The sequence below is a fragment of the Corynebacterium variabile genome, assembly GCF_006539825.1.
GTDB lineage: Bacteria > Actinomycetota > Actinomycetes > Mycobacteriales > Mycobacteriaceae > Corynebacterium > Corynebacterium variabile.
Window position 1 is genome coordinate 57,672 of record NZ_BJNT01000008.1, and the last position, 112,516, is coordinate 170,187.

The following is a 112,516-nucleotide window of genomic DNA, read 5'->3' on the forward strand; positions in this document are numbered from 1 at the left end:
ACGACACCGCCGAGGATCCGGCCGCGGCCCAGGGGCTGGTGAGGTCCTCCTCGTCGATACCGAGTTCCAGCTGCAGGTGGGCCCGCAGCGGATCCCCCGCCTGGATTTCCGCGGCGGCCTTCTCCGCCGTCTCTGCCGAGATGCCGTAACCCCGGAGGATCCCCGCCATCTCCTCGGTCTCCTCGGCCGGCATGTCCGTCAACTCGCCGGTTTCCTTGGCGATCAACGACTTCTCGCTGTCGCGCTGTGCGGAGACGGAAACGTACTCCCCCAGAGCCATCGAGACCGCACCCGCGACGGCAGCAGCCATGCCCGCGGTGAAGATCGCGGTGGACCCCGCCCCGGAGGCGATGACGCCTAGCAGCAGGGCGGAGGTCGAGACGATGCCGTCGTTGGCACCCAGCACCCCGGCCCGCAGGGTGTTGAGTTTCGCGTTGACGGAGGTCGGATGGGCTTCGCCCGGATGTGCGGTGGTCATATCCCCAGCGTATGCGACAGATTCGTGCTGTGACCAGCATGGACAGGCAACCCTGCAGGATCGCCGGCGCCGTCCTGAAACGCCCTAGAGGATATCGCCGGGGGTGTAGGCGGCGGCGTCCGGGTACTTGGCGACGACGGCGGCGACGCGGGCGAGGACGCGGGCGGTCTGGTCCTCCGCCGCACCGATGAAGGCGTGACGGTCGGCCAAGGCCGCGGTGAGGGCGTCGGCGTCCAGCGGGAGACGCTCATCGGCGGCGAGGCGGGCGACGAGGTCTTGTCCGCCACCGTTCTCGCGCATGTTCAGTGCGACGGCGACGGCGTTCTCCTTGATGACCTCGTGGGCGGTCTCCCGGCCGACTCCGGCGCGCACCGCGGCCATGAGAATACGGGTCGTGGCGAGGAACGGCAGGTAACGCTCCAGCTCACGGTCGATCATCGCGGGGAACGCACCGAACTCGTCGAGGACGGTGAGGAAGGTCTCGCACTGACCGTCGAAGGCGAAGAAGGCGTCCGGCAGAGCGACACGGCGGACGACCGAGCAGAAGACGTCGCCCTCGTTCCACTGGGAACCGGCGAGGTCGGAGGCCATGGTCATGTAGCCGCGGAGGATGATCTGCATGCCGCCGACGCGCTCGCAGGAGCGGGCGTTCATCTTGTGCGGCATGGCGGAGGAACCGACCTGGCCCTCCTTGAATCCCTCGGTGACGGTCTCGTTGCCGGCCATGAGGCGGATGGTCATCGACAGGGACGACATCGCGGCACCGGTCTCCACCAGGGCGGAGAGGGCGTCGAAGTCAAGGGAACGCGGGTAGACCTGGCCGACGGAGTCGAAGATGCGGGAGAAACCGAGCTCCTCGGCGATCTTCTTCTCGAACTCGGCGAGCTTGTCCACGTCGCCGCCGAGAAGGTCCAGCATGTCCTGGCTGGTGCCCATCGGGCCCTTGATGCCGCGCAGCGGGTAGCGGGACAGCAGGTCCTCGATGCGCTCAATGCCGAGCATGAGCTCGTCGGCGGCGGACGCGAACCGCTTGCCGAGGGTGGTGGCCTGGGCGGCGACGTTGTGGGAACGGCCGGCCATGACGAGGGTCTTGTACTCCCCGGCGCGGGTCGCGATGCGGGCGAGGACGGCGACGGCCTTGTCGCGGGCGATCTCGAGGGAGCGGCGGATCTGCAGCTGCTCCACGTTCTCGGTGAGGTCGCGGGAGGTCATGCCCTTGTGGATGTCCTCGTGACCGGCCAGCGCATTGAACTCCTCGATGCGGGCCTTGACGTCGTGGCGGGTGACCTTCTCCCGCTCGGCGATGGAGGCGAGGTCGATGGTCTCGATGACGCGCTCGTAGTCTTCGACGGCACCGTCGGCGATATCCACCCCCATCTCCTTCTGGGCCTTCATCACGGCGATCCACAGCCGGCGCTCGGCGAGGATCTTGTCCTCGGGGCTCCAGATGCGGGTCAGCTCAGGAGAGGCGTAGCGGTCAGCCAGGACATTGGAGATCTTCTTCTTGTCAGCCACGCGTTCCAGTATCCCACATGGTGCGGCAACTGCTGCCACCGTGCCTGCGGTCACCCGAATCTGTACCCGATCATCACGTTTCTGGAGGACGCAGACAACGGCAAGGCCAGATCCGTCATGATTGTGTACGCCCCATGGGACGGGGTGCTGCTCCCGTGGGGAGGGGCCATGCGTTCTCTCCGCTCTGCGCTGCACCTCCCATTCCTCGACGTTTCCCTCACCGTCGCCGCCCTCGTGTTGACTGCATGTTCGTCGGACGACGACTCCTCCTCCGAGACCCCCTGCCGACGCCCGGACCTCGACGCCACCGGTTCTCAGCAACATATCCGATGACGGTACCTGCGATCCCGGGGACATCGACCACACCGAAGTGACCGTCCCCGCCCACGATGATGCGAACACGTCCGAGACCTGCACCATGGGCGTGGCGTGATCTCGATGACCGGGGCTACAGCACCTGCTGGCCAGGCTTCTCCACCCGGTTGAAGCGGGAGAGCTGGGTGACATGCTCCGGGGTCAGCTCACCGATGGTGTTGACCTGCAGCAGTTTCATGGTGCGCTCGATCTGGGACTGCAGGATCGAGATGGTGCGGTCCACGCCCTCGCGTCCTCCGGCCATGAGCCCGTACAGGTAGGCACGGCCGATGAGGGTGAAGTCCGCGCCGAGCGCCATGGCGGCGACGATGTCCGCACCGTTCATGATGCCGGTGTCGACGATGAGCTCCATGTCATCGCCCACAGCGTCCCGCACCGAGGGGAGCAGCTGGAACGGCACAGGGGCACGGTCGAGCTGGCGTCCGCCGTGGTTGGACAGGACGACGGCATCCACCCCGAGCTCGGCGAGCGTCACCGAGTCCTCGACATTCTGGACGCCCTTCACGGCGATCTTGCCCGGCCACATCTCCCGGATGATCTCGAGATCCTTGAAGTTGATCGTCGGATCCATCGCGGAATCCAGCAGCTCGCCGACGGTACCGCCGGTCGAGGACAGGGACGCGAACTCCAGCGGCGGGGTGGTGAGGAAGTCGATCCACCACCAGGGCCGGGGGATGGCGTCCAGAATGGTCTTCGCCGTGAGCTGCGGCGGGATGGAGAAACCGTGGCGGGTGTCGCGCATGCGGTTGCCGGCGACGGGGGTGTCCACGGTGAAGAAGAGGGTGTCGTAGCCGGCCTGCGCGGCACGTTCGACAAGACCGTAGGAGATGTCCCGGTCCTTCATGACGTAGAGCTGGAACCAGTTGCGGCCGGCCGGGTTGGTGGCCCTGACATCTTCGATGGAGGTGGTGCCGAGCGTGGACAGCGTGAACGGGATGCGGGCGGACGCGGCGGCACCGGCACCGGCGATCTCCCCCTCGGTCTGCATCAGGCGGGTGAATCCGGTCGGTGCGATACCGAACGGCAGCGCCGAGGTGCCGCCGAGGATCTCGGTGGTGGTGTCGATGTGGGAGGCGTCCCTGAGGATCGACGGGTGGAACTCGACATCCTCGAAAGCCCGGCGCGCACGGGCGAGGGAGATCTCGCCCTCCGCGGCGCCGTCGGTGTAGTCGAAGGCGGACGCCGGGGTCCGGCGTTTCGCGATCTTCCTCAGGTCGTAGATGGTGAGGGCCTTCTCCAACCGACGCTTCTTCGCGTTGAACTCGGGCTTCTTGAACTGCATGAGCTCAAGGATCTCGGACGGGTGCGGGAACTGACGTGTAACCATGTGAAACTATGGTACGCCTGGTCTGAACCTACGGCAGCATACCTTCTAGGATTCCCGACTGCAGGCCGTTGAGCAGGCAGAGTGCGACCAGCATGCCGATGCTCCACCACACGACCTTGCGCAGGATCACGGACTCCTTGCCGACGAGTCCCACCGCCGTCGCGACGATCGCCAGGTTCTGCGGGCTGATGAGCTTGGCGACCACGCCACCGGAGGTGTTGGACGCCACCATCAGCGCCGGATCCAGGTCCGCACCCTCGGCGGCGGTCTGCTGCAGCGTGGCGAACAGGGCGTTGGCACTCGTGTCCGAACCGGTCACCGCGGTACCGAGCCAGCCGAGGACCGGGGCGAAGAACGCGAAGGCTGCACCGGCACCGGCGATCCAGGTGCCCACGGTGATGGTCTGACCCGACAGGTTCATCACATAGGCCAGTGACAGCACCGAGACGACGGTGAGGATCGTCCAGCGCATCTTGACCACGTTGTCGACGTAGAGCTTCGCCGCGCTCGTCAGCGGGTAGCGGTACACCAGCGCCACGATGACGCCACAGATCAGCAGCAGTGATCCCGGCGACGACAGCCACTGGAAGCTGAAGACCGTGGCGGTCGAGACTTCCCCGGACGCCGTGGCCACATCACCGTCGAGTCCGGGCCAGCCGAAGCTGAGGTCAGTGTCCGCCAGGAAGTCCTTCAGCGGAGTCCACAGCTTCGCGAAACTGAAGACCGCGACGACCAGCAGGTAAGGGAACAGAGCCATGGCGATACGACCGCCGGTGAGCTCGCGGTCAGTGTCCCGCTCCCCCATGGCGTCCTTCGCGATCTGCGCGTTCTCGCCGGTAGCCTCGGCGTCCTCCTTCTCCCGCTCCATGCCGAGACGCTCCGTGGCTTCCGCGGTGCCCTGCGGGGACCAGAAGCGCAGCACGATCACGGCGGTCGCCAGACCCGCCAGCGACGAGATGATGTCGGTGAGCTCGACCGAGATGTGGTTGGACGCCAGGAACTGGGCGGCGGCGAAAACGGCACCGACGGCCAGGGCGACGGGCCAGCAGTTCTTGAGGCCGCGACGTCCGTCCACGATGATCAGGAGGAACAGCGGGACGACGAGAGCGAGGAGCGGCGTCTGCCGACCGATGATCGCACCGATGTGCTCGTAGTCGATGCCGGTGAGGTTGCCGGCGGTGATCACGGGGGTGGCGATGGCGCCGAAGGCCACCGGGGCGGTGTTCGCGACGAGGACGGCGACGGCTGCACGCATGCGCGGGAAGCCGACGGCCAGGAGCATCACACCGGTGATCGCCAGCGGCGCGCCGAAACCGGCGAGCGCCTCGAGCATGCCGCCGAAGCAGAAGGCGATGAGGATGGCCTGGATGCGGGGATCGTCCGAGATACTGTCGATGACCGCGCGGAGATCCTGGAACCTCCCCGCCTTGACGGTGATCTCGTAGAACCAGATCGCGGCGATGACGATCCACAGGATCGGGAACAGTCCGAAGACCGCACCCTGGGTGGCGGACAGTCCCGCCAGGTCAGCGGGCATGCCGTAGGCGGCGACCGCGATGACGAGCGCGACGGCGAGTGCCGCCAGGCCAGCCCAGTGGGCACGCCATTTCAGGACGCCGAGGGTGAGGAACACCGTGAGAAGGGGCAGGAGAGCGACGAGCGCGGACAGGAAGGTGTTGTCCGCGACCGGTGCCAGATCAGGTTGGTACATGAAGGCTCCGTGAGGTCGGGCGGCGATGGGGTGCGCCACTGGATCGGTCAAGAGTTAACGACACCACACTAATGTGCTGTCGCTCACAAATCTACGACGGGGGTCTGGTCAACCCCGCTGGCACACCGGACACCAGTAGATCTTCCGCCCTGCCATCTCCCCCGTCTCGACCGGCGTCCCGCACACCAGGCAGGGCAACCCGGCGCGTCGGTACACGTACACCTCTCCCCCGTGGTCGTCCTTGCGTGGCGGACGCCCCATTGCCTCCGGCGTGTGCTCCGGGCGGACGGTGTCGATCCGTCCTGCCACCTCGCCGTAGGTCATGAGGTCGACCATGTCCGACCAGATCTCGTCCAGCTCCGCCGTGGTCAGGGACTTCCCCGGACGCGTCGGATCGATGCCCAGCCGGAAAAGCACCTCGGTGCGGTAGATACTGCCCACACCGGCGTAGAGCGCCTGGTCCATGAGCAGCGCCCCGACGGGCTTCGACGAGCGTCGGGTCTTCGCCAGTGCCGTCTCCAGCTTCCGTGCGTTGAGTTCCCCGGCCGGGGTGCCCCCACCGACGACGCGCAACGGGTCGACACCGAGTTTCGCGACCGCGGCGTCCTCCTCGACCGGGGTGACCAGGGCACACCGCTGCGGGCCGCGCAGGTCGGCGGCGACCGTGTCATCGGCGATGCGCAGCCGCACCTGCCCGCGCGGGGCGGCGAGGGGCTCGAACTGCAGCGTGCCGATCAGGCCGAGGTGAATATGGACCGTGCCCGCTGTAAAGTGCACGAAGAGGTGCTTTCCCCAGGCCTCGGCGTCGGTGAGCACCGACCCGTCGAGCAGGGACGCCTCGGTGGCGAACCGCCCCTGTGGCGACACCACCGACACTTCCTCACCACCGAACCTGGTGGTCAATCCCGTGGCGAGGCGGTGGATGACATGCCCCTCAGGCATCGGCGGACCCGTCCTCGACGCCGTCTGTGCCCGCGCTGTCCTCCCGGATCTCGGAGAGCAGCATCAGCACGGTCTCCCGCACCGCTACCCGGTCGCGGGTCACCGCATCGGTGAGCTGTGCGTCCGAGAGCCCGGACCCGACCGGACGGTGGACTGCACAGGTGAGGTTCGCCCCGTCGAACACCGCAACGACGCTCCCGGACAGCGCGTTGACCCGGCCGCACAATGCATGCAGCCAGTCCACCGTGTCCGGGTCGAGGCTGCCCGGGGTACCGAGAGCGATGCCGGAGGAGACACTGAGGGTGCCGTCGTGCAGCGCGACGTCAGGACCGTCGGCGAAACGCAGATAGCCGTTGCCGCGCCGACCGGACACACCCGACTCCTTCACCTCGGTCCGGCCCACGACCTCGACCCCGATCCGCGGCAGGAGCACCGCCGGAGTCTTGCCCCCGAGCAGTCCGTAGGGGTTGCCGTCGACGACGAGCGCGGTGATGTCGCCGTCGGCGACCTGCCCGACGGGTGCCGCGACTGCGTCGGTCGCCGCGCCCGGCCACCGCTGCCCGAGGTACTCCCGCAGCGCCGACAGGCCGGCGAGCGCCCGGCGCATCCATTCGTCGAGCTGCTGCACGGTCACCCCGGCACCGCAGGTCATCACACTGTCGGCACAGACCCGGATCTGGTCGGAGTCGTCCAGTCTGGCGTACGCCCGCGGTACCGTGTGTCCCGCGTTCCAGCTGTTCAGCGCGGTGTCCACACCGGACCCGGCCCCAAGCCCCGCCGTCGGGGCGACGGTCCCGTGCCACACCGCCTCCAACCGCACGGTGAGCGGACCGGTCGTCGCGGAGACGTCGACATCGAAGTCGTCGACATCCTCACCACCGACCTCGACGAACACCCGGCGCACTACCGAGGACGCCGCCTCCGCGTCCGGGTGCCGGGCCGGAGCAATACTCTCCGTCCCCGGGTCAGGGGCGTCCTTCCACTGCCGTCGGGTCTTCGACGATTTCCTGCCGAACATCTACTCCTGCCCTTCCTGGGTCCCGGTGATCTGCGCGACCTGCTTCTCGGCGAGTTCGGTGAGCAGCTCGACGTCGGTGACCCCTGCCGCGGTGACGCGGAAGTGCACGTCATCGACTGTGCCGACGACGGTGGTGACCAGTTCCTCACCGGGCGTCGCGGAATCACTGAGCACGGTGATGACGGAGGTGTCGTCGGTGTCGGCGACCGAGGCCTTCTGCACGGTGGCGTGGAAGGTCGTCTCCGTGCCGGAGGAGTCCGTGCGGGTGAAGTCGCCGCAGTCCCCGGCATCGATCTCCCCGGACGCCAGGTCGGCGGTGTCCCCGGCATCGGCGGTGGACACGATCGCGTCGATGACCGCCGGATCATTCTCGTCGTCCGGGAGGAACTCGACGGCGTCGACGGCATCCTGATGGTCGTAGAGTTCCGCGATGATCGAGTCGGAGCTCGGCACCAGGGCCGCGCAGGATTCCGGTTCGGTCGTCACACCCGCCATCGCGGCGTCCAGCTGCTGGCCGAGGTCGTCGCCGGAATCGGTGAGCACCTCGGAGACGCTGTTCCACGTGTAGCCCGCCGGTGCGTCCTCCTCGGCGAGGAGCATCGGGGCGACCTCGGAGGTGTCGGTCGGCTCATCGTTGCCGCAGGCGGCGAGGGCGAGAACGGCGGCAGCTGTGGCGGCGAGTGTGGTCAGGGAATGCCGACGCATGCGCTACTCCGGGATCGCGATCCGGCCCTCGACGGCGGCGAGGCCGATGTCGGAACGGTAGTGGCCACCGGGCAGGTCGATGGTCTCCAGCTCGGCGTAGGCCTTCGCGCGGGCCTCCTCCAGGGTCGCCCCGCGACCGATGACATTGAGGACGCGGCCACCGGCGGACACCAGGCCGCCCTCCCGCGCCGGATCCTCGGCGACGCCGGCGGCGCGGACGCCACGGCCCCCGTCACCGGCTGCGGCACCCTCGATCGGCACACCGGTCACCGGTGCCTCCGGGTAGCCTCCGGCGGCGAGGACGACAGTCACCGCGTACCCGTCCTCCCACTCCAGCGGGGGCAGGTCAGCCAGGGTACCGTTCGCCACGGCGGCCAGCACACCGCCGATCGGGGTCTTCAGCAGGTCGAGGACGGCCTGGGTCTCCGGGTCACCGAAGCGGCAGTTGAACTCGACGACTGCGGGACCGTCCGAACCCCAGGCCAGACCGGCGTAGAGCAGACCGGAGAACGGGCAGCCCTCCTTCACCATCTGCTTCGCGACGGGAACGCAGACCTCGTCGACGATGCGCTGCACACCGTCGGTCGGAAGCCAGGGCAGCGGGGTGTAGGCACCCATGCCGCCGGTGTTCGGGCCCTCGTCGTTGTCGCGGACACGCTTGTGGTCCTGGGCGGGCAGCAGCGGGACGACGGTCTCGCCGTCGACCAGGCAGAACAGGGAGACCTCAGGGCCGTCGAGGAAGCTCTCGAGCAGGACCGGGTTACCGGCGGCGTGGACATCGTGGACGTGCTGCACCGCGGCGGTGCGGTCGGGGGTGACCACCACGCCCTTGCCGCCGGCGAGTCCGTCATCCTTGACGACCCAGGTCGGTCCGAAGCGGTCGATCGCGGCACCGATCTCCTCGTCGGAGGCACCCGGGCCGACGGCCTCGGCGTGGGCGGTCTTCACACCGGCGGACGCCATGATCCCCTTGGCGAAGGCCTTGGAGCCCTCGATGCGGGCGGCGGATCCGGAGGGACCGAAGACGGCGAAGCCCTCGGCACGCAGGGCGTCGGCGACACCGGCGACCAGCGGGATCTCCGGGCCGATGACGACGAGGTCCGGGGTCAGCTCCCGGGCGAGTGCGACGACCGCCGCGGCGTCCTCCCCCCTGATACCGGGGTGCAGGGTTGCCACGCCACCGATGCCCGGGTTACCGGGGGCGACGTGCACCTCCGTCACCGAGGGGTCGAGCGAGAGGGAATAGGCCAGGGCGTGTTCGCGGGCTCCGTTGCCGATGACGAGTGTGCGCATGACTTCCGATCTTAACGGCTCCAGTGTGACTACGATCGGCAGCATGGCATCTGTCTTCAGCAAGATCATCGCCGGCGAGATCCCCGGCCGTTTCGTGTACCGCGACGAGACCGTCGTCGCCTTCCTGACCATCGAGCCGGTGGCCTACGGGCACACCCTCGTGGTGCCGGTCGAGGAGGTCGACCGCTGGACCGACCTGGACCCCGAACTGTGGGCCCATCTCAACGAAGTCGCCCAGGAGGTCGGGGCCACGATCGTAGAACAGTTCGGGTGCCCGCGCGCCGGTTACCTCATCGCCGGGTTCGAGGTCCCGCACACCCACATCCACGTCTTCCCCGCCGCCGACATGTCCGGCTACAACCTCGCCAACGCCCTCGGCATGGACGAGACCGATCCGGTGCAGATGGAGGAGGCGGCCGCGAAAATCCGTCTCGGCCTGCAGTCCCGTGGTGTCTCCGGCGTCAGCGAGTAGCAGACCGTGAACACCGGCAACTCCGACGACGACCTCGCCCCGTATATCGATGCGCTGACATCTGCGGCGGCCGAGGAGACCGCCGATCCGGAGCAGCATTCGTGGGCGGAGCAGCTGGCCTCGTTCTCGGCCGGGCTGCGCAACACCTTCGGGTTCACGTCGCGGCTGGTCAAGCTGGCCCCGCAGCCGCCGGGAGAGGAGCCGGTGCCGATGGGCGCCCGGCAGTGTTTCGCCGGGTACGTCGACGACCTGTGGCATGCGAAGCCGCCGGCGTACCGGCCGTACCCGGTGATTCTGGTCCACGGCACGATCTCCTCGAAGTCGGTGTGGCAGAACCTGGTCACCGATCTGCGCGACGACGGGTTCGTGGTCTTCGCCCCCGATTACGGACGCCACGGCACCGGCGAGATCCGCCAGTCCGCCAAGGACGTGGGCGCGTACATCGACCAGGTGCTCTCGGCGACGGGAGCAGAGAAGGTCGACATCGTCGCCCACTCCCAGGGTGGTCTGCTGGCCCGGTACCTCATCAACCAGATGGACTTCGACACGAAGGTCCACCACCTGGTCACGCTGTCCGCGCCGCACCACGGAACGACGATGAGTGCACAGCTGACCTCGCTGATCTCCGCGAATGAACTCGCGGCGAAGGTCGCCGAGACGACGGTGACACGGATGATGGGTGTGGCCGGGATGCAGCAGGTCGTCGGGTCGCCGCTGCTGGGGGACCTGTCCTATTCGCCGGAGACGCGGCCGGGAGTGCGCTACACCTGTTTCGCCACGAAGGTGGACACCACGGTCGTGCCGCCGGAGTCCGGCTTCCTGGAGCCGGACGCCACGGATGACACCGGTGACCGGGTCCCCGTCGAGGTCACCAATGAGTTCGTCCAGGATCTGGGTGCCGGTCGCGTCCTGCACAACGAGATGCCCTCGGACCCGAAAGTGCAGCGCATCGTGCACGGCCGGCTGGTGGAGGCACTGGAGGACACGCTGGAGTGACGGGAGGACGCGCGGGGACAGGGCTCTCCGCTTCTCCTCCACCACCATGTGACCCGGAGTTTGCGTCACCGATTCAGCAGTTCTCTGCCACGGATCCGATCAAACGGTGATGCAAACTCGTGAGACCGGTGCTGGCCTGGGCCACCGGCGCTGTCATCGGCGCCGTCTCCTCCCACGACCGGGCACCGGTCCGCCGCCGGGAGTGAGGGTGGCACCATAGTTGGAGTGAACATTCCACTTCTGGGCCGACTGCCCGATCTCCTGCCCGATGACGCCTGGGCCGAATCCCGCCACCGGCGTCCTTATCCCCGCACCGACGACCCGGCGACCCGGCCGGTCGTCCTGGTCCACGGTGCGGTCGGCTCCCGCAGCAACTTCACCGGTGTCGCCGCCGCACTGAAGGACTCCGGCCATCCCGTTCTCTCTGTCTCCTACGGCCATCACGGCACCATGCCGCTGCGCCGTAACTTCACCGAAATCCGCGAGAAGCTCGCGAACATCATTGCGGACGCCGGCACCGTCGACCTCGTCGGACACTCCCAGGGTGGTCTGCTGGCCCTCGCCGCGTCCGGCACCCCGGAACTGCAGGGCAGGGTCGGACGCGTCGTCGGCATCGGCGCGGACTTCCGCGGCATCACCGGGTTCCGGCGCATCATGCCGCTGGCCACCCGCATCGTCCCCGCCTGGCGCGGGCATCTCGCCGACTCCCCCGAAATGGCGACGCTGATGAACTACGCGACCCGTTCGACGGTCCCGGTCACCCAGATCCTCACACTCCGGGACGCCTACATCCCCGCCGACCGGGCCCGGGCCTTCACCGACGAGGACGCCGCCTCCGGAACGCCCGCCCACCGTGGCCCCACCGAGGTCATCGAGATCGACGGTATTCCCCACGAGAAGCTGCCGTACAGCCGATGGGTCGGACGCCTCGTCGCCGAGGCGCTCAGCTAGAGTTCCTCGATCTCACTCTCGTCGAGCATCTCGGCCGCCGCCGGAAGGCGCACGTGGAATGTCGTGCCCTCCCCGAGCTCGCTCTCCACGGTGATCGTTCCGCCGTGGGCCTCGACCAGACTCTTGACGATCGACAGGCCCAGTCCCGACCCGCCGGACGCCCGCGAACGGGAGACATCGGCACGGTAGAAGCGCTCGAACAGGTGCGGCACATCCTCGGCCGGGATACCCGCACCGTCGTCGATGACATCGACCCCCACCGTCGCCGGCTGGACGCCAGGGTCGGACTGGGTGAGCCTGAGGGTCACCGAGGCGTCCGCCCCACCGTGGCGCAGCGCATTCGTCATGAGGTTTCCGATGACCTGGTGCAGCCGGTCGGAATCGCCGATGGTCACCGGGATCGAGCGCGTCTGGTTGGACAGGGACACGGAGCGGCCCGGGAAGCCGGCCTTGGCGTTCTCCACCGCGGCGATACCGAGGTCCAGCAGATCCACCGGTTCGCGGCGCATCGGGCGTCCCTCATCCATGCGCACCAGGGTCAGCAGGTCCTCGACCAGCAGACTCATCCGGCCGGCCTCCGAAGAGATGCGGTCGATGACCATGTCGGCGTCCCGGGTGGCGCCGGACTTGTACAGGTCGGCATACCCGCGGACGCTGGTCAGTGGGGTACGCAGTTCATGGGAGGCGTCCCCGATGAAGCGACGCATCGCCGACTCGGCCTCGCGCGCCTGCCTCTCGGAACGGTTGGTGGCGATGAACGCGCCCTGGATCTGGGCGAGCATCCGGTTGAGTGCGCCGGACAAGCGACCGACCTCGGTATTCGGTGACCACTCCGGAACACGTTCGTCGAGCTGCCCCTTGGCGATCCGCCCGGCGGTGCGCTCGACCAGGTACAGCGGTTGCAGGGCACGGCGGACGAGGTAGAGACTTCCCGCCACCAGCAGCACCAGGACGATGACGCCGATCGTCACCAGCACCACGAGGAGCTGGCTCATGATGTGGTACTCGCCCGCCATCGGCAATGCGATGACGACGACCTGCCCGTCGTCGTTGACCACAGAGGCGGCCCGCCACGGCGCGGAGTTCTCCGACCCGTCACTCGCGGGCACTGTCACCGGTGGCGTGGCCTCGGTGATCGTCGAGACATCCGGGGAGGATCTTCCCTCCTGAGGATTATTGGAGGGGACCGGTTTCTTGAATGGTCCGACCTCGACGATCGTCGCCACGTAGAACTGGCTCGGCGGACTCGACGGCCCCGGCTTACCGGTCGCCTGGGCCTCCAGGTCTTCCACCGGACCGTTCGCCCACTCATGGGTGGCAGTGGTGAGCTGGTCATCCACCCGGTTGGTGAGGAACTGCTGCATCATCCCGCTGACGACAGCACCGGAGACGGCGAGCCCCAGAGCCGCCATCGTCGTCATGACGAGAACGAGCGACACCCGGAGCGGAAAGTGGGACAGGAAGACACCCGGATAGCGGCGCGCGCTCCTGTCCTTCGTCCCCGCCCGTCCGCCGGACCGCATGCTCACCACAGGTCGGTACCTCAGTTCTGCGTCAGTTGCGTGTTGGTCTGCGTGCTCGTCTGCGTCCTAGTTGCGCGGCATGCGCAGCACGTAGCCCACACCACGGACAGTGTGGATCAGGTGCGGTTCCTGCGTGTCGATCTTCCGACGCAGGTAGGAGACATAGGACTCGACGACATTGCCGTCGCCGCCGAAGTCGTACTCCCACACCGCGTCGAGGATCTTCGCCTTGGAGACCACGACTTCCGCGTTGATGAGGAGGTAACGCAGCAGCTTGAACTCGGTCGGCGAGAGGTCGACGACCTGCCCTCCCTTGGTCACCTCGTGCATGTCGTCGGAGAGGGTGAGGTCGGCGTAGGTGATCAGTGACTCGTCCTCCTTCTCCTCCGGGTGGACGCGGCGCAGGATCACCCGCAGTCGGGTGATGACCTCCTCCAGGGCGAAGGGCTTGGCGACGTAGTCGTCGGCACCGAGGGTCAGGCCGTGGATACGGTCGTCGACGGCGTCCTTGGCGGTGAGGAAGAGGACCGGAGCCTCGTCGCCGGCCTCGCGGAGCTTGTTGAGCACGGTGAAGCCGTCCATCCCCGGCATCATGACATCGAGGATGTAGGCGTCCGGCTGGAAGTCCTCGGCGATCTCCAGGGCGGACGCACCGTCGTTGGCGGTACGCACGTCGAAGTCCTGGAACTCCAGCCGGGCCTTGATGAGGTCGGCGATATTGGCTTCATCATCGACGACGAGTACCCGGGTGTCGTGGGTGGAAACTGTCTGATGATTCTGGTGGGTCAGCGGCACGGTCATGCTTCCTAGTGTGGACAGACACCCCGGAAAACGGGTGCATACCTCCTGTACTTTACCTGTGGAACTGCCGGGGATTCGCCGACACCGCCGCCCCATAGCCGACTGAGTTCTGGTCAACCACCCCCTGAACAGCTAAAGTGTGTCCCCGTGACTACGAACTACACCTACCATGGACGCCACCGCGCGGTCTCCCACACCCACACCCGCCGGAACATCGCCCTCGTCGGCGCTTCCACGGCGGCCCTGGCCGGCCTCGGTGCCGCCCCCGCCATGGCAAACCCACTCGATGACCTCCGTGCGCAGGTCACCGATGGCGCGCTCGACGCCCACGACAGTGCTCTGGAGCAGTCCGGCCAGGTGCCGGAGGAATTCCGTGACGTCTACGAGCAGGGCGTCACCGACCTCACCAACGCCGTCGCCCCGGGCGCCCTCGACGAGCGCGCGGCCGCCCGCGCCGCCGCCGAGGCCGCTGCTGCCGAGCAGGCCCGTCAGGACGCCTGGAACGACACGACGAACACGCCGTGCCCCGCCACCGCGAAGGCCTGCGTCGATCTCGACGGTCGCCGTGCCTGGCTGACCGACGGTGGCAACACCGTCTACGGTCCGGTCTACATCTCCTCCGGCGCCCCGGGCGCGGACACCGAGACCCCGCGCGGCACCTTCCACGTGACCTACAAGGTCAAGGACGAGGTCAGCCGCGAGTTCAACGACGCCCCGATGCCGAACTCCGTGTACTTCACCTGGTCCGGCCATGCCTTCCACCAGGGCAACCCGAACGTCGACTCCGCCGGCTGCATCCACCTCGGTGGCAGCGACTCGGACGCCTTCTTCAACCAGCTCCACGAGGGCGACGAGGTCTTCATCTACTAGTCCCCGCTCCCCGGGCGACGCCGGACGACGCTGAGAGCCCCGCACACGACTCAGGGTGTGCGGGGCTCCGTCATGTCTGCCGAGCCCGCTTCTACCCCGGTCTACCCCAGTCGACTGAGCACGTTCTCCGCGCTGATCAGACACATCGGCACCCCGACCCCGGGTGTGGTCGTCGACCCGGCGTAGTAGAGGTTCTCCACCGCACGCGAGCGGTTCGTCCCGCGCAGGAACGCCGACTGACCCAGGGTGTGTGCCAGGCCCAGTGCCCAGCCGTGCCAGGAGTGGTACCGCCCGGCGAAGTCCGCCGGCCCCAGGGTGCGGCGCACCACGATGCGGGACGCCAGGTCGTCGATCCCGGCGCGCTCGGCGATCAGATCCACCACGGCATCGGCGATCTGCTCGACCCGTGCCGAGCCGACCCCGTCCGACGCATAGGCCGACCCTCCACCGAGCCCGGGATCCGCAGCCACCGGGACCAGCACGAAAAGGTTCTCGTGCCCGTCCGGGGCGACCTCCGGATCCGTCACCGAAGGCTTCGAGACGTAGACGGAATCGGAGGCCCCGCCGCGCTCGAAGACCGCCGCGAAGTCCGGCGTCCAGTCCTCGCTGAAGATCAGGGTGTGGTGCGCCAGCTCCGGAAGTCCACCACGGACCCCGAGCATCACGACGACGGCACCGACACCGGCGTCCACCCGCGTCCAGTGCTGTTCCGGCCAGGTCCGCAGTCCGGCCGGCAACAGGACGGTCTCCGTGTGGTGCAGGTCGGCGGCACTGACGACGAGGTCGGCGTCCAGCACCGTCCCGTCGTAGAGCTCCACCCCGGTCGCCCGGGCACGGTCCGGCCAGATCCGCCCGAGTCCGGGGATCCGGCGCAACGGATTGGCGGACGCCCGGTCGGTCCGGATCCCGGTGACCTCCGCGTCGGTACGGATGTCGGCGCCGTTGTCTTCGGCGAGGCGTCGCACCGCGTCCACCACCGCGGTGAACCCGCCGAGCGGGTACTTCACGCCCTGGACCAGGTCGGTGTAGCTCATCAGCTGGTAGAGCGCCGGTGTCGCCGACGGCCGCGAAGACAGGAACACCGCGGGGTAGGACAGGATCTGCCGCAGTCGACGGTCCGTGAAGCGCGCGTTCACGAGATTCTCCAGCGAACCGCTGAGCAGGCGGGCCAGGCGTCCTGCCCGGCGCAGCACCGCCCGTCCAAGGAAAGGACGCGGCGAGGAGAAGTGGGTGTAGAGGAACCGGTCGACGGCGATGCGGTAGGTGTCGCCGGCTTCGGCGAGGTAGCGGCGGACCGTCTCCCCCGCCCCCGGTTCGATCCTTTCGAACAGGGACGCCACAGCATCCTCCCCGACGGGCACGTCCACCGGATCCAGCCCCTCGGGCAGGACGCGGTACCCCGGATGCAGGTCCACCAGATCGAGCTCCGCCTCCGTCGAGCTGCCCATGAGTCCGAAGAACCGGTCGAAGGCCTCGGGCATGAGGTACCAGCTCGGGCCGGTGTCCCAGCGGAACCCCGGGGCGTCGTCGACGGTGAGGGACCCGGCACGACCGCCGACGGTGTCCCCCTTCTCCAGCAGGGTCACCGCATACCCGTTGCGGGCGAGCAGACCGGCGGTCGCCAGTCCTGCCACGCCGCCGCCGATGACGACGGCACGCTGTGATCCCCGCGTCACGACAGCACCGCCTTGCCGGCGGCACGCAGGGTCACGACTGTCTTCACCCGGGTGGGCACGCTGACCCGTACCGCGTCCGCACCGGTGAGGTCGGCGGCAGGGGTCTCCCGCAGACGGTCGACGAGTGCCCGGTAGAGCGCGGCAGCGGCGGCCACCCCGGCGCGGGTTCCCCGGGGCAGGGCCGGAATGCGCGAACACCCGGCGTCCAGTTCCACGACACACTCGTCGAGCAGGGCGTTCTTCGCGTGCTCGGTGAGTGTCCCGTCAGAGGCGGTCGGCAGGTAATGGCGGTGCAGGACGGTGATGTCCGCGCCGATGTCGCGCAGGAAGTTGACCTTCTGGAACGCCGATCCGAGCGATGCTGCCCCTTCCGCCAGCCACTGCGGATCTGCCGTCACGTCACCGTGGGTCCGGAAGATGTCGAGGCACATCAGGCCGATGACCTCGGCAGACCCGTGGACATACTCCGCGAGGCTGGCGTCATCGTGGACGCCGGGGTCCAGGTCTGCGCGCATCGAGGCGAAGAAGGCCCGCAGGTGCGCCGGGTCCAGGTGGCAGCGCCTGGCGGTGCCGGCGAAAGCGTGCAGGACCGGGTCGGTGTGGAAGGCAGGGGCGGTGGGGTCCGCGGCGCCGAGCACGGTGTCCTCGTAGGTGTCGAGGAGTGTGCGGATGCCCGTGGCGTCCTCCCCGGCGGACTCGGCGGCCCCGTCGACGATCTCGTCGGCGATCCGGACGACGGCGTAGAGGTTGCAGACATCGCGGCGCACCGGTGGGGACAGCAGGCGCGTGGCCAGGGTGAAGGAGGTCGAGTACCCGGCGATGACCTCGGCCGCGACCCGGTCGGCCATCGCCTGGTACCGGTCGTCGGTCCTCTCCGTCCTGCGCCATGTCACGGATCAACTGTACCGTCAGGAGTACCGTTTCCCACCATGACCGGTTCAAGCCCCACCCCGTTTGCCCGCGCCGTGCGTTTCCTCACCACAGACAAGGGTGGCGGCATCCTCCTCCTCATCGCGACGGTCATCGCGCTGGTGTGGGCGAACAGCGGATTCTCCGGGGGTTACACTGGGCTGCGGGACGCCGAGATCGGCCCGGAGTGGGCGGATCTGCATCTCAGCGTCGGCGAGTGGGCCTCCGACGGGCTGCTGGCGATCTTCTTCTTCGTCACCGGACTGGAACTCAAGCAGGAGTTCCTCACCGGTGCACTGCGCCGGGTACAGGACGCCCTGGTGCCGGTGCTCGCCGCCTGCGGTGGTGTCGCGGTGCCGGCGATCCTCTACACCGTGGTGAATGCCGCGGCGAACGGCGGCGACACGTCCGGTTGGGCGGTCCCGGCGGCCACCGACATCGCCTTCGCGGTCTCCGTCCTCGCCGTGGTCGGATCGCATCTGCCGCAGCGGCTGCGCGTGTTCCTGCTGACGCTGGCCGTCGTCGACGACCTCATCGGCATCCTCATCATCGCCTTCTTCTTCGCCGACGACCTCAACCTCGGGTTCCTCGCCCTCGCGCTGGTGCCGTTGGTCCTGTTCGCGGTCGCCACGCAGCGCGGATTCGACCAGTCGTGGCTGCTGACGCCGCTGGCGGTGCTGACCTGGGCGTTGGTCCACCACTCCGGGATCCACGCCACGATCTCGGCGGTGGTCCTCGGGTTCATGGTCCCGGTGACGTCCAGGGCCGGCAAGGCGACCTCACACCGGTTCTCGGCGGCACTGGGCCCCTGGTCGTCGCTGCTGGTGCTGCCGGTCTTCGCCTTCTTCGCCGCGGGTGTGACCGTCGGCGGTTGGTCCGGTCTGACGGATTCCTGGGCGGACCCGGTGGCCTACGGCGTGATCATCGCACTGGTCGTCGGCAAGCCGCTGGGCATCACGGTGACGACCTGGCTGACCTCGAAACTGCCCGGCATGGCGCTGGCATCTTCCTTGAGGTGGCCGGACATCATCGGCATGGGCATGGTCGCCGGCATCGGCTTCACCGTCTCCCTGCTGGTCAGTGAACTGACCTTCGGGGCGGGCACCGTCCTCGACGATCATGCGAAGGTCGGCGTCCTCACGGCATCCCTGCTCTCGGCGATCCTCGGCGGCGCGTATCTGGCGGTGAGGAACCGGAAGTACGCGCGGGCTGCGCAGTGACCCCCGTACACAATCGTGACGGATTCACGGTGTCCGGACACTGCACCGGCCCGATCCGTGACGATTGTGTACGCCACTGCGCAGGCCACCACCCTCCCGGGTAGTTTCGCCGCACACCGTATCCTGTGGGCATGACCGCCCCCGCCACCACAACCCGCACCGACCGCCACACGGTCACCGCCTGGGCCTTCTGGGACTTCGGCTCCGCCGCCTTCAACGCCGTCCTCGTCACCTTCATCTTCTCCGTCTACCTCACCGACTCGGTCGGCGACTCCCTCGGCGGATCCGTCAGCGCGTCCACCTGGTACGGTGCTGCGATCGCCGTCGCCGGCGTCATCATCGCGGTAACCGCCCCGGTGGTCGGACGCCGCGCGGACGCCCGGGGGAAGCGCCGCAGCGCGGTGCGGACCTGGACGCTGGTCACCGTCGCGCTGATGCTGCTGCTCGTCTTCGTCGGTGACGACGCCCCGGGCTACTTCTGGCTGGGCGCGGTGATCATGGCGGTCGGCTCGGTGACCTTCCAGTTCGCCGAGGTCGGCTACTTCGCGATGCTCAACCAGGTCTCCACGAAGGACAGCGTCGGCCGGGTCTCCGGCTTCGGCTGGGCGATGGGCTACTTCGGCGGCATCTTCCTGCTGCTGTTCTGCTACGTCGGATTCATCGCCGGTGACGGAGACACCCGCGGCCTGTTCAACGTCACCACCGACGACGGCTGGAACGTCCGGATCGTCGCCCTGCTCGCCGCCGTGTGGTTCGGGCTGTCGGCGATCCCGCTGTTCCGTCGCATCCCCGAGGTCGAGCCGAACGGGGCTGAAGCGACCGGGTGGAAGGACTCCTACCGGGCCCTGTTCCACAACATCGCCGTACTGTGGCGCACCGACCGGAAAGCCGTGTGGTTCCTCATCTCCTCGGCCGTCTTCCGCGACGGCCTGGCCGGCGTGTTCACCTTCGGCGCGATTCTCGCGGTCTCCGTCTACGACCTGTCGGACGCCGATGTCCTGATCTTCGGCGTCGGTGCGAACGTCGTCGCCGCCCTGGGTGCGCTGCTGGCAGGACGCCTCGACGACCGTCGCGGCCCGGTGCCGGTCATCGCCGTCTCCCTGGTGCTCATGGTCGCCATCGCCCTGGTGCTCTTCATCGTCTCCGGACCGCTGATGTTCTGGATCTTCGGACTGGCCCTGTGCCTGTTCGTCGGCCCGGCGCAGTCGGCGTCGCGTTCCTACCTGTCCCGGATCTGCCCGCCGGGACGCGAAGGTGAGATGTTCGGCCTCTACGCCACCACCGGCCGCGCGGTGAGCTGGCTCGCCCCTGCCATGTTCGCCCTGTTCACCGGGATCGCCGGCACTGACCGCGCCGGCATCCTCGGCATCGGGCTGGTGCTGCTCGTCGGCGTCGCCCTGCTGCTGAAGACCTCGCGGTAGCCGAACCCGATCACCACCCCTGCCGGGACATGAACGAACAGCAGTGCGGTGACGGCGGTGGGCACCGGGCACCACCTCGTCAGGGTCGGCAGCGGGTCAGTCGAGGGTGATCTGCATGAGCGTCATCGCGAGGCGACGCCCGAACTTGGTCCCCACCTCCGGCAGGACGCCCACCGTGGAGAACCCGAGCTTCTCGTGTAGTGCGAGTGACGCCGTGTTCCCGGACTCGATCGCCGCGACCATGACATGCTTGCCCTCGTCCCTGGCCCGGACCAGGAGCTCGGTCATCAGCGCGGTACCGACGCCTCCGGTGCGCGCGTCAGTGGAGACGTAGACCGAATTCTCGACGGTGTCGCGAAACCCGTCATAGCTCCGGAAGTCCCCGTAGGTGGCGTAGCCGAGGACGCGACCGTCGGCGCCGACGGCGGTGAGTGCGACCGTGCCGGGCACCTGGTGCGCGTGGAGCCAGTCACGGCGGTTGCCGACGTCGACGGTGTCGTTGTTCCACACGGCGACCGTGGTGACGACCGCGTCATTGTAGATCTCGGTGATGGCGGGAAGGTCGGCGTCACAGCTGCTGCGGACGCTGATCTGCGAAGCTCCGGAGTTCGGCATGCTCCACAGCTTAAAGCACACCCCTGTTCTCCACCGACGTGATGTGCCCCGAGACACTGACATGCCGAAACCGCGTAACAGACACAGCACTATTCGTTGTTGCGGGTTCTTGTTCTATGGATAACGAGATACCCCATGCCCGTGATCCTGTCACCACCGCCGCGCAGATCGGCGCCGGGTACATGGCAGGAGTTTTCGCCGCCCGCGTCAGACGGTGGACCCTATCCTGTGTGCGCCGGACGACATTCCCGAGATCAGGGGCATCATGGACGACATCAACATGGGGAACTGGGATGCCCCTTCCGTCCTGATGCTCATCACCCAGGGTGCGGGCGATTTCCTCGAAGGCACTTCCCCTCACCGCTCCCTCGGTGCAGGTGACGGCATCATGATCACCGAATATGTCCGCACGCACTCGCGTCAGTACTGCACTGCCGACACTCAGACCGAGTACCGGCGGCACCCCTACCTGAGCCACATTCTCGCCGCCGTTCCGTGGCTGGTCGAAGGCTACTACCGCCTCGAAGGCCGATTCAACGGCAAACCTGTGACCGACAACTGCTCCACCATCCCGGAGGGAAAACTGGCTCTAGACCTGCCCCGGGCCTATACCAGCGCCTTCCCCTCAGACCGCCTGACCTGCCTGGCCACCGCCCAGCCGATGGCACGTACCAGGAAGAGGTAGGGAATCCGGGTGAAGCGCTTGGAGTACCACGAGAAGGTGGCGAACCCGTCCGGCGTCACCACGGTCCGACGGGCCTCGATCCCCTTCACTGCCCGACGCGCGACAATCTCCGAGGTCAACCAGGTCCGGCTGAGCAGGACCCGTGCCACCGCGTCCATCGCGTCATCGTCACCGGTGAGGGAATCGGCAAGGCCGGACTTGAAGAACTGGGGGCAGATCACCGTCGTACTGATCTTCCGGTGTCTCAGTTCAGCGTCCACGGTCTCTCCCAAGGCAACGGTCGCCGCTTTCGTGGCGTTGTACGTCGCCATGGCAGGAGCATGGACAAGACCGGCCGCGGAGGCGGTGAGCACGATCCTCCCGCCCTTCCCGATCTTGGGAACGAAAACCCGGAGGCCCCTGACGGAGCCGAGAACATTGATGTCCAGCGCCTTCTGCCAGGTATCCGTTTTCGTCTCCGTGATACGTCCACCAATGGCGATACCGGCGTTTCTGACGAGAATATCCAGGCAATCCACACCGACGAGGGACGGGACCTGCTCAACGCCGCCCGACCCACCCACGACCGCACTCTCGAGGACGCACTGGCCGAGGCCTCCACCGTCCCGGAACTCGCCCCGTTGGCCGACGCACTGCACGCCGGGAGTTTCCGGTAGGGGCTACAGGTAGGGACGCCGCGCGGCTCGGCGCGCAGCGGCAGGACACACCGGGCACCGGGCGATCCGGGTTGTGCGTCTCAGATCCGGCCCACCGCCGACGATCGACCGGTCCAGGGACGCAGAACCAGGAGTCGTTGGCCTGACTCGCCGGTCGACACGACCACGACACGGCAGGTGAAGATCACCTTCGACTGCGGGGAGCCTGCGGCGGTGGCAGAGTCCCGGAAGGCGCCGCTCGGTTACGGCGATCCCCCGGTGCCACCGCGGTTCGACTCCTGGGAGGCGTTCAATTCTTCCCTCCCGGAGGAGGACCAGGGATCCCCCTGGGCGTGCCAGGACCCGGAGGGCGTGGGACCGAGACCCTTCTTCCAGCGCGTGCCCGGACCCGAGACAGTAGGTAACCACGTGCACCTCGACGTCCGGGTCGGCACCGGCCTTCGCGGCGATGAACCGATTGTCGCACTTGAAGCTAAGGCAACCCGGCTCGAAGCGTCCGGCGCGCCACGTGCACACCTCGTCCGCGTACCTCAGGGGGTGTGCGGGCGTCGAGTCTGGTGACCGGTTGCGGGCACTGGTCAAGGGCGACGTAATAGCCCACCCCACGTGCGGATAGACACGCCCGTGAAGGCGGAGCAGTCGGCCGCGCGCCACAACTCACGGCCAGAGCGGCAGGCAACACCAGCAGCCATGCGGCCGCGCTGAGCACGATCAAGACAGCGGCCAGTCCGCCGTAGATGAGCAGGTTTTCTATCCTGTGACATCGTAGCGGGAGCGGCGGATGGGGAGTCGTGGCGCGTTCGGACAGGCGCAGGCTCTGTGTCCGGGATGGCGGATAGTTTCTGTACCTGCTTCCTGGTTGGATATGAGCCAGGGTCCGGGGTGCTTCAGTGACTTATAAGTATCGACGTTCTATCGACTTGCGGGAATCTAGCCGATGGGGATCCGATCTTTTCCCTGCTTACAGAGCTGGAGACGAGACTTGAACTCGCAACCTACGGTTTACAAGACCGTTGCGCTACCGATTGCGCCACTCCAGCGGGCGTGAAATACACCGCCGGAGACTCTATCAGGCCCGGCGGCAATCCGCGGTTTCGCCCACTACCCTGCAGTGTCGTAGGGTGACGACTGACAGAACCGACGTCGGAGGGAAACGTCTCATGGGTGGCATCGCGACACGGACGCTGACACAGATGACGAATCTGCGACACCGGGCGTCCGACATGCTCTTCGGCGGTAACCGGTCGACCATCGACACGATCCGCATGGCACCGCCGCCCTCACCGCTGGCACCGGTGGACCTCACCGACCCGCTGTCGATCCACCGCGTCACCGACGTCGCCGCCCGGATCGGGGACCTGCTGCTCTCCTCCGGCACCGGCAACTCCGACACCAAGGCGCAGATCCTCGCCGTGACCTCGTCCTACGGCCTCTACGGCTGTCACGTGGACATCACGCTGAACACGATCACGATCTACACCCGCAGCACGGACCACTCCGATCCGCCGGTCATGACCTTCCGGGTCGTCAACGCCCTGAAAACGGACTTCTCCCGGCTGACCGAGGTCGACCGGTTGATCCGCTCCATCGTCAACGGCGCCACCCCGGTGGAGATGGCCACCGACATCGTCACGGAGCTGGAACGCCGTCCCCTGCCCTACCGGATGCGCTGGATCCCGCCGGCCTGGGGCGGCTTCGCCGGCGCCGTCGGACTGCTCCTCGGCGGCGGTCCCGTGATCTCGCTGATCGCACTGGTCACCACCACGATCATCATGGCGGTGACCCTCTGGCTCAGCGGGAAGCGCCTGCCACTGTTCTTCCAGAACCTCTTCGGCGGCGTCATCGCGACGATCCCTGCCGCCCTGACCTACAACTTCGCCCGGGACCTGCACGTCCATGTCTCGCCGTCGATTGTCATCGCGTCCTGCATCGTCGCCATGCTCGCCGGCCTGACACTTGTCCAGGCGTTGCAGGACGGTGTGACGGGCGCACCGGTGACCGCGTCCGCCCGGTTCTTCGAGACCGTGCTCATGACCGGCGGCATCATCGCCGGTGTGGCGATCGGCATCCAGCTGATGAGCCGCCTGGGGATGACACTGCCTCCGTTGGACACCTCCACCCCGGATCTCGGCGGTGTGAGCGGCGTGACTCTGCGGATCCTCGGTGGCGTCGGTGCGGCGATATTCTTCTGCATCGCCGAGTTCTGCGACCGTCGCGCCCTCGTCGTCGCGACGTTCACCACCTTCGTCGTCTTCACCTTCCACCAGGTGGCGATGCCCGTCATCGGCATGGTTTCGGTGACCGGCGTGGGCGCGGTCGCCGTACTCATCGGCCTCGCCGGTGGTCTGCTCTCCCGCCGCTTCCTCATTCCGCCGCAGATCACCGCTATCGCGGGCATCACCCCGCTGCTGCCGGGCCTGTCGCTGTACCGGGGCATGTACTCGTTGCTCTCCGACCAGATGGTCCAGGGCCTGTCCAGCCTCGGTATCGCCCTGGCCACGGCCACCGCCCTGGCGGCCGGTGTGACCTTCGGTGAGTGGATCGCCCGACGCCTGCGCAAGCCCCGTATCCTGCACCGCGATCTGGGTCTGCGACGACCCCGGGCACGCCGCGCACCCCGGCACTGGAAACTACGGGTGGAGCGTGCAGGGCGCCGACGTCGCAGGTAGGATGGAAGCCTTGCAACCGCACGATCATCTCTAGAGGGAGCACCAGTGCCGCCGAAGGTCACCGACAACCAGACCACCAGCGCAGAATCCCTGCACACCGTGGAGGGGGACACCGCCGCTGCAGCCCAGCGGATCGTCGCCACCTACGCCAAGGACCATCTCGATGCCGCCACCCTGATGTGCATGCTGGGTGTCGAGCCGGAGGGTCTGATCCACCGCAAGGTCGCCGCCGAGTTCGCCGAGCCGGAGCCGGAGAAGAAGACCCGGAAGAAGTCGACGAAGAAGGCCGCCGCCAAGAAGACCACGAAGAAGGCCGCGGCGAAGAAGACGACCAAGAAGGCCGCCGCCAAGAAGACAGCCGACAAGGACTGATACCGACATGGCCGTCACCCCCAGCGACATGGTCGTGGTCGCGAACCGCCTCCCGGTGGACCGCACCACAGACCGCAACGGCGAGACTGTCTGGACGACCAGCCCCGGTGGCCTTGTCACCGCACTGCGTCCGGTACTGGAGAGCTCGCAGGGCTGCTGGGTCGGGTGGCCCGGCACCACGGCGGACACCCCGGACGAGGAGATCCACGTCGCGGATATGCCGGAGGGTGCGATCAGCCTCCTGCCGGTGAACATGTCGACGGAGGAGTTCACCACCTACTACGAGGGTTTCTCCAATGACACTCTCTGGCCGCTGTACCACGACGTCATCGTCCACCCGGAGTTCCACCGGTCCTGGTGGCGTTCCTATGTGACGGTCAACCGTCGTTTCGCCGAGGCCGCCTCCGAGGCCGCCGCCGAGGGGGCGACCGTGTGGGTGCAGGACTACCAGCTCCACCTCGTGCCCGGCATGCTGCGGGAACTGCGCCCCGACCTGCGGATCGGGTTCTTCCTGCACATCCCCTTCCCCACCCCGGAACTGTTCCGTCAGCTCCCGTGGCGCTGGGATGTCCTGCTCGGGACGCTGGGTTCCGATCTCATCGGTTTCCACACCCCGGACTCGGCGTGGAACTTCCTCTACACCCTGCGCGCACTCGGTGCGGACGTCACCTTCGCCAAGGTCGGCTCCGGTGACGCCTGTGGGGCCGACACCGGTGCCGAAGGTACCGACGAGGAGGGTGTCTCCTACATCCGCGGCGCGCGACTGCCCCGTCGGGATGCCGTGGCCGGCACGGTCCATGTCGAGGACCCCGACGGATCCGTCCGCGATGTGCAGGTGGGGGTCTTCCCGATCTCCATCGATTCCGCAGGCGTGGCGGAGAAGGCGTCCGCCCCGGAGACGATCGCCGCGGCGTCCGCCCTGCGACGTCGGGTCGGCTCCCCCGGGATCCTGCTCGCCGGTGTGGACCGGCTGGACTACACGAAGGGCATCCTGCAGCGGCTCAAGGCCCTGGAACAGTTGCTCGACCGTGGTCAGCTGGACGCGGACAATGTCTGTCTGATCCAGGTCGCCACCCCCTCCCGTGAGCGGATCGACTCGTACCAGCGGACCCGTAATGACGTGGAGCTGGCGGTTTCGCGGATCAACGGCCGCCACGGCAGTCTGGGGCACACGGTCGTGCACTACACGCATGCCAGCCTGCCTTTCGACGAGGTCGTCGCACTGTACGCGGCGGCGGACGTCATGCTGGTCACCGCACTGAAGGACGGTATGAACCTGGTGGCGAAGGAGTATGTCGCCGCCCATTCCGACGGCTCTGGTGCTCTGGTGCTCTCCGAGTTCACCGGTGCTGCCACACAGCTCACCGAGGGCTACCTGTGCAACCCCTATGACGTGGAGTCCACGGCGAACGCCATCATGAAGGCGATCGAGTCGCCGGAGGACGACCGCCGGGAGCGGATGACCTCGATGTGGGACGAGGTGCGCGTCCATGACGTGCACGCCTGGGCCCGCCGCTTCCTCAAGACCCTGGCGGACGTGAAGTGAGGACAGCCGTCCGCCGGACGCTCGCCGGTACGACCGCGGTCGCGGGGCTGCTCGCCCTGGCCGCCTGCGGCTCCGATGACGCCCCCGACGAGGTCGTCAATGTCCGCTGGCAGATCACTGCCGTGGGGGACGCCGGGACGGATGTCGCCACCCAGGCCCGCACCTCCTTCGCCGCCGGTGCGGACACCTTCACCGCCACCGTCGGCTGCGAACAGGTCACCGGGTCGGTGGACTGGAAAGGGTCGGGGGATGACGCGACGGTGACCTTCTCCGACACGGACACCCGCACCGAGGGGGACTGCGGCCCCGGTGACGGCTACCTCGCCGGGAAGCTCACCGAGCTGCTGGAGACCCCGGACCTGCGCTGGCGTTTCGACGACAGCAACTCCCTGCGCGAGTTCCGGTTGTGGGTCAGCGACGCCCCGGAGAACGGCATCAGCTTCTCCGGGTGACGCTACGCTGGTGCCCATGACTTCTCCTGTCTCCGTCCCCGGCCCCGTCACCGATGCCGATATCGCAGACCTCGCGTCCGCCGGTTCCCTCCTGCTCGCTCTCGACGTCGACGGCACCCTCGCCGGCTTCTCCACCGACCCGCTGGCCGTCCGCCTGGTGCCGGGGTCCGCGACAGCGGTCGAGACACTGCGCACGCTCCCCGATACGACCGTGATGCTGCTCTCCGGTCGTGACCTGAAGCAGCTGCAGATCATCACCCCCTACGGTCCCGTCGCCGCTCCGGGACCGGACGATGTGCGCCTGGTCGGATCCCACGGTGCGGAACCTGCCGAGGCGGACGCGGATTCCGACGGCGCCGCCGATGTCCTCACCGTGGAACAGAAGGACCTGCTGGACCGCGTCACCACACTCGCCGAGGAGTACGCCACCCGGGAGGAGAAGCTCTGGGTGGAGTACAAGCCGTTCTCCCGCAGCCTGCACTGCCGGGGAACGCAGAACCGTCCGCTCGCCGAGGCGGCGATGGCTGAGCTGCGGGCGGCTGTCGGGCAGTTCGAAGGGGTCCACCTCACCGACGGCAAGGACATTCTCGAGATCGCGGTGACCGACATGACCAAGGGCCGTTACCTGGAGTGGTTCATCGGTGCGACGGACCCGGACAAGGTGGTGTTCATGGGCGACGACACCACCGACGAGACCGCGCTGAAGATCCTGCGGCCCCAGGATCTCGGGGTGAAGGTCGGCGAGGGTGAGACCGCGGCGTCCCGCCGGGTGGCGGACACTCAGGAGGTCGCAGAGGTGCTGCTCAGGATCGCGGCGGCGCGACAGTGACACCCTCGTGCCAGTGGGTCGCCAGCACGATCCTGTTGTCCGGTTCCGACCACGAGGTGTCCGACTCGGTCCGCCGGTGACTGGGTCGCAGGGCGGCCTCACGGCGCCGGATCAGGGCGGCGAGCACATTGCCGCTGGTGAAGCCCTTCTCCCGGTTGGGCTGCACGACCGTCGACAGGCCGCGGTCGAGTGCCCGGGGAATACCGTCGAAGCCGGTGACGGAGACGTCGTCCGGCACGTTGATGCCCATCCGTTCGGCGTAGTCGAGCATACCGAGAGCCATCGAGTCCGTCGTGCAGATGACGGCGGTGAGGTCCGGGTGGTTCTCCATGAGCTCGGCAGCGGCCGAGGCGCTCGTCTCCGGGGTGTTGAGGTGTCGTTCGATGACCGGCACGGTGGAGCGGTCGATCCCGGCGTCCTCGAGAACGTCGAGGGCGCCGGTCACGCGGTCGCGCTGGACGTGCAGGTGCGCCCCGGCGAGGCGTTCCGCGGAGACGGGGCCGTTGTTGGGGACGCGGTCCAGGCGGATGCAGAGGATGCCGATGCGGGTGTGGCCGGCGTCCACCAGCGTCTGGGCGGCCGGGCGGATCGCACGGGCGTCGTCGATACCGACGAAGTTCACCCCGTGGTCGTCGGCGGGCTGGTCGCAGATCACCGTGGGGATGTTGCGCGCGGTGACGGAGGCGAGGAAGGGATCGTCGGAGGCGACGGAGTAGACGATGAAACCGTCGACGACGGCCTGGTTGACCAGGCTCGCGGGCCGGTCCTCCTCACTGGTCTCCGCGCCGGCCGGGATGAGCAGCATCGAGGTGTCCATACCGACGCACGCCTCGGAGATGCCGGACATGAACTCCAGGGACGCCTGATCCTCGAAGGCGTAGGTCATGTCGTCGGTGAGCAGGACGCCGATGGCGCCGGCGTGCCGGGTCCGCAGCGACCGCGCCATCGGGTCGGGCCCGGCGTAGCCCATGGCCTCGGCGGTGCGCAGGATCTTCTCCCGCAGGTCAGCGGACAGCTGCTCGGGGCGGTTGTACGCATTGGACACAGTCGTCCGGGAGACGCCGAGCTCGGCGGCGATGGACGCCAGGGTGCCGCGTCGTCCCTGCCTGCCCTGCCGGGACGCGCCGTTCTGCCCACTTGATCGGTTCACAGGTGACCACTGTACCGGGGTGGGTCAGTCGGGTCCCGCCCAACCGAGGAGGAACCAGTTGCCGACGACCCAGAGGAACACCCACGGCAGGGCGACCACGAGAGCGCCGACGAACGGCCATTTCCAGATCCCCGTCCACTCCCCGACCGGAGGACGGCGCCACCACATCAGCACGCACAGGGCGGTAAAGCCGACCAGCGGTGTCAGGCAGTAGAGGGTGAAGCGGAACCCTTCCCCGGTCAGTGGATTGCGGGAGATCGGCACGCCAGGGCGATCGACAAGTCCGTAGATATCGAGCAGCGGCCGTGCGATGCGCCAGAAGTTGGCTACGACCAGCTGGAAACCGATGAACATCCCGGCCACCGTGAGGATGAGCGTGACCACCGTCCACAGGTAGATCTTCGACTCCCCCTGCCCGGCACCGTCGTCGCCCAGCATCTCCGGGTCCTGAGTCTCCCTGCCCATGTCGAGGATGCTCTTCACCGCGATCCTCCTGACCTCCGTCACCACTGTAATTGACAATCATTACCAACAACAACTAGGTTGTCTCACCATGAGAAGTCCCCGCCTCACCCCGCGTCACACCCCGCGCCGCACCCTGCGCACCGCTCTCGCCGGCGCCGCCGCCGTCGCCCTGACTATCGGCGTCACCGCCTGCTCCGGCGGTTCCTCCGATGCGGACGCGGACAACGCCGACGTGAAGATCGTCGCCTCCACCGCCGTGTGGGGCTCGATCGCCGAGCAGGTCGTCGACGACGCCACCGATGCCGGCTCCACCCTCGACGTCTCGGTCTCGACGATCCTCTCCGGCACCGACGGCGACCCGCACGAGTACGAGGCCACCGCCAGGGACATCGCCGACATCCGGGACGCGGACGTCGTCCTCGGCAACGGTGCCGGCTACGACAACTGGCTCACCGACAACGCCGCCTCCGACGCTGAGGTCATCACCGCCGCCGCGCCCGGCGAGGAGCACGTCCACGATCACGGCACCGACGAGGACGCCGACCACGATCACGGCGACGCCAACCCGCATGTCTGGTTCGACCTGGACACCGTCCGTGAATTCGCCGACAACCTGGCATCCTACCTGCACAGCGTCGACGAGTCCTTCCCTGAGTCCGCCACCGGCGTCACCGGGGACCTCGACGAGGTGTCTGCACGGCTCGACAAGCTGCCGGCCGCGAAGCTGCTCTTCACTGAACCGGTCGCCCTGGATCTCATCAACGGCACCGCGCTCACCGACGTCACTCCCGAGGGTTTCGCGGACGCCGTACTCACCGAGTCCGAGCCCTCTGCCGCCGACCTCGCATCCGCCCGCGACCTCATCGCCGACGGTGGGGTGGATGTGCTCGTCACCAACTCCCAGTCGCAGACCGCCGCGTCCACCCAGCTCGTCAATGCCGCGAAGGACGCCGGTCTGACGGAGAACGACGCCGTCATCAACGTCAACGAGTCCCCGGACAACGACCAGAGCTACATCGACTACCTCGACGCGGTCGTCTCCGGTCTGGAGAAGGCCACCGGGGACGATACGGAGGATGACGCCGAGTGAGCGTCCTGACCTTCACCGGAGCCGCGGTCGAGCCACTGTGGAGCCACCTCGACCTCGCCGTGGAACCCGGCGAGTTCCTCACCGTGCTGGGCCCCAACGGCGTCGGCAAGTCGACCCTGCTCGGGACCGTCCTGGGCACCCGGAAACTCACCGCCGGCCGTGTCGACACCCCGGAGCGCATCGGCTACATCCCCCAGCAGCAGATGGCGGACCCGGATCTGCCGGTCCGCGTCCGTGATCTCGTCGGGCTGTCCATCGGACACGGGATGTGGCGCAACCGGCGCCCCTCCCGCTTCGTGGTGAACGACGCCCTGGCCCAGGTCGGCGCCGCAGGCCTGGCCGACCGTCGGATCGGCACCCTGTCCGGTGGTCAGCAGCAGCTGGTCCGCCAGGCTCAGGCCCTGGCCGGTGATCCGGAGCTCCTGCTCTGTGACGAGCCCCTGCTCAGCCTCGACCTGCGCACCCAGCGCGCAGCCGTCGACCTGCTCGACCGACGGCGCCGCGAGCACGACACAGCCGTCGTCTTCGTCACCCACTCCATCAACCCGGTCCTCGATGTCACCGACCGGATCCTCTATCTCGGGCCCAACGACCACATCACCGGCACTGTCGGGGAGGTCATGCGCAGCGACGTCCTGTCGGCGCTGTACGGTACCCGGGTCGAGGTCGCCGAGGTCAACGGGAAGCTGGTGGTGGTGTGAGTACCTGGGATCTTCTCCAGGTCGATTTCGTGCAGAACGCCCTGTGGGCGTCCCTGCTGCTCGGGATCGTCTCCGGGGCCGTCGCCCCTCTCATCGTCATGCGCAAGATGAGTTTCGCCGCCCACGCCACCGGCGAGCTGGCCCTGATGGGTGCCGCCGCTGCACTGCTGCTGGGCGTCAGCGTGACGGTCGGCGCGGTGGCGGGCGCCGTCCTGGCGTCCCTGGTCCTGGCACTGCTCGGCATGCGCGAGCAGGATTCCACCACCGGCGTGGTCCTCGCCTTCGGCATGGGCCTGTCCGTGCTGTTCATCTACCTCTACCCGGGACGCACCTCCGAAGCCTATGCCCTGCTCACCGGGCAGATCGTCGGAGTGTCCGGGGCATCACTGGGGACGCTCGCCGTGGTCACCGCGGTCGTCGTCGTGGTCGTCGGGGTGCTGTGGCGACCGCTGCTGTTCTCCACGGTCGACCCGGTACTCGCCGCGGCCTCAGGTGTGGAGGTCAAGCTGCTCGCCGCGGTCTTCGCGATCATCATCGGTGTGGTCGCCTCCCAGGGCGTGCAGGTCGTCGGTGCCCTGCTGCTGCTCGCCCTGCTCATCACCCCGGGCGCCGCCGCGGTGAAGGTGACGGCGAATCCGGCGCTGGCCGTGGTGCTTTCGGCGTGCTTCGCGGTGGCCTCCGCCGCCGGTGGCCTGGTGCTGTCTCTGGGGCCGGGTCTGCCGGTGAGCCCCTTCGTCACCTCCATCAGTTTCGCGATCTACCTGGTGTGCCGCATCGTCGGTTACCTGCGGGGACGCAACGTCTCCCGCGACACCTCGCGGGACGCCGCGGATCTTCCGCTGGAACCCGCCGAGGCGGAGCCGGGTGCCGGCTCACACCATCACTGAGCGTGCTCACCGGGCATCCTCACAGACCATGAGGTAGGCGCGCAGTCCGGCGGGAACGTCCTCTCGGTCGAGCCGTCCCTGTGTGTAGCAGGGGTAGCCGGTGGCCTCCGAGGTACCGTCCGCGGGGAAGTCCCTCCACAGGTAGCCGCCGAGATAGAAGTTGCGTACATTATCCGTCTACCACTGCCCGGCGCGCATCCACAACCCGTCGCACCAGATGAGCGTGTCGAGGTCGCCGGTGCCCGCGGTGCGGTGCAGGGCGTCGATGGAACAGGGCTCGGGCGGCTGGTCGCGGTCGCACCAGGGCAGCAGCGCCCGGACGCCGGCGGGCGCACCGATCTGCTGCAGGCGATCGGTGGAATAGCACGCGGTACCGGTCGTGGGGTTCACACTGTCTGCGGCGAAGCCGACCCAGCCGTGGTCGCGGTGCATGAAGACCCTGTCGAGCGAGTCGTCACTGCCCTGGGAGACGGCCCCGTCGCCGTCGCAGTGCGCGACCCCGACGATGTCTCCGGGATCGTCGCATTAGGTCTGCGACAGTGCCTCGAGGCTGCAGCGGTCGTCGACGGGGTCTCCGCCGCCGCCGTTTCCACCACCACCGCCGGGTGTCGGCTCGCCGACGGCGATCCCGTCACCCCCGGTTCCGGCCTCTGCGGTGGTGCCCGTGGTCGTCCGGGCAGAGGTCGAGGTGGATGTCGTGGATGAGATGGTCGATGTATCAGCTCCGTCCCCGCTGTCGGAGCAGGCCGCCGCGGAGACCCCCAGAAGTAGTGCGCCGACGACGGCCGCGGCGCGGGACATGATGGTCGTGGTGGACATGACAGCCTCCTTCAGCTGCTTACGTCCTGACCATCGTCATACGCCCTCCCCGTGCATCACCCCCGCTGTCACTGCTCAGGGGTGGCGGTCATCGTCCCGGACGGTTCCGGATCGGTGTCCATGCAGGTCGTCAGCTGTTCCCGGGCCGCATCCGGCACCCCGAGTTGGGCGAGGTAGTCGGCGGTGTAACACTCGTGACCGACACCGGGATTCGAGCTGTCCGCGGCGGAGACGACCCAGCCGTGCTCCCGGTGCATGAACGGCTGGTTGAGTTAGGCCGGGGAATTGCCGGAGACCGCCCAGTCCCCGTCGCAGTAGTCGACGCTGCCGACCTGTGCCACCTCTCCCCCGAAGGCCTGCTGGAGGGCTTCGACCGGGCAACGGTCGTCCACGGGTCCGCCTCCGCCGTCATCTCCATCTCCGCCCCCGCTCCCGCTCCCGTCTCCGCCGCCACCGCCGTCGGAACCGCCACCGGGCGTCCGCGTCCGGACTGTCGTCCGAGCACGCGGACAGTGACGCCGCAAGAAGGACCGCACCGGCAATGACGGTGGTGTGGGCGAACTCTCTGGTGAACATGGGAGACCCCTTTCCTGGAAGTCTCCCCGGTCTACCTTTCGTTCACTGCTGTTCTCTACCCCCTGCCCGGAGCCGAGGTCAGAACCGGGCGCGGAAGAACTGCGACGCACGCGGCAGCTCGGACCGTGGTACCCGCAGGTCAGCAGCGGCCTTCGCCGCCCAGTGCGGGTTGACCAGGGCAGCACGGCCGACAGAGACTGCGTGGGCCTGCCCGGTCGCCAGCACCGTCTCCGCCTGCAGTGCGTCCTCGATGAGCCCCACCGCGGAGACGACTGCGGCGTCCTCCCCGAGACCTTCCTCGGCCAGCGCCTCGGTGACCGCCACAGCCAGCGGCACCTGGTAGCCGGGGCCGACCGGGATGGTCGAACCGTCGGTGAGACCACCCGAGGAGACGTCGATCCAGCTGATCTGCCCCGCAGCCACCAGGTCTCGCAGCACGGACGCAACCTCCTCCACCTGCAGTCCGTCCTCGACCCAGTCAGTGCCGGAGACCCGGATACCCAGCGGCTTCGAGTCCGGCCACACCGCGCGGACCGCGGCGACGACCTCGCGCAGCAGCCGGGAGCGCCCGGCAAGTTCCCCGCCGTAGCCGTCGGTGCGGGTGTTCGTCAGCGGGGAGAGGAACTGGTGGATCAGGTAGCCGTGGGCGGCGTGGATCTGGACCACGTCGTAGCCGGCAGCGTCCGCCCGGCGCGTCGCTTCCACGAAGGACGCCACGACCCGGTCGATCCCCTCCTGCGTCAACTCCTCGGCAGGGTCCAGGTCCGGGAGCACCGGTCCGTCGACAGCACTGACGGTCTGCCAGCCACCCTCGGCGGCCGGCACCGTCGTACCGGGGAACCCGGGAAGCATCGGCCAGGTGGACGCCTTGCCGCCGGCATGGGCGAGCTGCACCCCGGCCGCCCGGCCCTGGCCGTGGATGAAGTCGACGAGGCGGGCATGCGCCGGGATCTGGTCGTGGTCCCACAGGCCGAGGTCACGCGGCGAGATCCTGCCACGGGCCTCCACCGCCGTCGCCTCGGCGACGACCAGACCGAACCCACCGGCCGCCAGGGCACCGAGGTGGGAGAGGTGCCAGTCGGTGGGCACGCCGTCGGTGTCGTCCACCGCGTACTGGCACATCGGTGCGACGAAGGCGCGGTTGCCCACCTCCAGTCCGTGACCATCGGGCGTGGGCAGGGTGACGGGAGTGAAGAGGAGATGGCTCATACCGTGGTGCAACGCACGGGAACACGCCCCGATTCCCGACCTATCCTGGAGGTACAAACTCCCCCTGAAAGCCGCGCTGCTGGCCGGAATCCCCCTGGTCATCATGACTGCGATCGGCGCGTCCGTGCTGATGCAGGGACAGACCGCCGACCGCCGGTCCACCCTCGCCGTCGGCGTCATCGTCGCCGCCGTCTCCGGCGGCACGGTGATCTACCGGATCGACCGGTGGTCACTGCCGAAGCAGTCGCTGGCACACCTGGAGCTGATGGCCCTGTTTCTCAGCGGCTGGTTCCCCCTGGACTCCGCCGCCGGAGTCCTCGCCGTGATCGGGATACTCGCCGCCACCGGAGCGGTCCTGTGGACGGCGGTCTACACGGCCTTCCGGCTGATCAGCGCTGGCGGACCCGACGCTGACGGGCGAACTCGCTGAGCACCACACCTGCGGCGACCGAGGCGTTGAGCGACTCGACCGTCGAGGTCATCGGGATCGAGAGGATGTCGTCGCAGGTCTCCCCCACCAGACGCGACAGACCCTTGCCCTCGGAACCGACCACGACGACCACCGGGTCGGTGCCGTCGTAGGTGTCGAGGGTGTGACTGCCACCGGCGTCGAGACCGACGACCTGGTAACCGGACTGCTGGAACTTCTTCAGCGAACGGACCAGGTTCGTCGCACGGGCGACGGGCAGCCGGGCGGCGGTACCGGCGGAGGTACGCCAGGTCACCGCGGTCACGGAGGCCGAACGACGCTCCGGGATGACCACACCGTGGCCACCGAACGCGGCGACGGAGCGGATGACCGCGCCGAGGTTGCGCGGGTCGGTGATGTTGTCGAGGACGACGATGAGCCCGGGGCGTCCTGAATCCTTCGCCCGCTCGATGAGGTCGTCGTCGGCGGCGTACTTGTACGGCGGGACCTGCAGGCCGATGCCCTGGTGCATACCGTTGCCGGTCATCCGGTCCATCTCGTCGCGGGCGACCTCGAGCACCGGGATACCGCGCTCAGCGGCGGTGTGCACGGCCTCGGAGAGCCGGTCGTCATTGCCGGTCCCCAGGGCCACGTAGAGGGCGGTCGACGGGACATGGGCGTGGAGGCACTCGATGACCGGGTTACGCCCGACCACGAGCTCCGGAGTGTTGTCCGGGTCCTTCTTCGCCTGGCGTCCGGAATCCCGGCGCTCAGCGGCCTTCTTCGCCTTGTACTTCGCGTGGTAGACGCGGTCCTCCGCCTTCGGAGTGGCCTTCTTGCCCTTGAGCCCCCGCCGGACCTGACCGCCGGACCCCTTCGTCGATCCCTTGCGTTCGGTCTTGCGCACCGCACCGCGGCGCTTGTCGTTTCCTGCCATGGGGGCCATCCTAACGGTCTGTACCGGTCAACCTCTATTCCCGACCTGTTGCCACCTGTTGCTACCTGTTCCTCACGCGACGGTCAGGGTACCCTGATCCGTCATGGAAACCACTCCACCATCTCCGTCATCCCCGACGCCGGTCTCCACCGGATCACTCAGCCGCACCGAACGCCTCGACCGGCTGCCGGTGACGAGGAAGCACACGAAGCTGCTCACCGGCTCCGGCATCGGCTGGGCGCTGGACGCCATGGACGTCGGCCTCATCGGTTTCATCATGGCCGCCCTGACCGTGCACTGGGACCTCTCCCAGACCGAAACCTCGTGGATCGCCTCCATCGGGTTCATCGGCATGGCCCTCGGCGCGACCTTCGGCGGTCTGCTCGCCGACAAGTTCGGCCGACGCCACGTCTTCGCGATCACCCTGCTGGTCTACGGACTGGCGACCGGGGCAGCGGCCCTGTCCACCGGACTGGTCATGCTGCTGGCCCTGCGCTTCGTCATCGGACTGGGCCTGGGGGCGGAGCTGCCCGTGGCGTCCACCCTGGTCTCGGAGTTCTCGCCGCGCGCGATCCGCGGCCGGATGGTCGTGCTGCTCGAGGCGTTCTGGGCGGTCGGTTGGATCGCCGCGGCGATCATCGGCACGGTGCTGGTGCCGCTGGGCGACGACGGCTGGCGCTGGGCCTTCGCCGTGGGCATCGTCCCGGCCGCCTATGCGCTGGTGGTGCGGCTGACCCTGCCGGAATCGGTGCGCTACCTCGAATCGAAGGGACGCCACGAGGAAGCGGAGACCACGGTCCGCGAGTTCGAGGCGAGTGAGCCGACCGCGGGGTTCCTGCAGGCGTCCGCCGCGTCCGCCGCCGACCGCGTCCTCGACGAATCCCAGCAGGACGCCGCGATCATCGGGGACGCCGCTTCCACGGAACCGGTGACCTCCATCTGGGCGCCGTCGATGCGGAAGCGCACTGCCGCATTCTGGACCGTGTGGTTCTGCATCAACCTCAGCTACTACGGGGCGTTCACGTGGATCCCGTCGATCCTGGCGTCCAACGGGTACTCCCTGGTGAAGTCGTTCACCTTCACGCTGATCATCACCGTCGCGCAGCTGCCCGGCTACGCGTGCGCGGCGTGGCTCATCGAGAAGTGGGGACGCCGCGCCACCCTCACCGCCTTCCTCGTCGGTTCGGCGTGCTCGGCCGGTCTCTACGGTCTGGCGGACGCGGAGTGGTCGATCATCGTCGCCGGCTGCCTGCTCTCCTTCTTCAACCTCGGTGCGTGGGGCGCGCTGTACGCGGTCGGCCCGGAGCTCTACCCCACTCCGTTGCGGGCGACGGGCACGGGCGCGGCGACCGGTTTCGGACGCATCGCCTCGATCATCGCGCCACTCATCGTGCCTCCCCTGCTGGTCTTCGGTGGCACGGGGATCCTCTTCGCCCTGTTCGGCGTGGCCTTCGCGATCGCTGCGGTGGCCGCGTTCACCCTCCCGGAACTCAAGGGAACGGCCCTGGCGGAGCGGTAGGGGTTCCCCGCCTTCGCTCCTTTCCTTGTCTACTTTTGCTGACCTCCTCCTGCCTGCCTTCGCCTGCTGTTCCTCCCAGCCTTCGCGCTACCCCCGTGCAGCATGTCTGCGACACTCACAAAATCCCGGTTCAGTGGCACAGCAGGCACGAAAAGTGAGTGCCGCAGACATGAAGCCCCTCACCGCACGCTGGCGGGGAGGGGCTTCGGCGCAGAGGGGCTCAGCAGTAAGGAACGGGACGCAGCGGCTGTACGGCTACCCCAGCGACCAGGTCGCCCCGTCGGCGGAGTCCGCGACGGCGATACCGGCGTCCTTCAGGCGGTCACGCACGGCGTCCGCGGTAGCCCAGTCCTTCTCCGCACGCGCGGTCGCCCGGCGCTCCAGCTCCGCCTTGACCAGCACGTCGAGTGCACCGATGGCCTCGTCGGACGCCCCGGCGCCGATGCCCTGACCACGACCCTTCGAGTCCTCCCCGGCCCAGGTGTCCGACAGCGGGTCCACCCCGAGGACGCCCATCATCGCGCGCACCTCACCGGCGATCCGCTGCACCGCGGCAGTGTCACCGGCGTCGAGGGCGGCATTGCCCTCGCGCACGGCGTCCTGGATGACGGCGAGCGCGGTCGGCACGCCGAGGTCGTCGTCGAGGGCCTCCTCGAACGCCGGACGCCAGGCCCCGGCCACCACAGCTTCAGCACCCAGCAGTTCAACAGCCCGGTCGAGGAACTTCTCGATCTTCCGGAAGCCGGCGGCGGCATCCTGCAGGGCCTTCTCCGAGTACTCCAGCATGGAACGGTAGTGCGCCGAGCCGAGGTACCAGCGCAGCTCGATCGGCCGCACCTGGGTCAGCACGTTCGGCACGGAGAGTACGTTGCCCAGGGACTTGGACATCTTCTCCCCCGACATGGTCACCCAGCCGTTGTGCATCCAGTGGTTGGCGAAGGCGTCCCCGGCGGCATGCGCCTGGGCGGCCTCGTTCTCGTGGTGCGGGAACTGCAGGTCCATGCCACCGGCGTGGATGTCGAAGGCACCGCCGAGGTACTTGTTCGACATCGCCGAGCACTCGATGTGCCAGCCGGGGCGGCCGAAGCCCCACGGGGTCTCCCAGCCGGGCTCGCCGGGCTTGGCGGCCTTCCACATCGCGAAGTCGCGCGGATCCTCCTTGCCGGGGGCGGCGTCCTCACCCTGGTCGAGCTCGTCGAGCTTCTGGTGCGACAGGAAGCCGTAGTCCGGCACCTGCGCGGTCCGGCAGTACACGGACCCGTCCTCGGTGGCGTAGCCGAGACCGTTGTCGATGATCCGTCGGATGTAGGCGATCATCTCCGGGACATGCCCGGTCGCGCGCGGCTCGATGGACGGCGGGGTGACGCCCAGCAGGTCGTAGGCGCGGGTGAAGGCGCGCTCGTGGGTCGCGGCCCACTCCCACCAGGGGCGGTTGTTCTCGGCGGACTTGGCGAGGATCTTGTCGTCGATGTCGGTAACATTGCGGACGAAAGCGACGTCGAGCCCCTTGGCCGCCAGCCAGTTGCGCAGGATGTCGAAGGCGACACCGGAACGCACGTGCCCGATGTGCGGGATGGACTGCACGGTCGCACCACACAGGTAGACCGAGGCATGCCCCTCCTGCAGCGGAACGAAGTCACGGAGTTCACGGGTCGCGGTATCGAAGATGCGCAGAGTCACACCGTCATTGTAGGAGAGAAGCAGATGAAACTTGCCACAGCCCGGATCGACGACGCAGGAACCGTCGCCACCGTCCTCGTCGATGACGCGGACGCCACCACCGTCACCGGACGCATCGTGGAGCGCTGCGATCTCGGCACCCTGCTCTCCAAGACGCCCGGTGACCTCACCGCGAAGGTGGACACCGGCCTACGCCGCGACGGCGCAGAGGTCACCCTGGACCCCGCCGATCTCCTCCCGCTGATCCCCCGGCCCGGTAAGGCACTGTGTGTCGGACTGAACTACCGGGAACACATCGTGGAGATGGGGCACCCGGTCCCCGACCATCCGACCCTGTTCGCCAAGTTCGCCACGGCCCTGACCGGTCCATTCGCCGAGGTCACCGTGCCGGAGCACCTCGCGGCGAAGGCGGACTACGAGGGTGAGCTGGTGGTCGTCATCGGACGCCGCCTGCCCGGTGCAGTCGGGGGCGCCTCCGAGGAGGAGGCGCGCGACGCCATCGCCGGCTACGCCGTCGGCAACGACTTCTCACAGCGGGACTGGCAGTACCGCACCCAGCAGTGGCTGCAGGGCAAGAACCTCGACGCCTCCTCCGCCCTGGGGCCGTGGCTCACCACAGACGTCGACCCGGTGGCCGAAGGTGCGGTGCTGCGCACCTGGGTCAACGGGGAGCTCCGCCAGGAGCACTCCACCACCGATCTGGTGTTCAAGCCGGTGGACCTGGTGCGCTACATCTCCGAGTTCACGACCCTGGAGGCGGGCGACGTCATCATCACCGGCACCCCCGAAGGCGTGGGTGCCGGTTCCGACCGTTTCCTCGCAGACGGCGATGAGGTCACCGTGGAGATCGACGGACTGGGTTCGGTGAAGACGACCGTCCGCATCGGGTGATTTTGCTAGGGTCAGCTAAGAACTGACGTCTACCGTCGAGCACCTGACATCCTTTCCAAGGAGAATGCCGATGACCCCCCTGACCCTCCGCTCACCTCTCGTCCGCCGCTCCGCTGCGGTCGCTGCCGCGGCCGTCCTCAGCCTCGGACTCGCCGCCTGCTCCGACGACGAAAGCCCCGAGGACGCCAACGAGCGAGCCGCACAGGCTGCCGAGGAGGCACTCTCCGAGCTCAACCAGGAAGTGGAGGAGGACGCCGGCTCTGCCGACGACTCCGCCGAAGAGACTCCCGCCAATGACCCGGGCGAACCGCAGATCACCGCGGACAAGACCCAGGACCTCGCGGACGGCGACACGATCACCGTCACGGTCCGCGGTCTCGACGTCGAGGGCGGCTACTACGTGGGCATCTGCAAGGCCGGGACCGGGGCGGACGCCGCGGGCGAGGGCGGGGCCCCCGACTGCACCGGAGACCGTGAGGACTCGAAGTGGATCACCGCCGAAGGGTCGGACCGGGGCACCGACCACGTCGACGCCGACGGTGACGCCGAGGTCGAACTCACGGTCTCCGAACAGGGCGACGCGGTGGACTGCTCCACCGACAAGTGCGTCCTCAAGATCTTCGGAGACCACACCAACGGCTTCCGCGAGGTGGGCGAAGCGCCGGTCAGCTTCGCGTCCTGATTCCCGGATCCCCCACCCCGGACCTGCGCCCGGGGTTCTTCTGTCAGGTCAGTCTTCGTCGAGCTCGTCGTCGAGATCGACGGTGTGCTTCGGGTCCTCACCCGCGGCCTCCGCGGCACGCTTGGCGGCAGCGGCCTCACGGTGACGGATCACCGCGGTCTCGAGCCAGCCGATGACCTCGTCGGACTTCTTGTCGTCGACACCTTCTGCGAGCGCAAGCTCACCGACGAGGACCTGGCGCGCCTTGGCGAGCATGCGCTTCTCACCGGCGGACAGGCCGCGGTCCTGGTCACGGCGCCACAGGTCGCGGACGACCTCGGCGACACGGTTGACGTCGCCGGAGGCGAGACGCTCCTGGTTGGCCTTGTAGCGACGGGACCAGTTGCCCGCCTCCTCGACATCGGTCTCACGCAGGACCGAGAAAACCTTCTGCAGACCCTCTTCACCGACGACATCGCGCACGCCGACGAGCTCTGCGTTGGCGGCCGGGACCTTCACCAGGAGATCACCCTGGAGGATCCGCAGGACGAGGTAGTCGACGCTCTGACCCTTGAACTCCCGCTGCTCGATTCCCTTGACCTCTGCGGCACCGTGGTGGGGGTAGACGACAACGTCCCCGATGTTGAACTCCATGACGCGCAAGTCTACCACCGCGCTGCCCCCTCCCTCCCCCTCCAGGGCTGCTTCAGTGGGGTACTGAGTAGGTAACCGTGGTCCGCAGGGGCTATTCTGGACGCCGACTGCAGTACGACGTATGCCTCAATGGAGGAGAAGACAGTGAAGCACCTGAAGTCCCCCGCCGCCCGCGGCGCGCTCGCCCTGGTCGCCGGTTCCGCGGCACTGGCCCTCACCGCCTGCGGTGCCGGCCAGATCTCGCAGACCGCGAACCAGGTCCCCGCCGTGAACGGCACCAACGGAGAGGTCGGCGACGCCGTCGTCCGCGACGTCAGCCTGGTCATCCAGGAGGACAACTCGGTGGCGCTGAAGTTCAACGCCTCCAACCAGGCCATCCAGGACAACCCCGTCACGCTGTCCGGCGTGAAGGTCCAGGACGCGTCCTTCAACCTCGGTGGCTCCAAGTCCATCGACGGTCGTTGCAATCTGGTGGCGGACTCCGAGCAGGGTCTGAAGGACATGCGTGCCGATGACGCCGAGAAGGCCCTCGGCGACGCCTCCTGCACCGAGTACCTGCCGACCACCGTCGAGGGCGAGGACTTCTTCCCGGGCGCGTCCCGCACCGTCACCTTCACGTTCGACGAGGGTGACATCGAGATCAACGCCCCGATCGTCTCCTACTGCGCGGAGGCCGGTTCCCTGCACCGCGACCAGGACGGCATCACCAAGGCCGGCGACGACCTCGCCGACCTGCCCGAGCAGCACTGATCCTCCGCCGGGACGATCGCCCGGTTATCGAACGCGCGTTCCCCTCAATCGGGGAGCGCGCGTTTTCGACGTCCGGGCCCCCTATAGGCTGTCGTCCATGGCGAAGAAGTCCCCCGGCTACGAATGCTCCTCCTGCGGTCACCGTGTGTCCAAGTGGGTGGGCAAGTGTCAGTCCTGCGGTGAGTGGGGCACCGTGGAAGAACTCTCCCCCGCCGCCGTGGCGGTGACTTCCGGGGCGTCAGGCAGGTCGGGGAAGAGCAGTGCTGTCTCCCTGTCCGGTCTGACCCCGACCTCACCGGCCAGGAAGGTCACCGACATCGACCCCTCCGGTGCGGTGCACCGGCCCAGCGGCATCGGCGAGCTCGACCGTGTCCTCGGTGGTGGTGTGGTGCCCGGCAGTGCGGTCCTGCTCGCCGGTGAGCCCGGCGTCGGCAAGTCCACGCTCCTGCTGGAGGTCGCGAACCGGTGGGCCAGGCAGGACCGCAGCGTCCTCTACATCACCGCCGAGGAGTCGGTCGGGCAGGTCCGCCAGCGCGCCGGACGCACCGACGCACTGTCCGCGAACCTCTGGCTCGCCGCAGAGCACGACCTGGAGACCGCGCTGGGGCAGATCGAGGTGACCCGCCCGGAGCTCGTCATCGTCGATTCCCTGCAGACCCTGCACGCCACCGGTGTGGAGGGAGTCGCCGGCGGTGTGGCGCAGACCCGGGCGGTCGCCGCCACGCTCACGACCTTCGCCAAGACCACGGGGATCCCGGTGCTGCTCGTCGGCCACGTGACCAAGGACGGGGCGGTCGCCGGCCCCCGCACCGTCGAGCACCTGGTGGATGTGGTCCTCCAGTTCGAGGGTGACCGGCACAGTGCGCTGCGTTTCCTCCGGGGACAGAAGAACCGGTTCGGCGCCACCGACGAGGTCGGGTGTTTCGAGCAGACCTCCGACGGGATCCGGGAGGTCCCCGACCCCTCCGGTCTCTTCCTCAACCAGCGGGACGAGCCGGTCTCCGGGACAGCGGTCACCGTGATCATGGACGGACGCCGTGCCATGCCCGGGGAGATCCAGACACTCGCCATGGAGACGGAGATGAGCAACCCGCGGCGTGTGGTCACCGGTATCGACACGGGTCGCGTCGCCACCATTCTCGCGGTCCTCGCGCGCCGCGCGGGCATCGACCTGATGGGTCATGAGGTCTATGCGGCGACCGTCGGCGGCATGAAGATCAGTGAACCTGCGGCGGACCTGGCGACCGCACTGGCGCTGGCATCCACCCGGCATGACAAGGTGCTGCCGGACGGCCTGGTCGCGGTCGGCGAGCTCGGACTGGGTGGCGAGGTCCGGCGTGTCCCGGATCTGCGGCTGCGACTGTCCGAGGCTGCCCGGCTGGGGTTCACCTCGGCGATCGTCCCGGCGTCCACCAGGGACGCTGACCGCGTGCGGGTGAAGGGACTCCGCATCATCCCGGTGAGGACGCTGGGAGAGGCGCTGGACCAGCTCGGCCTGGCGAAGGAGGCCCGGCGGAAGTACCCGGAGCGGCGGAAGAAGGACAGGGACTGACCGGCGTCAGAGGTCTCCCCGGTCAGGCAAGGTTGAAGGTGGCAGGTTCGGAGACCTTGTCACCGAGGTGGCCGTAGAGGAGGAAGGCACCGGTGCCGGCGTCCGCCCGGTCGGCGCACTGATCGGGTGCGGAGGTGGTCCGGGACCAGCCGTTGAGGGCGAAGTTACGGGACTCACCTGCGGCAAGGTCGATGTCCTCGGTGGCGGTGGGCTCGTTGCAGTCGGTGTCACCCCAGATCCGCTCATAGCTGGCGAGATTGAAGACCTCGAAACTCATGGGGTTCGCCTCGAGGTCGACCGTGCAGTCCGCCTCGGAGTTGTTGGTGACCGACATGATGAAGTCCGGCAGCTGACCGCCGGCGTAGGTCGGGGCGCCGGAACGGACCTCCAGCCGGAGGTCGTCGACGTTGCAGGTGCCGGTCGGCTCGGCGGTCCGGGACTCTGAGGGGTCGGCCCCCTCGCTCTCCTCGGAGGACGCGCCGGAAGACCCGGAAGTCTCAGACGTCGATGCACTCGACGAGGCGTCGGCGGACCCGGTGGCGGATTCAGACGGTGCGGCGGAAGCCGAACTCGTCGAGCTGTCCGCAGCGGTCTCCGAACTGTCGCCTCCCCCTCCGGTGATGGCGCGGACGATCAGCACCAGTACCAGGACAAGCACCAGCAGCCCCACACCGGCGGCGATGCGTCGGCGACGGTAGATCTCCGGGGGCAGAGGGCGGTTGTACTGGTTCGAGGGCTGACTCACGGATCCCAGTGTATCCAGCCGTTGACCGTGAACCCTGTCACGACACGGGCCGGACTCAGTTCATACTCAGTCCTGCTCAGTCCTGCTCGGTGTCAGTCAGTCCCGCTCAGTTCAGGGGCTGGGCGGGGACTCCGTCGATCTCCAGTCCGTAGTTCACGACCGGCTCGGTGAGCCCGTCGGACAGCCGGTAGCGCATACCGACGACACCCACGGTGCCGTCCTTGAGTCGCTGGGCGATCTGCGGCGAACGGTCCACGACGTGCTCGGCAATCTCCACGACATGGTGCTTCTCGAAGTCCTCGGTGGTGTCTCGGCCCTCGGCACGGGCAGCGAGCAGCGAGGGGGTGACCTTCTCGACGAGGACGCGCTGGAAGCCGGCGGGCATTTCACCGGTCTCCAGCGCCTTCTGTGCCGCTCCCACTGCACCACAGCTCTCGTGGCCCAGCACCACGACCAGCGGGACGCCCAGACCGACGACGGCGAACTCGAGGGACGCCAGCACGGAGAGGTCAGTGATCTCACCCGCGGTTCGGATGACGAAGAGGTCGCCGAGGCCCTGGTCGAAGATGATCTCGACGGGGACCCGGGAGTCCGAACAGGCCAGCACCACGGCGAAGGGGCGCTGACCGGAGGTCATCAGTTCGCGCCGGTCGTGGTCCTGGCGGGGGTGGGCGGGATCCTCGGTCATGAACCGGGCGTTCCCGCGTTGAAGAGTCTCGAGAGCCCCCTGCGGGATGTAGCGGGAGTCGAAGCTCGTAGGTGTCTGTTCGATGGGCATGAAGACCATTCTGCCACCGCACGACGTCATGCGCTGACCGGGAGTACCCGCTCCACGGCAGGTTGGCCCGCACACCCGTGGTGCGGCACAGTAGAACGATCATGACTGCACCTGTATCCGTCAACCGCGAGCACACCGGGCACACCAGCCTCGGGTCGCTCCTCAACGACTGGTTTCACCGCACGGCGCGTCCACTGCCCTGGCGTGAACCCGGCACCACCCCCTGGGCGATCCTGCTCAGCGAGATCATGTCGCAGCAGACCCCGGTCGCCCGGGTTGAACCGCTGTGGCGACAGTGGACGGAACGCTGGCCCACCCCCGCGGATCTGGCGGACGCCCCGGTCGACGAGGTACTGCGGGCCTGGGCGAACCTCGGTTACCCGCGGCGGGCACTTCGACTGCGGGACTGCGCCCGTGCGATCGTGGAACGCCACGACGGTGTTGTCCCCTCGGACGTCGCCGAGCTGCTCGCACTGCCCGGCGTCGGCGGGTATACGGCCCGCGCTGTCGCCGCCTTCGCCTTCGGCTCGGTGGTCCCGGTGGTGGACACGAACGTCCGCCGCGTCCAGCGGCGCATCGTCCAGGGTGAGTACCTGCAGGGGGCGGCGAAGGCCCGCGATCTCGCCGACGTCGCGGATCTGATGCCCTGGGTCGACGATGATCCTGACCTGGTCAAGCGGGGCTACACCAGTCCGCTGCACGACCGGTCACGCCGCGACGAGGCGTTGGGGATGTGTTCCTCCCTCATGGAGCTCGGCGCGGTCGTCTGCACGGCACGGTCCCCCCGCTGCGGCGAGTGCCCGGTCTCCTCCCGCTGCCGGTGGTTGGCGCTGGGGCGGCCCGAACCTTCCGATGCGGCAAAGGCGGAGGCGAAGCGCCGGGTGCAGAAGTTCGAGGGCACTGACCGCCAGGTCCGTGGCCGGATCATGGCGGTGCTCCGCGAACAGGGCACGGCGGAGAGTTTCCCTGACTCGGGCCCGGATGCCGCCCAGCGCGACCGCGCCCTGGCGTCCCTCCTGGCCGACGGCCTGGTCGAACAGCACGACGGGGGCTACCGCTTACCGCGGTAGCCCCCGTCGGGGTGGGACCGTCAGGATGACGACCCGCCGGTGACGCTACTGGGCGTCGCCGGTGTCGGCGCCGGCATCCGCCGTGGCGTCGGCGGTCTCGGCCTCGTCCTCGACTTCGGGGATGACGACCGGAGCCGGCTTCGGCCTGGACCCGAAGACGAAGGTCGCACCCTCGGTCCGGGGGCCGCCGTCCCAGTTGTCGGCGTCGACGGTGACGATCTCGCCGGAGGCCACGTTGCCGAAGAGGATCTCCTCGGACAGGTGGTCCTCGATCTCGCGCTGGATCGTGCGACGCAGCGGGCGGGCACCGAGCACCGGGTCGAAGCCACGCTTGGCCAGCAGGTCCTTCGCCTTGTCGGACACCTCCAGGGCCATGTCCTTGTCGGACAGTGCCTTACGCAGCCGACCGAGCAGCAGGTCGACCATCTCGACGATCTGTGCCTGGGTGAGCTGGTGGAAGACCACGATGTCGTCGATACGGTTGAGGAACTCCGGGCGGAAGTGCTTCTTCAGCTCGTCGTTGACCTTCGACTTCATCCGGTCGTACTGACCCTTCTCATCCGACTCGCCGGTCGAGGAGAAGCCCATGCCGACGGCCTTCGAGATGTCCCTGGTGCCGAGATTCGAGGTGAAGATCAAAACCGTGTTCTTGAAGTCCACGACCCGACCCTGACCGTCGGTGAGACGGCCTTCCTCGAGCACCTGCAGCAGGGTGTTGTAGATCTCGGAGTGAGCCTTCTCGATCTCGTCGAACAGGACCACGGAGAACGGCTTGCGGCGCACCTTCTCGGTGAGCTGGCCACCCTCGTCGTAACCGACGTATCCGGGGGGAGCGCCGAAGAGGCGGGACGCCGTGAACTTGTCGTGGAACTCACCCATGTCGATGGAGATGAGCGAATCCTCGTCGCCGAAGAGGAACTCGGCGAGCGCCTTGGACAGCTCCGTCTTACCGACACCGGACGGGCCGGCGAAGATGAAGGAACCGGAGGGACGCTTCGGGTCCTTCAGGCCGGCACGGGTACGGCGGATCGCGCGGGAGACCGCCTTGACGGCGTCCTCCTGCCCGATGATCCGCTCGTGCAGCTCGTCCTCCATGTGGAGCAGACGGGTGGTCTCCTCCTCGGTGAGCTGGACGACGGGGATACCGGTCCAGGCACCGAGAACCTCGGCGATCTCCTGCTCACCGATCTCGGCGACGTCGTCGAGTTCACCGGCGCGCCACTGCTTCTCCTTCTCGGCGCGCTCCTCGGAGAGCTGACGCTCGTCGTCGCGCAGGGACGCTGCCTTCTCGAAGTCCTGGTCGTCGATCGCGGCTTCCTTGGCCCGACGGACCTCGGCGATCTTGTCGTCGACGTCCTGGATCGCCTTCGGCGCGGTCATCCGCCTGATACGCATACGGGCGCCGGCTTCGTCGATGAGGTCGACGGCCTTGTCCGGTAGGAAACGGTCGTTGATGTACCGGTCGGACAGACGTGCGGCGGCGGCGAGCGCACCGTCGGTGATGGACACACGGTGGTGCGCCTCGTAGCGGTCGCGCAGACCCTTGAGGATCTCGACGGTCATCTCGACGCTCGGCTCCGGCACCTGGACGGGCTGGAAACGACGCTCGAGGGCAGCGTCCTTCTCGATGTGCTTGCGGTACTCGTCGAGCGTGGTGGCGCCGATGGTCTGCAGCTCACCACGGGCCAGCTTCGGCTTGAGAATGCTGGCGGCGTCGATCGCACCCTCAGCGGCACCCGCACCGACGAGGGTGTGGATCTCGTCGATGAACAGGATGATGTCACCGCGCTGGTTGATCTCCTTGAGCACCTTCTTCAGGCGCTCCTCGAAGTCACCGCGGTAGCGGGAACCGGCGACGAGGGAACCGAGGTCCAGCGAGTAGAGCTGCTTGTCCTTCAGGGTCTCGGGGACCTTGCCGTTGACGATGTCGAGGGCCAGGCCCTCGACGACGGCCGTCTTACCGACGCCGGGCTCGCCGATGAGCACCGGGTTGTTCTTGGTACGGCGTGAGAGCACCTGCATGATGCGCTCGATCTCCTTGCCGCGACCGACCACCGGATCAAGCTTGCCGTCCTTGGCAGCCTGGGTCAGGTTGCGGCCGAACTGGTCGAGGACCAGGGAGTTCGACTTCTGACCGGGCTTGCCGCTCGGAGCGGACGGGGCACCGTCGCCGGGACCGACACCGGCACCTGCCGGCTCGTCGGAGGCCTGCTCACTCTCGGGCTCGCCACCCTCGTAACCGGACAGCAGCTGAATGACCTGCTGGCGGACGCGGGACAGGTCAGCACCGAGCTTGACCAGGACCTGGGCGGCGACGCCCTCACCCTCGCGGATCAGACCGAGCAGGATGTGCTCGGTTCCGATGTACTTGTGTCCGAGCTGCAGAGCCTCGCGCAGGGCGAGCTCCAGCACCTTCTTCGCACGCGGGGTGAAGGGGATGTAGCCGCTCGGCGGGTGGCCACCGGTACCGATGATGTCCTCGACCTCGGTACGGACAGCCTCCAGGGAGATTCCCATGGATTCCAGGGCCTTGGCGGCGACGCCCTCACCCTCGTGGATCAGACCGAGCAGGATGTGCTCGGTACCGATGTAGTTGTGGTTGAGCGCGCGGGCTTCCTCCTGCGCCAGCACGACGACGCGCCGCGCCCGGTCAGTGAACCTCTCGAACATGAGCTCTCCCTTACTCGCGGGGTCGGATTTGGGCACCACCTTAGTGACTTCACGACCCGCCGTTGACTCACTATGGACAACGCTCGGTCTCTGCCGGGTGTTCCCGACCCCCACTGCGGCCCGGCAGTCCATATACACGCAGGTCATCACACATTTATCCGATCCGGAAGTGGGCTGTACGCCGTCAGCGAACAGGGCGGATCAGTGCTCACTTCCGCAAAAGCAAGTAATCCGGCGATTCCGGACATTTTTATCTGTAACCTGGATTACATGAGGGCGTCCCAGCCGCCGCCCGTCACGATTGACCACCGGGTACACCCCGCAACACCAGAGAGAAGGACCACCATGAGCGGATCCGATCCCGCCGTCACCCTCAAGGAACTCCCGAAGCTCGCTGAAGGAACCCTGCCCCTGTTCAAGTCCGGCGTCCTAGGTCTGATGGGACCGCTGGCGATGGGTAAGGCACTGAAGTCCATCTACCAGTGGTCCTTCACCCCTGCCGGACTGCTGTCCCTCGGCGCCGCCCAGGATCCGTACCACACCGCCATCATCGACGACGCCGGCTCGATCACCTACAGTGAGCTCCACGACCAGACGAACAAGCTGGCCCAGGCCCTGTACCGCACCGGCGTCCGTGAACGCGACAAGATCGGCATGCTGAGCCGCAACCACCGCGGCTTCCTCATGACCTTGTGCGCCCACGGTCGCCTCGGCACCGACATCGTCCTGTTCAACACCGGTGCCTCCGCGTCCCAGACCCGCGCAGTCATGAAGGAGCAGAAGATCGACCTCCTCTTCATCGACGAGGAGTTCATCCCGCTGCTGCCCAAGGGCTTCGACGAGTGCCCGGTCATCATCAACTGGGAGGAGAACCACGACACCGCCGCGGCCCCCCTCTCTGACGAGGAGAAGGAGCGCAAGGCCGCCGCCGGCTACGACGTCATCGAGTACGCCTCTAATGTCGCCGAAGCCACCGAGTCCGAGGACCACGCAGTGCGCAATCCGCAGTGGCCCACGCTCACCGAGGTCCTCCGCACCTCCCCCGGTACCGAGAAGATCCCGGGCCACCCGCGCCGCGGCCGGACCATCATCCTCACCTCCGGCACCACCGGCACCCCGAAGGGCGCGCGCCGCCCGGAGCCGAAGACCTACCTGCCGGCGTCCTCGATCATGTCGCGCATCCCGCTGAAGCACCACCGCGGCTACTACGTGCCGGCCCCGATGTTCCACCTCTGGGGCTTCTGCCAGATCCAGCTGGGTCTGGCCCTGCGCGCCACCTTCATCCTGCAGCGCAAGTTCAATCCGCGGGACGCCGTGAAGCTCATCGAGGCGAACCGTCCGGACACCATCGCCATCGTCCCGACGCAGCTGCGTCGCCTGCTCGAGGCTGTGCCGGAGAACTTCTCCCCCGGCGTCCGCAACATCGTCGCCTGCGGCGAAGCTCTGCCGGCCCGCGTCATCCGCGACACCCACGAGAAGTTCGGCCAGGTGCTCTACAACCTCTACGGCTCCACCGAGGTCTCCTGGGCGTCCATCGCCCAGCCCCAGGAGCTGGAGGCGCACCCGACGACCGCCGGCAAGGCTCCGATGGCGACCACCCTCAAGGTCGTGGACGAGCACGGCAACGATGTCCCCGAGGGCGAGGTCGGACGCGTCTTCGTCGGCAACGACCTGCTCTTCGACGGTTACACCCGCCCCGGCGTGGACAAGGAGAACCTGCACGGTCTGGTCTCCACCGGTGACCTCGGCTACTTCAAGGACGGTCTGTTCTACCTGGCCGGACGCAGCGACGACATGATCGTCTCCGGTGGCGAGAACGTCTACCCGATGGAGGCCGAGGACGTCATCTCCGACATGCCGGAGGTCTACGAGGTCGCCGTCCACGGTGTCGCCGACCCGGACTTCGGTCAGGCCCTGGCCTGCTACGTCGTGCTCAACGAGGGCGAGTCCGAGGAAGGCTTCGCCGAGAAGGCCAAGCTCGCGGTGAAGGCCAAGCTGGCCCGCCATAACGTTCCCCGCTACTTCGTGTTCATGGATGTCCTGCCCCGCAACGCGGTCGGCAAAATCGTCCCGCGTGAGCTGCCGAAGATCGACAACGGCACGGACGAGGAGGACGCCGCGTAGGTCCCGTCCCACCCCGGGAGTCCCCGGGCACTGCGCCGAAAGACCCGATCCCCAGGTCACCGGAACTTCTCCGGAACGACCTGGGGATCGGGTTTTCCTGTGGTCCGGTCCCCACCTGTCCTCCCCTATCGCCTACTTCCGCCTACTCCCGCCTACTTCCGCCTACTTCCCTCCCTTCAGCGGCAGCGGTAAGTGCACAGCGGCAGTTCCTCCTGTCATCTCAGGCGGCCCGGGCGACAGGAGGAGATGCCGGAGCAACGGACCGGATGCCGGGGCGCATCGTCCCCGCGTCTCTGGACGGACATCCGAGGCTCCAGATCTGCGTCAGGCACGGATCCGGGCTTCCGTGCCACAGAAGCGCGGATCTGTGCCTGACTCAGAAGTGCTGAAACATGATGCTCCCCCGGTCCGGATCGGCGCACAGCCTGTTCGACGGGTCCGGCATCCGTGACATGCGGAAGCGGCCCCCGCTCACCGTGACGGTGACCGGAGGCCGCTGCGTATGACGCGTCCTGCGTCCCGCCTGCTACTTCAGCTGGCTGGAGGACAGGTTCAGCTCGCGACGGGCGACGACGAGCTGCTGGATCTGCTGGGTGCCCTCGAAGATGTCGAGGATCTTGGAGTCACGGGCCCACTTCTCGAGCAGGGAGCGCTCGGAGTAACCGAAGGAACCGGCGAGCTCGACCGCGCGCAGGGTCAGCTCGGTCGCCATGCGACCGGCCTTCGCCTTGCACTCGGAAGCTTCCTTGTTGTTCGGCTGCTTGTTGTCTGCCATCCAGGCGGCCTTCAGGGTCAGCAGGTAGGCGGCTTCCCAGTCAGCCTCGAGGCGGATGTACTCGGAGGCGGCGGCGGTCTGGTTCCAGGCCGGGGCGTCGTAGTCGATCTCGATGCCGGCCTCGGTGAGGATCTCACGCAGCTTCTCGAGGGAGGCGCGGGCGACACCGATGGCCATACCGGCGACCAGCGGACGGGTGTTGTCGAAGGTCGCCATGGCACCGGCGAAGGACTTCTTGGTGTCGATCTCCGGGGTGCCCAGGAGGTTCGCCTTCGGCACACGGACGTTGTCCAGGATGAAGTGGGCGGTGTCCGAGGAACGGATGCCCAGCTTGTGCTCCAGGCGGACCAGGTCGAACCCCGGGGTGTCGCGCGGGACAAGGAAGGACTTGATGGCGGCGCGGCCGGCGGACTTGTCGAGGGACGCCCACACGACGACGTGGTCGCAACGCTCACCGGCGGTCACGAAGATCTTCTCACCGTTGAGAATGTAGTCGTCACCGTCCTCCTTGGCGGTGGTGGCTACGGCGGCGGAGTCGGAACCGAACTGCGGCTCGGTGATGGCCATCGCGGCCCAGACCTTGCCGAAGCGCTCGAGCTGCTCATCGGAGGCGACGGCGGCGACGGCGGCGTTGCCGAGACCCTGGTACGGGAGAGACAGGGTCAGTCCCACGTCGCCCCAGCAGGTCTCGATGACGTTGACGAGGGACGCCATGTTGCCGCCGTTGCGGACACCGGTGTCCTTCTTCTTGTCACCGCGGCCACCGGAGGCGCCGGCCATGTCGCCGCCACCGTCAGTCATGCCCTCGACGAGGGATGCCATGGTGTCGAGCTCGACGGGGCGCTCGTGCTCGGCGAGATCGTACTTGCGGGAAATCGGGCGGAAGATCTGGGCTGCGGCCTGGTGCGCCTGGTTGGCAGTCGCCCGCAGCTTCTTCGGGAGTTCGAGGTTGATCATTTCTTATGCTCCTTCGAGTGGTTGCGGACTAGAGGACGACGACGCCCTCGGCGACACCGACGGCACGCAGGTCGCGGTACCACCGCTCGACCGGGTGCTCCTTGGTGAAGCCGTGGCCGCCGAGCAGCTGGACGCCGTCGGAACCGATCTGCATGCCCTTGTCAGCGGCGAAGCGGCGGGCGAGCCCGGCCTCACGGTTGAAGGAGCGGCCCTGGTCGAGGCGGGAGACGCCACGGTAGGTGATCAGCTGGAGGGCATCGAGTTCGATGCGGATGTTGGCGACCATGAAGGCGACGGCCTGGCGGTTGGCGATCGGCTCGCCGAAGGCGGTGCGCTCCAGGACGTAGGGTTTGACGTACTCGAGAACGGCCTCGGAAGTGCCGGTGGCCAGCGCAGCCCAGCCGAGGCGGGCGCGGCGGATGATCTCGGTGTAGTTCTCGCCACGGGTGTCGGCGTCGAGGTCGGCACCACCCAGGAGGTTGGAGGCCGGGACCTTGACGTCCTTCAGCAGGACGCGGCCCAGGGACGCGGCGCGCAGACCCATGGACGGGTCAGCTTCGACGACGACGCCCTCGGTGGAGGACTCGACGATGGCGAAGGTGTTCACACCGTCGAGGTCGACAGCGATGACGAAGAGCTCGGCGGACCCCGCGTTGGGGACCATGGTCTTCACACCGTTGATGACAATGTCGTCACCCTCGCGCTTGGCGGTGGTCTGCAGGACGAAGGGGTCGAACAGTGCACGCTGCTCGTTGACGATGACCGCGGAGACCGGGACGTTCTCGCCGGAGAACTCCGGCAGGTAGGTCTTCTGCTGGGCGTCGTCACCGTAGTTGGTGATGGTGTTGGCGACACCGGCCGGAGCCAGGATCGCGACAGCCTGGCCCATGTCACCGAAGGCCAGGGCCTCGGCGACCATGGCACCGGTGGTGGCGGCGGACTCGGTGGCGAGTCCCTCGTACTCCTCCGGGAGGTTGATCAGGGAGATACCGAGCTCGGCGGCGGCGGCGAGCACCTCGGCGGAGGTGACGGCGGCCTCGTTGGCGTCGGCTGCGACAGGGCGGAGCTGGTCCTCGGCGAACTCGCGGACAGCGCCGACGAGCATCTCCTGGTCCTCGGACGGAGTGAGGTCGAAAAGGACCTTCGCCGGCTTGGAGGACTCAGCGGCGACGTCCCCCTCAGCGGCGTCGGTGGGCTGGTTCTCCAGGCGGACCGGCTTGCCGGAGCCCTTGGACTTCTTGAACTGGCGGTTGATGGCACCGAGGGTGCGCATTCCACCCTTGGTGGACTCGTAGGCCACGCGGTCGACCTTTTCACCGAGACCGTACTTCTGCGCGAGGTCGGAACCGGTGAAACGGGTCAGCACCCGCATCACGGCGCCGGTGGCGTCGCGCTTGATGGTGTTCAGGCCGGGCGTGGAGTCGTTCCGCTTGCTTCGGTCGCTCATGGCGGGCAGCTACCTTTCGCTGTCTGGGACAGTGACGGATGAATAGTGATGAATTCATCATAGCCATGTGCCATGACCCGCGTCACATTTCTACCGGCAGTGCCGGAGATCACATCGCAAAAGGCGCCCCCGCCCGGGGGAAAATATTTCGTCAGGAACGTTCTGGCTTGACCATCGGGAAGAGCACGGTCTCACGGATTCCGAGGCCGGTCAGGGCCATGAGAAGTCGGTCGATGCCCATGCCGTTGCCGGAGGTCGGCGGCATTCCCTGCTCCATCGCGGCGAGGAAGTCCTCGTCGAGCACCATGGCCTCATCGTCGCCGTCGGCGGCCAGGCGGGCCTGGTCCTCGAAGCGCTCACGCTGGATGACCGGGTCGACAAGCTCGGAGTAGCCGGTGGCCAGCTCGAAGCCACGGACGTAGAGGTCCCACTTCTCGGCCACACCGGGCTTGGAACGGTGCTGACGGGTCAGCGGGGAGGTCTCCACCGGGAAGTCGCGGACGAAGACGGGCCCGTAAAGCTGGTCCTCGCACAGGTACTCCCAGATCTCCTCGACGAGCTTGCCGTGTCCCCAGCCACCCTTCGGCGGGACAACCAGGCCGATGTCCTCGGCCAGTGCCTTGAGCTCCTCGACGGTGGAATCGATGGTGACTTCAGCGACCGCGGTCTGCTCCGGGAACTTCCGGCCCAGCGCCTCGTTGAGGGAGGGGTACATCTCCATGACACGCCACTCGCCGCCGAAGTCGTATCCGGTGCCGTCGACGAGCGTGACGGTGGTGGAACCGAAGACCTCGACCGCGATCTCCTGGATGATGTCGTGGATCAGCTGCGCACCGGTGTCGTAGGTGCCGTACGCCTGGTAGGTCTCCAGCATGGCGAACTCCGGGGAGTGGGAGGAGTCCACGCCCTCATTGCGGAAGTTGCGGTTGACCTCGAAGACCTTGTCGATGCCGCCGACCACGCAGCGCTTGAGGTAGAGCTCCGGGGCGATGCGCAGGTAGAGGTCGATGTCGAGGGCGTTGGAGTGCGTCTCGAAGGGGCGTGCGGCGGCACCGCCGTGCAGGGTCTGCAGCATCGGGGTCTCGACTTCGAGGAAGCCGCGGCGCTCCAGGGCGTTGCGCAGTGCACGCATGACCTTGATACGGGTCATGGCGTTGGTGCGGGCCTGTTCGCGCATGATGAGGTCGGTGTAGCGGTGGCGGATGCGGGTGTCCTCGCTGAGCTCCTTGTGCGCGACCGGCAGCGGACGCAGCGACTTGGAGGCCATGGACCAGGAGTCGGCCATCACGGAGAGCTCACCGCGCTTCGAGGCCACGACCCGGCCGTGGATGAAGACGATGTCGCCGAGGTCGACGATGGCCTTCCACTCCGCCAGGGCGCCCTCGCCGACCTCGGCGAGCGACAGCATGGCCTGCAGCTGGGTGCCGTCGCCGTCCTGGATGCGGGCGAAGGCGAGCTTGCCGGTGTTGCGCACGAAGATGACGCGACCGGCGATGCCGACCTGCTGGTCGGTCTCGTCGCCGGGTTCCAGGTAGGTCACGCCGTCGACGCGCTCGACGGCGGCCGCTTCGTCCTCGTCCTTCGGCAGGACGACGTAGGACGAGACGATCTCGGCCAGGCCGTGGGTGCGGGGGACCTCCACGGGGTAGGGGTCCTGCCCGTCGGCGATCAGCCGGTCACGCTTGCCGAGGCGGACCTGGACCTGCTCGGGAAGGTCGTTCGCGGCATCCGCTACGGGGGCCGCCTGCTGGCTCTGGCTGGGGTTCTTCGCGTCAGTCACGGTGATCCAGCCTACTGCATGGCAGGTGGGCCGCGGCATCCCGGGACCAGGCAGGACGCGACGGCCCCTGTCTAGTCGGCGCCCTCGGCGTCTCCGTCTTCGGCCGGATCGTCGAGCAGGCCACGGTGGAAGATCTCGCCCCGACCCCGTCGCCGATTCCGGGACGCGGACGTCGGGCATTCATCCAGCCTCTCCCAGCTGACGCTGAGATACTTCCGGTGATCACCGGTTCCCCGGACCAGGAGACCTGTCCCGAGGTGGAGGTACACCTCCTCGTCGCGAGCCGTCCGGGTGAAGACAGGCAGGTAGTCCGCATTGCAGTGATGCGCCGTCAGCACAACCCCACCCGGGAAAAGCACCTTATATCGCCCGCCGCTCCCACCGCCGAAGGTGACCCGGACGAAATCCTTACCGGAGAAGTCACCCGTCGGCAGGTCGCCGGGAGCAACTCCGCCGGTGGTACCGTGCCCCGGCGCGTCGGTGTCGCACTCCCTTTCCTGGTCATGTGCCCGCGGCAGGAGCAGCCTTAGGTCAACTCCGCGGAAGAGTCCGTCAGTGGTCTTCGGTGATTCGCCACCCTCCCAGAAGGGGTTGATGATGGCGCGGGCGAACACCTGGCCGTTCTCGTCGACCCTTGCACAGATGAGCACCCCGGAGTACGGGACGTACTGGACCAGCCCGCGACGGGATTCACCGGCGAACTCGGCGACCTGCTCGGGAGAATGGTTCCACCCTCGCACGGCGACCCCGTCGATGTGCGTCCGGAAATGTCCCTCACCGAGGTCCTCCAGTTCCACCGAACGACATCGTTCCGGGAAGTGGTCGAGGTACTCCGAGGTCAGGCGGGCTTGGATGAAGTGGGCGGTATGCCCGGCGCGGTAGCTCGGACACCCGTACTTGCCGCGTTCACAGACGTCGTTACCGGTCATCGCGCATCTCCTGACGGGACGCGGCGCGGTCGGCGGCGCAGGAGCCGGCCTTGCCCCAGGCGGGGAGCAGGACGGTGCCGGCGTTCCCGTTGCTGTTGCCGTCGACCCACCGGACGAGCGCGGCGAAGTCGGGGACGTGGACCACCTCCCCCAGCACGGAGTCGCGGGCGATCTCGGTGACGAGATCGTGGTCATGGTTCCAGCCGAGGCGGGTCTGCCCGTCGATCTTGGTCTCGAACCAGCCGGCGCCGAGGTCGGTCACCGTGACGGCGTGGCACCGCTCCGGGTAGTGGCGGGCGAAGTCGGTGATCTGACGGCCCTGGATGTAATGGACACTGTGGCCGGGGGTGTGCAGGGTGCAGTGCGTTGAACGCATGGCGCTCCTTGGATTCGCAGTTTCCTCGTGGACCGACGGTCCGCGGGGCTGATCTCTCTCGGGGGGCACCGATGTACGCGACACGGTTGCCAGTCACTGATTCCGTCCGGAGCCGGGCGATCTCCGCGGTTCCCGTCGGGACGGGAACCGAGGACCGCTCAGTGAGCTTCTTGATCAACGTCCACGACGATAGCACCACCTAGACCAAGCTGTCTATTAATCAGCGGAAGAGCGTCCGTCAGGCACTTGACCCTGACACGGTGACAGGGTCTTGACTGGGACCATGACCGCAAACCCGATCCAGAATATGAACCGCCTGTCCAGTGCATAGACCACCGAGGACGCCGACACCCGGCTGCGCGCCACCCTCGCCGCCGGCACCGACGACGAGGTCGCCCGCACCGCGGGTTACCTGCTGAAGCGGTGACCGGTCAGGCGTCCCCGTCGAGACGTGAGAAAATGTCGAGGTCGTTCCACTGACCTCGCAGGTATTCGGCGTCCCGCAGTGTCCCCTCACGGTGGAAGCCGGCGGACAGCGCCACCCTGCAGGACGCCGTGTTCTCCGGGTTCGCCTTGATCTGCACCCGGTGCACCCCGTAGTCGAAGAGGAACTCGGTGATCAGCGCGACCACCGCGGTCATCAGCCCCCGGCCGCGGAGGTGCGGTGCCGTCGTATACCCCAGTTCGACCACAGCCCCGGACCGGTTGACCAGCCGGACCTCCAGGGTCCCGCCGAAGTGCCAGGCGTTATCCGGGTCGTCGACGATCCAGAGCAACGCCTCCGGGTTGTAGAGCATCGACCGGAGGAACAGGGCGGCGTCCTCCCGGGAGTAGTTCTCCGGAAGGTGGGTGAACTCGATCGACCCGGCGTCCCGTGAGGAAACGACGAGACCGTCCAGGTCGGCGTCGACCGGTGCGCGCAGCCGGAGCGTCCCCCCGTCGGGCAGATCGCCGACAACATCGGAGGACGGCAGCGGCCACGCGAAACCTGTCATACTCCTGAGGCTACTACCCCAGCAGCCAGTCGTTCGGGGAGAACAGCTCGAAGTGCACGCCGGCCGGCGCCAGGGCGGACGCCTCGATCTGCGCGCGGATGTCCTGCAGGAAGCCGTTGCCGCCGCACAGGTACCAGTCGGCACCGGCCGGGATGTCCAGATCGGCCAGGCGGACGCGCTCGCCGGCGCCGGTGTAGCTGCGGTGACGGCGCACCGTAGAGCCCTGGGTGTCCAGTGCGTCCAGCAGACCCTTGGTGACCTCACGCTGCGCGTAGGACTCCTCGGAGACGTCGGAGTGGATCACGGTGATGTCGCGGGCGCCTGCCCCGGCGACGAGCGCCGACAGCATACCGACCATCGGGGTCGAGCCGATGCCGGAGCTGACGAGCACCACCGGGGTGGTGTCCGAGTCGCCCAGGACGAGGTCGCCGGCAGGCAGGGTGGCGTCCACCCGGTCGCCCACGGCGGTGGAGTCCAGGAGGGTGGAGGACACCTCACCGTCGCGCTGCACGGCGATGGTGAAGCCCTTGTCGTCCCAGTTGACCAGGGAGTACTGGCGCAGCTGCCGGGCACCGTCGCCCAGGGTCACACCGAGGGAGGTGTACTGGCCGGCCTTCGTGGCGGTGAAGGCACCCGGGGCGTCCGGAACCTCGAAGGTGAACTCGGTGACCCGGTCGGACAGATCGCGGCGGGCCACGAGAACAGCATCCCGGAAGACGTCGCCGGGGGTCACGTCGGCGGTGGCGTAGAGATCCTTCTCCGCGTCGATGAGGACGTGGGCCATCAGCCAGTAGACCTCGGTCCAGGCCTCGGCGACCTCGGGGGTCACAGCGTCGCCGAGTACCTTGCCGATGGCGGCGAAGAGGTAGTGGTAGACGATCTCGTACTGGTCCGGGGTGATGCCGAGCGAGACATGCTTGTGGGCGATGCGGGAAAGCATGTCGACCGCGTCCGGGCCGTCAGGGTTCACGAGCATGGTGGCGAAGGTGGCCACGGAGGCGGCCAACGCCTTCTGCTGGGCGCCGCTCTTCTGGTTCTCGCGGTTGAAGGTGTTCGCGAGCAGGTCCGGGTTCTCGGCGAACATGCCGGCGTAGAAGGTCTTCGCGATATCCCCGATGTTCTCGCCGATGACCGGGAGGGTGGCCTTGACGGTCTCCTCGTGGGTCGGGCTGAGGTGGGCCTTGTGGGTGGCCTCGCGCAGGGGTTCGGTAGCGGTGAACATAGTCGGTACCTCCGTGGGAAGTGTGGTTGATGTTGCGGGTAGGGGTCTGGGATTCAGTTCATGGCCGGCATCGCAGGGAGGCCCATGGCAACGGGTCCCGGATCCGCCTGACCGGTACGCTCGATGAGCTCGCCGAGGGTCATGCCGTCGAACGTGGCGAAGAAGTTCTCCTGCGCCTGCGCCAGCAGGTGCCGCAGGGAACAGTCCCGCGCAGCGAGGGGGCACGGTGCCTCCCCCTCACAGTCGACGACCTCGTGTCTGCCTTCGAGCTCGCGGAGCAGACGGCCGATGTCGGTATCCCGTGCACCGTCCGCGAGGTACACCCCACCGCTGCGTCCGCGGACCGACGCCAGGACACCCAGCCCGGTGAGCCGGGCGACGACCTTCTTGACGTGGGACGCCGGGGCCGCGGTCTGGACCGCGAGTTCTCCGACGGTGCGTCGCTGCGACGGGTCGGTGGCGCCGGCGGCGCCGGTGTCCCCGAGGATCATGAGGGACCGGAGTCCCAGGTCAGCGAACTTGGTGAGGTGCATGGTCCCCACGCTAGCCCGCTCGCCGCAAAAGGGACATCTCAGATACCCCATAAAAGATCGCCCAGACCTCGGCCGGAATCGCAGGTCAGGGTATGGTTACCTGATCTTGCCCTGGCCGACAGTGCCGTGGCGTGCAGCATCAGGACAGGTCGTCCCACCGTGCTGTCGGACAGGACACCGCAGATTGATCTCCGTCACATTTTCCGGAGCTCACCCACACCGGCCGAAGTCACCCCCGGTCGGGTTGGTCGGGCAGACGTCCCCTACAGATCCTCGGAGGAGAGGTAGCGGGAACGCACCGACAGCAGCTGCACCTCCGGATGCGACGCCACGAGCCGCTCCACCGCGTCCAGCACCTCGACAACATGCTCCCGGTCCCCGCTGACCACGGACACCCCGATCACCGTCCGGCGGTGCAGGTCCCGGTGATCCACCTCGGCGACCGAGATGTCGAACTTCCGGCGGATCTCCGCGACGAGCGGGCGCACCACCGAGCGCTTCTGTTTGAGGGAATGCACATCCCCGAGGAGAACATCGAGTTCACAGGTTCCGATCCACATATGAGCGGAAAGGCTAGTGCACCCGGGCCGCCGGCGACAGACCCCCGGCAACAGACCCCTGACCGGAGAACCTACGCGGGGAACCGCGGGTTCATCAGGCCGGACCCCACCGGCACATCCGCCGGATCGTCCCCCAGCGACACCTGACGGTTCTCCCCGTCGACGAACACGACCCGCGGGTTGTAGTCCTTGAGTTCCTCGGCGGTGTACTGGCCGTAGCCGATGATGATCACCAGCTCGCCGGGATGCACCAGGTGGGCGGCGGCACCGTTGATCGAGATCATCCCGCTGCCCCGCTCACCGGTGATCGCGTAGGTCGTCAGCCGGGCACCGTTGTCGACGTCGACGATGTCGATCTGCTCGCCCTCGAGAATGTCGGCGGACTCCATGAGATCGGCGTCGATCGTGCACGACCCCACGTAGTGCAGGTCGGCCTGGGTGACCGTCGCCCGGTGGATCTTGGACTTCATCATGGTTCTCAACACGCGGACAACCTTACTGCGCTGCCGCGGCGTCGGTGGCCGCTACAGGATCGTCGCCCAGGTTCCGGAACCCGATGCCCACCGGCACACCGACGTTGTCGATCAGACGGGTCTCACCGATCTTCGCGGCGACCAGCAGTCGGGCGTCACCGGTGTCCGGGGCGTCCCCGAGGTCCGCACCGCGCAACTCCAGGTAGTCGACCTCGATCTCCGGGACGGAGGCGAGGATCGCCTGCGCGGTGGACAGTACGGCCTCGGCACCGTCCTCGGCGACATGAGCGCCGGCGGTCAGGGCGGCGGACAGGGTCAGCGCCAGCTCCCGCTCGGCCTCGGCGAGGTAGATGTTGCGCGAGGACTTCGCCAGGCCGTCGGCCTCGCGGACGATCGGCACACCGTGGACCTGCACGCCGAGGTTGAGGTCGGTCACCATCTGCTGGATCAGCACCAGCTGCTGGTAGTCCTTCTCGCCGAAGAAGGCGTCGGAGCAGTGCGTGATGTGCATGAGCTTCTGCACCACGGTGAGCATCCCCGCGAAGTGGATCGGCCGGGTACGGCCCTCGAGGATCTCGCCGACCGGGCCGGGGCGGACGGTGGTCCGCGGTCCGTTGGGGTACATCTCGCGGACGCTGGGCGCGAAGACGGCGTCCACCCCGGCGGCCTTGAGTTTCGCCACATCGGCGTCCAGCGTGCGCGGGTAGGCGTCCAGGTCCTCCCCCTCGCCGAACTGCAGCGGGTTGACGAAGATCGACACGACGACGAGCGCCCTGGGGATGCGCTGGGCGTTGCGCACCAGTGCCAGGTGGCCTTCGTGCAGGGCTCCCATGGTCGGCACAAGCACGACCGGTCGTCCGACCTTGCGGATCGCCCGGGTCAACTCCCCGATCTCCTCGATGCCGGTGTAGACCGTCGCCTCTCCGGGGGTGAAACTCACCGTTGCCGCTCCTTCGCGATCAGAATGTGATGCTGTAACGGATCAATAAGGGTAGTCCCCGTCCAGCGCACGTTCCACATTGAGTGACCCTACGGCCCGCGCGGTGCGCAGTGCCGCCTCCCGGTAGGACGCCGCCAGCGGCTGTCCCCCGGTATCCACGGTGAGCAGTGCGTCGAGGTGGCGGAGGACGGTGGCGGCGTCATCACGGGCGGTCGGCCCGGTCAGCGCAGCCGTGCGACGGTCCAGCACTCCGGCGAGTGTCGCGGGGAGGATCCGGCGCAGCAGCACCGCCGAGTCCGGGTTCTCCGCCACCGGAACACCCGGCTGTCCTTCCCCCGGATCCGCCAACGCATGGTCCAGGATGCGTAGCGCCTCACTGACGAGGGTCACCAGATGGTTGGAGCCGTGGGCCATCGCCGCGTGGTAGAGCGTCCGATGTTCCTCGGCGACCGGAACGGCGATCCCGCCGCAGGCACCGACGAGCAGTTCCGCGACAGCGGAGCCGGTGTCGGAGTCGGCGGTGACACCCCAGGCGCACCCGGCGAGATTGTCGGTGTCCTCCGGGCGTCCGGTGAAGGTCATGGCCGGGTGCAGCGCCAGCGGCAGTGCCCCGGTGTCCGTCACCGGTTGCAGCACCCCGCACCCCAGGGCACCGGCGGTGTGCACCACGATCTGGCCGGGGCGGGTGACCGCCGCGACTTCGTCCACGACCGAGGGCAGCTGCGGGTCAGGCACAGCGAGGATGACCAGTGCCGCACGCGCCGCATCGGCGATGTCGGTCACCGGCACACCGGGCAACCGGTCGGCGACCCTGCCGGCGGACGCCTCGGAGCGGGCGACGACGCCGTGGATGTGGTGCCCGGCCCGCTGGAGGACCGACGCCACCGCGGTCCCCACGGAACCGGCCGAAATGACCCCGACCGACAGGCGGGGTTCCTGTCGGTCGGGGTGGGGTGCGGTGATGTCGCCTCCGGTCACTTGGCGTTCTTCTTCAGCTGCGCCATGAGCTGTGCGACGGTGACCGAGCTGTTGCCGTCTTCGGGACGCTCGTCGGCGCGACGGCGCCCGCGGGAATCCTCCGGAGCGGCCGGGGACTCTGCCCGACGGCGACGGTGGTGACCGGCCTCCTCCTCGGGGACCTCATGGTGGCCGGCCGTCGGAGTCGTGAAGGACGGGGCGGACTCCTCCGGCTGCGCCGGTTCCGCCTGCTTCTGCTGCCGTGACGCCCAGGTCGACTCAGCAGGCTTCTCCTGCGTCGGCTCCGGAGCAGACGCCCCGGCGTCACCGCCCTTGTTGTCCCGGGTGTCCCGCGTATCCACGACCAGCGGGATCATGCTGGTCTCCTCGGAATCGGCACCGGACCAGTTCACCGCGGAGAAGGTGCCGGTGGTGAAGCCGCCACGGCGTCCACCCTGGTGGGACTCCGGCGCCTGGTGCGTCCGACCACTCTCGGAGGCAGCCGTCGGCTCCTCCTCACGCTGGAACGGCGAGCGCGAGGCGAACGGGGATGCGGCAGATGCGGTGGACGGTGAGTCGGCAGCGGCAGACTCCCCTGTTCCCCCTGCCTTCGGCGTCGCGGAATGACGCTCCAGCTCGATAATCCGCTCGGCGCGTGCGCGGACAGCCACCTGGTCCTCGGTGAGGTCCAGTCCGGACAGATCCGAGAGCTGCTCGCGGAGTGCGGCGAGCTCGAGGCGGATGGATTCCAGTGTCTCGTCGCGTCCCGTGTCCCCACGGTCGGCGTAGGACTTCTCCAGTTCCGCTTCCCGACGCCGGTGATCGGCACGCTCGGCGTCCAGTTCGGCGACACGCCGGGCATCCCGTTCACGGTTGCGGGAGGATTCCTCCCCCAGCGCACCCGAGTACCGGGACACGAGGACGGCGCCGATGAAGGCCGCCCACAGCGCCGCGATGACCGCGATGTTCATCCACACGTCGTTGTCGACGAAGAACATGATCACTGTCGCGAACAGTGCCAGGACGAACAGGAAGTACATCAGAAGCTTCGAGACACCACCCGGTGCCCGGGTGGGCCGTGCGCTCGACGGATCCGGGAGCCGGTGCGGATCGGGAGATGGATACGCGGAACTCATGGCGCCCACACTACATAGCCAAGGCCCCGTAGTGCGTAGTCCACGCCGCTGACTGTTGTTCCATCCGGTGCCGGTAGAAGGCCCACAGGGTGCTGCAGTGTCCAACTAGGCCCCTCCCGTGCCCCCGAATAGATGGACACAAAGTGGACACCTTTATGGACACCTACACTGCCCGGAGTCGCTTCACCGAGAATGACGCCGTGAGGTCCGGCAGGATCTCCGGGCGTGCCAGGTACGCCTTCTCCGTCACCGCGGTGGACGAGTGCCCGAGGTACCGGGACGCCGACAGCATCCCGTGATCCCGCTCGATCCTCGTCGCAACGGTCTTTCGGAAGTCGTGGGGGGTGATGTCGTCCTCCCCGTTGCGTGCCTTCCGCAGCCGGTCCTCCACGCTCGTCACCGTCCGGTAGGTGCCCTCCCTGCTTGGGAACACGGGCTCACCGAGGAACTGGCGTGCAGGCTTGTCCCACTGCCGCTGCAGCGCATCCAGTGCGATAGGTGCGACGGGGATGATCCGGCGAGACTTCACGGTCTTCGGACTGTCTTTCCTCGTCTTCGCATCATCGTCCATCGTCCCCGAGACAGCGACGGTTCCGGCCTCGAGATCAACGTCGCACCACCGCAGTGCCAGGACTTCACCGATGCGCATCCCGGAGCCGATACACACGTCGATGATCTCGACGAGCCCTTCCCCGCGCTTCGGGCCGGTCTTGTTGCTGCCGCACCATTCCACGAGTCGTGTGCGGTAGGTGAGGATCTCGTCGTCGGTGAGAGCCCTAACTTCCTTCTTCTCGACCTTCCTGGGCGTGGTGTCCCGCACCGGGTTTGTCGGCATGATGCCCCACTTCACCGCCAGGCTCACCGCGCCGCCGAGTGCGGCCCGCGCTGTCTTCTCCGTGCCCTGGGACAGGCTGTCGAGGAACATCTGCAGCATGGGGGTGTTCAGCTCGTTGAGGCACACATCGCCGAGTGCGGGGCGAATGTGCAGGGTGATGCATGACCGGTAGATCTTCCGGGTGCGGTCCGCCATGTCGTGATGCTCGATCCAGTAGTCCAGCAGGGCGTTGAATGTGCTGGTGGAGGTGAGCAGCCCGGTGTCGGTGGTGTCGGTGAGGTCACGGCATTTGATCTTGAGAGCGTCTATCGCCCCGGTCTTCGACTTCCCGCGGGCGCGGACACGTTTCCGTTTCCCGGACTGTAGGCGCATGCGGGTTTCGGACTGCCATACGCCGGTGGGGAGTTGGGTGGTGTTGATCTCCCCGCAGGTGCCTAGTGCAGTCGCCGGCCTACCCCTGGTCATCGCCGGCCTCGATGTCAACAGGTAGATACATCGTGTCAGCGCCGGGATCATCCTTAGGCCAATACTTCATTGTCGCCCCGATCATCTGCAGCGTGAATGGCTTATAGCGGTCCAGAGCATCATGGGCGTCTCTAACGACAGCAGACTGCACCGCGGGGGGAACATCGTCTTCATCCAGCCGCTGCGCGAGCTCGACCGCCGCCCGGTCAGCCCCTCTCACCACTTCGGTAACTTCCCATGCCTTCCTCTTTAGGTCTTGGGCCTTTCGCCGGATCTCCGCCGCCACCTGGTCTGCAGGCTCGCGCAGGAGCTGGTCAAGGCTGACCTTGAAGAAGTCCGCTATCGCCACGGCTTCACTGGCCTTCATGGTCTGTTCACCACTTTCAAGTCGTTGCAGGGATGTCTGGTGCAGCTCAAGCCCCGTGGTCTCTCTCATCTGCTCGATGAACTCCCTGCGGGATAGCCCGGCTGTCAGTCGTAGCGACTTGAGGTTTTCCGGCCCGTAGGTAGTGGGATCGGTCGACATGCCTGACCTGCACTTTCCGCAGACTACCACACAATGTGTTGCACAATCCATGTAGAGCGTGCCATAATCTGTGGTACCGCAATCGTGGTAAACGTACTCTTCCAGTGTCAGCGGAGAGTCTACATCCCCTCCCCCTCCCCTTAGGAGTCTCAAGTGTCCGCAACCATTGACCTCGCTCGCTACAGCGACCTGCTCGGAATCGGCCGGTCCGCCACCTACAAGGCCGCAGCCAAGGGCGACCTCCCCACCCCGGTGTTCCGCATCGGTGGCCGCTACGTCGCCCCCATCGCCCCCATCGCCGAACTTCTCGGCATCACCCCCGACGAAGTCCGCGGCACCACCGACGACAAGGCGGCCGCGTGATGTCTATGGGAATGCCCTGTGAGAGCAGCTACTACGAATCAAGCCCCAAAACCTCAACGCTGAGCAGAACCAGGAGAAGTACCCCCATGATCGACGCCACCACCGCGTACGCCCAGGCCGTCCTCGACCACGCCGAGGGGCGTATCTGCACCACCGCCCACGAGGAGGATCAATCGTTCCTCGCCGGCATGCTGTCCGACTTCCGGGAGGACGCCCTGCGTAGTGCTGACCGCACCACGGGGATCGACCGGAGGTTCTGGCTCACCGTGGCCGAGAAGCTCGCCTAGACCCCCAGACATAAAAAGAACCCCGGCGACCAGACCGGGGTTCACAATCTTTTATCCCACGACACCATCGGAGATACCCGTGATTCTAACACACAACACCGACCAGGCAACAGATGTTGACCGGCCAATCCCGTATGCCCTGAGCAGCATAGACACGCCCATACCGTTTGCAGTTGTTCCACAGAAACTCAACAACCACCACGCCGTGGGACAGTGCCACCCATGACACATGACACGTATCTCACTGCCCCCGAAGCCGGCCACGAAGTCGGAGTCCACCCCGCGACCATTAGCAGGTGGGTGAAGCGCGGACTGCTCACCGCGCACGTCGACCAGCTCGACAAGAGGCGCCGGCTCATCTCCCGATCCGAGCTCCGCGACCTCGTTGACAACCACACCCCCACGGCTTGACCAGCGGCCACTGACACCACCACCAGGAGATTCACATGACCACCGAGAAATTTGTTCCCCCGCTCGACGTCCCCGACCGCCTCGAGGACCCCGAGGGCTACTCCCACGCCGTGCACTTCAACGCCCTCGCCCGTGCCGGTTGGGAGCGCCGAGCTGAGCGCACCCCGTCCGCCCCGAAGCCCTACGGCGGCACCCTGCAGCATCCCACCCGCATCAACCTTGACGAGGTGGCGTAGGACATGACCGAGACTCTTTCCGATGCGGTGAAGAACCGTGCCGCGGAACTCATGGCCAATGAGAACATGCCGTGGGACAATGCCGTTGCCCAGGCCCAGGCCGAGCAGACCGCGGACACGCCCCGTCGCCACATCACGTTCACCCCGGCATCCAAGATCCGAACCGCGGCAATCGACTGGCTACTCGACTGCTGGGTGCCCCGTGGGTCCGTCACACTTCTCGGCGGCAGGGAAGGAATCGGCAAGTCCACCATCGCCGTCGACTGGGTAGCCCAGGCCACCACCGGCAAGCTCACCGGCACCCCGATGAACGTCGCCTACGTCGTCACCGAGGACAGCCGAGAGAACACCGTCGTCCCCCGACTCAAGGCCGCTGGTGCCGACCTCGACCGGGTGCTGTTCCTCGCCGCCACGGTCCCCGACCCCGACAAGCCTGGAATCACCTACGAGTCATCCCTCGACCTTCCCGGCGACTATCCGATCCTCAAGACGTTCATCACCGAGCAGTCCATCGGCCTTGTGGTCCTCGACGCCGCGAAGTCGGTCATGTCCTCCAAGCTCAAGGGAAATGACGACCTGGATATCCGTCGGTTCCTAGAGCCGATGCACCGTGTCGCCCAGGGCACCGGCTGCACGTTCGTGTGCCTCGTCCACTTCTCCGCGAAGAAGGGCAGTGCCGACACCGGCAACCTCATCATGGGTTCGTCGGCGTGGCAGCAGGTCGCCCGCTCCGTCGTCGCGGTTGCCGAGGACCGGGACAACAGCACCGTGAAGGTGTGGAACTCTAAGGCGAACCTGGCGCCCCGCATCCGCACGATGGAGGCCCAGGTCGTCACTGCCGGTATCACCACCGATGACGGCCTGTCCACCGAGGTCGGTCGCATCGAGTGGATTGGCGAGTGCGACGAGGACGGTTCTGCCCTTCTCAATCCTGATGTGGACAGTGCCGGCGGCGACGCCGACGAGGTGAAGATGATCGTGCTCGACTATCTCGCCAGCAATGGTGGCTCAGCCCCCGCCGGTGACGTTCTCAAGGCTGCGAACGCTGCGGGGCTTTCCTCCCAGACGGTGAAGAACAAGCGTCACTCTATCGGCGTCTCAACGCAGAAGAGGGGAAAGGAGTGGGTCTGGTCGATCGAAGGTACCGGGAAGGTCGCACCGTCCTCCCCGACTGCCAGTGCCGGTACCTTCGGTACCTTGGTATCTTCGCAGGTAGCAGGGGGTAACAAGGTACCGGAACATGGGGAAGGTACCGAAGGTACCAAGGTACCGGGTGTCACGGGCACCCAGGATGTTCCCGGCGAACAGCCCCGTCTAACAGTCGTCCCCGACTCTGAGGATCCAGTCCGTGCCGCAATCCTCGACGCGCTCGACGACAACGGCAAAGTCGGCATGTCCGAGGGTGCGCTGATGAAGACCATCCGGGAACTAACCGGGTCTGGCGCCACCGTGCCTGACATCCTCGACGCGATGAAGAAGGCGGGAACTGTTCACGTCGAGTCCGGGCGCTACTTCAAGGCAGGGGCTGCAGCGTGACCTCTTCCCGTCGTAAGCCTCACCAGACCGAGGCGTACTTGTCCGTCCCGTCGTCCACCAGGGCGCACCATAACCGCGTCGTGAAGTGGTGCCAGGAACACCAGTGCAGCGCGCTCACCCCGCAGCAAACCCACCGCCTCGGCGTCAACATCCCCACCCTCGACAGGCTGCTCACCGCGGGGCTGTGGGAGGTGGTGGAACTCCCGCCGACCCACCAGCTCGTCCACCACATCCTCGATCCCCGACTAGGAGAAAAACTATGACCGACACAGGACTCTTTGACTTGCCCGACCAGATCGCCCCCAGCCCAGAGCAGCCCGACCTGTTCGCCGAAAGCGTCGATACCGGCCGCACTGTCATCGACTACATCACCGCCGTGAACGTCATCCGCGCAGCCGCCGACGCTCGAGGCCGCGGCGACCACCGCGAGTTCCTCCGGATCCTCAATACCGCTGACAGCCGGATCCTCCCCGACGTCCTGGCTTTCGCCACCGGACAGCTCGCCACCGCCCGACGACAGCTCCGGGGGAGACGACATGCCTAACCCCAGACCAGCCTGGCTAATCGCCGAGCAGGACATCGTACTCACTGAGCAGGGCCGCACCTACGCAGCAATGATCATCAGCAACGATGCACTCGGCGAGTACGGCAACCGTGACAAGCTCATCGACCACCTCATCACCCACCGCCCCGAACTCATCCGCCCCGTACTCCTCCGAGTACTAGACCACGAAGGAGGCGCCCGCGATGGCCACTGACCACTCAAAAGCCCAGGACGAAAAGGCAAGCGACCTCGTCGACCAGATACACGCCCACTACGACGCCGGCCTCGGCCGCAATGCCATCGCCAAAGCAGTCGGAGCATCCACCTGGAGGGTATCCCAGATCTGCCAGGCCAACGGCTGGGACTTCGACCAGGAGCGCACACGCAGAGCCGTCGAGGTCCACGTCGCCAGCGCCGGTGAACAGCGAAGGAAGCTCGCTTCACGGTTCCGCAACCTCGCCGATGTCGCACTCCAGGGTGCAGAGTCCACCACGGATCCCGACGAGATGTTCAAGTTCACGAAGGTCGCTGCCGTTTCCGTGGACAAGGATGATGTCCTCGACCAGGTCGACAGGCGGAGTCGGGAGTCATCCGACATGGCCACGGCAGCGGGCATGTTCACCGCCTTCGGCGCTTTGGTGAGGGGTGCCGCCGCAGCACAGGACCAGGGTGGGGAGCCACCGTAATCAGGCGAGCTCCCCCCCCCCCGCACTACCAACCATCATCACCGTCCAAGGAGGACACCATGGGAAACTTCTCCCTCGCAGAACTGCACAACGACATCACCCGCACCCGTGAGGAGATCGTCGGCCAGGCCAACCGCCTCAAGGCCGACCGATCCGACTACTCACCCGAGGGCCTGAAGAAGGCCTACAGCCAGCGCGTCGACGCACTCGGCTACCCCCAGCAGATCGCCGCGTACAGGCGCCAGGTCGGGGAGTGGGAGGCCGGTGCCCGCGCAGCGACCGCCGACGCCCGAGCAGGGTTCTTCCCTGTCGCCGGGGATGCCACAGAGAAGCTCGCCGCGGAGATGGCCGTGAGCCGCATCCTCGCCCGCCCGGGCATTCAGGACCAGGCGCAGAGGATGGCCGCGGTGCAGCGTGAGTTCAACGCGATGCCCGCTTCCCCGGAGCGCACCCTGTTCGCCCAGGAGTGCGCTGCACGGTGGTCGGAGACGTCACCGGAACTGTTCGAGGGTCTGGTCAGTGAGCAGCATCCGGAGTATGTGGAGCTGAAGAGGAGGGGCGAGCAGGTCGGCGCGTTGGCTGATTCTGCACGTCGGCAGGTCGATGCCCTGGATCGTCTTGCCAGCTCCCCGGATGCGGAGGCGCCTGGTGCTACGGAGCTTGTGGACTTGTCGGCATTGCCGGCGGCGCAGGCAGCTTACCCGGTGGAGGTTCGGTACTGAGCCCCTCGCCTGCACCCCCCATCGTCTTTGGCGGTGGGGGTTTCTCTATGTGGGGGGGGTGCCCCGGTGGGTTACTTGGACACTTCTTGGACACCTGGCCGGTTATCCACCCCGTTACTCACCTGTTTGTGCAGGTCACAGAGAATACGGGTGTCAACACTACATTGCCTGTGCCCCTGACCGGCGTCCATCCGGGTCCGCGTCGCCCGGCGGAACCAGACAACAACGCTCGAGGACCACACCGGCGACCGCCACCGCAGCCCCGGCGGCAACACAGGCCACCGCCCCGGGAGTGTCCTCCTGGGCGGCCAGCAACGACGGGTACTCGATGAGGACGTAGACCGTCAGGCCCAGGTAACCGCCGCCGACGAACGCCCCCAACCACGAACAGGCCTTGCCCAGCACGGCCGCCCGGGCGATGAAGACCGGGGACATCTGGCTGCTGTCGTGGCCGACCTCACCGTCGTTGATCCGCCGCCGCACCGCCACCGCGGTCACTGCCGCGACCGCGGCGATGATCCACAGCGCCACGGAGTTCCGCACCCGGGCCGGCGGGAAGTCCCCGTAGAAGTACACCGCGGCCACCCCGACAACCAGGGCCGTGGCAGCGGCGGCGAGAAGCAACGCACTGACCGGGGTCAGCGACAGTCCGGGCCCACCCTGCTGACCGGACTGGCCGGACCGGTCGCGCCCCTGCGGGGAGCCGCCGTTCTTCTTCGTCATGGGGCCCATGCTACGTCGGGCAGCGCACGCACCCCGGACACATCCTCCTCAGGACAGGCGGCGATGAGGTCCGCCACCGGTGTGCCACCGAGCGTCGCGGAGGGGTCCGCGTCCTGCCAGGGCACCAGGACGAAGGCCCGCGCATGGGCCCAGGCATGGGGCACCACGAGCTTCTCACCCCACCGGCCGTCGCTGCGGATCTCCTCCCCCGCCTCCGAGTACAGCGCGACCAGGTCGACGTCGAGGGTGCGCGGTCCCCAGTGCCGGTCACGCACGCGGTGGGCGGCCTGCTCCTCCGCCTGGCAGCGGTGCAGCAGGTCCACCGGGGTGAACAAGGCGTCCTCCACGTCAACGATGAGGACGCAGTTACGGAATTCGGCCTGGTCGGTCACACCCCACGGCGGGGTGGCGAACATCCGGGAGGACGCGAGGACGCGGATCCCTTCAGTCGACGCGAGGGACGCCGCCGCGTGGGCGATCTGTGCCGCCGGATCCCCCAGGTCACCGGGGAGGTTCGCACCGAAGGCGAGGACCGCTCTCACTGTCCCGTCCCCGCCACAGGCCTCTGGGACGACTTCTGGGACCGTCGGGCGACGACGCGCACGTCGGTGAAGGGGTGGTGGATCGGGGCATCAGGTTTGTGCACGGTGACCTCCACGGCAATCACCCCGGCCAGGTCGTTGAGCCGGTCGGCGATGGTCGCCGCGAGCGTCTCGATGAGGTCGAGCGAGGGTCCCTCGACGACCGCCACGGCGATGTCGGCGAGATCGACGTACGAGATGGTCTCACTGATCTCGTCGGACGCCGTGGCTGCGGAGAAGTCGGTCCAGACCACCAGATCGATGATGAACTTCTGGCCCTTGTCCTTCTCGAAGTCGTAGACGCCGTGGTAGCCGTAGGCTTCCAGGCCGTCGAGTTCAATACGGTCAGCCACGTCGGGCCCTCCATCCTTCCGGCAGCGCCGGTCCGTGTGCCTGTGCCACCGCGTGAGCGACATCCACCGCCGCGCGGGTCGCGGCGACGTCGTGGACCCGTACGGCCCACACCCCTGCCTGTGCGGCCAGTGCCGAGACCGCCGCCGTGGCGTCATCGGCGGAGGCGGGGGTTCCGGGCCCGCCGTCCGGTCCCGGTCGCAGGGCCGTGAGGAACCGCTTGCGGGATGCCCCGATGAGCGTCCGGTGCCCCTGCTCCGCCCAGGTCGCGGTGAGGTCGGGCATGGCGTGCAGCAGTGCCCAGTTGTCGTCGGCGTCCTTGGCGAAACCGATACCGGGGTCCAGGATCAACCGGTCGGCGGGCACACCTGCGGCCCGGGCGTCGTCCGTCAGTTCACCCAGCAGCCCGGAGACGTCGGCGACGACATCCCCGCCGTGGTCGGCGCGTCCTTCCGCTGAGGAGAAACGATCGGCCCGCCAGTGCATGAGGCAGTAGTCCACCGGCTGACCCACCGGCCGTGTCCGGTTGGCGTCGGCGACGACCCGGTACATCCCGGGGTCGGCCAGGCCACCGGAGACGTCGTTGACGATGTCGACACCGGCGGCGACCGCGGCCTCGGCGGTGGAGGCGCGCATCGTGTCCACACTGGTGGTGATCCCGTCGGCATGCAGGGCAGCGATGACCGGGACGACCCGGTCCCGCTCGACGTCGGGGTCGACGCGGGTGGCACCCGGCCGGGTGGATTCCCCACCGATGTCGATGATGTCCGCGCCGGCGTCCACCATCTCGTGGGCGTGGGCGAGGGCACGCTCCGTGGAGTTCCACTCGCCACCGTCGGAGAAGGAGTCCTCGGTGACATTGAGGATCCCCATCACGAGCGTGCGGGGCATCAGTTCCCCCGGATCAGGGAGAACGCCTCGGCGCGGGTGCGGGCGTCGTTCCGGAAACCGCCGCGCACGGCGGAGGTGACGGTCGTCGCGCCCGGCTTACGGATACCGCGCATCGCCATGCACAGGTGCTCGCACTCGATGACGACGATGACGGCGGACGCATTCAGGCGCGTGGCGACGGCGTCGGCGACCTGGCTGGTGAGGCGTTCCTGCACCTGGGGACGCTTGGCGAAGCCGTCGACGAGACGGGCGAGCTTGGACAGTCCGGTGACGGTGCCGTCGTTTCCGGGGATGTAGCCGATGTGGGCGTGCCCGTAGAAGGGCACCAGGTGGTGCTCGCAGGTCGAGTAGATCGGGATGTCCTTGACGAGGACGAGTTCCCGGTGGTCCTCGTTGAAGGTCTTGTTGAGGACCTCCGCCGGGTCACGGAAAAGTCCGTCGAAGATCTCACGGTAGGCGCGGGCGACCCGGGCAGGGGTCTCCTGCAGGCCCTCGCGGTCGGGGTCCGCGCCGACGGCGAACAGCAGCTCGCGGACGGCGGCTTCCGCCCGCTCCTGGTCAAAGGGGCGACCGGTGATCTGGGAGACCGGCTGGTCGGTGGATTCGGAGTTACTCAACGGTCTTCCTCGTTCGTGTCGTCAGTCGTCTTCTCCGGGTCGACCCGGTGGTGACGCCCGGTGGGGGCGTCATCCGTGACCCACGGGTGGTCCGGCTGCTCGTTGTCCGGCAGCCGGAAGCCACGGATCTCGCCCTGTGACGGGCCCTGTGAAGGGCCCTGGCCGGATCCTCGGTCGGGGCCGGGGCCGTAGTTCTGCTCACCGGGGTGACGCGGGGCGGCCTGGTCGTAGGGGTTGTTCAGCGGATCACCGGGCGGGTTGGTCCGGTCCTGGCCTCCCCAGAGGTGGTCCCGACGGGGTTGACCAGGCTGCTGGCCCTGCTGACCGTGCTGCTGCGGCGGAAAGCCGGGGAGCTTCGCCGGCACCTGGTTCTGCCCCTGCTGCCCCTGCTGGCCCTGCTGCCGCTGCTGGTCCTGTTCGAGCTGCTCGGCACGCTTGGCCTCCTGCGCCGCCTTGCGACGCTCCATCCGGGCCTTGCGCGCCTCGGAGTAGAAGTCAGGGCGCACCGGCGGCTCCTCGCCACGTTCCTTGGCGAGTTCATTGGGCGTCTTCACCGGTTCGCGGAAGTCCCTCGGGAACTCGACGTCCTGGCCGTCGAAGATGTCGTTGACCTCGACCAACGGCATCTCGCCGAAAATGGCCTCCAGGTCCGGACGCCGCAGCGTCTCCTTCTCCAGGAGCTTGGTCGCCAGGGTGTCGAGGTAGTCCCGGTTCTCGCGCAGGATGCGGTAGGCGACGACGTGGGCCTTCTCGATGAGCATCCGGACCTGGTCGTCGATCGTCGCGGCGACGGCCGGCGAGTAGTCCAGGGTGCCCTGCCCGGGGCGTCCCGCGAACGGGTCACCCTGCTCTTCGCCGTACTTCACGGCGCCGAGCTGCGGGCTCATGCCGTACTCGGTGACCATGCCGCGGGCGATCTTCGTCGCCTGCTCGATGTCGGCGGAGGCACCCGTGGTCGGCGCACCGAAGACGAGCTCCTCGGCGGAGCGTCCGCCCATGGCGAAGACCAGCCGGGCGAAGAGCTCGGATCGGGTGTACATGCCCTTGTCGTCCTCGGGCACGGCCATGGCGTGACCGCCGGTCTTGCCGCGGGCGAGGATCGTGACCTTGTAGACCCGCTCGATGTCCTTGATGCCCCAGGCGGCCAGGGTGTGACCGCCCTCGTGGTAGGCGGTGACCTTCTTCTCGTGCTCGGAGATGATCTTCGACGTGCGGCGCGGACCACCGATGACGCGGTCGGTCGCCTCCTCCAGCGCATCGCCGGTGATGACGTTGCCGTCGACGCGGGCGGTGAGCAGCGCGGCCTCGTTGAGCACGTTCGCCAGATCCGCACCGGACATTCCGACGGTCCGCTTGGCCAGGGACTTCAGGTCCACGTCGGGAGCCAGTGGCTTGTTCTTCGCGTGGACGCGCAGGATCTGCTCGCGGCCCGCCAGGTCCGGGTTGCCGACCGGGATCTGCCGGTCGAAGCGGCCCGGGCGCAGCAGTGCGGGGTCGAGGATGTCGGGGCGGTTCGTCGCAGCCATGAGGATGACGCCCTCACGGTCGTCGAAGCCGTCCATCTCGACGAGGAGCTGGTTGAGGGTCTGCTCACGCTCATCGTGACCGCCGCCCATGCCGGCGCCACGCTGGCGGCCGACGGCGTCGATCTCGTCGACGAAGATGATGCAGGGGCTGTTCTCCTTGGCGGTCTTGAACAGGTCGCGCACCCGCGAGGCACCGACACCGACGAACATCTCGACGAAGTCCGAACCGGAGATGGTGTAGAACGGGACGCCTGCCTCACCGGCGACGGCACGGGCCAGCAGCGTCTTACCGGTGCCGGGCGGACCGTAGAGCAGGACGCCGCGCGGGACCTTGGCCCCGAGCTCCTCGTAGCGGGCCGGGTCCTGCAGGAAGTCGCGGATCTCGTCGAGCTCCTCGACGGCCTCGTCGGCGCCGGCGACGTCGTCGAAGGTCGTGTCCGGGTTGTCGACGTTGAGTTCCTTGGCCTTCGACTTGCCGATGCCGAAGGCGCCGCCGGCGCCACCCTGCATGCGGGTGAGGAAGAACAGCAGCAGACCACCGATGATGAGGATCGGCAGCAGCATCACCAGCAGCGAGCCGAGGAAGGAGTCCTCGGAGACCTTGGTCTGGTACTTACCGGCGTCCGATGCCTGGACCTTCTCGAAGATCGTGTCCGCGGCTCGGGCCGGGTACTTCGTGATGATCTTCTCGACGTCGTCGTCGCCGTCGACGCTGATCTTGTCCTTCAGCGTGATCTGGAGCTGCTGCTCCCGGTCGTTGATCTGCACCTCCTCGACGTTCTTGTCGTCGAGCTGCTTCACGGCGACGGAGGTGTCGACGTCGGAGTACCCGCGGGTGGAGTCGGTGAGAACGCTGAACGCGTAGATGGCGACGAGGATCGCGGCGACAACCGCGGCAATCCGCAGGACCTTCTTCTTAGTCATAGTCTCCCTAGGGTATCGCAGGGGCGGGCCGGATGAATCAGCTGTACACCTCGGGACGCAGCGCTCCGATCCACGGCAGCGTCCGGTAGCGCTCGGCGTAGTCGAGACCGTAGCCGACGATGAACTCGTCGGGGACCTCGAAGCCCAGGGCGGAGCACTCGACGTCCACGACGACGCGGTCCGGCTTGCGCAGCAGGGCGACGACCTCGAGGCTCTTCGGCCCGCGGCCCTGGAGATCCTTGACCAGCCAGGACAGCGTCCGGCCGGAGTCGATGATGTCCTCGACGATGACCACGTCCCGGCCGGCGATGTCGGTCGCCAGGTCCTTGACGATGGTCACGGTACCCGAGGATTCCGCCCCGGAGCCGTAGGAGGAGACGACCATGAACTCCAGCTGGGCGGGCACCGACAGGGCACGGGAGAAGTCGGACATGAACACGGCGGCACCCTTGAGGACGCAGACGAGGACGAGGTCCTCCGGGGCGTCCCGGTGCCGGTCGCTGACCTCGTCGGCGAGTTCGCGGACGCGGCGTTGCAGCGTCGGCTCGTCGATGAGGATCCCGGAGATGTCGTCGCCGAAAGGGTGGTCGGGAATCTCGGGGTTGTCGGCGGTCACGGTGTCCAGTCTCCTCAGGTGTGTGGTCTCCAGGGCGCCGTCACGCCGCCGGACCACACGTCGGTGGGTATTGCGTCGGACATCGATTGTAGGCCCCGGCTGATCCGGGTGCGGCACGGCCACGGGGCCCTGTCCGTGCCAGTCAGCGACCAGGGCGTCGATCCGGGCCAGGTGGACCGAGGTCAGCGGTCCGGCGACCCCGGCGAGCCAGTCCCGCAGCATCCGGCGGCGTAGCGGTGCCGGCCGGTCGGCGAGCACGGTCACCGGCAGCCGGTCGCCCGGCACGACCCCGGCGGACTCGAGTGCTCCGGCCGCCTGGTCGTCGAGCAGGTCGGCGTCCTCCCGCAGCATCCGGGCGCTGCGGGTGAGTGCGGCGTCCACCCGCGGGCCGAGGATCTCCCGCATCACCGGGAGCAGTTCGTGGCGCACCCGCGAGCGCAGGATCTCGGGGTGTTCATTGTGGGGGTCGTCCCAGATCCCGAGTCCGAGTTCGGCGCAGCTGCCGCGGGTCTGCCTGCGGGTGGCGGCCAGCAGCGGGCGTCCCAGGAAGGACGCCCCGGCGTCCACCACCGGATGGTCACCGGTGATCTCCCGGAGGCCGGCGAGGCTGCCGGTCCCCGACCCGCGGGTCAGGGAGAGCAGCAGGCCTTCGGCGTCATCGTCGGCGGTGTGGGCGACGAGCACGGGTCGACCGTCGGCAGCCTCGCCGAGTGCCCGGTAACGGGCGGCGCGGGCCGGCCCCTCCCCCGGACCGTCGACGGCGACGGTGACCACCGTCGCCGTCGCACCGAGGTCGCGGCACTGCTGTGCGGCGCGTGCGGCGACCCGGTCCGAGCCGTCCTGGAGCCGGTGGTCGACGGTCACGGTCGTGACCGCCAGTCCGGCGTGGACACAGGCGGCGGCCAGGGCCAGCGAGTCCCCTCCCCCGGAGACCCCGCAGACCACGGCGTCCCCGCGGTGCAGTCCGGCGTGGTCGAGGAGGTCGGCGAGGCTGTGCCGGACAGCGAGGGTCGCCGGGCCGGGACGACCGGGACGCATCGGGACTACACCTTGCGCAGGGCGGCGGCGAGACGGTCGAGCGCGGCGCGGCCGGCGTCCTGGTCGGAGCCGTTGGACAGGAAGGCGAAGGTGAGGACGCGGCCCGAGTCGGTGGTCAGTGTGCCGGCGAGCGCGTTGACCCCGTCGAGGGTGCCGGTCTTCGCCCGGACCCGGCCGGCGGCCGATTCGGCCCCGGAGCCGGAAAGGTAGCGGTCGGACAGGGTTCCGTCGGCGGCGGCGACCGGCAGGGCGTCGAGCAGAAGGCGCAGTTCGGCGGCACGGTCGGCGATGTCGTCATCCTCCACGTCATCCACATCGTCGCTGACCGGTGAGCCGGCGGCGAGCGCGAGGACGCCGTCGAGGATCCGGGCGCTGAGCCGGTTGTCCTCACTCATGCCCGAGCAGTCCTTGAGCACGGCCTTGTCGACATCGATGCCCGCCTCCCCCAGGGTCTCGAGGATCGCGTCGGTGGCGCCGGAGAAGGTCGCGGGCTTGTCGCGGGCGGCGGCGACCTCGCGGCCGACGGCTTCGGCGAGGAGGTTGTCGCTGTGCAGCATCATGTCCCGCAGGCGGGTGCCGAGCGGGGCGGAGTAGACGGTACCGAGTGCGTCGGCGGCCTCGTCGCCGCTGTCACCGTCGGCCTCCGACCCGACCGGGTCCTCGGAGACGCTCACCGAGGCGTCCGGGGCGCCGAGGGCGTCCGCCAGGGCATGACCGGCGTCGGCAGCCGGGGTATTCGACCGCGGTGAATAGTTCTCGGTGGGGTCGGTACGTCCGGCGTCCAGCATCACCGCACCGAGCGGGGCGACATTGCCTGCTCCGATATCGTCGGTCGACCAGGTGGAGTTGAACAGGTCGCCCTCGCGGACCGAGTTGTCGACGACGACCGAGGTGACCGGCTGGCCGCCGAGAGCTTCGGTGACCTGCCCGGCAAGATCCTCGATGGTGGGGGCGTCGGTGAAGAACCCGGAATCCTTGCTGCGCTGCAGGGTGACGTCGCCGCCACCGCGCAGGATGAGCTGCCCCGGCTCGTCGCCGGCCAGCACCGAGGTCTCCACCCGGTCGTCGACGGGCAGGGTGAGCAGCGCGGCGGTCGCCGTGGTCAGCTTCGTGGCGGATGCCGGGACCAGTGTGCGGTCCGGGTTCGCCGACCAGATCTCCTCACCGGTGGCCACGTCGGTGACATGCCCGGTGACCTGCCCGAGAGCACCGTCAGCGGCAGGACCGGCGAGGGCGGACGCCACGGCCTCGGTGTCGGGGGCGGAGTTGTCCGCCCCCTCGGCGGGCACGGCCCCGACCACCGGGGACGCCGCAGCGATCTCCTCGGCTGCCTCGATGTCCGACCCGCTGGACCGGTTGACCACGAGAGCTGCAGCGACGATGACGATGACGGCGACAACGAACGCACCGATGCCGTAGAGCCAACGGCGTGAGGAGTTCGTGCTCATCTCTGGCATCGGGGCCTTCCGGTTTCGGGATATGACCCCCACAGAGTATCGGACGACCCGGTTCCCATCGTCAGCTCCTCACCATCCGGACGGTCGTCCGGGGAATGCCCGCCACGGCGTGTTCGCGTTCCGCACCGTCCCTACGGAAACCGTTGCAGCGGTAGAACGCCTCGGCACGGGCATTGCCGTCGAGGACCCACAGGTAAGCGGGACTGTCCGCGATCACCGCGTCCAACAGCAGCTGTCCGACACCGGAGCCATGGACGCGGGCAGGGGAGTAGATGCCCTCGAGTTCGCGGTCCACCGGTGCGTCGTCGTCACGTCCCGGCCCGCCCGAAGCCCAGGCGACGATACCCCCGGCGTCCTCCGCCACCAGCACCTCTTCACCCCCGGCGATGATCCCGGCCCACTTCTGAGCTCTCTCCCCGGCGTCGAGACTGTCCAGCGCACCGGCCGGCAGGAGCGGACCGTAGGTCTCCCGCCAGGCGGCTACGTGGACATCGGCGATCTGCAGCGCGTCCTCCACCCCGGCCCGGCGGACCAGGAAGTCGGTGTCCGGTTCCACGGTGTATCGTCTCGCTCCTCTACTCCTGTTCTGCGTGCCCATGACTGTAGAGCCTCATCGGAATGTCTGCGGAGTTCGTTTCCGGAACGTATGCTCCATGTCCATGGCAAAAGAACTGATCACCGCGTCCCGCACCATCAACGCCTCCCCGGACCGCGTCTGGCACGCGGTCTCCGACCTGTCGGCCATGGGTCGCCGCAGCCCGCAGTGCCGCAAGATGCTCGTCCTCGGTTCGGGGACGCCGCGTCCCGGTACCACCACCGTGAACCTCAACCGCCGCGGTGTCCTGTTCTGGCCGACGTGGTCGAAGGTCACCGCCTGGGAGCCGGCGAAGACCCTGGAGTTCCGGATCCCGATCAACGGTTCCCGGTGGCGCTACGACCTCGTCGACAACGGCGACGGCACCACCACGGTCACCGAGTCCCGCATCGTGCAGGGGAACACCTCCGCGATCTCCCGCGGGCTGGTGGCTGCGTTCCTCGGCGGCAACGACACCTTCGAGGCCGAGCTGCACAAGGGAATTGAGCAGACCCTGGCGGGTATCGCCGGAGATGCCGAAGCAGCAGGGTAGACTGGCTGCCCATGAGCATCGAAGTCACCATCGAGATCCCCAAGGGTTCCCGCAACAAGTACGAGGTCGACCACGAGACCGGCAAGGTCTACCTGGACCGTTACCTCTTCACCCCCATGGCGTACCCGGCCGACTACGGCTTCATCGACCACACCCTGGGTGAGGACGGCGACCCGCTGGACGCCCTCGTCATCCTCCCCGAACCCCTGTTCCCGGGCGTCATCGTCAAGGCCCGCCCGGTCGGCGTCTTCAAGATGACCGACGAGGCCGGCGGCGATGACAAGCTGCTGTGCGTCATCGACGACGTCCGCTACGAGAAGTTCCAGGACATCGACGACATCGCCCAGGACGTCAAGGACGAGGTCGAGCACTTCTTCGTCCACTACAAGGACCTGGAGCCGGGCAAGGAAGTCCACGGTTCCGGTTGGGGCGACAAGGCCGAGGCCGAGAAGATTCTCGCCGAGGCCATCGAGCGCAACAAGTAGGACCGCTCCCCCTCCTTCTCTTTTCCAGACGCCCTCCCCGGGCAGTCCCGCCGTCACCGGTGGCACTACCCGGGGAAGGGTTCTGTGTATTCCACGGTGTTCTCGGGAAATTCTTGGGCACCTTGTGTCCCATGCGCCCCAGCAGTGCTCTACAGTTTGTCTCACCTCAGTCGCTGTGCCTGTTGTACCTGCTGTGCCTGCTATGCCTTCTCTCCTTCCCCCCTACTGATCCTGTACTGAAGGAGACCTGCGCATGCGCCGTCGCCACATCCTGGCGCCCCTTGCCCTGACCATCCTGGCGTCCCCCGCCGTCGCCGCCCCTGCCGGGGCCGCCACCGGCTCCCTGAGTTCTCCGACAACTCCCACCGGCACCGGAGCCACCTTCGAGAACCCCTACTCGACGGACACCGGCAACAACATCGTCGCTTTCGGCGACTCCTTCACCTCGAACTCCGCGAGCTACGTCAACGCCGCGCCTCAGAACTACCCCACCTACCCACGCACCGAAGGGTGCCTCACCGCACCGGATGCCTGGCCCGCCCAACTGGGCGCGATCACCCGGCGCCCGGTCCAGAACTGGGCCTGCAATGCGCACACGACCGGCCGGATGCTGGGCCGGATCGACCGCGCCATCGCCTCCGGTCACATCAACGACACCTCACTGGTGATCCTGGCTGCCGGCATGAACGACAAGCGGCAGGAAGTACCGGATGTCGAGGTCGTCGCCAACCTGGTCTCTGCGGTGGAGAAGGTGCGGGCCGTCGCTCCCGGGGCACAGATCGCCATCCTCGGCCGACTGGCGACCACGAACGCGGAGGGAAGTTTCTGCGACCGCAACACCGTGCCCGACCAGCCGACCGGAGCAATCGACAGAAAAACCGCCGACTTCGAGGCCGCGACCCAGAACAACCAACGGGCCGCCGCCGCACAGGCAGATGTCCAGTTCATCGACATCCGGTCGATGACCATCGAGGCGAACTCCAGCTGCGGGCTGGACGCCGACCGCTTCATCTCCGGGGTCACGGACACCACCACCCCGGACTACAACATGCCGGCCCACCCCTCACTGGCCGGCAGCAGGTTCCTCGCCCAGCAGGTCTCCGCGGTCATCGTCGCCGCGGCCATGACGGGCCTGCTGCCGTAGCAGCCTGTCCGGCGATCAGCCCTCGCCGCCGACGTAGGCCACGGCCTCGATCCCGGCGTCCCGGAAGTTCTGCAGGGCGCGGACGTTGTGCGGGCTGGAGGTGACGACCACGGCCAGTCCGCCACGGTCGGAGATCATCGACTTGGTGTTCTGCACATTGGCGACGGTGCTGTCCGACTCGTCCTCGATGAGGACCTGGTTGGTCACACCCCGTTCATGAAGTCCGCTCTCCATGGCCGCGGCCTCAGTGGGACAGTCCGTCTGGGTCGCGCCACCGCTGACGATAACCGGGTTGAGCAGATGGGTACGGGACAGCTCGGTGGCGGCGTCCAACCGGTCATCGAGCACCTGCGGACGGGCGCAGTCTTCGTCGAGGCGGGCGCCGAGCACCACGATCGGCACCCGGGCATCCCGCAGCAGGATCGCCTGCGCGGCGATCGGACTCACCACGGGGATGTCGGCGATGGTCCGGTTGTCGGAGACGATGGCCTTGTCCTGCTCTGTGGCTCCGGCGGTCGGCGCACCGGCGAGCCCGACAGTGACAGCAGAGACGGCGGCCAGGGCGAGAGCCGCCACGGAGCGTGCGGGCGTGAGGGTGAGTGACACGTGAGGGCCTTTCGGAGCACTGCTTGGCAGCGCAGGACGTAGCGGGAAGAATTCGGTAGGGGGGTAAAAGGTAGGGGGGTGATCAGGGATTGCCACGACCATGTCTCATTCCGGACCACTCCGCCACCGTTGTCGGAAGATTGACGCGAACCCCACCACCTCACCTCAGCGTTAGGAATAGAAATACAAATATTATGTTCAGCATCGGATCTCTCCGGACGCGGGCGTAGAGTGGTCGACCATGAGTGATTTCGAGACTGTCCAGCCCACCGAGGTCCCTGCCGGAGCCCAGCTCATCGACATCCGCGAGCCCGACGAGTACGCGCAGTGGCACGCCGAAGGTGCCGAGAACCTCCCCCTCTCCCAGCTCCAGGAACGCTACGGAGAATTCGACTTCGACCGGGACATCTACCTCATCTGCCTCTCCGGTGGCCGCTCCGCCCGCGCCTGCCAGTGGCTGGAGATGAACGGCATTGACGCGATCAACGTCGCCAACGGAACCTCCGGGTGGCGCGACGCCGGCCTGCCGATCGTCGGTGATCAGACCGAACCCCGGAACTGACCGACCACCCACTGCCCTGACCTGCGGCGACCGGAACCACCGACAGGGCAGATACGGGGGAATCCCCACAATTGGGCCACCCCATCCCGGAACCGCTATTCTGGTGCGTATGGCCGATTCCCCACACCTGCCGCACAACCTCCTCGCGTCCCCCTCCTTCCAGCTGGAGCGACTGCGCCGACGCACCCGGGAATTCGTCGAGGCAGACCTGGCCCGCGAGGGGTTCAACCTCCGGGAATACTGGGTTCTGACCTACCTGGTCGACGGGGACGCCACCAGCCAGACCACCCTCGGAGAGGTCATCGGAGTGGACCGCTCCGACATGGTCCGCCTCGTGGACTCACTGGAGCAGCGGTCACTGGCACAGCGGGTGAAGGACCCCAAGGACCGTCGCCGACAGATCATCTCGGCAACGAAGAGGGGGCGCAAGGCACAGGAGAAGCTGACCCCCGTGGTGCAGGACGCCGAGGACAAGGCCCTCGACGAATCCACCTCCAAGCAGCTCAAGCATCTGAAGAAGCTGGCCAAATCGATCATTGCCTCCGAGGAGGAGACCGACCAGTCGTCCTAGTCGCCGATCTGGTCGCGTCCCCGCTTCACGATCTTCGGGTCCGGCTGGCCCACCAGGTCGTAGTCCTTGCCGGTGTAGTCGAATTTGCTCAGCACATAACGCATGGCGTTGAGGCGGGCACGCTTCTTGTCGTTGGACTTGATGGTGATCCAGGGGGACTCATTCGTGTCCGTGTAACGGAACTGCTCCTCCTTGGCCCGGGTGTAGTCCTCCCACCGGTCGAGGGACGCCAGATCCATCGGCGACAGTTTCCACTGACGCACCGGATCGACCTGCCGGATGGCGAAGCGGGTCCGCTGCTCCTTCTGCGTCACCGAGAACCAGAACTTCGTCAGGCTGATCCCGGAGCCCATGAGCATGTTCTCCAGCATCGGCACTTCTCGGAGGAACTCCGCGTGCTGGTCATTGGTGCAGAAGCCCATGACGCGCTCGACACCTGAGCGGTTGTACCAGGAACGGTCGAAGAAGACGATCTCGCCAGCACAGGGCAGGTGCTGGATGTAGCGCTGGAAGTACCAGGACGTCGACTCCCGCGGGCTGGGCTTCTCCAGGGCGACGGTCCGGGCACCACGGGGGTTGAGGTGCTCGTTGAACCGCTTGATGGTGCCGCCCTTGCCGGCAGCGTCGCGTCCCTCGAAGAGGATGACGTGCTTCTGACCCGTGTCCTTGGTCCAGTTCTGCCACTTCAGCAGCTCGATCTGCAACGCGCGCTTGGTGGACTCGTACTCGTCGCGGTCGAGCCGCTCGGTGTATGGGTAGTTTTCCCGCCAGGTGTCCACCCGGTGCCCGTCGGGGGTGATGAGTACCGGATCGTCTTCATCCGAGTCATCCACCAGGTACCCCTCGGTGGCCGCCAGATCGACGATGTGGAACTCCTGGTTGTCACCTGTACCCGTACCCATACTGTCAGCCATACCCCCATCCTAGAGCGAACAGCCCGCCGTCACCCGCAGGCCGCGCACCCCGTTCCCCCTCGTGTACCCCCGAAACGGAAAATCCCGGTGTCCGGCAACGGACGTGCACACGGCGGCAGGCACGACAGTGGCCCGGCCCCGCTGTAGCGGGGACCGGGCCACTGAAGCGGCGAGGTCCTAGGAGGACAGCTCGGAACCGGCGTCGAAGATGTCGAACAGGCCGGAGAAGACGTCAGCGAAACCGCCGAAGAAGGTGGACAGGTTCTCGAAGAGGCCGAGAAGGTCGGTCATGGTGTTCTCCCTGAGAGGAATCGTATGCAGTCGACCCGGGCGGGCCGTCGGGGGACAATACTAATGCTGTCCCCGGCGAATGCAACCCGTCTGCCCACCTACGGGGGATCAGAAGCCGCCCATGCCGCCCATGTCACCCATGTCCGGGGCTGCAGCAGCCTCGGGCTCGGGCTTGTCGGCGACGACAGCCTCGGTGGTGAGGAAGAGGCTGGCGATGGAGGCCGCGTTCTGCAGTGCGGAACGGGTGACCTTCACCGGGTCGGCGATGCCGCCGGCCAGCAGGTCGACGTACTCGCCGGTCGCGGCGTTGAGACCGTGCCCGCTCTCCAGGTTGGCGACCTTGTCGACGACGACGCCCGGCTCCAGGCCGGCGTTGAAGGCGATCTGCTTCAGCGGGGAGGAGAGGGCGGCGCGCACGATCTGCACACCGGTGGCCTCGTCACCCTCCAGACCGAGGTTGTCGGCGAGGACGTGGGCGGCCTGCAGCAGCGCAGCGCCACCACCGGCGACGATGCCCTCCTCGGCGGCAGCCTTGGCGTTACGGACGGCGTCCTCGATGCGGTGCTTGCGCTCCTTGAGCTCCACCTCGGTGGCGGCACCGACCTGCAGTACGGCGACGCCGCCGGCCAGCTTGGCGAGACGCTCCTGGAGCTTCTCCTTGTCGTAGTCGGAGTCCGCGTTCTCGATCTCCTGACGGATCTGGCGGACGCGACCGGCGAGCTGCTCGGAGGAGCCGGCGCCGTCGACGATGGTGGTGTCGTCCTTGGTGACGACGACCTTGCGGGCGGTACCCAGCAGCGGCAGGTCGGCGGTCTCGAGAGAGAGGCCGACCTCTTCGGCGATGACCTGGCCACCGGTGAGGATGGCGATGTCCTGCAGCTGGGCCTTGCGGCGGTCACCGAAACCCGGGGCCTTGACGGCGACGGACTTGAAGGTGCCGCGGATCTTGTTGACGACGAGGGTGGACAGGGCCTCACCCTCGATGTCCTCGGCGATGATCAGCAGCGGCTTGCCGGACTGCATGATCTTCTCGAGCAGCGGCAGCAGGTCCTTGACGTTGGAGATCTTGGAGGAGACCAGGAGGATGTAGGGGTCCTCCAGGACAGCCTCGCCGCGCTCGATATCGGTGGCGAAGTACGCGGAGATGTAGCCCTTATCGAAGCGCATACCCTCCGTGGTCTCGAGGGTCACGCCGAAGGCGTTGGACTCCTCGACGGTGATGACACCCTCCTTGTTGAGCTCGCCGTCGCCCACGGCGTACATGGCCTCGGCGATGAGCTCACCGATCTTCTCGTCCGCGGCGGAGATGCCGGCGGTGGCGGCGATCTGCTCGCGGGTCTCGATCTCCTTGGCGGTGCTGAGCAGCTCGGTGGCGACCTTCTCGACACCGGCCTGGATACCGCGCTTGATGCCCATGGGGTTGGAGCCGGCCGCGACGTTGCGCAGACCCTCCTTGACCAGGGCCTGGGCCAGAACGGTGGCGGTGGTGGTGCCGTCGCCGGCGACGTCGTCGGTTTTCTTGGCGACCTCCTTGACCAGCTCGGCACCGATCTTCTCGTAGGGGTCCTCGAGGTCGATCTCCCGGGCGATGGTGACGCCGTCGTTGGTGATCATGGGGGCGCCCCACTTGCGCTCCAGGACGACGTTGCGTCCCTTCGGGCCGAGGGTGACCTTCACGGCGTCCGCGAGGGTGTTGAGACCCTTCTCCAGGCCGCGACGGGCCTCCTCGTCAAAAGCAATCATTTTAGCCATGTGGCTCGTTTTCCTCCGTGTGAGAGTAGGAGCGACACGTACGGTTCAGAGGCAGCGCCCGCGACGGCACGGGTGGACGCATGTCGCGTCATCCACCCTCACTGCACCTGAAGTGGCTCGTGAAGCGACTCGTAGACCGAGCCCGAACCAGATTGTCTGGCACTCAATACGGGTAAGTGCTAACCCCGTTTTTAGCAGTCTCACCCCTCGAGTGCAAGGAGGGGTGCCGGGCGACGCGCTATCCTCATTTCCATGACTGACTCCCCGACTGAACAGACCTCCCCCACTCCGGAGGCCGCCCGCGCGGCGATGGCCGCACAGATGCCTTTCGTCCGTGAGGCACTCACCGAACTCGTCGCCTTCCGCTCCGTCCACTCCACCCCCGGGTTGGAGAAGGACAACGCGGACGCCGCCGCCTGGGTCGTCAACTCCTTCCGCGAGGTCGGCATCCCCGTCGAACCCCACGTGACCAGTGACGGTTCGACCTCGGTCATCGGCCTGCGTGAGCCTGCAGAGGGATTCCCGACGATCCTCCTCTACTCCCACTTCGACGTGCAGCCCGCCTCCGACGTGGAGAACTGGACCGCCTCCCCCTGGGAGCTCACCGAGCGGGACGGCCGCTGGTACGGCCGCGGCGCCGCCGACTGCAAGGGCCACGTGGTCATGCACCTGGCCGTTTTGCGCGCCCTCAATGAACTGGCCACCGAGTTCCCGGATGTCTCCAAGGTGGGCGTCCGCGTCCTCGTCGAGGGCTCCGAGGAGCGCGGCGGGTACGGACTGGAGGACCTGCTGGCGGAGAAGCCGGACCTGTTCGCCGCCGACGTCTTCCTCATCGCGGACTCCGGTAACGACGCTCTCGGCGTCCCCGCGGTCGGTACGGCCCTGCGCGGCACCGCTCCGGTGACCGTCACGGTGGAGACCCTCGACCAGCCGATGCACTCCGGACAGTACGGCGGCGCCGCCCCGGACGCCCTGCTCTCGCTGATCCACCTGCTCGCCACCCTCCACGACGACAACGGACTCGTCGCCGTCGACGGCCTGGACTCCGACGCCCGGTGGGAGGGACGCGGCCCCGATGCGGCGACCTTCCGGCGCGACGCCGGCATCCTCGACGGCGTGGACCTGCTCGGCGAGGCCCAGGGACTGAACCCCAACGACCTCACCGTCGCCCGCCCCTCGATCACGGTCACCGGTCTCGACTCACTGTCCGTGGCCGATGCCGTGAACGCCGTCGTCGCCCGGGCCGCCGCCCACATCAGCCTGCGTGTCCCGCCGGGAATGGACGCCAAGGTCGCCCAGGACGCCCTGATCGCCCACCTGGAGACCCACGTGCCGCAGCACGCGAAGCTGACCATCGAGCGTGACACCCTGGCGTCCCCCTTCCTCGCCGACATCACCGGCCCCGCCCTGGCCCGGCTGACCGCGTCCCTGGCGGACGCCTACGGCGCCGAGACGACCGCCGAGATCGGATCCGGCGGGTCCATCCCGCTGTGCAACGCCCTGCTGTCCCACTTCCCGGACGCCGAGCTCGGACTCTTCGGTATCGAGGAACCCGCCTGCCGTATCCACTCTGCGGACGAATCTGTCTCGCCGGATGAGATTCACGCCATCGGTACCGCTGAACTGCTCTTCCTCGCCCGCTCCGCGGAGTAACGCAGAGTGATTTGCCCCACATCGATGATGTAAGTATCATCACCGACCATGAACATCTCCCTCAAGCGAGTAACCCACCCGGGTGGAGGAATGGACTGACCCCTCCACCTCGGGGTCGGTGCGATACTCGCACGGTGCGTCGGTCCACATCCAGCCGACACTTTCACCACCGTTCGAGGGAACTGCATATTCATGTTCGAGCCACAGGACAACCGGATGTCTTCCACTACCCTGATCCGCTTCGCCAACGCTGAATCCTCCAGGGATGAGCAGGCGAGCTACACTCTGCGCCCGTCCGGACGCCGCTCCAGCTCCGTGACCTACCGGACCGCGCAGCCCCTCCCCCGCATCGAGAAGCGTCGCACCCGCACCTTCGCCGAGGATCCCTTCCGCGCCCGTTTCGGACGCCGCCTGCCCGCCGGCATGCGCCAGGAGGCCCGCGGCATGGAGTGGCGCACCTTCATCGAGACCTACGCACCGGATGCGATCCGGGTCGAGTCACTGCGTGCCACCAAGCTCACCGCAGGCCGGAAGAGCTACGAACTGGCGATCACCGGGCTGCGCGACGGCATGTCGACCCGCGTCTCCATCACCTCGATGGGTGCCGCCTCCGCGATGACCCAGATCCTCGCCGACCACGGTCGTCGCGTGGAGATCCTCGAGTTCCACCAGTACGACATCTTCGAGGCGACGGTCACCTTCATCTTCACGCAGCACAAGACCGCGGAGTGCTGGGCCGTGGGCTTCGGTGCCGACCGGGACTCGTCCATCGCCGCCGCGCTGGGTTCCGCTGCCACCAGGCTGCACGGATAGCGTTTCTTCCCCGCCACCTCCGGGTGGTCGGCCCGGATCTGCCCCGGGTTGACTGTCCAGGGGTGGTTTTCCGTGTCCTGATGTCCTGACCACCCTGAGGCGGTCAAGCCGGGAAACAGTGGCCCCGGGACGCCCCTCTACAGCGACTTCTTCAGCGTCTCCACCGTGAGGTCGACTGCGGCGATCCACGCCTCCGGCTGGGTGAAGCCCTGCTCTGCACCGGCGTCACCTCGGGTGCGCACACCAGGCTCGAGCGCCGCGCCGGCCTCACGGGCAGCCGCCCGCTGCAGGGCGTAGTCACCGCCGCGCTCGACGATCCGGGAGACCTCCGCGAGCTCCGCAGCACACCCCAGTTCCTCCGACAACGGGGTCAGACGCTCCACCCAGTCGGCGAGGTCGTCGGTGACCAGCCGCTCGGTGGTCTCCCGGTCGGTGATGATCAACGCGTCCAGCCCGTAACGGGCGGCACGCCACTTGTTCTCCGCGACATGCCAGTACTGCAGCGACGGCAGGTCACGGCCTGCCTCCCACTCGCGCTCGTAGTACACCACGAGGCAGTGGATGAATGCGGCGATGGCGCCGACCTCACGGACCTCCATGGTGGAGTCCGCGAACCGGACCTCGACCGTGCCGTACTTCGAAGGGCGAACGTCGAAGTGCATCGACCCGGTGTGGTTGATCACCCCGGACCGGTCCTGGTCGACGTTGAACGCCTCCCACTCGTCCCAGTCGGAGAACTGGTACGGCATGCCCGCCGTCGGCAACTGCTGGTACAGCAGGGTGCGGTTCGAGGCGTAGCCGGTGTCCAGGCCCTCCCAGGCCGGGGAGGACGCCGACAGTGCGAGCACGTGCGGGTACTGCGTCATCACCGCGTTGATTACGGGCCAGACCCGGTCTCTGCCTCCTACACCGACGTGGACATGGATCCCCCAGATGAGCATCTGGCGTCCCCAGTATTGGGTCCGTTCGATGATCTCGTTGTAGCTCTGCTTCTCACTGAGCACCTGGTCACCCCAGTGGGCGAAGGGGTGCGTCCCAGCGGAGAAGACATTGACCCCCATCTCCCCCGCCACGGTCATGATCTTCGCCAGCTGACCACGCAAGTCCTCGACGGCGTCCGGGATCATCTCGTGGACGCCGGTCACCATCTCCAGGGTGTTCGCGAGGAACTCCCGGGTGATGGTGTGCCCGGGGTACCGGCGGTCGAGCTCCGCCATGATCTCCGGGGCCTTGGCGACGAGGTCGCGGGTCACCGGGTCGACGAGGGCGACCTCCCACTCGATACCGACCGTCGGTGCTGAACCGGGGAATTCCATGACGCCGATGCTACTGCATCAGCAGGTCCGTCACCCCAGCGGACCAGTCAGAACGACGACGACCGCGTCGGCCGCGCCACCTTCGCGCACGGACGCCTCACGGAAGCGGTTGTAGTAGTCGGCGTTGCCCGGCGCGGCCTGCAGGCCGAGGTCGGTCGCGACCTGCTCGGCTGCAGCCTGAGCTGCGGCGTTGCCCTCCGGGTAGTAGACGCGGGACTCCTCACTGATGCCTTCGATACGACCCTGGAGGTTGCCATAGCCGACATTGGTCCAGTCACTGTCACGGACCCGGTCCGCACCCGACTGGGAGAGACCGGACTCGGTGCTGTTGTTCAGCACCGTGACCCCGATGCCCCGGTCGACCTCGGCAGCGGAATCCCCGGTGCCGGCCTCGTCGCCGGGAACGGGAGCCTGCGCGGACGAGGCGGGATCGTTCGACGCACCGTCAGCACCGTCGGCGTCGTCACTGCCGTCGGCGCCTGCAGCCTCGGAAGCACCCTGGTCAGCCTCACCGGGGGCAGGTGCGGCGGCCGTGGCGGAGGTATCCGAGCCGGATAGTGTGTCGTCGGAGTCATCGTCGCCACCGAACAGGGAGAAGGCACCCCAGATGATGAGGACCACCGCGACGGCGGTGAGGATCATGGCCATGCCACGCAGCGGCGGGCCGGATTTCTCCGGTGGTTCACCTGATGTGCCGGCTACTCCGGCAGCGCCGGCAGCACCTGCGCCGGTAGCCGCCGCCGGGTAGGCGTAGGCCTCGTCGTAGGAGTCGTCGTAGCCGGAATTGTCGTACGGGCCCTGCTCAGGCTCCCGGGAATGCCGCGGTCGGTTCTGCTCAGTCACGCCCCAATAGTAACTTCAGTCACGCCGTTCACGCAGTATCCTCACCATAGCCGGGTCGGCCTCCTGCGCCTCAGGACGCTCGATAAGTGCGTTGAGCTGCTGAAAGTACCGCCACGGTTCCACTCCGAACCGGCGTCGGATCTCCTCTTCCTTCGCCCCTGACGCCGACCACCGCAGATGCTCGAACGCGAGAATCTCCCGTTCCTGTTCACTCAGCGCCACCATGACCGTAGAGTGTAACGGTCCTACTGACGTTCATTCATGACCAGCCCCATGGAGCCCCTGTGACTACAGCCATCAACGATTCGGCCGCCCAGGCGCCCGGTAAACGTACCCGCGAAGAAAAGCGGGTCCTTGCCGGAACCCTCGTCGGCACCACCATCGAGTGGTACGACTTCTTCATCTACGCCCAGGCCGCGGCCTTCATCTTCGCACCACTGTTCTTCGACCCCGTCGGCAGCGACAACCTCGCCCAGATCTTCTCCTGGGCCTCGATCGGCATCAGCTTCCTGTTCCGCCCCCTGGGTGCGATCATCGCCGGCCACCTCGGCGACCGGTACGGACGCAAGGCCATCCTCGTGGTCACCCTGATCGGTATGGGTCTGGCGACCGCCCTCATCGGCGTCCTGCCGACGTACGAGACCATCGGCGTGGCCGCGCCGGTCCTGCTGATCCTGCTGCGCATCCTGCAGGGCTTCTCCGCCGGCGGTGAGTGGGGCGGCGCCGCCCTCATGTCCGTCGAGCACGCCCCGCGCGAGAAGCGCGGACTGTTCGGCGCGTACCCGCAGATCGGTGTCCCGCTGGGTCTGATCCTGGCGACCTCGTTCATGTTCCTGCTGAACACCTCCATGTCCGACGACACCTTCGAGTCCTGGGGCTGGCGTCTGCCCTTCCTGTCCTCACTGGTCCTCATCGTCGTCGGCTACCTGATCCGCCGCGCCGTCGAGGAGTCTCCGGTCTACCTGGACATGCAGGAGCGTCAGCAGTCCGCGTCCGCACCGCTCGGCCGACTCTTCCGTGACCACTGGAAGAACGTCCTGCTCGCCGCCCTGATCTTCGCCGGCAACAACGCCACCGGCTACATGATCATCGCCTTCTTCTCCTCCTACGGCACCAAGACCCTGGGCATGGAGAAGTCACAGACCCTCGTCGCCGCCTTCGCCGGTGGTGTGGCCTGGCTGCTCCTCACCATCTACAGCGGCTGGATCAGTGACCGTATCGGACGCCGCGTCACCTTCGCCATCGGCTATGTGCTGCTCATCGCCTGGGTCGTGCCGATGTGGTGGTTCATCGACAAGGGAACCACCGGCTCGATGACCTTCGCGATCGTCGTCCTCACCTTCGGTCTGGCGGCATCATACGCCCCGCAGTGTGCCCTGTACGCCGAGATGTTCCCGGCGGACGTGCGCTACTCCGGCACCTCGATCGGTTACGCCCTCGGGTCGATCCTCGGTGGTGCCTTCGCGTCCACCTTCGCGCAGATGATCCTCGACAACACCGGCGACTCCTGGTGGATCGGCATCTACCTGGGCGCGATGTGCCTGATCTCCCTGATCGCGGTGCTCGTGGTGCCGAAGTCGGTGGAGAAGTCCGACCTGCACGTCTAGCGGGTTATTCTGGACGGTATGTCCGTTCTTCCTGTCGTCATCTGCGGCGATCCCGTCCTGCACACCCCCACCACGCCGGTCACCGAACCGGCCGCCGACCAGCTCGGTGAGGGGACCGAACTGTCCACCCTCATCGCCGACATGTACGAGACCCTGGAGCTGGCCCACGGTGTGGGCCTGGCCGCGAACCAGGTCGGCGTGGGCCTGCGGGTCTTCGTCTACGACTGCCCCGACATCGACGGTCCCGAGGGCACGCGGAAGACCCAGGAGGAGGTCGACGCCCAGGGTGGCCCGATGCGCCGCGGCTGCGTCATCAACCCGGTCCTGGAGACCAGTGAGATCCCGGAGACCATGCCGGATCCCGAGGACGATGTCGAGGGGTGCCTCTCGGTCCCCGGCTACGACTACCCCACCGGCCGCGCCGACTGGGCCCGCGTCACCGGCACCGACGAGCACGGCGAGCCGACGAGCGTGGAGGGCTACGGATTCTTCGCCCGCTGCCTGCAGCACGAGACCGGCCACCTCGACGGCCACCTCTACATCGACATGCTCATCGGCCGCAATGCCCGCGCGGCGAAGAAGATGGTGAAGCGTGAGGGATGGACCGTCCCCGGCAACTCCTGGCTCCCGGGGGTGGACGCCGACCCCTTCGGGCACGACGACTGACCCGCGATGAACGACACCTCCTTCTCCGGCGCCCGGGCCGGCGCACGCCCACCGCAGGAGACAGGTCTGCCCTTCCCCGTCTCACGGCACACCGACCCGGTCAGCGTGCACACCGGCGCCCGCGTCACAGTACGTCACCTGGTACCCGGGGACGACGGGCGTCCCGCCCTCAACCCGGACACCGGTCGTCCCCTGGTCAGTGACGTCATCGGCGTCCTGCGGTCGCTCGACCCGTTGACCGTGGAGGACGCCGCGGGCGAGCTGCACCGTATCCCGGTGCGTGCCGTGGTGGTGCTCAAGAGCCTGCACGCGAGGCCGGTGCGCACCAGTGACATCCGGGCTGTCGAAACCGCCACCGCACGGGCCTTCCCGGGTCTGGAGCACCGCGACTTCCGTGGCTGGCTGGCCCGCGCCGGCGACGGGATCACCGAACGGTCCAATTCCGCGGTCCCGCTCGGCCCCGAGGCCGGAACCACTCCGGTCCCACTGGAGGAGATCCACGCGTTCTACCGCTCCCACAACCTCCCGACCCGCCTGCTGCTGCCCGACCGGATCAGCCGACCCGCGGAGCCGCTGCTCACCGCCCCCGGGGCACAGCGCGGTCCGGAGATCAGCGTCATGACCCGCAAATTGGGTACCGGCACCACCTGCTCCGCTACCCTCCCGGCTGTCCCGGAGCCGCCCGCCGATCTCGCCGGACGCCTGGACCTGCGCGTCGACGACCAGCCCGACGAGGCCTGGCTGCAGCTCTACCACTTCCGTGGTGAGTCGCTGCCGGAGCACGCCCTGCTGCTGCTCGCCGCCCGGCTCGACGGTGCCCTGGGCTTCGCCCGGCTCACCGTCGACGGAGAGACCGTCGCCGTCACCCGGGGCACCGTCACCGAGGGTGGCGGACGCCAGTTCCTGGGCTATTCCGCGGTCGAGGTCTCCCCCGCATGGCGCCGACGTGGACTCGGCACCCTGCTCGGCACCGCGATGCTGCACTGGGGAGCGGCACAGGGCGCGACGGAGAGCTACCTCCAGGTCATCGCGACCAACCTCGCCGGACGTGGCCTCTACCACGGCCTGGGGTTTTCCGAGCACCACCGGCACCGTTGCGTCCTCATTCCCGATACTGTGTAGGGCATGCGTGTCGCCACCTGGAACATCAACTCCGTGCGCACCCGGGAAGCCCGGGTCCGTGACTTCCTCTCCCGCTCCGACGTTGACGTCCTGTGCCTCCAGGAGACGAAGTGCACCGACGCACAGTTCCCTGATTTCTCCGACACCGGCTACGAGCAGGCCCACCACGGCCTGGGGTCCTTCAACGGTGTCGCCGTGCTCTCCCGCGTCGGCATCGACGAGGTGACCACGGACTTCGGTCAGCCCGGTTTCGACAAGGATCCGGCCGCCCCACAGGAGCAGGAGGCCCGGGCCCTCGGCGTGACCTGTGGCGGGGTGCGGGTGTGGAGCCTGTACGTGCCCAACGGCCGGGAGATCTCCGACCGGCACTACACCTACAAGCTCGACTTCCTCGATGCCCTGGCGTCCTATGCGGAGCAGGAGCACCGGCCGACGGTGGTCACCGGTGACTTCAACATCACCCCCACCGACGACGATGTCTGGGACCCCTCGTTCTTCGTCGGCAAGACCCATGTCACCCCGCGGGAGCGTGCCGCCCTGCGACACCTGGAGGACGCCGGCCTGACCGAGGCGACCGCCCCGTTGCACGGCCGGTACTCCTACTGGGACTACCAGGCGATGCGCTTCCAGCGCGGCCAGGGGATCCGCATCGACCTGCAGTACTGCCGTGGAATCACACCGGCTGACGACCCAGAGCCCTGGGTCGACGTCGATGAGCGCCGCGGTAAGGGTGCCTCCGACCACGCTCCCGTCATCGTGGCCTACGCACCGGTCGAGGGCTGACATGGGGGTCTGGGACGCCTTCCGGTCCGCCTGGAACTTCATGACCCCGGACTGGCTCGGAATGTCGCTCCTCCACACCGTGAGCGGCGGTCTGGTCTGGTGGGCGTGGATACTCCTCGGGCTGGACCTCGTCGTGAAGATCATCGCCGTCGGCTATGTGCCGTCGCAGCGCAAGCCGTCGAGCGCGATGGCCTGGCTGCTGGCGATCTTCCTGCTGCCGTTCATCGGTATCGCCCTGTTCATGCTCATCGGGTCACCGTACATCAACCGTCGACGGCACAAGATCCAGAACTCCGCCAATGAGATGCTGCGGACCATCAGCCGCGATGAGCCGGACGTCCCGGAGGGTTACACCCTCACACCGGAACTGCGCAGCCTGGTGTCCCTGAACCGACAGCTCACCGCCATGCCCGCGACGACGGGCACGGTGGTTGCTGTCCACTCCGACTACGAAGGATCGATCACCCGGATGGCGGAGGCGGTGGACACCGCACAGGACTACGTCAACGTCCAGATCTACATCACCGCCTGGGACGACACGACAGACGTCTTCTTCCGCTCCCTGGAACGGGCGGTGAAGCGGGGGGTCACCGTGCGGTACATGTTCGACCATGTCGGCAGCTGGAAGTACCCCGGCTACCGGACACTCGGCAAGCGGCTCGACGAGATCGGGGTGAAGTGGCTGGTCATGCTCCCCCTGCAGCCCTGGCGCTGGAGATTCCGCCGGCCTGACCTGCGCAACCACCGGAAGCTCCTGGTCATCGACGGCCACACCGGATTCATGGGCAGCCAGAACATGATCGACTCCTCCTACCTCATGAAGGGGAATATCAGGGAAGGGCGCCACTGGATCGACAATATGGCGGAGATGACCGGCCCGGTCGTCGCCCTGCTGAACTCGGTCTTCGCCGTGGACTGGTTCACCGAATGCGGTGAGGAACTGCCGCTGCTCACCCCTTCGGAGTCCACCGAGTGGCTGTCCAGCCGGCCCGACATGCTGCAGATCATCCCCTCCGGTCCCGGATTCACCACCGAACCGAACCTGCGCCTGTTCACCTCGATCGTCCACCACGCGAAAAAGTCACTGGTCCTGGTGAGCCCCTACTTCATCCCGGACGAGTCACTGCTCGAGGCGATCACCACCGCCGCCTACCGGGGTGTGAAGGTCGAACTGTTCGTCTCGGAGACGGCCGACCAGCCTCTCATCGAGCACGCCCAGTCCTCCTATTACGCGGAACTGCTCCGGGCCGGGGTCCGTATCCGCCGGTTCCCGTACCCCGCGGTCCTCCACTCGAAGTTCATGATCGCCGACCACGAGGTCGTGTGCACCGGCTCCTCGAACATGGACATGAGGTCCTTCGGACTGAACTACGAAATCACCCTGATGTCGGCGGAGGGGTCCCTGCTGGGGAAGATGACCGCTCTGGCTGGCGAATACCGCGAGGCCTGCACAGAACTCACCTCAGAGGAGTGGGACACGCGGGCGAGGAGCCGCCGCTACATCGATAACGTGGCCCGTCTGACCTCTGCACTCCAGTAAGTGCATTACAATGGGGTCATCCGCTTTTGACTGTGCAATAACCTGCAACCCGGAAAGAGCATCTGACAAGGAGTCCCACCATGACCAACGAGACTGTCGACGACATCTACGGAGCGTCCCGGGAACAGATCCGCGGCCATCGTGCAGCAGAGATCCTGCCCGATGTCGACGTCACCGAGATCGCCTCCGCCGTCTACGACTTCCTCTCGGCCCTGCGACGGTTGATGGACCGCCCCAACCAGAAGCTGGCCATCTCACAGTCCGAGATCGAGGTGCTGCAGTTCGTCTCCCAGCACCCAGGCTGCGGCGTCTCCGACATCGCCCGCCTCCGCTTCCTCCGGGCATCGAACGTCTCGGCGACGGTCCGTCGGCTCATTAACTCGGGCCTGGTCCTGCGTCGTGCCAACGACCAGGACCGCCGCGCGCAGGACCTCTTCCTCTCGGAGGAGGGCATCGAGATGCTGAACTCCGTCACCGACGAGTGGGCACTGCTCATCTCCCGCGCCGCCACCCGCATGGACGGCCGGGACCTGGCCAAGCTGCGCCGCGGTGTTCCCGCCCTGCGCAACCTGTCCATCGCCGCGGAGAGCCTCATCGAGGACATCCAGCGGCAGAGGTAGGACCGGCAGGACGTAGCCCCTCGTCAGCCGCGCCGCCCCACAACCCCGGAGGCGGCGGCGACGAGCGCACAGACGACCATGACCACCGCCATGGTCAGCAGGCCGTCCTCCCCCAGTCCCACCAGTGGCGAGACGATTCCCGCCGTGATGAACTGACCCGCACCCAGCAGCGCGGACCCGGCCCCGGCGCGTCCCCGCGACAGATCCATCGCCAGCGCCGTCGTATTGCCCATGTTCAGGGCCGTGCCGACTGTCAGCAGCGCGGTGCACACGATCACGGCGGGCAGTGACGGTGCGACCAGAGCAACGGTGAGCAGGGCCACCGCGCCGACGACGAGCAGGATGTGCCCCGTCCGCTGCAGGGTCGCCGGTCCGAAATGACCCACGATCCGGGCGTTCACCAGGTTGGTCACCACCATCGCCACCGCATTGCCGGCGAAGACGAGACTGAAGGCCCCGGCAGACAGCCCCAGCTGGTCCTGCATGACAAAGGACGAGCCGGACACGAAGCTGAAGAAGACACCGAAGCCCACGGCGAAGGCCGTGAGGTGGCCGGCGAAGGGGCGGATCCGGCACAACCCGCCCATCCGCCGGTAGACATCACCCAGGGAGCCGGTGGCCCGGTTCTCGGTGCGGAGGGTCTCCGGCAGGGACACCGCGACGAACAGCTCGAGGACGCCCACCGCGGCCAGCACCCAGAAGACACTGTGCCAGCCGGCGACGCCCGCGACGGCACCGCCGACGACCGGTGCAAGGATCGGCGCGACCGCGGTGAAGACCATCATCGTGGACAGTGCCTTGGCCGCCGCCGCGCCGGAGGCCCGGTCGGCGATCATCGACCGCCCGAGCATGACGCAGGTACCGCCGGCGGCTCCCTGGAAGAACCGGGCGACGGTGAACAGTCCGATGCCGGGGGCGAGAGCACAGGCGACAGAGGCCACCAACCACACGACCGATGCGGTGATCAGCATGCGGTGGCGTCCCACCCGGTCGGACAGCGGCCCCATGACGAGCTGCCCGAGGGCCATACCGACCATGAATCCGGTGATCGTCAGCTGGGTGACGGAATCAGCGACCCCGAACTCGTCGGAGATCTCCGGGAGGCTCGGCAGGTACATGTCCGTGCCGAACGGCCCCGCCGTGGACAGCAGAGCGATGCCGAGGAGCATCCCCAACGGCAGTGCCGGGCGGGTGGGACGGGCGGCCGGGGTATCGGGTGTGGGATGAGATGTCACAGCAGTTCAGAATACCGGCCGGTCACGGTACTCACGCGACCGCTCAGACGTCGCGGCGACGCAGGACGACCACTCCGGCGACGTAGATGATCACCGCCCAGACCACGAAGTAGATCACCGAACCACCGATGCCCCACGGGGCGTCATCGAGGGCGCTCTGGTAGATACCTGCGTTGAGGTTCTTGAACGGCAGGTAGGGGGTGACCCAGTCACCGACCTTCGGGATCATGCCGACCAGGTCCTCGAGCAGCAGCGCCCACAGCAGCAGCAGGGCCACCGCCCCGGCGGTGCGGCGCAGTATGTACCCCACGCCGATCGAGATCATGACGATGAGGACAGCCGTCAGGGTCATCAGCAGGACGACGCTCCAGGCACCGTCAGCGGACATCGAGAGTCCTTCGGTCAGTGACGTGTCGTCCAACTGGGCATCCGCCATCAGCTTGGTGAGCCCGATGCTGACGATGCTCATCACGAAGAAGACGGTGGCCGAGATGACGCCGTAGACGATCACCTTGGCGGCTGGCATCTGCCAGCGCTTCGGTGCGGCCAGCGCCGCCAGCTTCGCGGTGCCGTTGCCGTACTCGCCGGTGACGAGGATGACCGCCTGGATGATGACGATCATGATGCCGAACAGCCCCAGACCTGAGACACCGTTCGAGGCATCGAAGAGGTCGGCCGGGTCGCCGAGCGAGGCGATGGTCTCGGCGTCCTGGTCGTCCAGGGCCTGCTGGAAGGCGTATCCGTTGGCGAAGCCCATGAGCATCGCCCACCCGATCCCGAAAAGGACGATCAAGGCAGTGGTCCAGTAGAAACTCTTCGTCGAGCGCAGCTTGATCCACTCGGCGTTGATGGTATTGAGCAGCATCAGTTCGCCCTTCCCTGGTTGATGTCCCGGACGGTGCCGGGAAGATCGGTGATACCAGGCAGCTGCTGCCCGACCGTTCCGGCGTCCTGCCCGGGATCGGGGACGCCCCCGGTCTGGTAGTCCACGGCGTGGCCGGTCATCTGCATGAAGGCGTCCTCCAGGGACGCCCGGCGCTCCGAGAGTTCCAGCAGCATGAGTCCGTAGGAGAAGGCGATGCGGCCGATGTCGTCCGGTGAGGTTCCGCGGGCGACGAGAACGGCCCGGTCGTCGTCGTCGGTGGACCGCTCAGTCTCGATCCCTTCGTCACCGAGAGCCTTCTCCAGCTGGTCGAGATGCTCCGAACGCACCACGGTGGTGGACTCCGAGGAGTTCCTGATGAACTCGTGCGTGGTGGTGTCCGCGACGAGTCGACCCCGGCCGATGACCACGAGCCGGTCCGCGGTGAGCGACATCTCCGACAGCAGGTGGGAACTGATGAGCACGGTGCGGCCTTCTGCCGCCAGGGAACGGACGAAGTCGCGCACCCAGCGGATACCCTCCGGGTCCAGACCGTTGACCGGCTCATCGAGAATGAGCGTGTCCGGGTCGCCGAGCAGCGCGGCCGCCAGGCCGAGACGCTGCCCCATGCCGAGGGAGAACTTGCCGGCCTTGCGTCCTGCCACATGGGACAGCCCGACGAGGTCGAGGACCTCGTCAACCCTCTTCCGGGGAATGCCGTTGGCCGCGGCCATCCACTTCAGGTGGTTCGCTGCGCTGCGGTTGGGGTGAACCCACTTGGCGTCCAGCAGGGTGCCGACCCTGGTCAGGGGGCGATCCAGGTCGCGGTACAACTTGCCGTCGACGGTCGCGGAGCCCGCGGTCGGTTCGTCAAGACCTGTGATCATCCGCATGGTGGTGGACTTACCGGCGCCGTTCGGGCCTAGGAATCCGGTGACGATCCCGGACTCCACCGTGAAGGACAGGTCCTCCACGGCCGTCGCGGGACCGTACCTCTTGGTCAGTGACTGAACTTCGATCATGGCAACTATGGTGCCATACCACTCAGGATGACATCGGTCAGTATCATCGGTCCCATGTCCGCGCCGGAGAAGGCGACGACCGGTCCGTCGCCTGTGCAACTCACCACCGACACCCCCGAGGGGGCGACGGGGCCGGGTGCCCCACGTCGCGACACCGACCGGTGGATGGACGAGGAGCTGTTCCGCGAGAGTCCCCGCCGGATCCACATCTTCACCCCCCTCGTCGAAGCACCGCGCCGCTTCGCCCGCTTCGTGTCCACCACTCCGGGTCTGCTCACCGTGGTCTCCGTGGTGCTGGTCCTGGCGATTCTCGCGGCCGGCGGTGCGATGGCCGGCTCCTCCGGCAACCGGCAGGGCGACCTCAACACCCTGGTCAACCGGTCCGAGCCGGTGGCCTTCGCCGCCCAGGAACTCTTCAACTCCCTGTCGGTGGCAGACTCGGTCGCCGCCACGAGTTTCCTGTCGGACTCCTCCCGGACCGCCGACACGCAGGAGTCCTACCGGGAGGCGCTGGACACGGCGTCCCGCGCGGTCGTCCGGGCGGCCAACGGGATCGACGACCCGTCCAGCCGGGAGATGGAGCTGATCCTGGAGATCCAGGAGAAACTCCCGACCTATGTCAGCCAGGTGACCGAGGCCAGGGCGAACAACCGGCAGGGCTACCCGCTGGGGGCGGCGTACATCACCCAGGCATCCGCGATGATGCAGGACGAACTGCTGCCCGCCGCCTCCGAGCTCTACGACCGGACAAGTTCCTCGGTCGTCGACCAGCAGCACAAACTGACCCGGCCCAGCTGGTTCGCCCTCTCCGGACTGCTGGCCGCGGTGTGCCTGCTGTTCGTCGCGCAGTTCTGGCTGGCGGCGTGGTCCAACCGCAGGATCAATGCGGGGTACGCCACCGCCACGGTGCTCATGACGGCCGCGCTGATCTGGGCCTCCGCGTCCGCCCTGACGACCTGGCAGGACGGACCCCGTGGAGTGGCCGGTACCTCCCAGCCCCTGCAGACCCTCACCTCACTGCGGATCGGGGTCCAGCAGACGCGGTCCACCGAGGTCCTTGGTCTGGTCCAGCGTGACTACACGACCGACAACCAGACCGACTTCACCGACCGGATCGCCGGTATCGACGCCCGGTTGGAGGAACTGCGTGGGGTCACCGACAGCAAGGAGAGCCGGGAACGGATCGACACTGCCAGGGAGTCCCTCCGTACCTGGGACAGCGCCCACGCGAACATGGTCTCCCTGGTCCGGCAGGGCAACTACACCGATGCCGTGCAGGCGGCCGTCGGGGGTGGCGACGACAGCGTCAGTGAGAGTTTCTCGGCCCTCGACCAGGACCTCGAGGTTCTCATCGACGACTCACGTGACCAGCTCCGCGACTACCTCTCCGACGCCGGACGGGCGGCCAGCCGGGTGAACCTCCTGGTCTTCGTGCTGTCACTGCTGTCCATCCTCTGCGTCGTCCAGGGCACGCGCCCCAGGCTCCAGGAGTACCTGTGATGATATTCCGCTCCCGCACCAGGGTCATTCCGGTCACCGCCGTCCTCCTGTTTTCCGCCGTGGTACTGGCGTCCTGTTCCAGCGGCGACGGGCTCCAACAGTGGCCCGACCCCGCCGACCCTCAGGTCCCGCTGCCCACAGGAGCGGTGTTCAGCGATGGTGGGGACACCGGCGACGTCCAGGACGACGGCGGCACCCCCTTCGGGTCGCTGCGCCCGGGGTACGCCACCCCGGAGCAGCGTGTCCCCGACATCATCGACCGGGGACGCCTGATCGTCGGCGTCTCGCAGTCGATGAACCAACTGGGGTTCCGGGACCCGGTGACCGGGGAGATGGCCGGCTTCGAGGTCGACATCGCCCATGAGATTGCCCGCGACATCTTCGGCGACCCCGACCGGGTGGACTTCCGCTACATCGAGGGTGACGGCCGGGATGAGGCGTTGCGAGACGGTGACGTCGACATCGTCATCCGTTCGATGACGGTCACCCGACTGCGCCAGATGAACGTCGAGTTCTCCATCCCCTATCTCACGGTCAGCCCACGGCTGCTGGTCAACCGGAACTCCGGGATCGCCTCCGAGGAGGATCTCGCGGACAAGACGGTGTGCGCGACGACGAGATCCACCAGCGCCCAGTCACTGACCAGCATCGACCACAACAGGCTACTGCTCACGGAGACCTGGCCGGACTGCCTCATGGCGATGCAGCACGGACAGGTGGACGCGATCTACTCGGATTCGGCCGTTCTCTCGGGCCTGCTCGCCCAGGACCCGAACACCGAACTGGTGGGTATGAGTGACCACACGGACCACTACGCCGTCGCGACGGCGCCGCCGACCATCCGGAACACCGCCGGCCTGGTCAGGCAGGTCAACACCACCCTGGAACGGCTCCGTTCCGACGGCACCTGGAACCGGCTCCACGGACAGTGGCTGGCCCCGTACACCGGGGCAGGGTCCCAGCCGGAGCCGGTGTACCGCACCGACGAGGAGTCGACCGAGCTACGGAATCTGCGGCGGGAGGCTGAAGCAGCTGAGACATCTGAGGCGTCCGGCGCCTCAACCACCGCGGCGGCCGCACCGACCACCGCGGCCGACGACGAGGGCGACGACGAGGGCGAAAGGAGCTGACCGTGGACGACAGCACGCGCGACGAGCAGGAGAAGGCCAGGGAACAGGCACAGGACCGGGCCCAGGAGAAGGGCACCGAGGCGACCTTCTTCGACCCCTTCGCCGACGATGACGACGAACCCGAGATCGATCTCGCCGATCTGCTCGGTACCCCGGCACCTGCGTCCTCCCCTGATGACGCCGGTGAGGACTCCGCCGCGACCTCCGCCACCCCCTTCGACCCGTTCGCCGACGACGAGGACTCCGACCCCGGCGCGGCAGGCGGTGGAGACTCCGGACAGGACGCCGGCGAGCGCAGCCGCCGCGAGGCCCTCTCCACCTTCCGGCAGCGCCGCGGAACCTCGCGCGCCGGCGCGGACATCGCCGGCGGCATGGTCCGCCTCCCCTTCCTCCCGCCGACCGATCCGGTCACCGCCGTGATCGACCCGGCCGACGAGATCGCCAAGGGCACCGAGGCACCGACACTGAACCCCGGGGACATCGTCGCCGGCCAGTACGAGGTCATCGGCACCATCGCCCACGGCGGTATGGGCTGGATCTACCTGGCGCTGGACCACAACGTGTCCGACCGCTGGGTGGTGCTCAAGGGCATGATGGCCACCGTCACGAAGCAGGAACAGGCCGTGGCGGAGTCCGAACGCGCCTTCCTCGCCGACATCACCCACCCCGGGATCGTGAAGATCTTCAACTTCATCGACGACGCCCGCAGCCCCGGCGGCTTCATCGTCATGGAGTATGTCGGTGGTCCGTCGCTGCGCGACCGGCGCCGGCTGCAGCCGGACAACACCCTCGAAGTCGACATCGCCATCGGTTATGTCCTGTCCGTCCTGCCCGCGCTGGAGTACCTGCACTCCCGCGGTGTGGTCTACAACGACCTCAAGCCGGACAACATCATCGCTACTGAGGACCAGGTCAAGCTCATCGACCTGGGTGCGGTGACCGGCATCGGCGCCTACGGCCACATCTTCGGCACCAGGGGATTCCAGGCGCCCGAGATGGCGCGCACCGGGCCGACCGTCGCCAGTGACATCTACACCGTCGGCCGCACACTGGCGAGCCTCGTGGTGAAACTCCCTGTCACCGACGGCGTGTACGACCCCGGTCTCCCCTCCCCCGACGATGAGCCGATGTTCCGTCGCTATCTCTCCCTCTACCGCCTGCTGGAGCGCGCCACCGACGACGATCCGGACGTGCGCTTCTCCTCGGTGCGCAGTCTGCGTGACCAGTTGGTCGGCGTCCTGCGGGAGGTCCTGGCCATCCGCGACGGACGCCAGTTCCCGCACTCCGCCACCCGGTTCACCGCCCAGCGTTCCACGTTCGGCACGAACCACCAGCTCTTCCGCACCGACCAACTCCTCGACGGTATCGAACGGTCCGTGGAGATCACCGCCCCGGAAGTTGTCGCCGCCCTGCCGATCCCGCTGACCGACCCGAATGACCCGGGAGCCTCACTGCTCTCCGCCGCGAGCCTCACGGAACCGGGTGAGATCATCGACACGCTGAGTACGGCGATGGACCAACCCGGATTCGAGCACTCCCGCGAGATTCCGCTGACGATGGTGCGTGCCCAGCTCGATCTCGGCATGACCGCCGAAGCCGAGGCACGGCTGCGGGACATGGACACCACACTGCGCCGCGACTGGCGCCACCAGTGGCTGTCGGGGGTGTGCGCCCTGCTCACCGGTGACTTCGTCGCCGCCCAGCGGTACTTCAACACGGTGCTGAACATCCTTCCCGGCGAGCCGGCACCGAAACTGGCGCTGGCCGCGACCGATGAGCTGCTGCTCCAGGAGCAGGGGGTGAACACCATCGGGCTGCTGGACGCCGGGATCCGCCGGTCCGCCATGGCCCTGACCTACCAGCAGGGACTGAACCTCGACGAGGTGGCCGTGGTGCCGGGGTGGACGCACCTCACCCAGGACCCGGTGGCACTGCGGTTCCACGCCCTCCGGCTGTACGGCCTGGTCTGGTCGACGAATCCGACGACGGTCTCCTCCGCCTTCGGCATGGCCCGCCAGCTGCAGGCGGAGGGGATGGTCGATCCGGCGGTCGCGACGCTCGACAAGGTGCCCGCGAACTCCCGGCACCATGAGATCGCCCGGATGACGACGGTGCTGATGTTCATCACCGACCGCGCGGACCTCAGCGAGTCCCGCATCCGTCGTGCCGGGCGACGCCTCGACCTGTTGCCCACGACCGAACCCCGGATCCCCCAGCTGCGTATCGCGGTGCTCTCCGCGGCGCTCGACTGGCTGCGTGACAGTGAGGAGGCCGGGAGCCCGGTCCATATCGGTCCCGGCCAGCTCTTCGACGTGGACTTCACCGAACGCGGACTGCGGGCGGGCCTGGAACGCGGGTTGCGGGAGCTGGCCCGCCAGTCGCCGTTCGCCCGGCACCGGTTCCGGCTGGTGGACATGGCGAACCGGATCCGTCCGCGGACCTGGTTCTGATCTGTCGATGCCCGTCCGCTCATCACTCCCTCTGGTCCCGTGTTCTGGTCCCTGGTGCGGGATATCGCACCTCGCGCTCACTTACCGACGGTAAGCGTAGAGGTCAGATTTCACCCCACCCTGATGCAGGTGCGATATTCCGCACCGACCGTGCCGTGAAACAACGCCCCCGTCGGACCGTCATCCGGTCCGACGGGGGCGTCACCCTCAGCGGGAGATCAGCGGCAGATCAGTTGTCCGCGAGTTCGGCGGCGGCACGCGCGATGGCGAGCTCCTCGTTGGTCGGGACCACGAGCACCTTGACGGCCGAATCCTCGGTGGAGATGATCCGGGCACCCTTGACGCCCGCCTCGTTGTTGTTCAGCGCGTCATCGATCCTGATGCCGAAGTTCTCGAGGCCGGCCATGGTGTCGCGGCGGATGCCGACGTGGTTCTCTCCAACACCGGCGGTGAAGGTGATGGCGTCGAGGCGTTCCAGCTCCAGCATGTAGGAGCCGACGTACTGGCGGACCCGGTGGACGTAGATGTCGTAGGCCTCCTGGGCGTCCTTCTCGCCTTCGTTGATGAGCTCCTGGAGCAGGCGGAAGTCGTTGACCCCGCACAGACCCTTGAGACCGGAGCGACGGTTGAGCAGAGTGTCGATCTCGTCGATGCTCATCTTCGCTTCGCGGACGAGATGGAAGATCACCGAGGGGTCGATGTCACCGGTACGGGTACCCATGACCAGACCCGCCAGCGGGGTGAGACCCATGGAGGTGTCGATGGCCTCGCCGCCCCTGATCGCCGTCGCCGATGCACCGTTGCCGAGGTGCAGCGTGATCTGGTTGACGTCCGCCGGGTCCTTGCCGATGATGTCGGGCACCAGTCCGGAGACGTACTGGTGGCTCGTGCCGTGCGCCCCGTACCGGCGGATGTGGTACTGGTCGGCGATATCGCGGTTGATGGCGTAGCGGGCGGCGGACTCCGGCAGTGAGTGGAAGAACGCGGTATCGAAGACCGCGACATGGGGCACGTCCGGGAGCAGTGCCCGGGCATTCTCGATCCCGTCGAGGTGGGCCGGGTTGTGCAGCGGGGCCAGGGGGATCAGGGAGCCGATCTGTTCGGCGACCCGGTCGTCGATGATGACCGGCTCGTTGAAGATCGAGCCACCCTGGACGACGCGGTGGCCGACGGCGTGGACGTCGAGGTCCTGCGGTCCCACACCCAGCATGGACATCATTCCGAAGGCACGCTCCAGACCGACGGAGTGGCTCAGGATCGGACGACGGTCCTCGATGGTGTTGTTCTCGGTCACGATGCGGATGTGGCCGCGGGACTCACCGATCTGCTCGACAAGGCCAGAGAGGAAGGGCACGTCGGGGTTCTCCGCCTGCAGGTCGAGGACCTGGAACTTGATCGAGGAGGAACCGGAGTTGAGGACCAGAATGTGCTGCGTCATGGCTGTGTACGCCCTTTCGGTTAGTTGCCGGCCTGGATGGCGGTGATGGCGACGGTGTTCACGATGTCCGGGACGGTGGCTCCGCGGGACAGGTCGTTGACGGGCTTGTTGAGCCCCTGGAGGATCGGGCCGACGGCGAGTGCGTCGGCAGTGCGCTGGACCGCCTTGTAGGTGATGTTTCCGCTGTTGAGATCGGGGAACACGAAAACGGTGGCCTTACCGGCGACATCGGATCCCGGCAGCTTCTTCTGGCCCACGGACTCGACGACGGCGGCGTCGAACTGCAGCGGACCGTCCACACCGAGGTCTCCGGCGGACTCGCGGGCGATCGTCACGGCTTCGGCGACGGCCTCGACGTCGGCACCGGCCCCGGAGGAGCCGGTGGAGAAGGACAGCATGGCGACCTTCGGGTCGATGCCGAACTGTGCGGCGGTCTTCGCGGACACCACGGCGATCTCGGCGAGCTGTGCCGGCGTCGGGTTCGGGTTGACTGCGCAGTCACCGAACGCCCAGAGCACGCCGTCCATGACCATGAGGAAGATCGAGGAGACGATGGACGCCTCGGGCACGGTCTTGATGATCTGGAAGCTCGGCTTGATGGTGTGGGCGGTGGTGTGGGCGGCACCGGAGACCATGCCGTCGGCGAGGCCGAGGTGGATCATCATCGTCGCGTAGTAGCTGATGTCCTTCATGGTCTCGCGGGCCTCGTCGAGGGTGACGCCCTTGGCCTTGCGCAGCTCGGCGAACTCCTCGGCGAAACGCTCGAGGTCGTCGCCCTGGGTCGGGTCGGTGAGCGTGGCACCGGAGATGTCGAGACCGAGCTCGTGGGCGCGGGCGGCCATGGCGGCCGGGTCACCCAGGATGGTGAGGTCGCAGACCTTCTTCTCGAGCAGCTGGTGGGCTGCGGTGAGGATGCGGTCGTCGTCGCCCTCGGGCAGCACGATGTGTGCCTTGGCCTCGCGGGCCTGGATGATCAGGTTGCGCTCGAAGACCTCCGGACCGATGACCGGGGTGGACGCCTCGGCCTCGTCGACCTTGTCGAGGGCGAGGAACGGGACGGCGGTGCCCTCGGCTTCCAGGGCGGAGGATCCGTGGGTACCGTCCATCACGGCGATGCCGCGGGGTGCCCGACCGACGCGCACCAGCTGACCGGACACCTGCTGGAGCTGGAGGTGGTCCTGCTCGCCGGCGGCGACGAGGAACTGGGGGACGCCGACTGCGGCGGCGAGGCGGGAGTCGAACATCGGCTCACCGGTACCGACGAGGACGCCGTCACGGTCGCCGAGTGCGACGTCGAGTGCCGCGCTGAAGTCCGGGGCCGAGGGGCGCAGGGTGTCGAAGATGTCGGTGACGTCTCCGACATCGGGGCCGTGGCTGGCGGCGAGGGTGCTGATGAGCTCCCCCCGGCGCCCGGCTGCGGTGGCGATCGGACTGAGCACGGCGCGGACTGTCACTGATTTCTCCTGGAGTCGTCGACTGCTGTGGTGAGGTCTACATGGACGTTACTATTGTGCACGGAACCACAGTCGGTGACCAACGCCACAGGAGTGGGGGACATCGTACCCCCTCTAACCTGTGGTAAATGCGCCCGGAGCGGGGGCACCCGCGTTATCCACAGGTCCGTCGGGCTCGGCGTCCTCCGCCTGCCGGACAGCCCTCCGGCGCAGCAGCACGCGGGTCAGAACCACAGCGACGACGATCACGACGACAGCGACCATCGCGGCACCGGCCCAGCCGAGGGCGTTGATGACGCGCACCCCGTTGAGCACGATGAGCATGGAGCCCACCACCGCGCCCAGGACATCCGGGTTGACGACCGTCACGACCCAGGCGGCGATCGGTGCACCGATGAGCCCGCCGATGAGCAGCCCGAGTACCGGCTGCCACGATCCGTGGACCTGGTCCAGGCCGAAGATGAACCCGAGGGACGCCGACACCGCGACGAGGAACTCGGCGGTGTTGACGGTGCCGATGATCTTGCGGGGCTCACGACGTCCGACACTGAGCAGTGTCGAGGTGGTGACGGGACCCCAGCCGCCGCCACCGGTGGCGTCGAGGAAGCCACCGCCGAGGCCCAGGGCGGCCAGCCCGAACCTGCCGTGGGCCGCCGGCGTATGGGGCGTTCCGGCACCGTCGGCGAACTCGGAGCGCTGACGCCGTTTCCAGGGCAGCGCGACACTGCGCACGAGCACATAGGCGCCCAGCAGCAGCAGGATCGTGGAGACCACCGGCTCGGCGGACTCCGTCGACAGACCCGACAGCACCGTCGCGCCGACGAAGGCGCCGACCGCCCCGGGGACGCCGAGAAAGAACACGGTCGGCCAGTGGACGTTGTTGAGCTTCCAGTGGGCCAGGCCGGAGAAGAGCGTCGTCCCGACCTCGGCGAAGTGCACGGCGGCACTCGCCTGGGCCGGGGCCGCGCCGGAAAGGATCAGCGCGGTGGTGGCGGTGATGCCGAAGGCCATGCCGAGGGCACCGTCGACGAGCTGGGCGAGCAGCCCGGCCACGGCGAAGAGCAGGAGCTTCATCCGGCGGTCCTTTCTCGGGCCCGGTGGGCGGTCAGTGGGGCGACAGCGGTGTCCAGGGGGACGCCGGTGGTGACGGAGATGTTGTCGGGCAGTGCGGTGAGAACGTCGACGGCGGCGTCCCACAGGGTCCCCGGGGAGATGAACAACGGTGCGACGTGCACCGGGCCGGTGGCGCGGCGTACCGCGTCCACCAGTGCATCCACTCCCCCGGAGGGGCCGGTGGCGGTGACGAGTTCGGCGCCGACCTCGGCCCGGCGGCCGACGTCGGCGGCGAGCCCGGCGACCGTCTCATCCGCCCCGGGCACCGAGGACCCCACGGAGTAGAGGACAAGGTGTCCGGTGCCGGGCGGGATACGGGACGCCAGCAGTGCCGCCACATCCCCACCGGTGCCGATCCCGTCGGCCAGGGTGAACTCCAGGCCCGTGGCCGCGCTCGCCTCGGCGAGAGCCTCGGGGACGTCGTGGCGCATGTGGAAGGCGCGGGTGAACAGCAGCGGGACAACGGTCGCGCGCCGGTGCCCTTCTGCGGCGAGCAGATGGGCGACGGTGGTGAGCGTCAGTGCGGAGAAGTCAAGGTAGGAGGGGTGTGCCGGTGCTCCGGTGAGACCGGAGACGGCGTCCGCGATACGGGCGACGGCGGCGTCCGCCTCCGGGTGCCTGGACCCGTGTGCGAGGCAGATCACCGGCGTCACCATGTGCTGTACCTGGTCCTGTCCCTAGTCGACCGAGGTGACGAGACCGGCGGTGAGGGTGTCACCGTCGCCCGGGTTGATCAGCAGGAAGGAACCGACCCTGCCACCACGGCGGTAGGCCTCGACCGGCAGCGGCTCGGCGACGGTGAGGCGGACCTCGGCGATGTCGTTGAGCGCGAGCTGGGCGCCGAGGTCACCCTGGTCCTCATCCTCGTCGAGGATGTGGACGCGGCGGACGATCTCGTCGACGCGGGCCCGGACAGTGGCGGTGCCGTAGCGGAGCAGGACATTGCCGCGCACCCGCACCGGGGACTCGGAGAGCTGGAAGACCAGGGCCTTGAAGCTGTTGACCGCGGCCGGGATGGCGTCTTCGTCGGTGGCGGTGGCGATGAGGTCACCGCGGGCGATGTCGATGTCGTCGGCCAGACGCAGGGTGACGGACTCGCCGCGCGCGGCGCTCTGCTGCTCCCCACCGGGGCCGTCGATGCCGACGACGGTGCTGGTGCGTCCGCCGGCGCCGCCGATGGTGACCTCGTCACCGACGGAGACGGAACCGGAGGTCAGACGACCGGCGTAGCCGCGGTAGTCGGTGGCGTGATCGCGGATGACGACCTGGACCGGGAAGCGCAGGCCGCGCTTCCTGCCGGCGTTGATACGGGCCGGCTGGGCGGTCTCGAGGATCTCGAGGACGGAGGGGCCGTCGTACCAGGGGGTGTTCTCCGACCTGGTGACGACGTTGTCGCCGAGCAGCGCGGAGGTCGGCACGATGTCGACCTTCGGCAGGTCGAGTTCGGTGGCCAGGGCCTGCACGTCGGCGGAGATGCCGTCGAAGACCTCCTGCGAGAAGTCGACGGCGTCGATCTTGTTCACGGCGACGATGACGTGCGAGGTGCGCATCATCGCGGCGACGGTGAGGTGGCGCTTCGTCTGCTCGATGACGCTGTTGCGGGCGTCGATGAGCACGATGACCAGCTCAGAGGTCGACAGGCCGGTGACGGTGTTCCGGGTGTACTGCACGTGCCCGGGGCAGTCCGCGAGGATGAAGGACCGCTTGTCGGTGGCGAAGTAGCGGTAGGCCACGTCGATGGTGATGCCCTGTTCGCGCTCGGCACGCAGGCCGTCGACCAGCAGGGACAGGTCCGGGTTCTCCAGGCCCTTGGCGGCGGAGACGCGCTGGACGGCCTCGAACTGGTCGGCGAGGATGGACTTCGTGTCGTGGAGCAGGCGTCCGACGAAGGTGGACTTGCCGTCGTCGACGGAGCCGGCGGTGCACAGCCGCAGGGTGGGCAGGGCGGTGGTCACGGTGTCGTTCTCCAGGGTTGCGGCGGTCATCAGAAGTAGCCTTCCTTCTTGCGGTCCTCCATGGAGGACTCGGAGAGTTTGTCGTCGGCCCGGGTGGCGCCGCGTTCGGTGGTGGTGGAGGCCTTGATCTCCTCGATGACATCGTCGATGGTGGCGGCGTCGG

116 protein-coding genes, 1 tRNA gene and 1 pseudogene (2 of these 118 only partly in view) are annotated in these 112,516 nt (G+C 67.6%); 50 read left to right on the forward strand and 68 right to left on the reverse strand.

The genetic code is table 11. The features are described 5' to 3' along the window. The 8 genes from CVA01_RS05640 to purD all read right to left on the reverse strand — a co-directional run. A protein-coding gene (locus CVA01_RS05640) for a VIT1/CCC1 transporter family protein (RefSeq protein WP_141329285.1) crosses the window boundary here: on the reverse strand, positions 1-478 show its 5' portion. 224 nt of this gene lie to the left of the window's left edge; only the first 478 of its 702 coding nucleotides appear in the window; its start codon is at positions 476-478; the stop codon falls past the left edge of the window. 84 nt (positions 479-562) lie between these two features. Beyond that, entirely contained in the window at positions 563-1,993 is a 1,431-nt protein-coding gene (gene purB / locus CVA01_RS05645) for an adenylosuccinate lyase (RefSeq protein WP_141329287.1), read from the reverse strand. 448 nt (positions 1,994-2,441) lie between these two features. Then, positions 2,442-3,695 (reverse strand): alpha-hydroxy acid oxidase, encoded by a 1,254-nt coding sequence (locus tag CVA01_RS05650; protein WP_014009088.1) that lies wholly within the window; start codon positions 3,693-3,695, stop codon positions 2,442-2,444. Positions 3,696-3,723: 28 nt separating this feature from the next. Next, positions 3,724-5,406 (reverse strand): L-lactate permease, encoded by a 1,683-nt coding sequence (locus CVA01_RS05655; RefSeq protein WP_141329289.1) that lies wholly within the window; start codon positions 5,404-5,406, stop codon positions 3,724-3,726. Positions 5,407-5,514: 108 nt separating this feature from the next. Next, positions 5,515-6,348: an Fpg/Nei family DNA glycosylase gene (locus CVA01_RS05660; protein WP_141329291.1), complete on the reverse strand. Its 834-nt coding sequence runs from the start codon at positions 6,346-6,348 to the stop codon at positions 5,515-5,517. Continuing rightward, complete coding sequence (locus tag CVA01_RS05665; RefSeq protein WP_141329293.1) at positions 6,341-7,366, reverse strand: YbjN domain-containing protein; 1,026 nt, start codon at positions 7,364-7,366, stop codon at positions 6,341-6,343. Before CVA01_RS05665 ends, CVA01_RS05660 begins: the two co-directional genes overlap by 8 nt. Then, entirely contained in the window at positions 7,367-8,071 is a 705-nt protein-coding gene (locus CVA01_RS05670; RefSeq protein ID WP_073884606.1) for a hypothetical protein, read from the reverse strand. Between the two features lie 3 nt (positions 8,072-8,074). After that, a complete protein-coding gene (gene purD, locus CVA01_RS05675) occupies positions 8,075-9,364 on the reverse strand; it encodes a phosphoribosylamine--glycine ligase (protein ID WP_141329295.1) in 1,290 nt (429 codons plus the stop codon). 43 nt (positions 9,365-9,407) lie between these two features. Between purD and CVA01_RS05680 the strand changes: the two genes are divergently transcribed. The 3 genes from CVA01_RS05680 (at position 9,408) to CVA01_RS05690 (ending at position 11,783) form a co-directional block, all read left to right on the forward strand. Further along, positions 9,408-9,836 carry an HIT family protein gene (locus CVA01_RS05680; protein ID WP_141329297.1) on the forward strand — a complete coding sequence of 143 codons (429 nt, stop codon included), beginning with the start codon at positions 9,408-9,410 and terminating at the stop codon, positions 9,834-9,836. A 6-nt stretch (positions 9,837-9,842) separates the two neighbouring features. Beyond that, the gene (locus CVA01_RS05685) at positions 9,843-10,832 is read left to right on the forward strand and encodes an alpha/beta fold hydrolase (protein ID WP_014009081.1); all 990 of its coding nucleotides are present in this window, start codon (positions 9,843-9,845) and stop codon (positions 10,830-10,832) included. A gap of 225 nt (positions 10,833-11,057) precedes the next feature. Beyond that, complete coding sequence (locus CVA01_RS05690) at positions 11,058-11,783, forward strand: alpha/beta fold hydrolase (protein ID WP_014009080.1); 726 nt, start codon at positions 11,058-11,060, stop codon at positions 11,781-11,783. Here CVA01_RS05690 and CVA01_RS05695 read toward each other — a convergent pair. Beyond that, positions 11,780-13,306, reverse strand: coding sequence for a sensor histidine kinase (locus tag CVA01_RS05695; RefSeq protein ID WP_244938176.1), 1,527 nt, complete (start codon positions 13,304-13,306; stop codon positions 11,780-11,782). The genes CVA01_RS05690 and CVA01_RS05695 overlap by 4 nt on opposite strands. Before the next feature lie 66 nt (positions 13,307-13,372). Continuing rightward, positions 13,373-14,107 (reverse strand): response regulator transcription factor, encoded by a 735-nt coding sequence (locus CVA01_RS05700; RefSeq protein WP_141329303.1) that lies wholly within the window; start codon positions 14,105-14,107, stop codon positions 13,373-13,375. 147 nt (positions 14,108-14,254) lie between these two features. Between CVA01_RS05700 and CVA01_RS05705 the strand changes: the two genes are divergently transcribed. After that, positions 14,255-14,977, forward strand: a complete 723-nt coding sequence (locus CVA01_RS05705) for a L,D-transpeptidase (protein WP_141329305.1) — start codon at positions 14,255-14,257, stop codon at positions 14,975-14,977. 101 nt (positions 14,978-15,078) lie between these two features. Here the strand turns inward: CVA01_RS05705 and crtI are convergent, their stop codons facing one another. Continuing rightward, on the reverse strand, positions 15,079-16,653 hold the full coding sequence (gene crtI / locus CVA01_RS05710; protein ID WP_141329307.1) for a phytoene desaturase family protein: 1,575 nt from the start codon (positions 16,651-16,653) through the stop codon (positions 15,079-15,081). Beyond that, positions 16,650-17,546 carry a phytoene/squalene synthase family protein gene (locus CVA01_RS05715; RefSeq protein WP_307723358.1) on the reverse strand — a complete coding sequence of 299 codons (897 nt, stop codon included), beginning with the start codon at positions 17,544-17,546 and terminating at the stop codon, positions 16,650-16,652. Before CVA01_RS05715 ends, crtI begins: the two co-directional genes overlap by 4 nt. 36 nt (positions 17,547-17,582) lie before the next feature. On the opposite strand from CVA01_RS05715, the gene nhaA reads away from it, so the two are divergent. Further along, positions 17,583-18,782 carry a Na+/H+ antiporter NhaA gene (gene nhaA / locus CVA01_RS05720; RefSeq protein ID WP_041629792.1) on the forward strand — a complete coding sequence of 400 codons (1,200 nt, stop codon included), beginning with the start codon at positions 17,583-17,585 and terminating at the stop codon, positions 18,780-18,782. Between the two features lie 131 nt (positions 18,783-18,913). Further along, the gene (locus tag CVA01_RS05725) at positions 18,914-20,203 is read left to right on the forward strand and encodes an MFS transporter (protein ID WP_141329308.1); all 1,290 of its coding nucleotides are present in this window, start codon (positions 18,914-18,916) and stop codon (positions 20,201-20,203) included. A 96-nt stretch (positions 20,204-20,299) separates the two neighbouring features. Here the strand turns inward: CVA01_RS05725 and CVA01_RS05730 are convergent, their stop codons facing one another. Then, a complete protein-coding gene (locus CVA01_RS05730) occupies positions 20,300-20,818 on the reverse strand; it encodes a GNAT family N-acetyltransferase (RefSeq protein ID WP_141329310.1) in 519 nt (172 codons plus the stop codon). 265 nt (positions 20,819-21,083) lie between these two features. Here CVA01_RS05730 and CVA01_RS05735 point away from each other — a divergent pair, with 265 nt between their 5' ends. Continuing rightward, positions 21,084-21,503, forward strand: coding sequence for a hypothetical protein (locus tag CVA01_RS05735; protein ID WP_141329312.1), 420 nt, complete (start codon positions 21,084-21,086; stop codon positions 21,501-21,503). Here the strand turns inward: CVA01_RS05735 and CVA01_RS05740 are convergent. Continuing rightward, positions 21,425-22,141 carry an SDR family NAD(P)-dependent oxidoreductase gene (locus tag CVA01_RS05740; protein ID WP_141329314.1) on the reverse strand — a complete coding sequence of 239 codons (717 nt, stop codon included), beginning with the start codon at positions 22,139-22,141 and terminating at the stop codon, positions 21,425-21,427. The two genes, CVA01_RS05735 and CVA01_RS05740, sit on opposite strands and share 79 nt — an antisense overlap. Before the next feature lie 195 nt (positions 22,142-22,336). Between CVA01_RS05740 and CVA01_RS15575 the strand changes: the two genes are divergently transcribed. Beyond that, positions 22,337-22,720 carry a VOC family protein gene (locus CVA01_RS15575; RefSeq protein WP_218024559.1) on the forward strand — a complete coding sequence of 128 codons (384 nt, stop codon included), beginning with the start codon at positions 22,337-22,339 and terminating at the stop codon, positions 22,718-22,720. 406 nt (positions 22,721-23,126) lie between these two features. On the opposite strand, the gene CVA01_RS05745 is transcribed toward CVA01_RS15575, so the two are convergent. Further along, a tRNA-Thr gene (locus tag CVA01_RS05745) sits at positions 23,127-23,199 on the reverse strand. 153 nt (positions 23,200-23,352) lie between these two features. Between CVA01_RS05745 and thrE the strand changes: the two genes are divergently transcribed. From thrE to otsB, 5 genes are read left to right on the forward strand one after another with little or no spacing between them, the layout of a single operon-like run. Further along, on the forward strand, positions 23,353-24,828 hold the full coding sequence (gene thrE, locus CVA01_RS05750; RefSeq protein ID WP_244938168.1) for a threonine/serine exporter ThrE: 1,476 nt from the start codon (positions 23,353-23,355) through the stop codon (positions 24,826-24,828). 45 nt (positions 24,829-24,873) lie between these two features. Continuing rightward, positions 24,874-25,200 (forward strand): hypothetical protein, encoded by a 327-nt coding sequence (locus CVA01_RS05755; protein ID WP_141329316.1) that lies wholly within the window; start codon positions 24,874-24,876, stop codon positions 25,198-25,200. Positions 25,201-25,207: 7 nt separating this feature from the next. After that, complete coding sequence (locus CVA01_RS05760) at positions 25,208-26,746, forward strand: alpha,alpha-trehalose-phosphate synthase (UDP-forming) (RefSeq protein ID WP_014009067.1); 1,539 nt, start codon at positions 25,208-25,210, stop codon at positions 26,744-26,746. Continuing rightward, positions 26,743-27,198: a hypothetical protein gene (locus tag CVA01_RS15230; protein WP_244938169.1), complete on the forward strand. Its 456-nt coding sequence runs from the start codon at positions 26,743-26,745 to the stop codon at positions 27,196-27,198. Before CVA01_RS05760 ends, CVA01_RS15230 begins: the two co-directional genes overlap by 4 nt. 16 nt (positions 27,199-27,214) lie before the next feature. Further along, positions 27,215-28,027: a trehalose-phosphatase gene (gene otsB / locus CVA01_RS05770; RefSeq protein ID WP_244938170.1), complete on the forward strand. Its 813-nt coding sequence runs from the start codon at positions 27,215-27,217 to the stop codon at positions 28,025-28,027. Here otsB and CVA01_RS05775 read toward each other — a convergent pair. Both CVA01_RS05775 and CVA01_RS05780 read right to left on the reverse strand, forming a co-directional pair. Then, entirely contained in the window at positions 28,002-29,177 is a 1,176-nt protein-coding gene (locus CVA01_RS05775) for a LacI family DNA-binding transcriptional regulator (RefSeq protein WP_141329320.1), read from the reverse strand. The two genes, otsB and CVA01_RS05775, sit on opposite strands and share 26 nt — an antisense overlap. A gap of 24 nt (positions 29,178-29,201) precedes the next feature. Next, positions 29,202-29,660: a hypothetical protein gene (locus CVA01_RS05780; protein ID WP_141329322.1), complete on the reverse strand. Its 459-nt coding sequence runs from the start codon at positions 29,658-29,660 to the stop codon at positions 29,202-29,204. 70 nt (positions 29,661-29,730) lie between these two features. Between CVA01_RS05780 and CVA01_RS05785 the strand changes: the two genes are divergently transcribed. From CVA01_RS05785 to CVA01_RS05795, 3 genes are read left to right on the forward strand one after another with little or no spacing between them, the layout of a single operon-like run. Then, the gene (locus tag CVA01_RS05785; RefSeq protein ID WP_141329324.1) at positions 29,731-30,732 is read left to right on the forward strand and encodes a metal ABC transporter solute-binding protein, Zn/Mn family; all 1,002 of its coding nucleotides are present in this window, start codon (positions 29,731-29,733) and stop codon (positions 30,730-30,732) included. After that, a complete protein-coding gene (locus CVA01_RS05790) occupies positions 30,729-31,433 on the forward strand; it encodes a metal ABC transporter ATP-binding protein (protein WP_141329327.1) in 705 nt (234 codons plus the stop codon). Before CVA01_RS05785 ends, CVA01_RS05790 begins: the two co-directional genes overlap by 4 nt. Next, complete coding sequence (locus tag CVA01_RS05795; protein ID WP_141329329.1) at positions 31,430-32,320, forward strand: metal ABC transporter permease; 891 nt, start codon at positions 31,430-31,432, stop codon at positions 32,318-32,320. Before CVA01_RS05790 ends, CVA01_RS05795 begins: the two co-directional genes overlap by 4 nt. Positions 32,321-32,497: 177 nt before the next feature. Here the strand turns inward: CVA01_RS05795 and CVA01_RS05800 are convergent, their stop codons facing one another. The 4 genes from CVA01_RS05800 to CVA01_RS05820 form a co-directional block, all read right to left on the reverse strand. Beyond that, complete coding sequence (locus CVA01_RS05800; protein ID WP_141329331.1) at positions 32,498-32,752, reverse strand: hypothetical protein; 255 nt, start codon at positions 32,750-32,752, stop codon at positions 32,498-32,500. A 93-nt stretch (positions 32,753-32,845) separates the two neighbouring features. Beyond that, positions 32,846-33,139, reverse strand: coding sequence for a hypothetical protein (locus CVA01_RS05805; protein ID WP_141329333.1), 294 nt, complete (start codon positions 33,137-33,139; stop codon positions 32,846-32,848). Positions 33,140-33,207: 68 nt separating this feature from the next. Beyond that, positions 33,208-33,396, reverse strand: a complete 189-nt coding sequence (locus tag CVA01_RS05810) for a hypothetical protein (protein WP_141329335.1) — start codon at positions 33,394-33,396, stop codon at positions 33,208-33,210. 397 nt (positions 33,397-33,793) lie between these two features. Further along, entirely contained in the window at positions 33,794-34,924 is a 1,131-nt protein-coding gene (locus CVA01_RS05820) for an NADH:flavin oxidoreductase/NADH oxidase (RefSeq protein ID WP_170209709.1), read from the reverse strand. 103 nt (positions 34,925-35,027) lie between these two features. Here CVA01_RS05820 and CVA01_RS05825 point away from each other — a divergent pair, with 103 nt between their 5' ends. After that, positions 35,028-35,354: a DUF3021 family protein gene (locus tag CVA01_RS05825; protein WP_141329341.1), complete on the forward strand. Its 327-nt coding sequence runs from the start codon at positions 35,028-35,030 to the stop codon at positions 35,352-35,354. On the opposite strand, the gene rlmB is transcribed toward CVA01_RS05825, so the two are convergent. After that, entirely contained in the window at positions 35,314-36,270 is a 957-nt protein-coding gene (rlmB, locus tag CVA01_RS05830) for a 23S rRNA (guanosine(2251)-2'-O)-methyltransferase RlmB (protein ID WP_014009056.1), read from the reverse strand. The genes CVA01_RS05825 and rlmB overlap by 41 nt on opposite strands. A 103-nt stretch (positions 36,271-36,373) precedes the next feature. Here rlmB and CVA01_RS05835 point away from each other — a divergent pair, with 103 nt between their 5' ends. Beyond that, on the forward strand, positions 36,374-37,789 hold the full coding sequence (locus CVA01_RS05835) for an MFS transporter (protein WP_141329343.1): 1,416 nt from the start codon (positions 36,374-36,376) through the stop codon (positions 37,787-37,789). A 255-nt stretch (positions 37,790-38,044) separates the two neighbouring features. Here the strand turns inward: CVA01_RS05835 and cysS are convergent, their stop codons facing one another. Next, positions 38,045-39,469, reverse strand: a complete 1,425-nt coding sequence (cysS, locus tag CVA01_RS05840) for a cysteine--tRNA ligase (protein ID WP_141329345.1) — start codon at positions 39,467-39,469, stop codon at positions 38,045-38,047. 24 nt (positions 39,470-39,493) lie between these two features. Between cysS and CVA01_RS05845 the strand changes: the two genes are divergently transcribed. Next, positions 39,494-40,360 (forward strand): fumarylacetoacetate hydrolase family protein, encoded by an 867-nt coding sequence (locus tag CVA01_RS05845; protein ID WP_141329347.1) that lies wholly within the window; start codon positions 39,494-39,496, stop codon positions 40,358-40,360. Between the two features lie 70 nt (positions 40,361-40,430). Then, complete coding sequence (locus tag CVA01_RS05850; protein ID WP_014009052.1) at positions 40,431-41,042, forward strand: neocarzinostatin apoprotein domain-containing protein; 612 nt, start codon at positions 40,431-40,433, stop codon at positions 41,040-41,042. A gap of 48 nt (positions 41,043-41,090) precedes the next feature. Here the strand turns inward: CVA01_RS05850 and CVA01_RS05855 are convergent, their stop codons facing one another. Then, positions 41,091-41,675 (reverse strand): CarD family transcriptional regulator, encoded by a 585-nt coding sequence (locus tag CVA01_RS05855; RefSeq protein ID WP_041629784.1) that lies wholly within the window; start codon positions 41,673-41,675, stop codon positions 41,091-41,093. Between the two features lie 144 nt (positions 41,676-41,819). On the opposite strand from CVA01_RS05855, the gene CVA01_RS05860 reads away from it, so the two are divergent. Both CVA01_RS05860 and radA read left to right on the forward strand, forming a co-directional pair. Continuing rightward, a complete protein-coding gene (locus tag CVA01_RS05860; protein WP_244938171.1) occupies positions 41,820-42,425 on the forward strand; it encodes a hypothetical protein in 606 nt (201 codons plus the stop codon). Between the two features lie 97 nt (positions 42,426-42,522). Continuing rightward, a complete protein-coding gene (gene radA, locus CVA01_RS05865) occupies positions 42,523-43,977 on the forward strand; it encodes a DNA repair protein RadA (protein WP_014009049.1) in 1,455 nt (484 codons plus the stop codon). Between the two features lie 22 nt (positions 43,978-43,999). Here radA and CVA01_RS05870 read toward each other — a convergent pair whose 3' ends face one another. Both CVA01_RS05870 and CVA01_RS05875 read right to left on the reverse strand, forming a co-directional pair. Beyond that, a complete protein-coding gene (locus tag CVA01_RS05870; protein WP_141329350.1) occupies positions 44,000-44,722 on the reverse strand; it encodes a hypothetical protein in 723 nt (240 codons plus the stop codon). 106 nt (positions 44,723-44,828) lie between these two features. Then, on the reverse strand, positions 44,829-45,509 hold the full coding sequence (locus CVA01_RS05875; protein ID WP_014009047.1) for a carbonic anhydrase: 681 nt from the start codon (positions 45,507-45,509) through the stop codon (positions 44,829-44,831). Between the two features lie 92 nt (positions 45,510-45,601). Between CVA01_RS05875 and CVA01_RS05880 the strand changes: the two genes are divergently transcribed. Beyond that, positions 45,602-46,570 carry an iron-sulfur binding domain-containing protein gene (locus tag CVA01_RS05880; protein ID WP_141329352.1) on the forward strand — a complete coding sequence of 323 codons (969 nt, stop codon included), beginning with the start codon at positions 45,602-45,604 and terminating at the stop codon, positions 46,568-46,570. A gap of 45 nt (positions 46,571-46,615) precedes the next feature. Here CVA01_RS05880 and CVA01_RS05885 read toward each other — a convergent pair whose 3' ends face one another. Beyond that, positions 46,616-49,240 (reverse strand): ATP-dependent Clp protease ATP-binding subunit, encoded by a 2,625-nt coding sequence (locus CVA01_RS05885; protein WP_141329354.1) that lies wholly within the window; start codon positions 49,238-49,240, stop codon positions 46,616-46,618. A gap of 345 nt (positions 49,241-49,585) precedes the next feature. On the opposite strand from CVA01_RS05885, the gene CVA01_RS05890 reads away from it, so the two are divergent. Next, positions 49,586-51,364, forward strand: a complete 1,779-nt coding sequence (locus tag CVA01_RS05890; protein WP_141329356.1) for an AMP-binding protein — start codon at positions 49,586-49,588, stop codon at positions 51,362-51,364. Between the two features lie 526 nt (positions 51,365-51,890). Here the strand turns inward: CVA01_RS05890 and CVA01_RS05895 are convergent. The 15 genes from CVA01_RS05895 to CVA01_RS05965 form a co-directional block, all read right to left on the reverse strand. Next, positions 51,891-53,096 carry an acyl-CoA dehydrogenase family protein gene (locus tag CVA01_RS05895; protein ID WP_141329358.1) on the reverse strand — a complete coding sequence of 402 codons (1,206 nt, stop codon included), beginning with the start codon at positions 53,094-53,096 and terminating at the stop codon, positions 51,891-51,893. 28 nt (positions 53,097-53,124) lie between these two features. Further along, positions 53,125-54,543 carry an acyl-CoA dehydrogenase family protein gene (locus CVA01_RS05900; RefSeq protein ID WP_141329360.1) on the reverse strand — a complete coding sequence of 473 codons (1,419 nt, stop codon included), beginning with the start codon at positions 54,541-54,543 and terminating at the stop codon, positions 53,125-53,127. Positions 54,544-54,694: 151 nt separating this feature from the next. Then, on the reverse strand, positions 54,695-56,323 hold the full coding sequence (lysS, locus tag CVA01_RS05905; protein ID WP_141329362.1) for a lysine--tRNA ligase: 1,629 nt from the start codon (positions 56,321-56,323) through the stop codon (positions 54,695-54,697). Between the two features lie 71 nt (positions 56,324-56,394). Further along, positions 56,395-57,252 carry a hypothetical protein gene (locus CVA01_RS05910; RefSeq protein ID WP_141329364.1) on the reverse strand — a complete coding sequence of 286 codons (858 nt, stop codon included), beginning with the start codon at positions 57,250-57,252 and terminating at the stop codon, positions 56,395-56,397. Then, the gene (locus tag CVA01_RS05915) at positions 57,242-57,628 is read right to left on the reverse strand and encodes a hypothetical protein (RefSeq protein WP_141329366.1); all 387 of its coding nucleotides are present in this window, start codon (positions 57,626-57,628) and stop codon (positions 57,242-57,244) included. The genes CVA01_RS05910 and CVA01_RS05915 overlap by 11 nt, the downstream gene beginning before the upstream one ends. 431 nt (positions 57,629-58,059) lie before the next feature. After that, positions 58,060-58,623 (reverse strand): GNAT family N-acetyltransferase, encoded by a 564-nt coding sequence (locus CVA01_RS05920; protein ID WP_014009036.1) that lies wholly within the window; start codon positions 58,621-58,623, stop codon positions 58,060-58,062. Positions 58,624-58,636: 13 nt separating this feature from the next. After that, a complete protein-coding gene (locus CVA01_RS05925; RefSeq protein ID WP_141329368.1) occupies positions 58,637-59,845 on the reverse strand; it encodes a globin domain-containing protein in 1,209 nt (402 codons plus the stop codon). Positions 59,846-59,898: 53 nt separating this feature from the next. Next, positions 59,899-60,378 (reverse strand): RrF2 family transcriptional regulator, encoded by a 480-nt coding sequence (locus CVA01_RS05930; protein ID WP_041630382.1) that lies wholly within the window; start codon positions 60,376-60,378, stop codon positions 59,899-59,901. A gap of 263 nt (positions 60,379-60,641) precedes the next feature. Further along, a complete protein-coding gene (locus CVA01_RS05935; protein WP_014009033.1) occupies positions 60,642-60,938 on the reverse strand; it encodes a DUF503 domain-containing protein in 297 nt (98 codons plus the stop codon). A gap of 71 nt (positions 60,939-61,009) precedes the next feature. Continuing rightward, complete coding sequence (gene panD / locus CVA01_RS05940; RefSeq protein WP_014009032.1) at positions 61,010-61,423, reverse strand: aspartate 1-decarboxylase; 414 nt, start codon at positions 61,421-61,423, stop codon at positions 61,010-61,012. A 10-nt stretch (positions 61,424-61,433) separates the two neighbouring features. Continuing rightward, the gene (gene panC / locus CVA01_RS05945) at positions 61,434-62,351 is read right to left on the reverse strand and encodes a pantoate--beta-alanine ligase (RefSeq protein ID WP_141329372.1); all 918 of its coding nucleotides are present in this window, start codon (positions 62,349-62,351) and stop codon (positions 61,434-61,436) included. Positions 62,352-62,393: 42 nt separating this feature from the next. Continuing rightward, positions 62,394-63,329, reverse strand: coding sequence for a Rossmann-like and DUF2520 domain-containing protein (locus CVA01_RS05950; RefSeq protein WP_082796518.1), 936 nt, complete (start codon positions 63,327-63,329; stop codon positions 62,394-62,396). Further along, positions 63,326-64,444 carry a DUF6779 domain-containing protein gene (locus tag CVA01_RS05955; RefSeq protein WP_141329374.1) on the reverse strand — a complete coding sequence of 373 codons (1,119 nt, stop codon included), beginning with the start codon at positions 64,442-64,444 and terminating at the stop codon, positions 63,326-63,328. The genes CVA01_RS05950 and CVA01_RS05955 overlap by 4 nt, the downstream gene beginning before the upstream one ends. 163 nt (positions 64,445-64,607) lie before the next feature. Beyond that, positions 64,608-65,651 carry a tyrosine-type recombinase/integrase gene (locus tag CVA01_RS05960; protein WP_170209710.1) on the reverse strand — a complete coding sequence of 348 codons (1,044 nt, stop codon included), beginning with the start codon at positions 65,649-65,651 and terminating at the stop codon, positions 64,608-64,610. Positions 65,652-65,730: 79 nt separating this feature from the next. Next, the gene (locus CVA01_RS05965) at positions 65,731-66,270 is read right to left on the reverse strand and encodes a helix-turn-helix domain-containing protein (protein WP_141329378.1); all 540 of its coding nucleotides are present in this window, start codon (positions 66,268-66,270) and stop codon (positions 65,731-65,733) included. A gap of 153 nt (positions 66,271-66,423) precedes the next feature. On the opposite strand from CVA01_RS05965, the gene CVA01_RS05970 reads away from it, so the two are divergent. The 10 genes from CVA01_RS05970 to CVA01_RS06015 all read left to right on the forward strand — a co-directional run bounded on the left by CVA01_RS05970 (position 66,424) and on the right by CVA01_RS06015 (position 71,055). Then, positions 66,424-66,633: a DNA-binding protein gene (locus CVA01_RS05970; protein WP_141329380.1), complete on the forward strand. Its 210-nt coding sequence runs from the start codon at positions 66,424-66,426 to the stop codon at positions 66,631-66,633. 86 nt (positions 66,634-66,719) lie between these two features. Then, positions 66,720-66,920 carry a hypothetical protein gene (locus CVA01_RS05975; RefSeq protein ID WP_141329382.1) on the forward strand — a complete coding sequence of 67 codons (201 nt, stop codon included), beginning with the start codon at positions 66,720-66,722 and terminating at the stop codon, positions 66,918-66,920. Positions 66,921-67,142: 222 nt separating this feature from the next. Next, positions 67,143-67,331 (forward strand): helix-turn-helix transcriptional regulator, encoded by a 189-nt coding sequence (locus CVA01_RS05980; protein WP_141329384.1) that lies wholly within the window; start codon positions 67,143-67,145, stop codon positions 67,329-67,331. A gap of 35 nt (positions 67,332-67,366) precedes the next feature. Then, the gene (locus CVA01_RS05985) at positions 67,367-67,567 is read left to right on the forward strand and encodes a hypothetical protein (protein WP_141329386.1); all 201 of its coding nucleotides are present in this window, start codon (positions 67,367-67,369) and stop codon (positions 67,565-67,567) included. A gap of 3 nt (positions 67,568-67,570) precedes the next feature. Continuing rightward, positions 67,571-69,103 carry an AAA family ATPase gene (locus CVA01_RS05990; protein ID WP_141329388.1) on the forward strand — a complete coding sequence of 511 codons (1,533 nt, stop codon included), beginning with the start codon at positions 67,571-67,573 and terminating at the stop codon, positions 69,101-69,103. Further along, positions 69,100-69,366 carry a hypothetical protein gene (locus tag CVA01_RS05995; RefSeq protein ID WP_141329390.1) on the forward strand — a complete coding sequence of 89 codons (267 nt, stop codon included), beginning with the start codon at positions 69,100-69,102 and terminating at the stop codon, positions 69,364-69,366. Before CVA01_RS05990 ends, CVA01_RS05995 begins: the two co-directional genes overlap by 4 nt. Next, positions 69,363-69,647 carry a hypothetical protein gene (locus CVA01_RS06000; protein ID WP_141329392.1) on the forward strand — a complete coding sequence of 95 codons (285 nt, stop codon included), beginning with the start codon at positions 69,363-69,365 and terminating at the stop codon, positions 69,645-69,647. The genes CVA01_RS05995 and CVA01_RS06000 overlap by 4 nt, the downstream gene beginning before the upstream one ends. Continuing rightward, positions 69,640-69,861 (forward strand): hypothetical protein, encoded by a 222-nt coding sequence (locus tag CVA01_RS06005; RefSeq protein ID WP_141329394.1) that lies wholly within the window; start codon positions 69,640-69,642, stop codon positions 69,859-69,861. The genes CVA01_RS06000 and CVA01_RS06005 overlap by 8 nt, the downstream gene beginning before the upstream one ends. Then, positions 69,851-70,333 carry a hypothetical protein gene (locus CVA01_RS06010; protein ID WP_141329396.1) on the forward strand — a complete coding sequence of 161 codons (483 nt, stop codon included), beginning with the start codon at positions 69,851-69,853 and terminating at the stop codon, positions 70,331-70,333. The genes CVA01_RS06005 and CVA01_RS06010 overlap by 11 nt, the downstream gene beginning before the upstream one ends. Positions 70,334-70,392: 59 nt before the next feature. After that, complete coding sequence (locus CVA01_RS06015; RefSeq protein WP_141329398.1) at positions 70,393-71,055, forward strand: hypothetical protein; 663 nt, start codon at positions 70,393-70,395, stop codon at positions 71,053-71,055. Positions 71,056-71,214: 159 nt separating this feature from the next. Here the strand turns inward: CVA01_RS06015 and CVA01_RS06020 are convergent, their stop codons facing one another. The 10 genes and pseudogenes from CVA01_RS06020 to CVA01_RS06060 all read right to left on the reverse strand — a co-directional run bounded on the left by CVA01_RS06020 (position 71,215) and on the right by CVA01_RS06060 (position 80,335). Next, entirely contained in the window at positions 71,215-71,778 is a 564-nt protein-coding gene (locus tag CVA01_RS06020) for a DUF3180 domain-containing protein (RefSeq protein ID WP_081465822.1), read from the reverse strand. Next, positions 71,775-72,320 (reverse strand): 2-amino-4-hydroxy-6-hydroxymethyldihydropteridine diphosphokinase, encoded by a 546-nt coding sequence (folK, locus tag CVA01_RS06025; RefSeq protein WP_073884456.1) that lies wholly within the window; start codon positions 72,318-72,320, stop codon positions 71,775-71,777. Before folK ends, CVA01_RS06020 begins: the two co-directional genes overlap by 4 nt. After that, a complete protein-coding gene (gene folB / locus CVA01_RS06030) occupies positions 72,317-72,712 on the reverse strand; it encodes a dihydroneopterin aldolase (protein ID WP_041629780.1) in 396 nt (131 codons plus the stop codon). Before folB ends, folK begins: the two co-directional genes overlap by 4 nt. Beyond that, complete coding sequence (gene folP / locus CVA01_RS06035; RefSeq protein WP_141329400.1) at positions 72,705-73,601, reverse strand: dihydropteroate synthase; 897 nt, start codon at positions 73,599-73,601, stop codon at positions 72,705-72,707. The genes folB and folP overlap by 8 nt, the downstream gene beginning before the upstream one ends. Further along, positions 73,601-74,218 carry a GTP cyclohydrolase I FolE gene (gene folE / locus CVA01_RS06040; RefSeq protein WP_014009024.1) on the reverse strand — a complete coding sequence of 206 codons (618 nt, stop codon included), beginning with the start codon at positions 74,216-74,218 and terminating at the stop codon, positions 73,601-73,603. The genes folP and folE overlap by 1 nt, the downstream gene beginning before the upstream one ends. Then, the gene (ftsH, locus tag CVA01_RS06045) at positions 74,215-76,668 is read right to left on the reverse strand and encodes an ATP-dependent zinc metalloprotease FtsH (RefSeq protein WP_141329402.1); all 2,454 of its coding nucleotides are present in this window, start codon (positions 76,666-76,668) and stop codon (positions 74,215-74,217) included. Before ftsH ends, folE begins: the two co-directional genes overlap by 4 nt. Positions 76,669-76,705: 37 nt before the next feature. After that, positions 76,706-77,293 (reverse strand): hypoxanthine phosphoribosyltransferase, encoded by a 588-nt coding sequence (hpt, locus tag CVA01_RS15070; protein ID WP_200859083.1) that lies wholly within the window; start codon positions 77,291-77,293, stop codon positions 76,706-76,708. 75 nt (positions 77,294-77,368) lie between these two features. Then, positions 77,369-78,322: pseudogene (gene tilS, locus CVA01_RS06050) on the reverse strand (tRNA lysidine(34) synthetase TilS); the annotation flags it as partial. A gap of 5 nt (positions 78,323-78,327) precedes the next feature. Then, the gene (dacB, locus tag CVA01_RS06055) at positions 78,328-79,770 is read right to left on the reverse strand and encodes a D-alanyl-D-alanine carboxypeptidase/D-alanyl-D-alanine endopeptidase (protein WP_307723359.1); all 1,443 of its coding nucleotides are present in this window, start codon (positions 79,768-79,770) and stop codon (positions 78,328-78,330) included. Between the two features lie 70 nt (positions 79,771-79,840). Beyond that, positions 79,841-80,335: a GNAT family N-acetyltransferase gene (locus CVA01_RS06060; protein ID WP_218024560.1), complete on the reverse strand. Its 495-nt coding sequence runs from the start codon at positions 80,333-80,335 to the stop codon at positions 79,841-79,843. Between the two features lie 103 nt (positions 80,336-80,438). On the opposite strand from CVA01_RS06060, the gene CVA01_RS06065 reads away from it, so the two are divergent. The 3 genes from CVA01_RS06065 (at position 80,439) to CVA01_RS06075 (ending at position 82,535) form a co-directional block, all read left to right on the forward strand. Beyond that, positions 80,439-80,906: an SRPBCC family protein gene (locus CVA01_RS06065; protein ID WP_041630376.1), complete on the forward strand. Its 468-nt coding sequence runs from the start codon at positions 80,439-80,441 to the stop codon at positions 80,904-80,906. A gap of 11 nt (positions 80,907-80,917) precedes the next feature. Next, complete coding sequence (locus CVA01_RS06070) at positions 80,918-81,391, forward strand: inorganic diphosphatase (protein WP_014009018.1); 474 nt, start codon at positions 80,918-80,920, stop codon at positions 81,389-81,391. Positions 81,392-81,644: 253 nt separating this feature from the next. After that, on the forward strand, positions 81,645-82,535 hold the full coding sequence (locus CVA01_RS06075; protein WP_141329410.1) for an SGNH/GDSL hydrolase family protein: 891 nt from the start codon (positions 81,645-81,647) through the stop codon (positions 82,533-82,535). A gap of 15 nt (positions 82,536-82,550) precedes the next feature. Here CVA01_RS06075 and CVA01_RS06080 read toward each other — a convergent pair whose 3' ends face one another. Further along, complete coding sequence (locus CVA01_RS06080; protein ID WP_041629779.1) at positions 82,551-83,141, reverse strand: YdcF family protein; 591 nt, start codon at positions 83,139-83,141, stop codon at positions 82,551-82,553. Positions 83,142-83,382: 241 nt separating this feature from the next. Between CVA01_RS06080 and CVA01_RS06085 the strand changes: the two genes are divergently transcribed. After that, a complete protein-coding gene (locus CVA01_RS06085; RefSeq protein WP_073884451.1) occupies positions 83,383-83,703 on the forward strand; it encodes a rhodanese-like domain-containing protein in 321 nt (106 codons plus the stop codon). A 109-nt stretch (positions 83,704-83,812) separates the two neighbouring features. Continuing rightward, positions 83,813-84,274 (forward strand): MarR family winged helix-turn-helix transcriptional regulator, encoded by a 462-nt coding sequence (locus tag CVA01_RS06090; protein WP_041629777.1) that lies wholly within the window; start codon positions 83,813-83,815, stop codon positions 84,272-84,274. On the opposite strand, the gene ppk2 is transcribed toward CVA01_RS06090, so the two are convergent. The 3 genes from ppk2 to groL all read right to left on the reverse strand — a co-directional run bounded on the left by ppk2 (position 84,271) and on the right by groL (position 87,231). Beyond that, positions 84,271-85,176, reverse strand: coding sequence for a polyphosphate kinase 2 (gene ppk2, locus CVA01_RS06095; protein ID WP_141329464.1), 906 nt, complete (start codon positions 85,174-85,176; stop codon positions 84,271-84,273). The genes CVA01_RS06090 and ppk2 overlap by 4 nt on opposite strands. A 189-nt stretch (positions 85,177-85,365) precedes the next feature. After that, on the reverse strand, positions 85,366-85,479 hold the full coding sequence (locus tag CVA01_RS14890) for a PorACj family cell wall channel-forming small protein (protein WP_158307480.1): 114 nt from the start codon (positions 85,477-85,479) through the stop codon (positions 85,366-85,368). A 108-nt stretch (positions 85,480-85,587) separates the two neighbouring features. Then, positions 85,588-87,231, reverse strand: a complete 1,644-nt coding sequence (gene groL / locus CVA01_RS06100) for a chaperonin GroEL (protein WP_141329414.1) — start codon at positions 87,229-87,231, stop codon at positions 85,588-85,590. A gap of 252 nt (positions 87,232-87,483) precedes the next feature. On the opposite strand from groL, the gene CVA01_RS06105 reads away from it, so the two are divergent. Both CVA01_RS06105 and CVA01_RS06110 read left to right on the forward strand, forming a co-directional pair. Continuing rightward, a complete protein-coding gene (locus CVA01_RS06105) occupies positions 87,484-88,884 on the forward strand; it encodes a dipeptidase (protein ID WP_014009012.1) in 1,401 nt (466 codons plus the stop codon). A gap of 192 nt (positions 88,885-89,076) precedes the next feature. After that, the gene (locus CVA01_RS06110; RefSeq protein ID WP_141329416.1) at positions 89,077-89,697 is read left to right on the forward strand and encodes a hypothetical protein; all 621 of its coding nucleotides are present in this window, start codon (positions 89,077-89,079) and stop codon (positions 89,695-89,697) included. Between the two features lie 137 nt (positions 89,698-89,834). Here CVA01_RS06110 and CVA01_RS06115 read toward each other — a convergent pair whose 3' ends face one another. The 3 genes from CVA01_RS06115 to CVA01_RS06125 are packed head-to-tail and all read right to left on the reverse strand — an operon-like array spanning position 89,835 to position 92,081. Then, positions 89,835-91,013, reverse strand: a complete 1,179-nt coding sequence (locus CVA01_RS06115) for a glutamate--cysteine ligase (protein WP_141329418.1) — start codon at positions 91,011-91,013, stop codon at positions 89,835-89,837. 30 nt (positions 91,014-91,043) lie between these two features. Beyond that, positions 91,044-91,856 (reverse strand): LytR C-terminal domain-containing protein, encoded by an 813-nt coding sequence (locus tag CVA01_RS06120; RefSeq protein ID WP_141329420.1) that lies wholly within the window; start codon positions 91,854-91,856, stop codon positions 91,044-91,046. 15 nt (positions 91,857-91,871) lie between these two features. Continuing rightward, positions 91,872-92,081, reverse strand: a complete 210-nt coding sequence (locus CVA01_RS06125; RefSeq protein ID WP_014009008.1) for a DUF3263 domain-containing protein — start codon at positions 92,079-92,081, stop codon at positions 91,872-91,874. Between the two features lie 59 nt (positions 92,082-92,140). On the opposite strand from CVA01_RS06125, the gene CVA01_RS06130 reads away from it, so the two are divergent. From CVA01_RS06130 to CVA01_RS06155, 6 genes are all read left to right on the forward strand, one after another. Then, positions 92,141-93,463: an MFS transporter gene (locus CVA01_RS06130; RefSeq protein ID WP_141329422.1), complete on the forward strand. Its 1,323-nt coding sequence runs from the start codon at positions 92,141-92,143 to the stop codon at positions 93,461-93,463. Between the two features lie 18 nt (positions 93,464-93,481). Further along, the gene (locus CVA01_RS06135; protein WP_014009007.1) at positions 93,482-94,129 is read left to right on the forward strand and encodes a peptide deformylase; all 648 of its coding nucleotides are present in this window, start codon (positions 93,482-93,484) and stop codon (positions 94,127-94,129) included. A 6-nt stretch (positions 94,130-94,135) separates the two neighbouring features. Continuing rightward, on the forward strand, positions 94,136-95,251 hold the full coding sequence (locus CVA01_RS06140; protein WP_141329424.1) for an N-acetylglutamate synthase, CG3035 family: 1,116 nt from the start codon (positions 94,136-94,138) through the stop codon (positions 95,249-95,251). A 3-nt stretch (positions 95,252-95,254) separates the two neighbouring features. Beyond that, positions 95,255-96,034: an exodeoxyribonuclease III gene (locus tag CVA01_RS06145; RefSeq protein WP_073884447.1), complete on the forward strand. Its 780-nt coding sequence runs from the start codon at positions 95,255-95,257 to the stop codon at positions 96,032-96,034. Positions 96,035-96,074: 40 nt separating this feature from the next. Beyond that, positions 96,075-97,574 carry a cardiolipin synthase gene (cls, locus tag CVA01_RS06150; RefSeq protein ID WP_373862665.1) on the forward strand — a complete coding sequence of 500 codons (1,500 nt, stop codon included), beginning with the start codon at positions 96,075-96,077 and terminating at the stop codon, positions 97,572-97,574. An 80-nt stretch (positions 97,575-97,654) separates the two neighbouring features. Then, the gene (locus tag CVA01_RS06155) at positions 97,655-98,194 is read left to right on the forward strand and encodes a MarR family winged helix-turn-helix transcriptional regulator (protein ID WP_014009003.1); all 540 of its coding nucleotides are present in this window, start codon (positions 97,655-97,657) and stop codon (positions 98,192-98,194) included. 23 nt (positions 98,195-98,217) lie between these two features. Here CVA01_RS06155 and CVA01_RS06160 read toward each other — a convergent pair whose 3' ends face one another. The 3 genes from CVA01_RS06160 to CVA01_RS06170 are packed head-to-tail and all read right to left on the reverse strand — an operon-like array spanning position 98,218 to position 101,313. Beyond that, the gene (locus tag CVA01_RS06160; protein ID WP_014009002.1) at positions 98,218-99,429 is read right to left on the reverse strand and encodes a Bcr/CflA family efflux MFS transporter; all 1,212 of its coding nucleotides are present in this window, start codon (positions 99,427-99,429) and stop codon (positions 98,218-98,220) included. A 43-nt stretch (positions 99,430-99,472) separates the two neighbouring features. After that, entirely contained in the window at positions 99,473-100,294 is an 822-nt protein-coding gene (locus CVA01_RS06165) for a DUF2705 family protein (protein WP_141329426.1), read from the reverse strand. Continuing rightward, positions 100,294-101,313 carry an ABC transporter ATP-binding protein gene (locus tag CVA01_RS06170; protein ID WP_141329428.1) on the reverse strand — a complete coding sequence of 340 codons (1,020 nt, stop codon included), beginning with the start codon at positions 101,311-101,313 and terminating at the stop codon, positions 100,294-100,296. The genes CVA01_RS06165 and CVA01_RS06170 overlap by 1 nt, the downstream gene beginning before the upstream one ends. Positions 101,314-101,367: 54 nt before the next feature. Here CVA01_RS06170 and CVA01_RS06175 point away from each other — a divergent pair, with 54 nt between their 5' ends. The 3 genes from CVA01_RS06175 to CVA01_RS06185 are packed head-to-tail and all read left to right on the forward strand — an operon-like array spanning position 101,368 to position 106,393. Continuing rightward, entirely contained in the window at positions 101,368-102,813 is a 1,446-nt protein-coding gene (locus CVA01_RS06175; RefSeq protein WP_170209711.1) for a GlnX family signal transduction membrane protein, read from the forward strand. Beyond that, positions 102,813-103,943 carry a transporter substrate-binding domain-containing protein gene (locus CVA01_RS06180; RefSeq protein WP_141329430.1) on the forward strand — a complete coding sequence of 377 codons (1,131 nt, stop codon included), beginning with the start codon at positions 102,813-102,815 and terminating at the stop codon, positions 103,941-103,943. Before CVA01_RS06175 ends, CVA01_RS06180 begins: the two co-directional genes overlap by 1 nt. Before the next feature lie 2 nt (positions 103,944-103,945). Next, entirely contained in the window at positions 103,946-106,393 is a 2,448-nt protein-coding gene (locus CVA01_RS06185) for a serine/threonine protein kinase (protein WP_014008997.1), read from the forward strand. A gap of 229 nt (positions 106,394-106,622) precedes the next feature. Here the strand turns inward: CVA01_RS06185 and CVA01_RS06190 are convergent, their stop codons facing one another. The 6 genes from CVA01_RS06190 to cysD all read right to left on the reverse strand — a co-directional run. Then, positions 106,623-107,831: an acetate kinase gene (locus CVA01_RS06190; protein ID WP_141329434.1), complete on the reverse strand. Its 1,209-nt coding sequence runs from the start codon at positions 107,829-107,831 to the stop codon at positions 106,623-106,625. A 20-nt stretch (positions 107,832-107,851) separates the two neighbouring features. Next, entirely contained in the window at positions 107,852-109,285 is a 1,434-nt protein-coding gene (gene pta, locus CVA01_RS06195) for a phosphate acetyltransferase (RefSeq protein ID WP_141329436.1), read from the reverse strand. 114 nt (positions 109,286-109,399) lie between these two features. Then, positions 109,400-110,359, reverse strand: coding sequence for a sulfite exporter TauE/SafE family protein (locus CVA01_RS06200; RefSeq protein ID WP_041629773.1), 960 nt, complete (start codon positions 110,357-110,359; stop codon positions 109,400-109,402). After that, positions 110,356-111,042, reverse strand: a complete 687-nt coding sequence (locus CVA01_RS06205; RefSeq protein ID WP_244938174.1) for a sirohydrochlorin chelatase — start codon at positions 111,040-111,042, stop codon at positions 110,356-110,358. The genes CVA01_RS06200 and CVA01_RS06205 overlap by 4 nt, the downstream gene beginning before the upstream one ends. Before the next feature lie 33 nt (positions 111,043-111,075). Next, on the reverse strand, positions 111,076-112,383 hold the full coding sequence (locus tag CVA01_RS06210; protein ID WP_174775608.1) for a sulfate adenylyltransferase subunit 1: 1,308 nt from the start codon (positions 112,381-112,383) through the stop codon (positions 111,076-111,078). After that, positions 112,383-112,516, reverse strand: partial view of a sulfate adenylyltransferase subunit CysD gene (gene cysD / locus CVA01_RS06215; RefSeq protein ID WP_052302447.1) — the 3' end only. 829 nt of this gene lie beyond the right edge of the window; only the last 134 of its 963 coding nucleotides appear in the window; the start codon falls outside the window, past its right edge; the stop codon is at positions 112,383-112,385. The genes CVA01_RS06210 and cysD overlap by 1 nt, the downstream gene beginning before the upstream one ends.

What these genes read in the sequence shown, in the direction of transcription:
- CVA01_RS05650 (WP_014009088.1), bottom strand. Translation starts at nt 3,695, where the DNA reads ATGGTTACACGTCAGTTCCCGCACCCGTCCGAGATCCTTGAGCTCATG.
- CVA01_RS05655 (WP_141329289.1), bottom strand. Translation starts at nt 5,406, where the DNA reads ATGTACCAACCTGATCTGGCACCGGTCGCGGACAACACCTTCCTGTCC.
- CVA01_RS05660 (WP_141329291.1), bottom strand. Translation starts at nt 6,348, where the DNA reads ATGCCTGAGGGGCATGTCATCCACCGCCTCGCCACGGGATTGACCACC.
- CVA01_RS05665 (WP_141329293.1), bottom strand. Translation starts at nt 7,366, where the DNA reads ATGTTCGGCAGGAAATCGTCGAAGACCCGACGGCAGTGGAAGGACGCC.
- CVA01_RS05670 (WP_073884606.1), bottom strand. Translation starts at nt 8,071, where the DNA reads ATGCGTCGGCATTCCCTGACCACACTCGCCGCCACAGCTGCCGCCGTT.
- purD (WP_141329295.1), bottom strand. Translation starts at nt 9,364, where the DNA reads ATGCGCACACTCGTCATCGGCAACGGAGCCCGCGAACACGCCCTGGCC.
- CVA01_RS05680 (WP_141329297.1), top strand. Translation starts at nt 9,408, where the DNA reads ATGGCATCTGTCTTCAGCAAGATCATCGCCGGCGAGATCCCCGGCCGT.
- CVA01_RS05695 (WP_244938176.1), bottom strand. Translation starts at nt 13,306, where the DNA reads ATGCGGTCCGGCGGACGGGCGGGGACGAAGGACAGGAGCGCGCGCCGC.
- CVA01_RS05700 (WP_141329303.1), bottom strand. Translation starts at nt 14,107, where the DNA reads ATGACCGTGCCGCTGACCCACCAGAATCATCAGACAGTTTCCACCCAC.
- nhaA (WP_041629792.1), top strand. Translation starts at nt 17,583, where the DNA reads ATGACCGGTTCAAGCCCCACCCCGTTTGCCCGCGCCGTGCGTTTCCTC.
- CVA01_RS05725 (WP_141329308.1), top strand. Translation starts at nt 18,914, where the DNA reads ATGACCGCCCCCGCCACCACAACCCGCACCGACCGCCACACGGTCACC.
- CVA01_RS05730 (WP_141329310.1), bottom strand. Translation starts at nt 20,818, where the DNA reads ATGCCGAACTCCGGAGCTTCGCAGATCAGCGTCCGCAGCAGCTGTGAC.
- CVA01_RS05735 (WP_141329312.1), top strand. Translation starts at nt 21,084, where the DNA reads ATGGACGACATCAACATGGGGAACTGGGATGCCCCTTCCGTCCTGATG.
- thrE (WP_244938168.1), top strand. Translation starts at nt 23,353, where the DNA reads ATGACGAATCTGCGACACCGGGCGTCCGACATGCTCTTCGGCGGTAAC.
- CVA01_RS05760 (WP_014009067.1), top strand. Translation starts at nt 25,208, where the DNA reads ATGGCCGTCACCCCCAGCGACATGGTCGTGGTCGCGAACCGCCTCCCG.
- otsB (WP_244938170.1), top strand. Translation starts at nt 27,215, where the DNA reads ATGACTTCTCCTGTCTCCGTCCCCGGCCCCGTCACCGATGCCGATATC.
- CVA01_RS05785 (WP_141329324.1), top strand. Translation starts at nt 29,731, where the DNA reads ATGAGAAGTCCCCGCCTCACCCCGCGTCACACCCCGCGCCGCACCCTG.
- CVA01_RS05800 (WP_141329331.1), bottom strand. Translation starts at nt 32,752, where the DNA reads ATGCACCGCGACCACGGCTGGGTCGGCTTCGCCGCAGACAGTGTGAAC.
- CVA01_RS05805 (WP_141329333.1), bottom strand. Translation starts at nt 33,139, where the DNA reads ATGTCCACCACGACCATCATGTCCCGCGCCGCGGCCGTCGTCGGCGCA.
- CVA01_RS05810 (WP_141329335.1), bottom strand. Translation starts at nt 33,396, where the DNA reads ATGCACCGGGAGCACGGCTGGGTCGTCTCCGCCGCGGACAGCTCGAAT.
- CVA01_RS05820 (WP_170209709.1), bottom strand. Translation starts at nt 34,924, where the DNA reads ATGAGCCATCTCCTCTTCACTCCCGTCACCCTGCCCACGCCCGATGGT.
- CVA01_RS05825 (WP_141329341.1), top strand. Translation starts at nt 35,028, where the DNA reads ATGACTGCGATCGGCGCGTCCGTGCTGATGCAGGGACAGACCGCCGAC.
- rlmB (WP_014009056.1), bottom strand. Translation starts at nt 36,270, where the DNA reads ATGGCAGGAAACGACAAGCGCCGCGGTGCGGTGCGCAAGACCGAACGC.
- CVA01_RS05835 (WP_141329343.1), top strand. Translation starts at nt 36,374, where the DNA reads ATGGAAACCACTCCACCATCTCCGTCATCCCCGACGCCGGTCTCCACC.
- CVA01_RS05845 (WP_141329347.1), top strand. Translation starts at nt 39,494, where the DNA reads ATGAAACTTGCCACAGCCCGGATCGACGACGCAGGAACCGTCGCCACC.
- CVA01_RS05850 (WP_014009052.1), top strand. Translation starts at nt 40,431, where the DNA reads ATGACCCCCCTGACCCTCCGCTCACCTCTCGTCCGCCGCTCCGCTGCG.
- CVA01_RS05855 (WP_041629784.1), bottom strand. Translation starts at nt 41,675, where the DNA reads ATGGAGTTCAACATCGGGGACGTTGTCGTCTACCCCCACCACGGTGCC.
- radA (WP_014009049.1), top strand. Translation starts at nt 42,523, where the DNA reads ATGGCGAAGAAGTCCCCCGGCTACGAATGCTCCTCCTGCGGTCACCGT.
- CVA01_RS05875 (WP_014009047.1), bottom strand. Translation starts at nt 45,509, where the DNA reads ATGGTCTTCATGCCCATCGAACAGACACCTACGAGCTTCGACTCCCGC.
- CVA01_RS05880 (WP_141329352.1), top strand. Translation starts at nt 45,602, where the DNA reads ATGACTGCACCTGTATCCGTCAACCGCGAGCACACCGGGCACACCAGC.
- CVA01_RS05885 (WP_141329354.1), bottom strand. Translation starts at nt 49,240, where the DNA reads ATGTTCGAGAGGTTCACTGACCGGGCGCGGCGCGTCGTCGTGCTGGCG.
- CVA01_RS05890 (WP_141329356.1), top strand. Translation starts at nt 49,586, where the DNA reads ATGAGCGGATCCGATCCCGCCGTCACCCTCAAGGAACTCCCGAAGCTC.
- CVA01_RS05895 (WP_141329358.1), bottom strand. Translation starts at nt 53,096, where the DNA reads ATGATCAACCTCGAACTCCCGAAGAAGCTGCGGGCGACTGCCAACCAG.
- CVA01_RS05900 (WP_141329360.1), bottom strand. Translation starts at nt 54,543, where the DNA reads ATGAGCGACCGAAGCAAGCGGAACGACTCCACGCCCGGCCTGAACACC.
- CVA01_RS05910 (WP_141329364.1), bottom strand. Translation starts at nt 57,252, where the DNA reads ATGACCGGTAACGACGTCTGTGAACGCGGCAAGTACGGGTGTCCGAGC.
- CVA01_RS05915 (WP_141329366.1), bottom strand. Translation starts at nt 57,628, where the DNA reads ATGCGTTCAACGCACTGCACCCTGCACACCCCCGGCCACAGTGTCCAT.
- CVA01_RS05920 (WP_014009036.1), bottom strand. Translation starts at nt 58,623, where the DNA reads ATGACAGGTTTCGCGTGGCCGCTGCCGTCCTCCGATGTTGTCGGCGAT.
- CVA01_RS05925 (WP_141329368.1), bottom strand. Translation starts at nt 59,845, where the DNA reads ATGTTCACCGCTACCGAACCCCTGCGCGAGGCCACCCACAAGGCCCAC.
- CVA01_RS05930 (WP_041630382.1), bottom strand. Translation starts at nt 60,378, where the DNA reads ATGCACCTCACCAAGTTCGCTGACCTGGGACTCCGGTCCCTCATGATC.
- CVA01_RS05935 (WP_014009033.1), bottom strand. Translation starts at nt 60,938, where the DNA reads ATGTGGATCGGAACCTGTGAACTCGATGTTCTCCTCGGGGATGTGCAT.
- CVA01_RS05955 (WP_141329374.1), bottom strand. Translation starts at nt 64,444, where the DNA reads ATGAGTTCCGCGTATCCATCTCCCGATCCGCACCGGCTCCCGGATCCG.
- CVA01_RS05960 (WP_170209710.1), bottom strand. Translation starts at nt 65,651, where the DNA reads ATGCGCCTACAGTCCGGGAAACGGAAACGTGTCCGCGCCCGCGGGAAG.
- CVA01_RS05965 (WP_141329378.1), bottom strand. Translation starts at nt 66,270, where the DNA reads ATGTCGACCGATCCCACTACCTACGGGCCGGAAAACCTCAAGTCGCTA.
- CVA01_RS05975 (WP_141329382.1), top strand. Translation starts at nt 66,720, where the DNA reads ATGATCGACGCCACCACCGCGTACGCCCAGGCCGTCCTCGACCACGCC.
- CVA01_RS05980 (WP_141329384.1), top strand. Translation starts at nt 67,143, where the DNA reads ATGACACATGACACGTATCTCACTGCCCCCGAAGCCGGCCACGAAGTC.
- CVA01_RS05985 (WP_141329386.1), top strand. Translation starts at nt 67,367, where the DNA reads ATGACCACCGAGAAATTTGTTCCCCCGCTCGACGTCCCCGACCGCCTC.
- CVA01_RS05990 (WP_141329388.1), top strand. Translation starts at nt 67,571, where the DNA reads ATGACCGAGACTCTTTCCGATGCGGTGAAGAACCGTGCCGCGGAACTC.
- CVA01_RS06000 (WP_141329392.1), top strand. Translation starts at nt 69,363, where the DNA reads ATGACCGACACAGGACTCTTTGACTTGCCCGACCAGATCGCCCCCAGC.
- CVA01_RS06005 (WP_141329394.1), top strand. Translation starts at nt 69,640, where the DNA reads ATGCCTAACCCCAGACCAGCCTGGCTAATCGCCGAGCAGGACATCGTA.
- CVA01_RS06010 (WP_141329396.1), top strand. Translation starts at nt 69,851, where the DNA reads ATGGCCACTGACCACTCAAAAGCCCAGGACGAAAAGGCAAGCGACCTC.
- CVA01_RS06015 (WP_141329398.1), top strand. Translation starts at nt 70,393, where the DNA reads ATGGGAAACTTCTCCCTCGCAGAACTGCACAACGACATCACCCGCACC.
- CVA01_RS06020 (WP_081465822.1), bottom strand. Translation starts at nt 71,778, where the DNA reads ATGACGAAGAAGAACGGCGGCTCCCCGCAGGGGCGCGACCGGTCCGGC.
- folP (WP_141329400.1), bottom strand. Translation starts at nt 73,601, where the DNA reads ATGCCCCGCACGCTCGTGATGGGGATCCTCAATGTCACCGAGGACTCC.
- ftsH (WP_141329402.1), bottom strand. Translation starts at nt 76,668, where the DNA reads ATGACTAAGAAGAAGGTCCTGCGGATTGCCGCGGTTGTCGCCGCGATC.
- dacB (WP_307723359.1), bottom strand. Translation starts at nt 79,770, where the DNA reads ATGAGCACGAACTCCTCACGCCGTTGGCTCTACGGCATCGGTGCGTTC.
- CVA01_RS06065 (WP_041630376.1), top strand. Translation starts at nt 80,439, where the DNA reads ATGGCAAAAGAACTGATCACCGCGTCCCGCACCATCAACGCCTCCCCG.
- CVA01_RS06070 (WP_014009018.1), top strand. Translation starts at nt 80,918, where the DNA reads ATGAGCATCGAAGTCACCATCGAGATCCCCAAGGGTTCCCGCAACAAG.
- CVA01_RS06075 (WP_141329410.1), top strand. Translation starts at nt 81,645, where the DNA reads ATGCGCCGTCGCCACATCCTGGCGCCCCTTGCCCTGACCATCCTGGCG.
- CVA01_RS06085 (WP_073884451.1), top strand. Translation starts at nt 83,383, where the DNA reads ATGAGTGATTTCGAGACTGTCCAGCCCACCGAGGTCCCTGCCGGAGCC.
- CVA01_RS06090 (WP_041629777.1), top strand. Translation starts at nt 83,813, where the DNA reads ATGGCCGATTCCCCACACCTGCCGCACAACCTCCTCGCGTCCCCCTCC.
- ppk2 (WP_141329464.1), bottom strand. Translation starts at nt 85,176, where the DNA reads ATGGGTACGGGTACAGGTGACAACCAGGAGTTCCACATCGTCGATCTG.
- CVA01_RS14890 (WP_158307480.1), bottom strand. Translation starts at nt 85,479, where the DNA reads ATGACCGACCTTCTCGGCCTCTTCGAGAACCTGTCCACCTTCTTCGGC.
- groL (WP_141329414.1), bottom strand. Translation starts at nt 87,231, where the DNA reads ATGGCTAAAATGATTGCTTTTGACGAGGAGGCCCGTCGCGGCCTGGAG.
- CVA01_RS06105 (WP_014009012.1), top strand. Translation starts at nt 87,484, where the DNA reads ATGACTGACTCCCCGACTGAACAGACCTCCCCCACTCCGGAGGCCGCC.
- CVA01_RS06110 (WP_141329416.1), top strand. Translation starts at nt 89,077, where the DNA reads ATGTTCGAGCCACAGGACAACCGGATGTCTTCCACTACCCTGATCCGC.
- CVA01_RS06115 (WP_141329418.1), bottom strand. Translation starts at nt 91,013, where the DNA reads ATGGAATTCCCCGGTTCAGCACCGACGGTCGGTATCGAGTGGGAGGTC.
- CVA01_RS06125 (WP_014009008.1), bottom strand. Translation starts at nt 92,081, where the DNA reads ATGGTGGCGCTGAGTGAACAGGAACGGGAGATTCTCGCGTTCGAGCAT.
- CVA01_RS06135 (WP_014009007.1), top strand. Translation starts at nt 93,482, where the DNA reads ATGTCCGTTCTTCCTGTCGTCATCTGCGGCGATCCCGTCCTGCACACC.
- CVA01_RS06140 (WP_141329424.1), top strand. Translation starts at nt 94,136, where the DNA reads ATGAACGACACCTCCTTCTCCGGCGCCCGGGCCGGCGCACGCCCACCG.
- CVA01_RS06145 (WP_073884447.1), top strand. Translation starts at nt 95,255, where the DNA reads ATGCGTGTCGCCACCTGGAACATCAACTCCGTGCGCACCCGGGAAGCC.
- cls (WP_373862665.1), top strand. Translation starts at nt 96,075, where the DNA reads ATGACCCCGGACTGGCTCGGAATGTCGCTCCTCCACACCGTGAGCGGC.
- CVA01_RS06155 (WP_014009003.1), top strand. Translation starts at nt 97,655, where the DNA reads ATGACCAACGAGACTGTCGACGACATCTACGGAGCGTCCCGGGAACAG.
- CVA01_RS06165 (WP_141329426.1), bottom strand. Translation starts at nt 100,294, where the DNA reads ATGCTGCTCAATACCATCAACGCCGAGTGGATCAAGCTGCGCTCGACG.
- CVA01_RS06170 (WP_141329428.1), bottom strand. Translation starts at nt 101,313, where the DNA reads ATGATCGAAGTTCAGTCACTGACCAAGAGGTACGGTCCCGCGACGGCC.
- CVA01_RS06175 (WP_170209711.1), top strand. Translation starts at nt 101,368, where the DNA reads ATGTCCGCGCCGGAGAAGGCGACGACCGGTCCGTCGCCTGTGCAACTC.
- CVA01_RS06180 (WP_141329430.1), top strand. Translation starts at nt 102,813, where the DNA reads ATGATATTCCGCTCCCGCACCAGGGTCATTCCGGTCACCGCCGTCCTC.
- CVA01_RS06190 (WP_141329434.1), bottom strand. Translation starts at nt 107,831, where the DNA reads ATGACGCAGCACATTCTGGTCCTCAACTCCGGTTCCTCCTCGATCAAG.
- CVA01_RS06200 (WP_041629773.1), bottom strand. Translation starts at nt 110,359, where the DNA reads ATGAAGCTCCTGCTCTTCGCCGTGGCCGGGCTGCTCGCCCAGCTCGTC.
- CVA01_RS06210 (WP_174775608.1), bottom strand. Translation starts at nt 112,383, where the DNA reads ATGACCGCCGCAACCCTGGAGAACGACACCGTGACCACCGCCCTGCCC.